The sequence below is a fragment of the Roseateles sp. GW821-FHT09G03 genome, from assembly GCF_059416045.1.
This window is the reverse complement of sequence record NZ_JBWKOK010000001.1, coordinates 1,060,945-1,172,348: the sequence shown is the minus strand read 5'-3', so window position 1 is coordinate 1,172,348 and position 111,404 is coordinate 1,060,945. Positions and strand designations below refer to the sequence as shown.

The 111,404-nt window shown below is 68.5% G+C and carries 103 protein-coding genes and 1 pseudogene (2 of these 104 only partly in view); 67 read left to right on the top strand and 37 right to left on the bottom strand.

The genetic code is table 11. The features are described from left to right. The 3 genes from AC07OZ_RS05205 to AC07OZ_RS05195 all read right to left on the bottom strand — a co-directional run. Positions 1 to 1,691 carry the 5' portion of an ATP-binding protein gene (locus tag AC07OZ_RS05205; protein WP_495466085.1) on the bottom strand. It extends 1,171 nt beyond the left edge of the window, so 1,691 of the gene's 2,862 nt are visible here — the first part of the coding sequence; the start codon lies at positions 1,689 to 1,691; its stop codon lies off the left edge, out of view. An 87-nt stretch (positions 1,692 to 1,778) separates the two neighbouring features. Continuing rightward, positions 1,779 to 2,633, bottom strand: coding sequence for a VOC family protein (locus tag AC07OZ_RS05200; protein ID WP_495466084.1), 855 nt, complete (start codon positions 2,631 to 2,633; stop codon positions 1,779 to 1,781). A 23-nt stretch (positions 2,634 to 2,656) separates the two neighbouring features. Then, complete coding sequence (locus AC07OZ_RS05195; protein WP_495466083.1) at positions 2,657 to 3,766, bottom strand: L-dopachrome tautomerase-related protein; 1,110 nt, start codon at positions 3,764 to 3,766, stop codon at positions 2,657 to 2,659. A 204-nt stretch (positions 3,767 to 3,970) separates the two neighbouring features. On the opposite strand from AC07OZ_RS05195, the gene AC07OZ_RS05190 reads away from it, so the two are divergent. The 4 genes from AC07OZ_RS05190 to AC07OZ_RS05175 all read left to right on the top strand — a co-directional run bounded on the left by AC07OZ_RS05190 (position 3,971) and on the right by AC07OZ_RS05175 (position 6,104). Next, positions 3,971 to 4,732 carry an MlaA family lipoprotein gene (locus AC07OZ_RS05190; RefSeq protein ID WP_495466082.1) on the top strand — a complete coding sequence of 254 codons (762 nt, stop codon included), beginning with the start codon at positions 3,971 to 3,973 and terminating at the stop codon, positions 4,730 to 4,732. 71 nt (positions 4,733 to 4,803) lie between these two features. Beyond that, complete coding sequence (locus AC07OZ_RS05185) at positions 4,804 to 5,037, top strand: hypothetical protein (RefSeq protein WP_495466081.1); 234 nt, start codon at positions 4,804 to 4,806, stop codon at positions 5,035 to 5,037. A gap of 107 nt (positions 5,038 to 5,144) precedes the next feature. Continuing rightward, the gene (locus AC07OZ_RS05180) at positions 5,145 to 5,540 is read left to right on the top strand and encodes a hypothetical protein (protein WP_495466080.1); all 396 of its coding nucleotides are present in this window, start codon (positions 5,145 to 5,147) and stop codon (positions 5,538 to 5,540) included. 141 nt (positions 5,541 to 5,681) lie between these two features. Further along, the gene (locus AC07OZ_RS05175) at positions 5,682 to 6,104 is read left to right on the top strand and encodes a hypothetical protein (RefSeq protein ID WP_495466079.1); all 423 of its coding nucleotides are present in this window, start codon (positions 5,682 to 5,684) and stop codon (positions 6,102 to 6,104) included. Between the two features lie 98 nt (positions 6,105 to 6,202). Here the strand turns inward: AC07OZ_RS05175 and AC07OZ_RS05170 are convergent, their stop codons facing one another. Continuing rightward, positions 6,203 to 6,805, bottom strand: coding sequence for a TetR/AcrR family transcriptional regulator (locus AC07OZ_RS05170; protein WP_495466078.1), 603 nt, complete (start codon positions 6,803 to 6,805; stop codon positions 6,203 to 6,205). A 174-nt stretch (positions 6,806 to 6,979) separates the two neighbouring features. Between AC07OZ_RS05170 and AC07OZ_RS05165 the strand changes: the two genes are divergently transcribed. Further along, positions 6,980 to 7,732: an SDR family NAD(P)-dependent oxidoreductase gene (locus AC07OZ_RS05165; RefSeq protein WP_495466077.1), complete on the top strand. Its 753-nt coding sequence runs from the start codon at positions 6,980 to 6,982 to the stop codon at positions 7,730 to 7,732. A 32-nt stretch (positions 7,733 to 7,764) separates the two neighbouring features. Here AC07OZ_RS05165 and AC07OZ_RS05160 read toward each other — a convergent pair whose 3' ends face one another. The 4 genes from AC07OZ_RS05160 to AC07OZ_RS05145 are packed head-to-tail and all read right to left on the bottom strand — an operon-like array spanning position 7,765 to position 14,595. Beyond that, entirely contained in the window at positions 7,765 to 8,739 is a 975-nt protein-coding gene (locus AC07OZ_RS05160; protein WP_495466076.1) for an aspartyl/asparaginyl beta-hydroxylase domain-containing protein, read from the bottom strand. Continuing rightward, positions 8,736 to 11,864 carry an efflux RND transporter permease subunit gene (locus tag AC07OZ_RS05155; protein ID WP_495466075.1) on the bottom strand — a complete coding sequence of 1,043 codons (3,129 nt, stop codon included), beginning with the start codon at positions 11,862 to 11,864 and terminating at the stop codon, positions 8,736 to 8,738. The genes AC07OZ_RS05160 and AC07OZ_RS05155 overlap by 4 nt, the downstream gene beginning before the upstream one ends. After that, positions 11,861 to 12,973 carry an efflux RND transporter periplasmic adaptor subunit gene (locus AC07OZ_RS05150; protein WP_495466074.1) on the bottom strand — a complete coding sequence of 371 codons (1,113 nt, stop codon included), beginning with the start codon at positions 12,971 to 12,973 and terminating at the stop codon, positions 11,861 to 11,863. The genes AC07OZ_RS05155 and AC07OZ_RS05150 overlap by 4 nt, the downstream gene beginning before the upstream one ends. Then, on the bottom strand, positions 12,970 to 14,595 hold the full coding sequence (locus AC07OZ_RS05145; RefSeq protein ID WP_495466073.1) for an efflux transporter outer membrane subunit: 1,626 nt from the start codon (positions 14,593 to 14,595) through the stop codon (positions 12,970 to 12,972). Before AC07OZ_RS05145 ends, AC07OZ_RS05150 begins: the two co-directional genes overlap by 4 nt. 119 nt (positions 14,596 to 14,714) lie before the next feature. On the opposite strand from AC07OZ_RS05145, the gene AC07OZ_RS05140 reads away from it, so the two are divergent. Both AC07OZ_RS05140 and AC07OZ_RS05135 read left to right on the top strand, forming a co-directional pair. Continuing rightward, a complete protein-coding gene (locus AC07OZ_RS05140) occupies positions 14,715 to 15,575 on the top strand; it encodes a MipA/OmpV family protein (protein ID WP_495466072.1) in 861 nt (286 codons plus the stop codon). 55 nt (positions 15,576 to 15,630) lie between these two features. Continuing rightward, the gene (locus AC07OZ_RS05135) at positions 15,631 to 16,983 is read left to right on the top strand and encodes a sensor histidine kinase (protein ID WP_495466071.1); all 1,353 of its coding nucleotides are present in this window, start codon (positions 15,631 to 15,633) and stop codon (positions 16,981 to 16,983) included. Positions 16,984 to 16,995: 12 nt separating this feature from the next. Here AC07OZ_RS05135 and AC07OZ_RS05130 read toward each other — a convergent pair whose 3' ends face one another. The 3 genes from AC07OZ_RS05130 to AC07OZ_RS05120 form a co-directional block, all read right to left on the bottom strand. Next, positions 16,996 to 17,286: a hypothetical protein gene (locus AC07OZ_RS05130; protein WP_495466070.1), complete on the bottom strand. Its 291-nt coding sequence runs from the start codon at positions 17,284 to 17,286 to the stop codon at positions 16,996 to 16,998. A 111-nt stretch (positions 17,287 to 17,397) separates the two neighbouring features. Continuing rightward, positions 17,398 to 17,802 (bottom strand): response regulator, encoded by a 405-nt coding sequence (locus AC07OZ_RS05125; RefSeq protein ID WP_495466069.1) that lies wholly within the window; start codon positions 17,800 to 17,802, stop codon positions 17,398 to 17,400. Between the two features lie 123 nt (positions 17,803 to 17,925). After that, entirely contained in the window at positions 17,926 to 18,936 is a 1,011-nt protein-coding gene (locus AC07OZ_RS05120) for a LysR family transcriptional regulator (RefSeq protein WP_495466068.1), read from the bottom strand. Between the two features lie 138 nt (positions 18,937 to 19,074). Here AC07OZ_RS05120 and AC07OZ_RS05115 point away from each other — a divergent pair. The 3 genes and pseudogenes from AC07OZ_RS05115 to AC07OZ_RS05105 form a co-directional block, all read left to right on the top strand. After that, positions 19,075 to 20,421: pseudogene (locus AC07OZ_RS05115) on the top strand (acyclic terpene utilization AtuA family protein); the annotation flags it as partial. 81 nt (positions 20,422 to 20,502) lie between these two features. After that, entirely contained in the window at positions 20,503 to 20,961 is a 459-nt protein-coding gene (locus tag AC07OZ_RS05110) for an AtuA-related protein (protein ID WP_495466488.1), read from the top strand. Continuing rightward, complete coding sequence (locus tag AC07OZ_RS05105; RefSeq protein ID WP_495466067.1) at positions 20,958 to 21,971, top strand: Bug family tripartite tricarboxylate transporter substrate binding protein; 1,014 nt, start codon at positions 20,958 to 20,960, stop codon at positions 21,969 to 21,971. Before AC07OZ_RS05110 ends, AC07OZ_RS05105 begins: the two co-directional genes overlap by 4 nt. 10 nt (positions 21,972 to 21,981) lie before the next feature. Here AC07OZ_RS05105 and AC07OZ_RS05100 read toward each other — a convergent pair whose 3' ends face one another. From AC07OZ_RS05100 to AC07OZ_RS05085, 4 genes are all read right to left on the bottom strand, one after another. Continuing rightward, on the bottom strand, positions 21,982 to 22,173 hold the full coding sequence (locus AC07OZ_RS05100; protein ID WP_495466066.1) for a 4-oxalocrotonate tautomerase: 192 nt from the start codon (positions 22,171 to 22,173) through the stop codon (positions 21,982 to 21,984). A 27-nt stretch (positions 22,174 to 22,200) separates the two neighbouring features. Then, positions 22,201 to 22,989, bottom strand: coding sequence for a class II aldolase/adducin family protein (locus AC07OZ_RS05095; protein ID WP_495466065.1), 789 nt, complete (start codon positions 22,987 to 22,989; stop codon positions 22,201 to 22,203). A 75-nt stretch (positions 22,990 to 23,064) separates the two neighbouring features. Then, positions 23,065 to 23,496, bottom strand: a complete 432-nt coding sequence (locus tag AC07OZ_RS05090) for a cupin domain-containing protein (RefSeq protein WP_495466064.1) — start codon at positions 23,494 to 23,496, stop codon at positions 23,065 to 23,067. A 106-nt stretch (positions 23,497 to 23,602) separates the two neighbouring features. Beyond that, positions 23,603 to 24,367, bottom strand: coding sequence for a hypothetical protein (locus AC07OZ_RS05085; RefSeq protein WP_495466063.1), 765 nt, complete (start codon positions 24,365 to 24,367; stop codon positions 23,603 to 23,605). A 207-nt stretch (positions 24,368 to 24,574) separates the two neighbouring features. Here AC07OZ_RS05085 and AC07OZ_RS05080 point away from each other — a divergent pair, with 207 nt between their 5' ends. Next, positions 24,575 to 24,946 carry a VOC family protein gene (locus tag AC07OZ_RS05080; protein WP_495466062.1) on the top strand — a complete coding sequence of 124 codons (372 nt, stop codon included), beginning with the start codon at positions 24,575 to 24,577 and terminating at the stop codon, positions 24,944 to 24,946. A gap of 59 nt (positions 24,947 to 25,005) precedes the next feature. On the opposite strand, the gene AC07OZ_RS05075 is transcribed toward AC07OZ_RS05080, so the two are convergent. Both AC07OZ_RS05075 and AC07OZ_RS05070 read right to left on the bottom strand, forming a co-directional pair. After that, on the bottom strand, positions 25,006 to 25,761 hold the full coding sequence (locus tag AC07OZ_RS05075) for an SDR family oxidoreductase (RefSeq protein WP_495466061.1): 756 nt from the start codon (positions 25,759 to 25,761) through the stop codon (positions 25,006 to 25,008). Between the two features lie 324 nt (positions 25,762 to 26,085). Then, positions 26,086 to 27,003, bottom strand: coding sequence for an amidohydrolase family protein (locus AC07OZ_RS05070; protein WP_495466060.1), 918 nt, complete (start codon positions 27,001 to 27,003; stop codon positions 26,086 to 26,088). A 35-nt stretch (positions 27,004 to 27,038) separates the two neighbouring features. Between AC07OZ_RS05070 and AC07OZ_RS05065 the strand changes: the two genes are divergently transcribed. Together AC07OZ_RS05065 and AC07OZ_RS05060 are read left to right on the top strand one after the other, a co-directional pair. Further along, positions 27,039 to 27,818 (top strand): GntR family transcriptional regulator, encoded by a 780-nt coding sequence (locus AC07OZ_RS05065; protein WP_495466059.1) that lies wholly within the window; start codon positions 27,039 to 27,041, stop codon positions 27,816 to 27,818. 25 nt (positions 27,819 to 27,843) lie between these two features. Beyond that, positions 27,844 to 28,821 carry a tripartite tricarboxylate transporter substrate binding protein gene (locus AC07OZ_RS05060; RefSeq protein ID WP_495466058.1) on the top strand — a complete coding sequence of 326 codons (978 nt, stop codon included), beginning with the start codon at positions 27,844 to 27,846 and terminating at the stop codon, positions 28,819 to 28,821. A 107-nt stretch (positions 28,822 to 28,928) separates the two neighbouring features. On the opposite strand, the gene AC07OZ_RS05055 is transcribed toward AC07OZ_RS05060, so the two are convergent. Beyond that, the gene (locus AC07OZ_RS05055; protein WP_495466057.1) at positions 28,929 to 30,050 is read right to left on the bottom strand and encodes an SDR family oxidoreductase; all 1,122 of its coding nucleotides are present in this window, start codon (positions 30,048 to 30,050) and stop codon (positions 28,929 to 28,931) included. Positions 30,051 to 30,202: 152 nt separating this feature from the next. Between AC07OZ_RS05055 and AC07OZ_RS05050 the strand changes: the two genes are divergently transcribed. Next, positions 30,203 to 31,141, top strand: coding sequence for an AraC family transcriptional regulator (locus tag AC07OZ_RS05050; RefSeq protein WP_495466056.1), 939 nt, complete (start codon positions 30,203 to 30,205; stop codon positions 31,139 to 31,141). Between the two features lie 24 nt (positions 31,142 to 31,165). On the opposite strand, the gene AC07OZ_RS05045 is transcribed toward AC07OZ_RS05050, so the two are convergent. Next, positions 31,166 to 31,987 carry a carbonic anhydrase gene (locus tag AC07OZ_RS05045; RefSeq protein WP_495466055.1) on the bottom strand — a complete coding sequence of 274 codons (822 nt, stop codon included), beginning with the start codon at positions 31,985 to 31,987 and terminating at the stop codon, positions 31,166 to 31,168. A gap of 187 nt (positions 31,988 to 32,174) precedes the next feature. Continuing rightward, a complete protein-coding gene (locus tag AC07OZ_RS05040; RefSeq protein ID WP_495466054.1) occupies positions 32,175 to 33,335 on the bottom strand; it encodes an FAD-dependent oxidoreductase in 1,161 nt (386 codons plus the stop codon). A gap of 134 nt (positions 33,336 to 33,469) precedes the next feature. Between AC07OZ_RS05040 and AC07OZ_RS05035 the strand changes: the two genes are divergently transcribed. From AC07OZ_RS05035 to AC07OZ_RS04995, 9 genes are all read left to right on the top strand, one after another. Continuing rightward, entirely contained in the window at positions 33,470 to 34,165 is a 696-nt protein-coding gene (locus AC07OZ_RS05035) for a TetR/AcrR family transcriptional regulator (protein WP_495466053.1), read from the top strand. 321 nt (positions 34,166 to 34,486) lie between these two features. Further along, positions 34,487 to 36,028 carry a DUF4331 domain-containing protein gene (locus tag AC07OZ_RS05030; protein ID WP_495466052.1) on the top strand — a complete coding sequence of 514 codons (1,542 nt, stop codon included), beginning with the start codon at positions 34,487 to 34,489 and terminating at the stop codon, positions 36,026 to 36,028. Positions 36,029 to 36,162: 134 nt separating this feature from the next. After that, positions 36,163 to 36,444, top strand: a complete 282-nt coding sequence (locus tag AC07OZ_RS05025; RefSeq protein WP_495466051.1) for a hypothetical protein — start codon at positions 36,163 to 36,165, stop codon at positions 36,442 to 36,444. After that, positions 36,441 to 37,616, top strand: a complete 1,176-nt coding sequence (locus AC07OZ_RS05020; RefSeq protein ID WP_495466050.1) for a tetratricopeptide repeat protein — start codon at positions 36,441 to 36,443, stop codon at positions 37,614 to 37,616. The genes AC07OZ_RS05025 and AC07OZ_RS05020 overlap by 4 nt, the downstream gene beginning before the upstream one ends. Next, positions 37,613 to 38,887 carry a HupE/UreJ family protein gene (locus AC07OZ_RS05015; protein WP_495466049.1) on the top strand — a complete coding sequence of 425 codons (1,275 nt, stop codon included), beginning with the start codon at positions 37,613 to 37,615 and terminating at the stop codon, positions 38,885 to 38,887. The genes AC07OZ_RS05020 and AC07OZ_RS05015 overlap by 4 nt, the downstream gene beginning before the upstream one ends. Beyond that, a complete protein-coding gene (locus AC07OZ_RS05010) occupies positions 38,884 to 41,016 on the top strand; it encodes a TonB-dependent receptor (RefSeq protein ID WP_495466048.1) in 2,133 nt (710 codons plus the stop codon). The genes AC07OZ_RS05015 and AC07OZ_RS05010 overlap by 4 nt, the downstream gene beginning before the upstream one ends. Before the next feature lie 42 nt (positions 41,017 to 41,058). After that, positions 41,059 to 41,760 (top strand): sigma-70 family RNA polymerase sigma factor, encoded by a 702-nt coding sequence (locus tag AC07OZ_RS05005; protein ID WP_495466047.1) that lies wholly within the window; start codon positions 41,059 to 41,061, stop codon positions 41,758 to 41,760. Continuing rightward, positions 41,760 to 42,530 carry an anti-sigma factor gene (locus AC07OZ_RS05000; protein ID WP_495466046.1) on the top strand — a complete coding sequence of 257 codons (771 nt, stop codon included), beginning with the start codon at positions 41,760 to 41,762 and terminating at the stop codon, positions 42,528 to 42,530. Before AC07OZ_RS05005 ends, AC07OZ_RS05000 begins: the two co-directional genes overlap by 1 nt. 138 nt (positions 42,531 to 42,668) lie before the next feature. Then, positions 42,669 to 43,148 carry a VOC family protein gene (locus tag AC07OZ_RS04995; protein WP_495466045.1) on the top strand — a complete coding sequence of 160 codons (480 nt, stop codon included), beginning with the start codon at positions 42,669 to 42,671 and terminating at the stop codon, positions 43,146 to 43,148. 29 nt (positions 43,149 to 43,177) lie between these two features. Here AC07OZ_RS04995 and AC07OZ_RS04990 read toward each other — a convergent pair whose 3' ends face one another. Then, entirely contained in the window at positions 43,178 to 43,624 is a 447-nt protein-coding gene (locus AC07OZ_RS04990) for a hypothetical protein (RefSeq protein ID WP_495466044.1), read from the bottom strand. Continuing rightward, positions 43,608 to 44,093: a Panacea domain-containing protein gene (locus AC07OZ_RS04985; protein WP_495466043.1), complete on the bottom strand. Its 486-nt coding sequence runs from the start codon at positions 44,091 to 44,093 to the stop codon at positions 43,608 to 43,610. Before AC07OZ_RS04985 ends, AC07OZ_RS04990 begins: the two co-directional genes overlap by 17 nt. A 107-nt stretch (positions 44,094 to 44,200) precedes the next feature. On the opposite strand from AC07OZ_RS04985, the gene AC07OZ_RS04980 reads away from it, so the two are divergent. Then, positions 44,201 to 44,995, top strand: a complete 795-nt coding sequence (locus AC07OZ_RS04980; protein ID WP_495466042.1) for an SIR2 family NAD-dependent protein deacylase — start codon at positions 44,201 to 44,203, stop codon at positions 44,993 to 44,995. On the opposite strand, the gene AC07OZ_RS04975 is transcribed toward AC07OZ_RS04980, so the two are convergent. From AC07OZ_RS04975 to AC07OZ_RS04965, 3 genes are all read right to left on the bottom strand, one after another. Beyond that, entirely contained in the window at positions 44,973 to 45,485 is a 513-nt protein-coding gene (locus AC07OZ_RS04975) for a CC0125/CC1285 family lipoprotein (protein ID WP_495466041.1), read from the bottom strand. The two genes, AC07OZ_RS04980 and AC07OZ_RS04975, sit on opposite strands and share 23 nt — an antisense overlap. 193 nt (positions 45,486 to 45,678) lie before the next feature. Beyond that, positions 45,679 to 46,449 carry a response regulator gene (locus AC07OZ_RS04970; RefSeq protein WP_495466040.1) on the bottom strand — a complete coding sequence of 257 codons (771 nt, stop codon included), beginning with the start codon at positions 46,447 to 46,449 and terminating at the stop codon, positions 45,679 to 45,681. Then, entirely contained in the window at positions 46,442 to 47,833 is a 1,392-nt protein-coding gene (locus tag AC07OZ_RS04965; protein WP_495466039.1) for an ATP-binding protein, read from the bottom strand. Before AC07OZ_RS04965 ends, AC07OZ_RS04970 begins: the two co-directional genes overlap by 8 nt. A gap of 235 nt (positions 47,834 to 48,068) precedes the next feature. Between AC07OZ_RS04965 and AC07OZ_RS04960 the strand changes: the two genes are divergently transcribed. Genes AC07OZ_RS04960 through AC07OZ_RS04950 form a run of 3 tightly spaced genes read left to right on the top strand, consistent with a single transcriptional unit; the run spans position 48,069 to position 54,053 of the window. Then, the gene (locus tag AC07OZ_RS04960; protein WP_495466038.1) at positions 48,069 to 49,406 is read left to right on the top strand and encodes an efflux RND transporter periplasmic adaptor subunit; all 1,338 of its coding nucleotides are present in this window, start codon (positions 48,069 to 48,071) and stop codon (positions 49,404 to 49,406) included. A gap of 4 nt (positions 49,407 to 49,410) precedes the next feature. Continuing rightward, on the top strand, positions 49,411 to 52,617 hold the full coding sequence (locus AC07OZ_RS04955; protein WP_495466037.1) for an efflux RND transporter permease subunit: 3,207 nt from the start codon (positions 49,411 to 49,413) through the stop codon (positions 52,615 to 52,617). Positions 52,618 to 52,637: 20 nt separating this feature from the next. After that, on the top strand, positions 52,638 to 54,053 hold the full coding sequence (locus tag AC07OZ_RS04950; RefSeq protein ID WP_495466036.1) for an efflux transporter outer membrane subunit: 1,416 nt from the start codon (positions 52,638 to 52,640) through the stop codon (positions 54,051 to 54,053). Between the two features lie 25 nt (positions 54,054 to 54,078). Here AC07OZ_RS04950 and AC07OZ_RS04945 read toward each other — a convergent pair whose 3' ends face one another. Then, positions 54,079 to 54,345, bottom strand: a complete 267-nt coding sequence (locus tag AC07OZ_RS04945; protein WP_495466035.1) for a hypothetical protein — start codon at positions 54,343 to 54,345, stop codon at positions 54,079 to 54,081. A gap of 272 nt (positions 54,346 to 54,617) precedes the next feature. On the opposite strand from AC07OZ_RS04945, the gene AC07OZ_RS04940 reads away from it, so the two are divergent. Together AC07OZ_RS04940 and AC07OZ_RS04935 are read left to right on the top strand one after the other, a co-directional pair. Beyond that, positions 54,618 to 55,553: a spherulation-specific family 4 protein gene (locus tag AC07OZ_RS04940; protein ID WP_495466034.1), complete on the top strand. Its 936-nt coding sequence runs from the start codon at positions 54,618 to 54,620 to the stop codon at positions 55,551 to 55,553. A gap of 121 nt (positions 55,554 to 55,674) precedes the next feature. After that, positions 55,675 to 57,744, top strand: coding sequence for a S9 family peptidase (locus tag AC07OZ_RS04935; protein ID WP_495466033.1), 2,070 nt, complete (start codon positions 55,675 to 55,677; stop codon positions 57,742 to 57,744). A gap of 168 nt (positions 57,745 to 57,912) precedes the next feature. Here the strand turns inward: AC07OZ_RS04935 and AC07OZ_RS04930 are convergent, their stop codons facing one another. After that, complete coding sequence (locus AC07OZ_RS04930; RefSeq protein ID WP_495466032.1) at positions 57,913 to 59,556, bottom strand: glycoside hydrolase family 64 protein; 1,644 nt, start codon at positions 59,554 to 59,556, stop codon at positions 57,913 to 57,915. 351 nt (positions 59,557 to 59,907) lie between these two features. Here AC07OZ_RS04930 and AC07OZ_RS04925 point away from each other — a divergent pair, with 351 nt between their 5' ends. Then, positions 59,908 to 61,164 carry an MFS transporter gene (locus AC07OZ_RS04925; protein WP_495466031.1) on the top strand — a complete coding sequence of 419 codons (1,257 nt, stop codon included), beginning with the start codon at positions 59,908 to 59,910 and terminating at the stop codon, positions 61,162 to 61,164. Between the two features lie 59 nt (positions 61,165 to 61,223). Next, positions 61,224 to 62,189: a GlxA family transcriptional regulator gene (locus AC07OZ_RS04920; RefSeq protein ID WP_495466030.1), complete on the top strand. Its 966-nt coding sequence runs from the start codon at positions 61,224 to 61,226 to the stop codon at positions 62,187 to 62,189. Positions 62,190 to 62,260: 71 nt separating this feature from the next. On the opposite strand, the gene AC07OZ_RS04915 is transcribed toward AC07OZ_RS04920, so the two are convergent. After that, on the bottom strand, positions 62,261 to 62,551 hold the full coding sequence (locus tag AC07OZ_RS04915; protein WP_495466029.1) for a YciI family protein: 291 nt from the start codon (positions 62,549 to 62,551) through the stop codon (positions 62,261 to 62,263). A 146-nt stretch (positions 62,552 to 62,697) separates the two neighbouring features. On the opposite strand from AC07OZ_RS04915, the gene AC07OZ_RS04910 reads away from it, so the two are divergent. The 4 genes from AC07OZ_RS04910 (at position 62,698) to AC07OZ_RS04895 (ending at position 67,409) form a co-directional block, all read left to right on the top strand. Beyond that, positions 62,698 to 63,324 carry a GNAT family N-acetyltransferase gene (locus tag AC07OZ_RS04910; protein ID WP_495466028.1) on the top strand — a complete coding sequence of 209 codons (627 nt, stop codon included), beginning with the start codon at positions 62,698 to 62,700 and terminating at the stop codon, positions 63,322 to 63,324. A 10-nt stretch (positions 63,325 to 63,334) separates the two neighbouring features. Further along, complete coding sequence (locus AC07OZ_RS04905) at positions 63,335 to 64,270, top strand: AEC family transporter (RefSeq protein ID WP_495466027.1); 936 nt, start codon at positions 63,335 to 63,337, stop codon at positions 64,268 to 64,270. A gap of 167 nt (positions 64,271 to 64,437) precedes the next feature. After that, positions 64,438 to 64,911 (top strand): DUF1828 domain-containing protein, encoded by a 474-nt coding sequence (locus tag AC07OZ_RS04900; RefSeq protein ID WP_495466026.1) that lies wholly within the window; start codon positions 64,438 to 64,440, stop codon positions 64,909 to 64,911. A gap of 86 nt (positions 64,912 to 64,997) precedes the next feature. After that, positions 64,998 to 67,409 carry a TonB-dependent receptor plug domain-containing protein gene (locus AC07OZ_RS04895; RefSeq protein ID WP_495466025.1) on the top strand — a complete coding sequence of 804 codons (2,412 nt, stop codon included), beginning with the start codon at positions 64,998 to 65,000 and terminating at the stop codon, positions 67,407 to 67,409. Positions 67,410 to 67,472: 63 nt separating this feature from the next. On the opposite strand, the gene AC07OZ_RS04890 is transcribed toward AC07OZ_RS04895, so the two are convergent. From AC07OZ_RS04890 to AC07OZ_RS04880, 3 genes are all read right to left on the bottom strand, one after another. Further along, positions 67,473 to 67,877, bottom strand: coding sequence for a hypothetical protein (locus AC07OZ_RS04890; protein ID WP_495466024.1), 405 nt, complete (start codon positions 67,875 to 67,877; stop codon positions 67,473 to 67,475). A gap of 12 nt (positions 67,878 to 67,889) precedes the next feature. Further along, positions 67,890 to 68,630 (bottom strand): LuxR C-terminal-related transcriptional regulator, encoded by a 741-nt coding sequence (locus AC07OZ_RS04885; protein WP_067272720.1) that lies wholly within the window; start codon positions 68,628 to 68,630, stop codon positions 67,890 to 67,892. A gap of 116 nt (positions 68,631 to 68,746) precedes the next feature. After that, entirely contained in the window at positions 68,747 to 69,724 is a 978-nt protein-coding gene (locus tag AC07OZ_RS04880; RefSeq protein WP_495466023.1) for an NADPH:quinone oxidoreductase family protein, read from the bottom strand. Between the two features lie 117 nt (positions 69,725 to 69,841). Between AC07OZ_RS04880 and surE the strand changes: the two genes are divergently transcribed. The 11 genes from surE (at position 69,842) to AC07OZ_RS04825 (ending at position 84,050) form a co-directional block, all read left to right on the top strand. Beyond that, positions 69,842 to 70,597: a 5'/3'-nucleotidase SurE gene (surE, locus tag AC07OZ_RS04875; protein WP_495466022.1), complete on the top strand. Its 756-nt coding sequence runs from the start codon at positions 69,842 to 69,844 to the stop codon at positions 70,595 to 70,597. Further along, the gene (locus AC07OZ_RS04870) at positions 70,594 to 71,439 is read left to right on the top strand and encodes a protein-L-isoaspartate(D-aspartate) O-methyltransferase (protein ID WP_495466021.1); all 846 of its coding nucleotides are present in this window, start codon (positions 70,594 to 70,596) and stop codon (positions 71,437 to 71,439) included. Before surE ends, AC07OZ_RS04870 begins: the two co-directional genes overlap by 4 nt. 67 nt (positions 71,440 to 71,506) lie before the next feature. Continuing rightward, entirely contained in the window at positions 71,507 to 72,385 is an 879-nt protein-coding gene (locus tag AC07OZ_RS04865) for a peptidoglycan DD-metalloendopeptidase family protein (RefSeq protein WP_495466020.1), read from the top strand. A 305-nt stretch (positions 72,386 to 72,690) separates the two neighbouring features. Continuing rightward, the gene (gene rpoS, locus AC07OZ_RS04860) at positions 72,691 to 73,647 is read left to right on the top strand and encodes an RNA polymerase sigma factor RpoS (protein WP_495466487.1); all 957 of its coding nucleotides are present in this window, start codon (positions 72,691 to 72,693) and stop codon (positions 73,645 to 73,647) included. A 97-nt stretch (positions 73,648 to 73,744) separates the two neighbouring features. Then, entirely contained in the window at positions 73,745 to 75,298 is a 1,554-nt protein-coding gene (rlmD, locus tag AC07OZ_RS04855) for a 23S rRNA (uracil(1939)-C(5))-methyltransferase RlmD (RefSeq protein WP_495466019.1), read from the top strand. Between the two features lie 102 nt (positions 75,299 to 75,400). Then, complete coding sequence (aroC, locus tag AC07OZ_RS04850; RefSeq protein WP_495466018.1) at positions 75,401 to 76,510, top strand: chorismate synthase; 1,110 nt, start codon at positions 75,401 to 75,403, stop codon at positions 76,508 to 76,510. Between the two features lie 2 nt (positions 76,511 to 76,512). Next, positions 76,513 to 77,730, top strand: a complete 1,218-nt coding sequence (locus AC07OZ_RS04845) for an MFS transporter (RefSeq protein WP_495466017.1) — start codon at positions 76,513 to 76,515, stop codon at positions 77,728 to 77,730. Between the two features lie 33 nt (positions 77,731 to 77,763). Next, a complete protein-coding gene (locus AC07OZ_RS04840) occupies positions 77,764 to 78,882 on the top strand; it encodes an AAA family ATPase (RefSeq protein WP_495466016.1) in 1,119 nt (372 codons plus the stop codon). After that, positions 78,879 to 79,361 (top strand): hypothetical protein, encoded by a 483-nt coding sequence (locus AC07OZ_RS04835; RefSeq protein WP_495466015.1) that lies wholly within the window; start codon positions 78,879 to 78,881, stop codon positions 79,359 to 79,361. The genes AC07OZ_RS04840 and AC07OZ_RS04835 overlap by 4 nt, the downstream gene beginning before the upstream one ends. A 238-nt stretch (positions 79,362 to 79,599) precedes the next feature. Continuing rightward, on the top strand, positions 79,600 to 80,754 hold the full coding sequence (locus AC07OZ_RS04830) for an efflux RND transporter periplasmic adaptor subunit (protein WP_495466014.1): 1,155 nt from the start codon (positions 79,600 to 79,602) through the stop codon (positions 80,752 to 80,754). Positions 80,755 to 80,792: 38 nt separating this feature from the next. Continuing rightward, positions 80,793 to 84,050 (top strand): efflux RND transporter permease subunit, encoded by a 3,258-nt coding sequence (locus AC07OZ_RS04825; protein WP_495466013.1) that lies wholly within the window; start codon positions 80,793 to 80,795, stop codon positions 84,048 to 84,050. Between the two features lie 99 nt (positions 84,051 to 84,149). Here the strand turns inward: AC07OZ_RS04825 and gntR are convergent, their stop codons facing one another. After that, positions 84,150 to 85,226 (bottom strand): HTH-type transcriptional regulator GntR, encoded by a 1,077-nt coding sequence (gene gntR / locus AC07OZ_RS04820; protein ID WP_495466012.1) that lies wholly within the window; start codon positions 85,224 to 85,226, stop codon positions 84,150 to 84,152. 255 nt (positions 85,227 to 85,481) lie between these two features. Between gntR and AC07OZ_RS04815 the strand changes: the two genes are divergently transcribed. From AC07OZ_RS04815 to AC07OZ_RS04720, 20 genes are all read left to right on the top strand, one after another. Then, complete coding sequence (locus AC07OZ_RS04815; protein ID WP_495466011.1) at positions 85,482 to 88,925, top strand: FG-GAP-like repeat-containing protein; 3,444 nt, start codon at positions 85,482 to 85,484, stop codon at positions 88,923 to 88,925. 87 nt (positions 88,926 to 89,012) lie between these two features. Then, positions 89,013 to 93,080, top strand: a complete 4,068-nt coding sequence (locus AC07OZ_RS04810) for an RHS repeat domain-containing protein (protein ID WP_495466010.1) — start codon at positions 89,013 to 89,015, stop codon at positions 93,078 to 93,080. Continuing rightward, positions 93,077 to 93,370: a hypothetical protein gene (locus tag AC07OZ_RS04805; RefSeq protein WP_495466009.1), complete on the top strand. Its 294-nt coding sequence runs from the start codon at positions 93,077 to 93,079 to the stop codon at positions 93,368 to 93,370. The genes AC07OZ_RS04810 and AC07OZ_RS04805 overlap by 4 nt, the downstream gene beginning before the upstream one ends. Positions 93,371 to 93,737: 367 nt before the next feature. Further along, the gene (locus AC07OZ_RS04800) at positions 93,738 to 94,232 is read left to right on the top strand and encodes a hypothetical protein (protein WP_495466008.1); all 495 of its coding nucleotides are present in this window, start codon (positions 93,738 to 93,740) and stop codon (positions 94,230 to 94,232) included. A 186-nt stretch (positions 94,233 to 94,418) separates the two neighbouring features. Further along, a complete protein-coding gene (locus tag AC07OZ_RS04795; RefSeq protein WP_495466007.1) occupies positions 94,419 to 94,805 on the top strand; it encodes a hypothetical protein in 387 nt (128 codons plus the stop codon). A 6-nt stretch (positions 94,806 to 94,811) separates the two neighbouring features. Beyond that, on the top strand, positions 94,812 to 95,213 hold the full coding sequence (locus AC07OZ_RS04790) for a hypothetical protein (RefSeq protein ID WP_495466006.1): 402 nt from the start codon (positions 94,812 to 94,814) through the stop codon (positions 95,211 to 95,213). A 64-nt stretch (positions 95,214 to 95,277) separates the two neighbouring features. Further along, positions 95,278 to 95,589, top strand: coding sequence for a hypothetical protein (locus tag AC07OZ_RS04785; RefSeq protein WP_495466005.1), 312 nt, complete (start codon positions 95,278 to 95,280; stop codon positions 95,587 to 95,589). A gap of 12 nt (positions 95,590 to 95,601) precedes the next feature. Continuing rightward, entirely contained in the window at positions 95,602 to 96,045 is a 444-nt protein-coding gene (locus AC07OZ_RS04780) for a hypothetical protein (RefSeq protein ID WP_495466004.1), read from the top strand. A 44-nt stretch (positions 96,046 to 96,089) separates the two neighbouring features. After that, entirely contained in the window at positions 96,090 to 96,530 is a 441-nt protein-coding gene (locus AC07OZ_RS04775; RefSeq protein WP_495466003.1) for a hypothetical protein, read from the top strand. Between the two features lie 95 nt (positions 96,531 to 96,625). Continuing rightward, the gene (locus tag AC07OZ_RS04770; RefSeq protein WP_495466002.1) at positions 96,626 to 97,402 is read left to right on the top strand and encodes a hypothetical protein; all 777 of its coding nucleotides are present in this window, start codon (positions 96,626 to 96,628) and stop codon (positions 97,400 to 97,402) included. Positions 97,403 to 97,454: 52 nt separating this feature from the next. Then, positions 97,455 to 97,961, top strand: a complete 507-nt coding sequence (locus AC07OZ_RS04765) for a hypothetical protein (protein WP_495466001.1) — start codon at positions 97,455 to 97,457, stop codon at positions 97,959 to 97,961. A 309-nt stretch (positions 97,962 to 98,270) separates the two neighbouring features. Beyond that, on the top strand, positions 98,271 to 98,765 hold the full coding sequence (locus tag AC07OZ_RS04760; RefSeq protein ID WP_495466486.1) for a gluconokinase: 495 nt from the start codon (positions 98,271 to 98,273) through the stop codon (positions 98,763 to 98,765). Continuing rightward, a complete protein-coding gene (locus tag AC07OZ_RS04755; protein WP_495466000.1) occupies positions 98,762 to 99,295 on the top strand; it encodes a TRAP transporter small permease in 534 nt (177 codons plus the stop codon). Before AC07OZ_RS04760 ends, AC07OZ_RS04755 begins: the two co-directional genes overlap by 4 nt. A gap of 18 nt (positions 99,296 to 99,313) precedes the next feature. Continuing rightward, entirely contained in the window at positions 99,314 to 100,606 is a 1,293-nt protein-coding gene (locus AC07OZ_RS04750; protein WP_495465999.1) for a TRAP transporter large permease, read from the top strand. Positions 100,607 to 100,652: 46 nt separating this feature from the next. Next, positions 100,653 to 101,693, top strand: coding sequence for a TRAP transporter substrate-binding protein (locus tag AC07OZ_RS04745; protein WP_495465998.1), 1,041 nt, complete (start codon positions 100,653 to 100,655; stop codon positions 101,691 to 101,693). 179 nt (positions 101,694 to 101,872) lie between these two features. Continuing rightward, complete coding sequence (locus AC07OZ_RS04740; RefSeq protein ID WP_495465997.1) at positions 101,873 to 102,748, top strand: substrate-binding periplasmic protein; 876 nt, start codon at positions 101,873 to 101,875, stop codon at positions 102,746 to 102,748. A gap of 57 nt (positions 102,749 to 102,805) precedes the next feature. After that, entirely contained in the window at positions 102,806 to 103,924 is a 1,119-nt protein-coding gene (locus tag AC07OZ_RS04735) for a patatin-like phospholipase family protein (protein ID WP_495465996.1), read from the top strand. A gap of 171 nt (positions 103,925 to 104,095) precedes the next feature. Continuing rightward, complete coding sequence (locus tag AC07OZ_RS04730) at positions 104,096 to 105,112, top strand: phospholipase (protein WP_495465995.1); 1,017 nt, start codon at positions 104,096 to 104,098, stop codon at positions 105,110 to 105,112. Further along, positions 105,109 to 106,494, top strand: a complete 1,386-nt coding sequence (locus AC07OZ_RS04725) for a hypothetical protein (RefSeq protein ID WP_495465994.1) — start codon at positions 105,109 to 105,111, stop codon at positions 106,492 to 106,494. The genes AC07OZ_RS04730 and AC07OZ_RS04725 overlap by 4 nt, the downstream gene beginning before the upstream one ends. Continuing rightward, on the top strand, positions 106,484 to 107,068 hold the full coding sequence (locus AC07OZ_RS04720; RefSeq protein WP_495465993.1) for a hypothetical protein: 585 nt from the start codon (positions 106,484 to 106,486) through the stop codon (positions 107,066 to 107,068). Before AC07OZ_RS04725 ends, AC07OZ_RS04720 begins: the two co-directional genes overlap by 11 nt. A gap of 43 nt (positions 107,069 to 107,111) precedes the next feature. On the opposite strand, the gene AC07OZ_RS04715 is transcribed toward AC07OZ_RS04720, so the two are convergent. Beyond that, complete coding sequence (locus tag AC07OZ_RS04715) at positions 107,112 to 107,321, bottom strand: hypothetical protein (RefSeq protein ID WP_495465992.1); 210 nt, start codon at positions 107,319 to 107,321, stop codon at positions 107,112 to 107,114. Between AC07OZ_RS04715 and AC07OZ_RS04710 the strand changes: the two genes are divergently transcribed. Continuing rightward, positions 107,320 to 107,466, top strand: a complete 147-nt coding sequence (locus AC07OZ_RS04710) for a hypothetical protein (protein ID WP_495465991.1) — start codon at positions 107,320 to 107,322, stop codon at positions 107,464 to 107,466. The genes AC07OZ_RS04715 and AC07OZ_RS04710 overlap by 2 nt on opposite strands. A 78-nt stretch (positions 107,467 to 107,544) precedes the next feature. Here the strand turns inward: AC07OZ_RS04710 and AC07OZ_RS04705 are convergent, their stop codons facing one another. From AC07OZ_RS04705 to AC07OZ_RS04690, 4 genes are all read right to left on the bottom strand, one after another. Next, positions 107,545 to 109,119: a methyl-accepting chemotaxis protein gene (locus AC07OZ_RS04705; RefSeq protein WP_495465990.1), complete on the bottom strand. Its 1,575-nt coding sequence runs from the start codon at positions 109,117 to 109,119 to the stop codon at positions 107,545 to 107,547. 177 nt (positions 109,120 to 109,296) lie between these two features. Then, a complete protein-coding gene (locus AC07OZ_RS04700) occupies positions 109,297 to 110,304 on the bottom strand; it encodes a hypothetical protein (protein ID WP_495465989.1) in 1,008 nt (335 codons plus the stop codon). A 65-nt stretch (positions 110,305 to 110,369) separates the two neighbouring features. Further along, positions 110,370 to 111,140, bottom strand: a complete 771-nt coding sequence (locus AC07OZ_RS04695; protein WP_495465988.1) for a DUF5672 family protein — start codon at positions 111,138 to 111,140, stop codon at positions 110,370 to 110,372. Position 111,141: 1 nt separating this feature from the next. Beyond that, positions 111,142 to 111,404, bottom strand: partial view of a glycosyltransferase gene (locus AC07OZ_RS04690; RefSeq protein ID WP_495465987.1) — the 3' end only. It continues 859 nt past the right edge of the window; the window shows 263 of its 1,122 coding nt (coding positions 860-1,122); its start codon lies off the right edge, out of view; its stop codon occupies positions 111,142 to 111,144.

Sequence of the window (111,404 nt, the reverse complement as noted above, 5' to 3'; positions counted from 1 at the left end):
TGAGGCAACAGACGATCGTCGGCGAGCAGGCGTTCGACGTTGTCGCGGCACTCCGTGAGCAGCGACTGCCGCGTCCACATCGGCAAGGCGGCGATCGCGAGCGCCACGGCCAGCTCCGGGCTGCCTGCGGGCGAGGTCGCCCAGGCGAGGGCGGCGCGCACGTCCGCGATGCATGGCGCTTCGCCGGTGCTCTCCGGTGCGTCGCAGCGCCCCAGTGTCTCGAGGACATGCCCGGCATGGCGTCGTCGCAGGTCCCCGTGTTCCCCGCTCTCCTCGAGCTTCTGCGCGGCGTAGGCCCGGGTGGCCTCCAGCAGGCGGTATCGACCGGACCGGGCGTCGATGCTGGTGGACACCAGCGACTTGGCCACGAGTCCTTCCAGCGACTCGTCGATGTCGCCGCCGTCCTCCACCACCGTCCGGGCCGCGTTCAGCGTGAAGTCGCCCGAGAACACCGACAGCTGACGCAGCACCCGGCGTTCGCCGGGCGTGAGCAGTTCGTGGCTCCAGTCCAGCGTGGCGGACAGGCTGGCATGTCGCGGCGGCCCGCTGCGCCAGCTCATCTGGATGAGCCGCCGCCGGTTCTCCAGCAACGCCGCGAGTTCGCGGAGACTGAAGGCGTCCACGCGCGATGCCGTCAGCTCGATCGCCAGCGGAAGACCCTCGAGCCTGCCGCAGATGTCGGCGACGAAGGCGACGTCCGCGTCGGCGATCTCGAAACGGTCATCGCGGATGGTGGCCCGATCGACGAACAGCCGCACGGCCGGGAACGCCAGGGCGTCGGCGAGCGTGCGCGCCTCGTGGTCCTGCGGAAACGCGAGCGGCGGCAGCCGGTACACGGTCTCGCCCGCGACGCGAAGCGCCTCGCGCGCGGTCGCGAGAAGGCGCATGCCGGGCGCGGAGCCGAGGAGCCGTGTGGCGAGCGAGGCGATCGCATCGAGCACGCCTTCGCAGTTGTCCAGCACCACCAGCAGACGCCGCTGACGCAGGGCCATGGCCAAGGCGGTCAGGGGGTCGTCGGAGCGGACGGTCACGCCCAGCGCCTCCGCCACGACGGCGGGCACGAAGCGCGCGTCGGACACCACGCCGAGGTCGACGAAACACGCGCCGCCCTCGAAGGACGCCGCCAGCGTCTGCGCGACGACGACGGCGACCGTCGTCTTGCCCATGCCGCCCGGGCCGACGATGGACACGAGGCGCCGCTCGCGCAGCGCCTCGGCGATCGATGCCACGGCCGACTCGCGGCCGATCGGCTGGAAGGGCAGGCAGGGCAGGGAGGACACGGAAAGCGGCGGCGCGACCGGCGCCATCGGCGGGGACGTCGCGACCGCGACCGCGACCGGCGGCGGTGTCGCCGTGGACGCCACGGCCGCGACGAACATGTAGCCGCGGCCCGGCACGTTGACCATGTAGCGCCGCGTCTCGGGCGAGTCGCCCAGCACCTGGCGCAACTCGGACACGGCGACCTTCAGGCTGCCTTCGCCGACGACCAGGTCGGGCCAGGCACGCGCCATCAGCTCGCGCTTCGTGACGACTTCGCCCGGACGTTCCACCAGGGCCATCAGCACGTCCAGCGCGCGGCTTCCGAGTGACACCGCCGCGTCGTCCCGCAGCAGCGTGCGCCGGCCCGGCAGCAGCCGGAAGGGTCCGAAGGCATGACTGGACTCGCCAGGGTGCTGGGAGGGAGCGGGCATGGTGCGGAGCTTCGCCCTCCCGCTCGCGCACTGTCAATCGGGCGGCGCCCCCGGGTCGATCGACCCGGGGGCGCGGAGCACGGGCCGTCAGCGCTTGCGCAGGCGTGCCGCCAGGGCGTTGTCGAAGACCGCCTTCACCGGCCCCAGCGCCTGCACGAATTCGAGCTGCTCGCCTTCCGGTCCCTTGGCATAGATGAGTCGCCAGCCGTTGGACTTGCCCTCCGTGATGCCGTTGGAGTTGGCGTCCTGCGGCGCCGCGATGCGCTGCGCCTCGGAGGCCACGGTGACCACGCGGTTCGCCTTCACCTGCGTCATGCCGCGCCGCGCGCTCTCGGCCTCCAGGTCGCGGATGAAGACGTTGAAGTCGACGTCGTCGCGGAGGTGGAAGCAGATGTGCATGGACCGCGGATAGGCGGGGCTCATCGGGTCGCGCGGCTCGGCGAAGCTGTCGCCGCCGCCCATCGGCTGCGTCGCGTCGCGGTACTGCAGCAGCTCGATGACGACGTTGTCGAACTGGATGAAGCGCACGTCCAGCCGCTGGGCGCCACTGCGCAGGTCGGGGATGCCGCGGGTGCGCGGATTGACCTTGAGCTCGCGCGCCAGGATCTCCTCATCGAGGAGCAACGTGTTCTGGATGCGCTCGCCCTGGAAGTCGCCGTCGCGCATCACCTCGGTGCCGCCCAGCACCTCCGTGTAGAAGGCGAAGGCCCGGTCCATGTTCTGGACGGTGACGCCGAAATGCTGGACGCCCTGCAGCCGGGCACCCAGCGGCGCGCGGTTGCGATCCGTCGTGATGCGGATGGGGGCCGGCGTCGCACCGGCTGCCTGTGCGGCGAACGGCGCCGCGACGACGGCCAGCGCTGCGGCGCCCGCGGCCCGCAGAGAGTCGCGACGCGACGGGTCGACGTTGTCGGAAGCGTCGGAGGTGTTTGTGTTGTTCATGGGAACTCCTTGTTGGTGGTGGATCAACGGCCGGGTTGGCCTTGCGTGCCGGTCCAGACGCGCGTGATCAGATAGGGCGGGCGGCCGGTATCGGTCTTGCCCGTGAAGATGGGATTGCGATGCAGCTGGTTGACGGCCACGTAGAGCCATGAGTCCTGGCCGAAGTGGGCGTTGTCGGGCCACAGGAAACGCGGATCGCGCACCAGCGGCTTGAGCTCGCCGGTCTTCGTGAGCACGTCGATGCCGTTCTCCGGCAGGTTGGTGATGAAGTGGTTGCCTTCGGCGTCGGTCGCCGCGCCGTCGGAGATGGGCTTGGGGCCGACGCGCCGGACGCCCGCGGACACCTGCTCGTCGGGCGCGTTGTCGCGGAACAGCCGGGTCGGCACGGAGAACCAGCTCTTCCCGTTCATGGCGCCGTAGTACAGCGTCTGGCCGTCGGCCGACAGCGTGATCGGGTTGATGCCGACGCGCGCGGGGCCGAGCTTGCCGCCTTCGCCGGGGAAGAGCAGCGACTGGCCTTCGACGACCAGTTCCACTTCCTCGCCCTGCAGCGACGCGTCGCCGGCGAAGCGGCGCGACGTGCCGCGCTGGATGTCGACGACCACGATGGCCGGGTCGAGGCCGCAGTCCGCGATGTAGACGAAGCCGCGCTCGGCGTCGACGGCCAGGTCCTGCAGGATCTGGCCTTCCGGCGCCACCCACGTGTTGAAGTCGTGGCGGAACGCGAGCTTGCCTGTCTGGATGTCGAAGGCCAGCAGCTTGGGCGGTTGCGGCTTGTCCAGCCAGTTGCCGTGGTCGATGACCCAGAGGCGGTCCTGGCTGTCGATCACCACGCCGTGCGGCGTGTTCAGCACGTCGGGGCCGGAGCCGGGCGCGGCGTTCCAGCTTGCGTCCGGGAACGGCTTCCAGGTGTTGCGTCCGGTCAGCTCGATCAGTTGCACGGGGCCGCGACGCATGCCATGAATGCTGGCGAACACGCGGCCGGTCCGCGAGGCGGTGACATTGCCAGGCGTGATGTCGAGTTCGGCGACGATCTCCACCTGGCCGACCTTGGGCGCTTGAGCGTAGGTGGGCAGGCCGACCGTGAGCGCGAAGGCGAGGGGCGCGAGGGCGAAAGTGAGTCTTGAAATCATTCGGAATCCAGTGGTGGTTGGGGGTGCCGTCACTGTAGAAACCGAAGGCCTGGAGCGGGGGTTAAGAGCGGTCAAGGCGGGTCATGAGGGGTCAGACTCACGCCACTTCGGGCCGACCTGTCGGACCCTTCAACGGGTAAGTCTCCAGAAAGACCACCGCATCGACCATGCACCCGGCTCCATTCCCGGAGCGGGAGCATTTCCATGTCGTCTTTCCCCGTCCCTGCCGGCGCTGCCCGCGTACCGGCTCTCCTCCTCGTGTCAGGCCTGCTGCTGTCGGGCTGCGCCACGCCGCAGAACCCCGATCCCATCGAGCCCGTGAACCGCGCGACCTTCGCCCTGAACGAGGGGATCGACAAGGTCGTGCTCAAGCCGGTGGCCACCGTCTACAAGACGGTCGTGCCCACGCCGGTGCGCAGCGGCGTGACCAACTTCTTCTCCAACCTGGCCGACCCCTGGTCGGGCGCCAACCTGCTGCTGCAAGGGCGTTTCAAGGACGGCATGTCCGACTTCGCCCGCTTCGGCACGAACACGACCGTCGGCCTGCTGGGCTTCATGGACGTCGCCACCGGTTGGGGCATGCCGCGCCACGGTGATGGCTTCAGCGACACGCTCGGGGTCTGGGGCGTAGGCGGTGGCGCCTACGTCGTGCTGCCGCTGTTCGGACCGTCCGACCTGCGTGGCACCGCGTCCATTCCTGTCAACAGCTTCGACAGCCTGACCGGGCAGTTGGAGGATGCCGGCGCGCGAAATGCGTTCACCATCGTCGGCATGGTCGACAAGCGCGCCAACCTGCTCGACGTGACGAAGATGGTCGATGATGTCGCGCTCGACAAGTACCTGTTCGTGCGGGATGCCTATCTGCAGCGGCGGACGCAGCGGGAGATGGATCGGTCGGGCGCACCGCGCGTCGAGAGCGATGTGCCGAAGCTCGATGTGACTGAGCGTGAGGCGTCGAAACCCTGATACCGTCGCGCGGTCGCAGTCCATGGGGAACTGCGGGAACTCATGGGGCGGCCGGCGCCGCAATCACTGCGATGAACGAAAGCCTCTGGTACGAGGTCTGGGCAGACGACGGTCTCTCTCCTCCGTATCTGCTCCTGCTTCTGTGCGCGAAAGACGGGTCCGGCTTCGAAGTCTTCGACCCGGTAGAGAAGCGCAGCCCGTTCCGGTCTGCCGACTACGAAGAGGCGCGGCTCTGGTTGCTTGAGGATGAGTTCACGCAGGTGCTGGGGCGCATGTCCATCGACATCGGGCTTCAGCGCGATTGATGCCGACCAGTCCTGGATGCGTGATCGTCGATGGGGGATGAATGACTCTGAGACCGTACCCGCAAGGGCTTGACTTCCTATGGCTGGCATCAGATCGGCATGGACACGTGGGCGCGTTCATCACTGCGGGGATGGGGCCATTGCCCGAGGCGGCGCTTGATCCCCTTCGGTCTTCCATCGAAGACGTAGAGGAGCAACTACTGCCGTTGCCCCGCATGTCTCGCGCTGAACTTCTCGTGTCCGTCAATCGGCCCGATGACTTCATCGATCTTGCCGAGCGGGGACTGTTCGTCTTCGACTGGACCGACATCCACCGGACGTCTCGCGGGGCGTCGCAGATGTACGAGCCCGTGGCCGTACCGTCCGAGCCCCTCACGGTGGGCGCGCTTCCCGGAGTTCTGGTGGACCTCGCCAACACTCTGCGACTTGCGGACGTCGCATTCTCGGAGCGTCGAGCCGTGAACGTCCGCGCTGCTTTCAGCTGCGTTGAAGCCGCGCCCTGAGCGAATGAAGGTAAGAGGTGCCAGGACTTGCATCGACGTTTGAGGTCACAGTCTGTGACTTCAAAGCGCCGGATGCTTCGACCGATTCAGCAACGCCGCGGCGGGTCAGTTCCCAGGGCCGCGCCAGTCCATCTGCAAGCCATGAAGCGAGATCGCGTCCTCACTGTCAACGACTACTACGACGGGCCCAGGCTCGGCATCGCTGAAGTAGATGGCTTGCCGCACATCTACGAATCAGAATTCGATCACAGCGCTGACGAGTATGGCGACACCTACTTCGTCTCGCCTGTCGATGCCGAGTTGATGGCGCTTGTGATCGAGGACTCGGAAATATTCTCTCGATGGGATGCCGCATACCGGCGCGGGGAGGTCACGATCGACAGTCATCCGGCCTTGCCAGACGAGCGTCTCCGCCACGAAGAATTGAAGGCCGCTGTCGGTGATCGACTTCGTACTGATCCTGAAAATCGGCGTTATTACAGAGCGATTTTCCATCGTGCCGAGCACGCTCGTGATTGGGACGACCTGATGGTTGAATGGGTGCCCGCCGTGCTCAGGCCGTGATCGGCTCGAGCACATGAAGTACCGCGAAGTTCATCGCCATCAGCCCGCTCATCAGGCTTGAGTTCAACAGCCCCGGCGACGGAGCGGCGCAGAAGCACTCACCGTCGCTTCGGGGTTGCCCTGTCCTTCGACTTCTTGGCCGACCCGCCAACCAGGCCATCCCATCCCGCCATGGCGATCTCCGCCACGGTCTGGAGTTCCGACCGTTCGGCGCCGTCGCGCGCGCGGATCGCCATCCCGCTCTGCACGGTCTGCAGGTACCTCGCGAGGTGGGTGATGTCGAGGGAAGCGGGCAGCTCGCCATCCGCCACGGCCTGCGCCAGGCGCGCCGAGAGCACCTCGAACGCGCCGCCCCGGGCGCTCTTCATCAGGTCGGCGAGTTCCGCATGGCCGTCGCTGCCCACCACGCCCAGCGTGACCAGGCAGCCGTGGGGCAGGTCGCTGTCCGATCCCGTCATCGCGGCCGCCGAGTCCCACAGATAGGCGAACGCCGCGTCGCGCGCCGTGGCCGCTTCGCGGAACCGGCCCAGCACGAGGTCCTCGAAGGTGGTGGTGTAGAGCCGGAGCGTCTCGGCATACAGGTCGTCCTTGGATCCGAAAGCGGCATAGAGGCTGGTCGTGCCGACGCCCAGCACCGCCGTCAGATCCGCGATCGACGTGGCCTCATAGCCCTTGACCCAGAAGAGCTTCATGGCCTTCATCAAGGCGTCCTCCCGATCGAAGGCACGTGGCCGCCCACGGCTGCGCGGCGGGGCGCTCACGGGCTGCGCCGGCTCCGGAATTTCTTTTTGCAGTGATCGCTTCATAAATTGCTTGACTCCTTCGTTGCCACGATCTTACTATTAATGCATCGATCACTGCATAAATTACGAATCATGAACACCTTCTCTGGAACCCTCAATGGAAAACGTGCCCTGGTCACCGGCGGCTCCCGTGGCATCGGGGCGGCCATCGCCGTCGCGCTGGCTGAGAACGGCGCGGATGTCGCGCTGACCTATCAGAGCTCGCCCGAGCGTGCCCAGGCGGTCGTGGCCTCGATCGAGCGGCTCGGCCGGCGCGCCGTGGCCATCCAGGCCGACAGCGCGGATCCCGCCGCCATCAAGCGCTCGGTCGACGAGGCCGTCGGCGCGCTGGGTGGGCTGGACATCCTCGTCAACAACGCCGGGATCGCGCGCTACAGCGCGATCGCCGACTTCAGCGTCGAAGACATCGACGCGCTGCTCGCGGTCAATGTCCGCGGCCCCGTGCTGGCGACGCAGGCGGCGATCCCGCACCTCGGCGCGGGCGGCCGCGTGATCACCATCGGCTCGGCCGGGGCGGACCGCATCGTCGGCTCGCCGGGCACGGTGTACTACATGACCAAGTCGGCGCTTCAGTCGTTCACCCGCGGGCTGGCGCAGGAGCTGGGTCCGAAGGACATCACCGCCAACCTCGTGCAGCCGGGCTCGACCGACACCGACATGAATCCCGCCAACGGCGAGAGCGCGGACTACCAGCGCGGCCTCACGCCGCTGGGCCGGTTCGCCGCGCCGGCGGACATCGCCGCGGCGGTCACCTTCCTCGCGAGCCCGGGGGCAAGACATGTCACCGGCACCATCGTCACCGTCGACGGCGGTCTGCTGACCTGAGTCCATCGCACGCGTCGGAGGCGATCACGCACTCAAGCCGTGATCACCTCCAGCACATGCAGCATCGCGAAAATCATCGCCATCAAGCCGGTCATCAGGCTTGAGTTCAAGAGGAACTTCAAGGCCTTGTAGGCGCGGCGGCGTTCGGTCTTCAAGCGCAGCGAACGCTCGCGCAGCGGTGCGAGTCGCGCGAAGAGCGCGCTGAACACGCCGCGCTCGTCCTCCGCCGTGTTGGCCACCAGGGTGCCGCGTGCGATCAAGCGATAGCCCGCGTGGATCATCCGTCCCAAGACATTCATCGGCCGGTCGACATCGCACATCAGGATCAGCCGCGACCGGTCCGTCGCGTTGTGGGCGTTGTGGGGATAGGTCTCGTCGAAGATGAAGTCCTGCCCGTCCCTCCACACGCAGTCCACGTCGTCCACCTGGATGTGGCAGGCCGGGTCGTTCGGCGTCTGCAGCCCCAGGTGGTACCGGAACGAGCAGGCCATCGGGTCCGCGTGCAGCGACAACTCCGAGCCCGGCGGCAGGATCGAGAACATCGCCCCGCGGATCTGCGGGACCTGCGCCAGCACGGCCACCGTGCGCGGGCACAGGCGCTGCGCCGAGCGGTGGGTCGTGCCGTACCACTTCAGGTAGAACTTGCTCCAGCCGCGCTTGTAGAAGGTGCGGAAACCGACGTCGTAGTACCCCGCCGAGCCTGCCGCCTTCGCGGCCTCGAACGCGCCGGCCGCCTCGAGCGCCAGCGCCTCGTCCCGGATCACGCGCCAGTTGGCGCGCAGCAGCTGGATATTGTCCAGATAGTCGGCGTCGAGCACCGGGCGGCGCGCCGCGGCCCGCGTCGTCATGTACATCAGGCAGTTGAGCGGCGCGAAGACCGGCCAGCTCTTGCGCAGGTACTGGGTGAAGCTCGCATAGCGGCGGCGGCCACGCCATCGGTAGACGTAGGCGATGCAGGCAGCGGTGTACGCCGCCACGGCCAGGAGGCCGAGGACACTGAAGCTCATGGGGCAGGAGGGACCGGTTGGATGTCTGTATCGCGCTGGATGGGCCTGGGGTGCCCGATACGCTGGGTCCGCCTGATGCGCACGATGAAGTCGTCCACCAGACTGTAGACGACCGGAATGACAAGCAGACTAAGGAAAGTCGAGGTGATCAGACCGCCAATGACGACGATGGCCATCGGGGAGCGGAAGCTCGGATCGCCGACGTAACCCAGCGCGACCGGCAGCATGCCGGCGCCCATCGCGATCGTCGTCATGACGATGGGTCGCGCGCGCTTGCGGCAGGCGTCGACGATCGCCTCCATGCGGCCGAGGCCGTGATCGCGGCGCGCGATGACGATGTAGTCGATCAGCAGGATCGAGTTCTTCGTCGCCACGCCCATCAGCATGATCAAGCCGATCATCGACGGCATCGACAAGGTCGAGCCGGCCAGGAACAGCGCCAGCATCGCCCCCGGCACCGACAGCACCAGCGCGATCAGGATGGTCAGCGGCTGCACGAAGTTGTTGAGCAGCAGCGCCAGCACCATGTAGATGCAGAGCACGCCCGTCAGCATCGCCATGCCGAAGCCGGCCGCCATCTCGTCCATGTCTTCCGCGTCGCCGAGCGCGCCCAGCGTGACGCCGCGCGGCAGCTGTTTGAGCGCCGGCAGGGCGAGCACCTCGCGCTCGATCTCGCCGAGCGGCCGTCCGTTGGCCTCCACCTCGATGGTGATGGTGCGCAGGCGGTCCTGCCGCTGGATCTCCGACGGGCCGCTGCCGAAGTCCAGCGCGGCCACGTGCTCCAGCGGGACCGGCCCGCGCGCGCCGGGCACGGGCAGGCGGCGGATCGTGTCCAGGTCCTCGCGCGCGGCCTCGCTCAGCCGCACCATCACCGGCACCTGGCGCTCGCTCAGATTCAGCTTGGCGAGCGACTGCGCGTAGTCGCCCATCGTCGCCACCCGCAGCGTTTCCGCGATGGCGGCCGAGGTCACGCCGAGATCGCCCGCGCGGGCGAAGTCGGGCCGCACGCGCAGTTCCGGCCGGGCCACGCTGGCGGTGGAGCTCACCGCGCCGAGGCCGGGCAGCGTGCGCAGTTCCTGCTCGACCTGCGCGGCGTGCCGCTCCAGCGTGTCGGCGTCGTCGCCGGCCAGCGTCAGCTCGTAGCGGGCGCCGGAGCCGCCCGTGCCGACCTTCACCCGCACGCCGGGCAGCACGGCCAGACGCTCGCGCACCTGCGCCTCGATCTGCTGCTGCTTGAGGCCGTCGCCGCGGTCCGCGCGGGGTGTCAGCTGCAAGGTCAGCACGGCGGTGCGCACGTTGGCGGCACCGCCGTCATCGTCGCCCGGTCCGCTGCCGCCGGACCCGGCGGCCCCGATCACCGTGAACACCGAGTGCACGTGACGGTGCTCGCTCAGCAGCACGCGGGCGCGTTCGGCCATCGCCACCGTCTCCTTCAGCTTGCTGCCCGGCGGCAGCGTCAGCGTGACCTGCGTCTTGGCGCCGTCGTCGGGGGGGATGAAGGTCGTCGGCAACAGGAAGGCCAGGCCGATGCCGCCGATGAAGAAGGCCGTCGCCGCGACCACGGTGAGGGCGCGATGGCGCAGGCACCAGCGCGCCCAGCCGAGGTACACCCCCACCCAGCCGGGTTCGGGTTTGTGAGTGTGCTTCGGCGCGCGCAGCAGGTAGGCCGCCATCATCGGCGTGAGCAGGCGCGCGACCACCAGCGAGAACAGCACCGCGCCCGCCGCCGTCCAGCCGAACTGGACGAAGAACTTGCCTACCGTGCCGCTCATGAAGGCGGTCGGCAGGAACACCGCGACCAGCGTGAAGGTGGTGGCGATCACCGCCAGGCCGATCTCGTCGGCCGCCTCCATCGCCGCCTCGTACGGGGTCTTGCCCATCAGCAGATGGCGCTCGATGTTCTCGATCTCGACGATCGCGTCGTCGACGAGCACGCCCACCACCAGCGAGAGCGAGAGCAGGGTGACCGTGTTCAGCGTGAAGCCCATCCAGTGCATCAGCGCGAAGGTCGGGATCACCGACAAGGGCAGCGCCACCGCCGCGACGAAGGTCGCGCGCCAGTCCCTGAGGAACAGGAAGACCACCAGCACCGCGAGGGCCGCGCCCTCGACCAGCAGCCGCATCGAGCCGTCATAGTTCTCGACGATCTCGCCGGTGAAGTCGACCGCTTCCGTGAAGCGCAGGTCGGGCCGGCGGGCTTGCAGACTGGCGACGGCACGCCGCACGCCTTCGGCCACCTCCAGTTCGCCGAAGCCGCGCGCGCGGACGATCTCGAAGCCGACGACCGGCGATCCGTCCAGCAACGCGGCGGCGCGCGCCTCCGCGGCGGTGTCGGTCACCGTGGCCACCTGGCCGATGCGGATGCGCCGGCCGTCGGTCAGCGACAGCTCGATGGCGGCGATGTCCTCGGCGGTCTGCACCGTCGCGATCGTGCGCACCGATTGCTCGATGCCGCCGAGATCGACGCGCCCACCCGAGGCTTCCTGCTGCACTTCGCGCAACTGGCGCGAGATCTCCGCCGCCGTCGTGTTCAGCGCGAGCAGGCGTCGCGGGTCGAGCTCGACCCGCACCTCGCGCTCGAGGCCGCCGACGCGGTTCACCGCGCCCACGCCCGGCACGGCGAGCAAGGTCCTGCTGACCTCGTTGTCGATGTACCAGGACACCGCCTCGAGGTCCTGCCGCGGCGCGCCCACGGTGAAGCTCAGGATCGCCGAGCCGACGATCTCGACCTTCTTGACGACCGGGTCGCGCAGGTCCGCCGGCAGGTCGGCGCGCACCCGCGCGACCGCGTCGCGGACGTCGTCGACGGCCTGGTCGGTCGGCTTCTCGAGGCGGAACTCGATCGCGATCTCGGCCGCGCCGTCGGTCAGCGTCGTCTTCATGTGCTTGACGCCCTGGACCGTCGCCAGCGAGTTCTCGATCTTGCGCGCGACCTCCGTCTCCATCTGCGACGGCGAGGCGCCGGGCAGCGAGGCGGAGACGGAGACGCGCGGCACGTCGATGTCGGGGAAGTTCTGCACCTTCAGCGCGGAGAAGGCCATCAGGCCGAGCACGGTGAGCAGGACGAACAGCAGGATCGCGGGCGAGGGCTTGCGGATCGACCAGGAGGAGACGTTGATGTTCATTTCGCCTCACCCACGACGCGGACCAGATCGCTGTCGCCGAGGAAGGCGCCGCCGGACGCGACCACGCGGTCGGTACGGGCCAGGCCTTCGAGGATCTCCATCAGGTCGCCCGACTGGCGGCCGACCCGCACGCGGGTCGACGCGACGCGATCCTTGGTGTCGATCCGCATCACCTGATGCAGGCCGTCGCGCATCTGCACGGCACTGCGCGGCAGGACCATCGCGGCGCTGCTGCCCAGGTCGAAGTCGCCGTGCGCGTAGGTGCCGGCGCGCGCCGCGTGGTGGCGCGGCAGGTCGACATACACCAGCCCGTTGCGCGTGAGCGTGTCGACCGACGGCGCGATCATGCGCACGCGGCCTTCGACCGCGTCGCTGTTGACCAGCGTGACGCGCACGCGCTGCCCCGGCTTGAGGCCGGCCAGGTCAGGCGCGGCGATCTCCGCGCGCCATTCGACGCGGCCGCCGCGGATCATGCGGAACAGCTCCTGACCCGCCGGCACCACCGACCCCACCGTCGCCGCACGGGCGGAGATGACGCCGTCGTCCGGCGCGAGCACGCGGGTGTGCTTGAGCTTCAAAGACTGGCTGTCCTCGATCGCGCGGGCCGCGTCGAGCCGCGCCTGCGCGGACCGCGCGGCGGCCTCGTACTGCTGGATCTGCTGCGTCGACAGCGCGCCGCTTTCCTGCAGCGCCTGCGCGCGCTGCGCGTTGGCGGCGGCTTCCGCGAGCGCCACCGCGGCCTGCGCCACCTCGGCGCGGCGTTGCGCGAGTTCGGCGTTGACCGTGTCGGCGGAGAAGGTCGCCAGCACCTGGCCGCGACGGACCTCGTCCCCGACGTTCACCTTCACCTCGGTGAGGCGCAGGCCGTTGGCTTCGGAGCCGATCAGCGCCTCCTGCCAGGCCGTCACGTTGCCGTTGGCGGACAGGCGGATGGGCAGCGTGGCGGGCCGCAGCCGCGTGACGGCGACCGCGAGCGCGGCCTTCTCGCTGCGCGCGGCCGCGGGCTCGCTGGCCGCGGAGGAGGTCCCGACGAACTTGACGGCGAGGGCGGCGCAGAGCAGTGCCGCGCCCGCGACGGACAGCGTGAGCTTGAGGGAAGGAGTCATCATGGGCGGAGCGCTTCAGAGGAAGAATCGGAGGGGAAGAAGGTGGCCGACGCCGACGCCGACGCCGACGACATCGCAGTTGCCGATGCCGATGCCGATGCCGATGCCGATGGCGATGGCGATGGCGATGGCGATGGCGCCGAAGCGGGCGTGATCGACACGGCGGCGGTCGCGTCCGGCGCCTGATGGCGAGGCGGCGCGGCGTCGAGCGGCGCGGGCGAGGCCCAGCCGCCGCCGACGGCGCGATACAGCGAGATCCACGCGAGCAGCCGTTCGTGGCCCAGGTCGTTCAGCGTCCGCTGCGCGGTCAGCAGCGAGCGGCGCGCGTCCTCGACCTCGAACAGGCTGGAGGCGCCGGCCTCATAGCTGGCGGCGGTCGCACGGTAGGAACGGTCGTAGCCGCGTGCGGCGGCCGCGGCGTCTTCCTGCCGCAGGGCGGTGCTCTGCAGCGTGACGAGCGCGCTCTCGACCTCCTGGACGGCGGTGCGCAGCTTCGCCGCGTAGATCCGGATGGCGGCGCCGTGGCGCTCGCGCGCAGCCTCGGCGTTGGCGCGGCGCGTGCCGCCGTCGAAGAGCGGAAAGGTCACCGCGACCGGCCCCACGGTCCACACCGAGCCGTCGGTGCTGACCCCGGCGCTGCCGGACCGAGCGGTGCCGAGGTTGCCCGCGAGCGTGATGCGCGGCCAGCGCCGCGCCGCGGCCTGCGTCGCATCGGCGCTGGCGGCGGCGACGTCGCGTTCCGCGGCCTGGATGTCGGGTCGCTGCGCAAGGACCTCGGCTGGCAGCGAGGTCACACTGAATTCACGCGGCTGCGGCAGCCGGCTGGCGCGTGTGGCGAGCTCGGCGCGCAGGGCGGTCTCTTCGCGGGCGGTCAGCGCAACCAGCGATTTCACCAGCAGGTCGCAGGTCGTCAACTGCCGCATCAGCGCGACCCGGCCTTCCGCCGCGCTGGCCTGCGCGAGCGCGGCGGCGGCCGGCGATCGTGCGCCCGCCTGGGTGGCCTGCGTGGTCAGCTGCGCGATGCGCAGTCGCGACGCGGCGTCCTGGTCGAGCTGATGGGCTTGCGCTTCGCAGACGCGCAGGTCGGCGTAGGCGCTCGCGACTTCAGCGGCGACGGAGACCCGCGCGCCGTGCCAGGCGGCCTGTGACGACGCGAATCGCGCCTGCGCCGCCTGCGCGCCGGCGCGCTGGGCGCCGAAGACGTCCAGCTCCCACTGCAGCTGCACGCTGGCGGACGCCGACTTGACGAGCGGCGCGCCGGGCTCGGGCCGCGAGCGGGAGGCGCTTGCGCCGAGGTCGACGGTGGGCAGCAGCGCCGCTACTCCGGCCTGACGCGCGGCGCGTGCGTCGGCGATGTTGGCGGCGGCGGTGGCGACGGTCGGGCTCGCGTCCTGCGCATCGGTGACCAGCGTCGCGAGCAGCGGATCGTCGAACTGCGACCACCAGCGGCGCAGGTCCGTCGTCTGGCCGTCGTGCGGCAGGGGCGCCTGCCACTGCGCGGGCACCGCCACGGTGCCCGGCGAGGGGTCAGGACTTGCCAACGACGACAGCGCGCCGCAGGCGCTCAGGAGCGGCAGACCCAGAAGGGCGACAGGAAGGGCGAAAGGAAGGGAGCGTCGGTGCATGGGGCGCGACTGTCCCGTCGGCCGTCTTTCCGTATCCTTACCGGCGTACGGTAAGTCCTCAGTAAGACACCGGCGCCGAGGATGCGGGCTCCAATCACCGCCCCTCCCGGGAACTTCTCATGGCACCGCAGACACGACTCCTTCCGCAAGCCCTCCGCGCGTTCACCGGCGCGCGCTCCCCGTTCTCCCGCGCCGTTCTCTCTTCCGCCGCCGTTCTCTGCGTGTCGGCCCCGCTGTCCGCGCTGGCGGCCGGCCCGGGCGGTCCCGGCGGTCCTGGCGGCAAGGAAGGCGAATCGTCGTGGGGCCTGGGCGTCGGCGCCGTGAGCTCCCAGAAGGCCTACACCGGCTACGACCGCGAGACCAAGGTGCTGCCGATCATCAGTTACGAGAACCGCTGGGTGAAGGTCGCCGGGCTGGGGGTCACGGCCAAGCTGCCGAGCTGGACCATCAACCCGTCGCAGCGCGTCGACTTCGGCCTGGTGGCCAAGCTGGACCTCGGCGGTTACGAGCAGGACGACGCGCCCATCCTCAACGGCATGGCCGAACGCAAGGGCGGCGTGTGGCTCGGCGCCAAGGCCGAGTGGAAGACCGATCTGTTCGACCTCGGCGGCGAATGGACGGCCGATGCCTCCGGCAACAGCAAGGGCCAGAAATTCGCGCTGACGCTGGAGAAGACCTGGCGCCTTGGGGGACAGGTGATGCTCACGCCGCGCCTGGGCGCGAACTGGGTCGACAAGAAGTACGTCGACTACTACTACGGCGTCCGCGCCGACGAGGCCCGCGCCGGCCGCGCGTTCTACCAGGGCAAGTCGACGACCAACGCCGAGGTGGGTCTGCGCACGATGTACCTGTTCAACCAGCACCACGCGATGCTGCTGGACCTGAGCGTCACGTCGCTGGGCAGCGGCATCAAGGACAGCTCGCTGGTCGACCGTTCGACGGAGAATCGCGTCTTCGTGGGCTATCAGTACCGCTTCTGATGCTTCAGGGCCGCAGCGCGCCGACCGGAGACCGTCCGACGTGAAACCCGGGTGGATGAACAGCCTCACCGCGAAGGTGCTGGTGGCCTACCTCGTCGGGGTCGTGCTGACGGTGGCGACGCTGGTGCTCGTCTTCGACGGCGTGACGCGCTGGCGCGGCACGCTGTACTTCGACGAGGACATCTCCGAATTCGCCGAGGAGCTCTCGGAGAAGCTCGTGTTCGACGCGACCGGCAGGCCGGTCGGTTTCAACGAGACCGCCCGGCAGTACGAGTGGATGTACGTCAAGCTGAAGGACGACCTGGCCTACCGGCTGCTGGACGCGTCGGGCCGGGTCGTGCTCGCGTCGCCGGACTCGGACGCCTTCTGGGCCGCGGGTGGCCCGGGCGCGCTCCGGCTGAAGCAGGGCAACTTCTCGTTCGAGTACCGCGGCCAGTCGATGCGCGGCGCCACCGAGGTGGTCCGCCACGGCGGCCGTGCCTGGTACTTCCAGCAGGCCGGCAGCGCGCGGCTCTTCGAGCTCTTCCACGTGGAGTTCGCGATGCCCTTCATGAGCAAGGGCATGGGGCTGTTCGCCACGACGCTGTTGCTGGTCTTCGGCGTCTGCGCCTACTTGACTCTAAGGCGTGTCCTCAAGCCGCTGCACGAGGTCTCGGCCTCGGCGGCGGCGATCTCGCCACGCTCGGTGCATGGGCGGCTGCAGGTCGACCGCGTGCCGACGGAGATCGTCCCGCTGGTCGAGAGCTTCAACCGCGCGCTGGACCGGCTGGAGCGCGGCTACCGCGTGCAGCAGGAGTTCCTCGGCACGGCGGCGCATGAGCTCAAGACCCCGCTGGCGCTGATCCGCGCGCAGGTGGAGCTGATGGCGGCGGGCAAGGAGCCGGAGATGCTGCTGCAGGACGTCGAGCACATGACGCGGCAGGTGCAGCAGCTGCTGTTGCTGGCCGAGGCGAGCGAGACGCAGAACTACGTCTTCGCGCCCACCGACGTGGTCGGGGCGGCGCGCGAGGCGGTCGACTACCTGACCCGGATGTCGGCGGCGCGCGGTGTGGACCTCGATGTCGTGGCCGGCCCCGCGGACGAGGCGGTGATGTGGGACGCGGACCGCGGCGCGCTGTTCACGCTGCTCAAGAACCTGTTGGAGAACGCCATCCAGCACGCGCCGGCCGGCAGCCTCGTGAGCGTGGAGATCGAGGCCGACCGGTTGTCCGTCCGCGATCGCGGGCCGGGCGTGGCGCCGCACCAGCTGTCGCGGATGTTCGCGCGCTTCTGGCGCGGCGCGCATCGCCGCGACCATGGTGCCGGCCTCGGCCTGGCGATCTGCCAGGAGATCGCCGAAGCGCATGGGTGGACGCTGTCCGCGCAGCCCGAGGACCCGGGGCTGCGGATGGTGGTGACGAAAGGCTGAAGCGCGGCCGACTCAGGCCGCCGCGACGCTGACGCTGTCCTCGTCGCGCAGTTCCCCCGCGGCCATCTCGTCGAACGACAGCCGGTACTCGGGGACAGGTCTTGCGCGGCCATCGTCGGCCTGCGAGCGAGCCAGCAGCGCGCGCCGCGCCGGGTCCGCCTTGATCAGCCGCCGGGCACGGCCGATTTCCGCCGCATGCTCGGGCCGGCGGCGTTCCCAGTCGGCCAGCAAGGGACCGTGACGCTCAGGGAAGATGCACCACCATTCCACGATCGAGGCCGCGTTGTTGAGGTCGAGCAGCATGCCGGTACTCCGGGAGTTGGATGGCTCGATGATACTGTATTTGCATACAGTAGTGACTCAAATGTGTTGGTTCACGCCCGCCGTCCCCGTTGGAAGGGCTTGCGGGGGACCTCAGACCGCGCTGGCCCGGATGCGGGACTGGCCGAACGTCACCGGCGCCTGCGCCAGCACGTTCATCGCCTGCAGCAGGCGCTCCATGTCGTAGGTCTTGTCGTAGAAGCCGGTGATGCCCGCCTCCACGCATCGGGGACCGTGTTCCGCCTCGTCCGCCGCGGTGACCATGTAGGCGATGCCTTCGTAGCCCGCGGCCCGGAGCCGCTCCATCAGCGCGAAGCCGTCGCCTCGTCCGAGGTCCAGCTCCGTCAGCACCAGGTCGGGCGCGCAGAGCGCCGCCAGCAGGACCGCCTGGTCCTCGTCGGAGGCTTGTCCCACCACGGTCGCGGTGGGCACTTCCCGCAGGCGCTCATAGAGCGTCTTGCGAAAGGTGGCGGAGGGATCGGCGAGGAGGATTTTCATGGCTGTGTCCTGGCCCGATATTGGCACCGCGCGGCCAGGCTGTCTGCGCCGTTCTTGCCACTGCGGGTGTCAGGCATTGCCCTACCCGGCGGGTCGGCGTGAAGACGTTCACGATCTTGCCCGTCAGGCCTTGATCGGCGTGCAGCGCACCGTCACCCCCGGCCGCTTCGGCCCTTCGGTGGCCCAGCGCCACAGGCATTCCGCCATCGCCTGCGCCGCGGCCGATAGCGCGCGATCGCGCCGGCAGATCAGGTAGATGTGGCGTTGCAGCCCCTCGTCGGCGATCGGGCGCGCGATCAGGTCCGGGTGGTTGAAGTGGAACAGCGTCAACGCCGGCACGAGCGTCACGCCGTGGCCCGCGACGACCATGCCCGCCACCGAGCTGAGCTGCTCGAACTCCAGCACCGGCCGCAAGGGCTGCGCGGGCAGCGCGTCGTCCAGCGCCTGCCGCACGCTGCTGGGGCGCGCGGCGTCCAGCGCCTGCCGCACGCTGCTGTGGCGCGCGAGTCCGATCAGCGCATGGTTCGCGCACTCCTCCAGCCGGGGCCGGCGGCGTCGCGCCAGCGGATGGTCCCGCCGGCAGACCAGGTAGAAGTCGTCGGACAGGAAGGGCTCGACCGACAGCTCCGGCGCGGTGGCGCGCACGGCGGCCAGCGCTAGGTCGGCACGGCCCGAACGGACGCGCTCCACGCAGCTTTCCGACAGCACGTCCGCGAGGTCGAGCTCGATGCCCGGGTACTCCTTGCGGAAGGCCGCGAGGTGCGGCGGCAGCCAACCCGCCACGAGCGCGGGCAAGGCCGCCAGCGCCACGCGGCCGCGGCGGCGCGCGACGTGGTCGCGCAGGTCGTCGGTCGCGAGCCGCATGTCCATCAGCAGCCGGCGGGCCGGATCCAGGAACAGCGCGCCTTCGACCGTGGGCTCCACCGCCCGGGTCGTCCGGTCGAAGAGGCGGGCGCCCAGGCCTTCCTCCAGCGACCGGATCAACGCGCTGAAGGCCGGCTGCGACAGGTGGCACTGCGCGGCGGCGCGCGTGAAGCTGCGCAGCTCCGACAAGGCGACGAAGGCGGCGAGCTGCCTGGCCGACAGGTTGGACAACGGCGACACGCGGGTCGAAGCCCTCGACGACTGATTCATTTGACTCACCGATCAGCTGATCCAAACAATCAAATTCTCCTATAGGCGCTGCCTCCCTACAGTCGAGGCATGGAACCCGTCTCAGCGTCTGCTACTACGTCCGCAACAAGCGCCGCATCAACGGCCGTGGCCACGTCGGTGGCCACGTCCTTGCTCGTCGGCTGCGCCGCCGGTTTCTCCGGCGATCGGACCGATGCGGCACGCCCGGTCGTCGACACCCTGATCCGCCTGGGCGGCCCGGCGGCGCTGATCTTCGAGACGCTGGCCGAGCGCACGCTCGCGCTGGCGCAACTGGCGCGGCAGCAGGACCCCGAGAGCGGCTTCGAGCCGCTGCTCGACGAGATGCTGCGGCCGGTGTTCGCGGACTGCCTCGCCCATCGCATCCCGATCGTGGGCAACTTCGGCGCGGCGAATCCGCCGGCCGCGGCGCGCCGCGTGCGGGCCCTGGCGGCCGAACTCGGCCTGCGGGTGCCGGTCGTTGCCGTCGTCGGCGGCGATGCGCTGGAATCGCCCGAGCAACGCGCGCTGCTCACACAGACGCTGGCCCGCGAGGGCCACGCGATCGCCGAGGACACCATCGCCTGCGCCAACGTCTATCTCGGCGCGGAAGGGATCGCGGAAGCCTTGCGCCTGGGCGCGGATGTCGTCGTCACCGGCCGCGTGGCGGACCCGTCCTTGACGGTCGGGCCGGCGCTCGCCCATTTCGGCTGGGCACTCTACGACTGGGATCGTCTGGCCGGCGCGACGATGGCCGGCCATCTGCTGGAATGCGGCGCCCAGGTCTGCGGCGGCTACTACGCGGACCCGGGATTCAAGGAGGTGCCGGACCTGGCGGCCGTGGGTTTCCCCATCGCCCGGATCCAGGCGGACGGCAGTTGCACGGTCTTCAAGGCCGATGGCACCGGCGGCTGCGTCGACGAACACACCGTCAAGGAGCAACTGCTGTACGAGCTGCACGACCCCGCGGCCTACCTGACGCCGGACGTCGTCGCGGACATCGGCGAGGCACAGGTCCAGCAGGTCGGCCTGGATGCGGTGCGGCTGTCCGGCGTGCGCGGGCACGCGCGGCCGGAGGCCCTGAAGGCGAACGTGTTCTTCGCCAACGGCTGGCTGGCGGAAGGCGAGATCTCCTACGCGGGCCCCGGCGCGGAAGCGCGCGCGCGGCTCGCGGCCGATGTGCTCCGCACCCGCCTGAACGGATGGGACCGGCAAGGGCCGCTGCGGGTCGACCTGATCGGCGTGACGAGCGTGCTGGGCGATGACGGCGGCGTTGCATTCGCGCGCCTGGAGACCGGCGACGCGCGCGACGTGCGGCTGCGCGTCGCGGCGAATCACGCCGGGCGTGCCGCCGCCGAGCGCCTGACGCGCGAGGTCACGGCGCTGTACACCTGCGGTCCCGCGGGCGGCGGCGGCGTGAGGACGAATCTGCGCCAGCGCCTCGGTCTGAGTTCATGCCAGTTCCCTCGACAACTGGCCGCTCCGACGATCACGCTCTCATCGGAAGGCAGCGAGGGTGGCTGGGGCCGGAATGGTGCTTGGGGGTCCAGGAGGGATCCCCCATGCACCGTGGAGAGCCCGCGCTTGGCCACGCGCACGACGGTGCCTTCCCGCGCCGCATCTGCATCCACAACCGCATCCGCCACGCGCATCGTCGAACTCCGCCTCGCCGCCCACGGCCGCACGGGCGACAAGGGCAACCGCTCCAACATCAGCGTGATCGCCTGGCACCCGGCGCTGTACCCGCTGCTGGTGGCGCAACTCACCGAGGAGGCCGTGGCCCGGGGATTCGCTTTCCGCCGCCCGAGCCGCGTGACGCGCTACCTGCTGCCGGAGCTGCATGCGATGAACTTCGTGCTGGACGACGTCCTCGACGGCGGCGTCAACGATGCGCTGAACCTCGACAGTCATGGCAAGGCGCTGTCCTTCGTCGTGCTGGCGATGCCGCTGGAGGTGCCGGAGCCTCTGCTGCCGATGCTCCGGCGACCGGTCCTGGAATACAACGACATGATGGAGATGACCCGATGACCTTCCCGAAGCCGATCAACCGCCGACGGGCCCTGCTGACTGCCGCGTGCGCCGCGGCGCTCTCCGCGGCCGCGCCGGCGCACGCCCAGACGCAGACGCAGACGCAAGGCGCGGCCGGCTATCCGAGCCGGCCGATCACCTTCCTGGTCCCGTTCGCCGCGGCGAGCGCGACGGATCAACTGGCGCGGGCGCTGGGCCAGGCGGTCACGGAGCAGACGAAGCTGGCGGTCGTCGTCGACAACAAGTCCGGTGCCAGCGGCATGCTCGCGGCACAGCAGGGCGCGCGTGCCGCGCCGGACGGCTACACGGTGCTGATCACGACCAACACGACACAGGCCGCCAATCCCCACCTGTACCGGAAGCTGCCCTACGACCCGGTGAAGGACTTCGCGCCGGTGACGGGGCTGGGCAAGGGCGGCCAGGTGATGGTGGTGAAGGCGGACGGCCCGTACAAGTCCGTGGCCGACGTGATCGCGCGCGCGAAGCGCGAGCCGGGCAAGGTGAGCTTCGGCAGCGGGAGCGCGTCGAGCCGCGTCGCGGGCGAGCAGTTCCAGCAGCTTTCGCACACGCAGCTGCTGCACGTGCCGTACAAGAGCAACCCGCCGGCCTTGACCGACCTGATCGGCGGGCAGGTCGATTTCATGATCACCGACACGGCCACGGGGCTGCCGCAGATCAAGGGCGGGAAGGTGAGGGCGCTGGGCTTCTCGATGACGAAGCGCTCGCCGCTGCTGCCGGACGTGCCGACGATCGACGAGGCCGGCGTCAAGGGCTACGACATGAGCTACTGGTTCGCGGCCTACGTGCCGGCCGCGACGCCGGCGCCGGTGGTGCAACGGTTGCGCGAGCTGCTGACCGCCGCGCTGCGCAGTCTGCCGGCCAAGACCTTCTTCGAAGCTGCCGGCGTGGACGCCTGGTCCAGCACGCCGGACGAGCTGCGCGCGTTCCAGGAGGCGGAGACGCGCAAGTGGGGAGTGATCATCAAGGCGGCGGGGATCGAGCCGGAGTGATCCTTCCGCCTTACTTCCCTTTCTCGCTCCACAACACCCCGCCGGTCGCCCAGTCCTGACGCTTCACGTCGAAGAACACGACATCGACGCCGTCGGCGCTGCCGCCGAGCACGCGGACGCAGGCCTCGGTGAGTTCCTTGGCCAGATCGGCCTTCTGCTGCGGGGTGCGGCCTTCGAAGAGTTCGACGCGGAGGGTGGGCATGGGAGTTCTCCTGGGAGTGTGGGGGATTCAGTCTCGGAAGCCGGGCGACAGCCGCTCCACGCGGCGCAGCAGCGCGGGCCATTCCGCGTCGCCGTCGCGTTCGGTGCCGTCGCCGACCCATTGGTGGTGGGTCAGGGTGGCGAGTTCGTCGCTGACCTGCAGCACGCGGCCGCCGGTCGCGGCCGTTGCGGCCATCGCGCGCAATTGCGCCTGTGCGGCGCGCTCGAGGATGTGCATCAATAGATAGGCCTCGGCCACGGAACGGCCGACGGTCAGCGTGCCGTGGTTCTCGAGGATCAGGCCGTCGAGCGCGCCGAGATTGGCGACGAGTCGCGTCTGCTCATCGGCTCCGAGCGCGAGGCCTTCGTAGGCATGCCGTCCGAGCCGCCCGTGCAGGCGCATCGCCCATTGCGAGGTCGGTTGCAGCCCGCCGGGCAGCATCGCCAGCGCGACGCCCCAGGGCGCGTGCAGGTGGATCACGCACTCGACGTCGGGGCGGGCAGCGTGCACGGCGCCGTGGATCGCGAAGCCGCTCGGATTCACGCGCCGGCCGGTGCCGTCGACGACACGGCCGCGCACGTCGACCTTCACCAGGCTGGAGGCGCAGACCTCGTCGAAGCCGAGGCCGAATTCATTCAGCAGGTAGACGCCGGGTTCGCCCGGAACGGCGGCCGACAGGTGCGTGTAGATCGTGTCATCCCAACCCGCGAGCGCGGCCAGGCGATAGGCGGCGGCGAGGTCGGTGCGCACGTCGGATTCGGTGCGCGGGTGGGCCTCTTCGTCGTCTTCAATCCAGTCTCCGTGAACCCAGGGCATTGGCGCGTGTGTCGATCGATGGCAATGCGGCGCAGTCTATTCCACGCGCAGGGGCTGGAGATCCGCAGCCGACGCCTACTTGTCGTGGACGGTGAGCGGCTGGTCGGCGCTGTCGGCGACAAAGACGGCGAGGAGCTTGGCCGGCCTCGTCTTGCTGGCATTGCCGCTGATCAGATGGTGCGCCCCGGGATCCTCGTAGAAGCTCTCCCCGGCCTTGTAGATGCGCGCGGGTTCGCCCTCGACCTGACTGCGAATGCTGCCACTGACGACGTAGCCATAGATGAAGGCGGAGGGCGCATGGCGGTGGGACGGCGACTTGGCGCCCGGGGCGTAATTCACTTCGACGGCGCGGAGGGACTTTCCGGGGATGTTGGGAATGTCGCGTGAAAAGACGGGCTTGACGATTTCGCCCGATGGTTCTTGAGTACCGGCGAGGTCGTGGGCGCGGGCCGACAGGCACGAGGCCATGCACACGGCGGTGACAAGGAAGAGACGAGCGAATTGCATTGGCGTTCCAGGTTGACGAGGGCTCAACGATGGCGCCATCCGGGATCATGGACAAGCACCAGAAACGCGCAATCGCGCTGCACCACGGGTTCTGCAATTCAGCGGCTCACACCCCCGGCACGCACACCATCGCAATGCTCGCCCACACCCCGAAGCTGAAGTACGGCGTCAGCCACAGCGCATCGGCCTTCCACGCGACCCAGCTCCCGCTGTGCACGCGGCGACTCCAGGCGTCGCGCGCGCCTTCGTCCAGGCGCATGTAGACCAGCCCGCGCGCGCGTCCTTCGCGGTAGCGGCGGCAGTACATCGGCACGTCGACGCTCAGCACATACGCGACGAAGCCCATCGCGCCCACGATCCCGAAGAGCGCCACCGCGTGGACCCAGCCCGTGCTGTTCACCGCGATGACGCCGAGCAGGATCGCCATCCAGCTGAAGCCCGCCGCCCAGAGCGAGGACTCGACGGCCTGGGTGATGTGGTTCAGCGTCAGCACGCTGTGCCAGCAGAAGCCCTGGGCGATCACCATGAACAGCGGGATCGCCCAAGCCGCCTTCTGCACAGCCGGCATGCCGGCATGCGCCGCCAGCTGATGGACCAGCAGCCCCAGCTGGAACGCGAAACAGATCTCCGCGATCGTGGCCGCCGTGCGGCCCAGGAAGATGCTGGACAGCGGGGTGTCGACCACGACCAGCCGCTCGAGGTCCACCCGAGGAAACAGCGAGCGATAGGCGCAGACCAGCACGTAGACACCGGACAGCGCCAGGTGCAGGTGAGCCTGGAAGCCGCTGATCGGCGCGAACTGCAGCACCGCCAGCCACAGGCAGACGTTGAGCACGGCGATCGCGCGAAGGGCGCGCCACCAAGACAGCACGCCCGGGTCTGCACCGACAAGCCCTACAGAAGAAATATTGCGAATTGATGACATGTCGAGCTCAGGGTAACCGCGAGTCGATTCCCAAGGGAATGGCCCGGAAGGCTCATCCCGCCTTATCGATCGCCGGCGACCAGGGCATGCGGCCTGCCTGACCGGTAGGCACGGACGGCGCGATGATGGGCCCCCCTTTTTTCAGGAGCGTTCATGTTCGACCACGTCAAATTCGGCGTCCGCGACTATGCCGCGAGCCGGACCTTCTATCTCCAGGCGCTCGAGCCGCTCGGCGTGACCATCGGCGGGGAGGGCGTCCCGAGCTACGGCATCGAGATCTGCGGCAGCAACGACGCGTCGCTGTGCCTGTTCCAGACGGAGGAGCGGACGGCGCCGCTGCACATCGCCTTCGTCGCGCAGACTCGCCAGCAGGTCGACGCCTTTCATCGCGCCGCGCTGGCGGCCGGCGGCAAGGACAACGGCCCGCCCGGACTGCGTCCGAAGTACCACGCGAACTACTACGCGGCCTTCATCATCGATCCGGACGGGCACAACATCGAAGCGGTCTGCTACGCGGCGGGCTGAGCGCCCGTCGGCGCCTCGGCGCGTCAGTGCCTCACCGCCTCGGCGCCGCAGCGCGCCGTTCAGCCCGGGTTCATCGCCGCGAAGAGCGACTCGTAGGTCCCGTCGCGCTCCGCCCAGCGGCGGGCGAGGTCGCGATCGAGCAGCACCTCGCCGCGCGGCGTCCGGCCGTCTTCCAGGAGCCGCAGCACCTCGGCGACGTAGTCCGCCAACGGCATGGCGCGGGGATCGCTCGCCTGCTGCGCGCCGGTCAGTCCGGTCTGCACATACGGCGGCGAAAGCTCCAGCACCTCGATCGGGACGCCGCGCATCTGATGCCGCAGCGACTGCAGCCACGAGTGCAGGAAGGCCTTGCTCGCGCAGTAGGTCGGGAAGTCCGCGCGGGGCACGAAGGCCAGTGCCGAGCTGGTCGCGAGGAAGGCCGCGTCCGCCTTGCCCTTGAGCAGCGGCAGCACCGCGGCCGCGACGCGCACCACGCCCAGGATGTTGGTCTGCACGATGGCCTCGGCATCGTCCGCGGTCCACCCGTCGCTGCGCATGTCCTCCGTGCGGGAGATGCCCGCGTTGGCGATGAGCACGTTGAGCTCGGGGAAGTGCGCGCGCAAGGTCGCCGTGAAGCGCGCGAACGACGCGGGGTCGTCGACGTCCAACGCGAGGCCGACGAGGCCGGGCCGCGCGAGGCTCATCTCCTCGAGCAGTGGCTGCCGCCGCCCGGTGACGATGACGCGATTGCCGCGGTCATGCAGCGCCTCGGCCAGCGCGCGGCCGATGCCGCTGGTGCCGCCCGTGACGAGGATGGTGTTGCCGGTGAGTTTCATGGGAAGTCCTTCTGGAAATCAGGTTGCGGAGACGCCGCAGACCAGACCGGCAGAAAGACGCCCGGGCCAGAGGGGGGAACGGAGCCCGGGCAGGCGATACCAGTGGTCATCGGAAACGGCGTCGTGATTCATCGAGAACTGCCCCGCTGGGCTCCTCTCGACAAAGGACGCGTTGGATGACGGTAACGCCTACGGCAGCGCGGGAAACGCACTGCGGGACGAAGTGTAGCGGGAGCCGCGCGGGTATTGCGCCGGCGGGGATCGCGCGGGTGTTGCCTGGGTACAGCGGACGCGGCGGACTCGGCGGACGCAGCGGCGCTGCGCTCAGAAGCCGTAGAGGCTCAACGCGTTGTCGGTGAGCACGACCTCGGTCATCGTGTCCGAAGCCAGCCAGTCGGCGAGCCACCGCGGCGAAGCGGACGTCGCCTGTGCGTCTTCATGAGCCGTGCACGGCCAGTCGCTGCCCCACACCAGCCGCATCGGACCCACGCGGTCCAGCCAGCGGGCCGCCAGGTCCCTGGCCTCGCAGCCGGCCGCCAGGCGGTAGGGCGCGCTCAGCTTCACGAAGAGCCGGTCGTGCTGTCCCGCGACCAGGCCGCTCACCTCGGTCGGCGCCGCCGGCTTGCCGAAGTGGTCGACGACGACCGTCAAGGACTCGGGGAGTTGCCGCAGCACGTCCGCGAGACGGCCGTGGTCCGTGTGGATCTGCAGATGCCAGGACAGTGCTTCCAATTGATCGAAGAGCGGATGCAGTGCCTCGCCGATCCGGTGATCGGTGCCGACCAGGTTGAGACGGACGCCGCAGACGCCGAGCGCGTCCATGCGACGGAGCTCATTCACCGCGAAGCCGGGGCCGACGACGGCCACGCCTCGCAAGTGCGCGGGCCGCTCCGCCAGCAAGCTCAACAGCTGGCTGTTGTCGGTGCCGAGGAAGCTCGGCTGCACGATCACGCCGTGCGAGATCCCCTGCGGCGCGACCGCCGCGTCCCAGGCCTCGATCGGTGCCGCGTAGTCCGGCACGTAGCGCGATCCCGGCACGCCCGAGGTCGTCAGCCCGAACGCATGGAAATGCGCGTCGACCACGCCCGAGAGCGGCGGGGCGGTGCCCATGCCTGGACCCGGTGTGGTCATGGCCTCGCTCAGGCCGGTGGGGCTGATGGCGGGCTTGACGGCGGGGTTGACGGCGGGGTTGACGGCGGGGTTGACGGCGGGGTTGACGGCGGAAAGAGGCGTCGGCATCATGCGTGAATTCTAGTCCTATAGAGGACTATAGGAAAATGGCTTTGCGCACATCGAGTACATCGAGCACTTCAACCCCCTCGGGAACTCCGGAAACGGGAATCGTCCCGGCCGCCGGCGTCAGCCGTTATGCGCAGCTCGCGCAGGACCTGCGCCAGCGCATCATCGGCGGCGAGTGGTCCGCCGGCGCGGCGATTCCCTCGGAGACCGACCTCGCGCAGCGCTTCGGTGTCGCGCTCGGGACGGTCCGGCAGGCCGTCGCCATGCTGGCGGCCGAGGGCATCATCCAGCGCGTGCACGGCAAGGGCACCTTCGTCACGCAGGGCTTGAACGGGCCGTCGCTGCTGCGCTTCTTCCGCTTCCGCGGTCCGGCGGGCGGGCCGCCCACCGCGCAGGTCCGGCGCTGCCAGACCGTCCGCCTGCGCGCCGCCGAGGCCCAGGCGCTCGGCCAGCAGACCGGCGACAGCGCGCTGCGCGTGAAGCGGGTGCGGCTGCTCGACGCGAAGCCGGTGCTCGCCGAAGACCTCCTGCTGCCGCTCGCCCGCTTCGCCGCGTTGCGCGAACTTCCGCTGGGCGACTGGGAGGACCTGCTCTATCCGATGCTGGCCCGCCTGTGCGGCGTCACGGTCGCGCGGGCCGCCGATGAACTGACCTTCGGGCATCTGGATGCCGCGACCGCCGCCCTGCTGGACCTGCCCGAGGGCGCCCCCGGGATCCGCGTCGACCGCAAGGCCTTCGACCTGGGCGGCCAGTGCATCGAGCTGCGCACCACCTGGGGCGACGCCACCGCTTTCCACTACAGCGCCGAGACGCGCTGATCCTCTTTTCCTCTGGAGACCCACGATGATCCAACGACGCCATGCCGTGCTGACGGCGCTGGCCCTGGCCGCCCTCGGCAGCTTCTCCGGCGGCGCCTCGGCGCAAGCCTGGCCCACCAAGCCGGTGACCTTCATGGTGAGCTACCCGCCCGGCGGCGGCGCGGACCTGATCGCGCGCCTGATCGCGCCCAAGGTGGGCGAGGTCCTCGGGCAGACCATCATCATCGAGAACCGTCCCGGCGGCAGCGGCCAGATCGCCGCCGGCGCCGTCTCGCGCGCGCCGGCCGACGGCTACACGCTGCTGTTCGATGCATCCTCGTACGCGGTCACGCCGACGCTGTTCCCCAACTCGCCGTACAAGCAGGGCAAGGCCTTCAAGACGGTCGCGGTGACGGCGCTGTTCCCCAACGTCGTGCTGGTGAACGCGCAGTTCCCCGCGAAGAACGCCGCGGAACTGGTGGCCGCGGCCAAGGTGAAGACGGATGCCGTGGCCTTCGCCTCGTCGGGCAACGGCTCGGCGCAGCACATCGCCGGCGTGCTGTTCGAGCAGGCCGCGAAGGTCGAGATGATGCACGTCCCGTACAAGGGTGGCGGCCCGGCGCTGACCGACGTCATCGGCGGCCAGGTGCCCGTGTTCTTCGGCAACGTGGCCTCGACGCTGCAGTACGTGAAGCAAGGCAAGCTGCGCCCGCTGGCGGTCAGCGGGAAGAAGCGCTCGGCGGCGCTGCCGGACGTGCCCACCGGCGCCGAGGCCGGCCTGCCGGGCTTCGAGATGTACGAATGGAACGGGCTGTTCGCCCCGGTCGGCACGCCCGCGCCGGTGATCGATCGCCTGTCCAAGGCCGTCCAGCAGGCGCTGGCCTCGCCGGAAGTGAAGGCGAAGATCGCCGAGCTCGGCGGTGACGCCTTCCACGGCGGCGTCGCCGAGTCGGAGAAGTTCGTCGACGCCGAACTCAAGCGCATGGCGACACTGATCAAGGAGCGCAGCATCACCGTGGAATGAGCGCGACTCCGCTTTGGGCGCCTCGCGTCGTTGCAAATCCTCGCCATAGCGCTGCTATGGCTCCGGTTTGCGCCTAGCGATGCATCCCAAATCGGAGCCGCGTTGCGTCAGTCGCGCAGCATGCCCAATCGGATGAGGCTCTCGGCGGTCGCGATGATCGCTTCCTCGTTCGAGCGCGGACGCCAGCCGAGCACACGCCGGGCCTTGTTGCCGGAGGCGTTCAGGTTGCGGCCGAGCAGCGAGGCGACGCTGCGTCCCGCGGGCGTGCCGCGCCCGATCAGCTTCACCAGCCAGTTCGGGAGCACCCGCGTCTTCACGCGGTGCGCGGCGGCGCCCAGCTGCCGCTTGAGTACCTTCGCGATGTCGACCATCCACAGGCTGTCGCCGGCGGTGGCGAGGAAACGCTCGCCGTTGGCGGCCGGATCCGTCATCGCGCGCAGATGCAGGTCCGCGACATCGCGGACATCGACGACGCAGGTATTGATCTTCGGACAGCCAGGCTGACCGTCCATCATCCGCTGGATGATGCCGATGGAATGGGAGGTGTCAGGCCCCAGCGCCGGGCCGAACACCGCCACCGGGTTGATCGCGGACAGCTCGAGCCCGCGACCTTCCTTCGCGATGAAATCCCACGCCGCGCGTTCGGCCAGGGTCTTGGACTTCTGATACGGCCAGACCTCGCCGGACTTGCCGGTGAGGTCGCTCCAGTCGGTCTCGTCGAACGGACGGGACATCGGCCCATGACCGGCGCTGATCGCGCCGAAGGCGGAGGTCAGCACGACCCGCTTCACGCCGGCGTCCCGCGCGGCGCGCAGCACGCGCAGGTTGCCGTCCACCGCGGGACGGACCCAGTCATCCTCGGTCGTCTGCGCGCCGGAGGGCGTGGGCGATGCGCCGTGCAACACATAGCGGCATCCCGCCACAGCGTCCGACCACCCTGCATCCGCCGACAGATCGGCGACGACGAAGGACAGGCGATCGCCGGGTTCGGCGCCGCCGACGCGCAGGTGCGTGAGGACCTCGGCCTCGCGCTTCGCGGAGCGGAGCGTGGTCCGCACGCGGTAGCCGCTCGCGAGCAGCGCGAGGATGCAATGCTGGGCGATGAAGCCGGTGCCGCCGGTCACGAGCACGAGGTCGCCGTGCCGGTCGTTGCGGGGGGCGCCGTTCGTGGCCGGGTTCGTGGTCTGGTGCGTGGCGCGGGGGTCTTCGCGTTCGTTCGAGGGACTCATGTCGTGGATGCTCTTCCTGTCGTTCACGGTGGGCGCGGCGCGGCGAGCGGGGAGGAGTCCGCTGCCACCGAGCCGCATGACCGGGACGATACGAAGCTCGATCCGAACTGTGAATGCTTGAGCGTACGCATCACTTGCGTGATAGTTCGGACATGCAGGCCGATCCGTTTTCCGACATCCTCAAGTTCACGCGCGCCGAGTCCCTGGTGACCGGCGGCTTCCAGGCCGGCGGCGCGTGGGCGATCCGTTTCCCCGCACCCGACAAGATCAAGTTCTTCGCTGTCGTGAAGGGCCAGTGCTGGGTGCGCATCGAAGGCGAGCCCGAGGCGGTCCTCTTCGAGACCGGCGACGTGGGGCTGCTGGCGGCGAAGCGCGCGTCGGTGCTGGCCAGCGCCCTGGACATCGAGCCGGTGGACGCGATGGGACTGTTCTCCGGCGCGGGCCGATCGACGGCCACCCTGGGCGACGGCGAGGACTTCGCGCACCTCGGGGGTCACGTCTTGCTCGACCCGGCGAGCGGGAAGTTGCTGGAGGGCGTCCTGCCGCCGTGGATCCACATCCGGGCGGCCTCGCCGCGGGCGACGGTGTTCCGCTGGGTGCTGAACCAGCTGGTCGAGGAGCGCGCGCACCCGCTGCCCGGCACGCCCCTGGTGACGGAGCAGCTGTCGCAACTGCTGTTCATCCAGATCCTGCGCGCGCATCTGGAATCGTCCGGCCCGACGCCGGCGGGTTGGCTGCGCGCGATGGCGGACCCGCGCATCGCGCCGGCGCTGCGCCTGATGCACGGCGACCCGGCCCGGGCCTGGCATCTGGAGGAACTGGCGAGCGCCTGCGCGATGTCGCGGACGACCTTCGCCGTGCGTTTCAAGGAGGTCGCGGGCGTCGCGCCGCTGACCTACCTCGCGGACTGGCGCATGCGGCTGGCGGAGCGCGCGCTGCGCGAAGAGGACACGCCGGTGGCGGTCCTCGCGCAGACGCTGGGTTATGCGTCGGAGAGCGCCTTCAGCAACGCGTTCAAGCGCGTCATGGGGCGGTCGCCGACGGCGTGGCGCCGGGCAGCGGCGGCCGACGCCGGGCCCCAGTCCCGATGAACAGGGCCTTGCCGCCGCTGCGTTTCAGTGATGCCCGGCCTGGTCGCGATAAACCGTGCGGCCATTCAAGGGCTGGACCGCGCGCGAATTGCCCGCCGCTTCATACAGCGCCCGGAAGTGACGGATCTGCGACCTCGACATGATGACGGGCTCTTCCAGCAGCACCCAGGAGACGTTCTCCGGGAAGACATCGGTGCGGAGCTGATCCGCGACCGAGCCCGCCGGGTTGTTGCACCCCACGGCGGACGGTGCCGTCAACGAGCCGTCGTAACGCCACGAATGCGTGCCGTGCGGGAGCACGCGGTCCAGATGGAAAGCGGGGATGGTCAGCGGCGCCGCATTCGAATCCTCCGGCAGCGCGTGCCTGAAGATCTTCTGCAGCTCATGGTGCTCGCCGCCGGCCTTGACCAGCGCGCCGATCACCAGCAGGGCGTCGCTGTCGCCCAGGCAGGCGCCGCGCTTGACGTGGACGAAGTGCACCTCCATCGGCGCCGCCTTGCCATTCACCCGGTGTTCCGACGGCGTGTGGAAGTGGAACTGCGCCAGGTCGTAGGTCGTGCCGTTGACGGTGATCGACGAGCCTGCCGGCACGTTGACGCGCAAGGTGGCGAACTCCTCAGGCACGAAGGGATCCGCGTTGGGATTGAAGGTGTTGACCACCGACACCTCGGCGGTCTGGTAGGCGCGGGTGATTGTCGGAAGGGGCGCGCCGACGGTCGTTGCCGTGTGGATGTCGATCGGGCTTTGCCGGCCCTCAGCGTGGGCGAGGGGCAGGGCGGTCGACAGCGCCAGGACCAGCGACGTGGCGGCGAAGATCGATGGGCGGAAGGGGCGAAGGTAGGACAAGGCAGGCTCCGGTCAGAGGGTGTGAAGACGCGGCGGAGTTATGGCCGAGAACGCCCGAAGCGATGTGGCACGACCCGCAAACTGATGCCGGCATGCGAACTCCGTGGCCAGCCCGGACGGCTGCCTCGACCCATGCCTCGACCCATGCCTCGACCGGTGCCTCGACCGATGCCTCTGGCGATGCCTACTACGACGCCTGGGCGTCACCCCGTGCCTGATCGAGGAATCGCACGAGGCTGTGCGGCGCTTCCTCGCCGAGGCACGCGTCGAGCACCTCGATCGACCCTGCCGCCGCCTCGGCGCTGCGGGGGAAGAGCTTCTCTTCGTAGGCCGCGAGTGCGGTTTCCAGATCGTGCGGGTTCGCGGCGATGGCTTCGCCGAGTTCGGCGCCATCGACCATCGCGAGATTCGCGCCATCGCCCGCCGGGGCCATCAGATGCGCCGCATCGCCGATCAGCGTCACGCCGGGCACGCGCGCCCATCGATGGTCCGCAGGCAGAGCGTGCAGCGAGCGCAGCACCGGATCCGTCTCGCCGTCGGTGATGAGCGCGGTGAGCGCCGGGGCCCAGCCCTCGAACTCTGAAGCTACTCGGCGCAGAGCCTCGGCAGTCTCCTCAGCCTCGATCTCCGACACCCACGCCATCGGCTTGCGGACCGCGACGTAGGTGTGCAGCACGCCGTCCGGCTCGCGGTGCGCAAAGATGCCCTTGCCCGGCGCCATTGCGAAAAAGGCGCCGCCGCCGACTGCGTCCGCGCTCGCGGGATGGCGGACATCGGCATCGGACAGGTAGGTCTCAATGAAGGTCGTGCCGATGTAGGCGGGCTTCGCATCGGAGAGCAGGGGGCGGACTTTCGACCAGGCGCCGTCGGCGCCGACGAGCAGATCCGCCGTCACCGTTGAGCCGTCCACGAAGGACAAGGCGTGCTGCCCACCCTGTCCGTTCTGCCCGTTCCCCAGCGCGGCGACCGACGCCAGCTTTCGTCCCCATTGCACAGTGCCCGCGGGCAGCGAGTCCAGCAGCAGACGGCGGAGTTCGCCGCGACGCACCTCGGGCCGCCCGCCGTGGCCGTCATCGGGTTGATCGAGCAGCACCGTCCCTGTCGGGTCGAGCACCCGCGACGACTGGCCGCCGGGATGGATGAGCCGGACGAAGGCGTCATGCAGCCGCGCGGCCTTCAGCGCGATCTGGCCGCTGTCGTCGTGGATGTCGAGCATGCCGCCCTGCGTGCGCGCGGTGGGCGAGGCCTCGGCCTCGTAGACGGTCGAGGCGATGCCATGGACATGGAGTACCCGGGCGAGCATCAGTCCGCCGAGGCCGGCGCCAATGATCGCGATCGTGCGTGTCATCTTGAATCCTTCAGGGTGGAGTGACATCGCCCGGGGGAAAGGGGGAAAGGGGGGAAGGGGGGAAGGATCGGAACGATGTGTGGAATGTCGTTCCATGATGATGGAGCGGCGTTCCAGTTGTGTCAAGATGCGGCATGGTCAAGAAAGCACGCTCGCCTCAACGGCGCGAGGACGCCCTCTCGCGGGATCGCATCATCGAGACCGCCATCGAGCTGCTCGACAGCGAGGGCGAGGGCGGGCTGACGTTCCGGGCGCTGTCGGAACGGCTCGCGACCGGACCCGGGGCGATCTACTGGCACATCGCGAACAAGGGTGATCTGCTGGTCGCCGCCAGCGACGCGGTGATCGCCGGCGTGATGGCCGCCCATGCGGAGGCGGCGACGCCCGAGGACACGATGCGCGCGCTCGCGCTCGGCATGTTCGATGCGATGGACGATCACCCGTGGATCGGCTCCGCGCTGTTCCACTCGGCCGGCGCGCTGCCGACGGTGCGCCTGCTCGAATGCATCGGGCAGCAGGTGCGGGCGCTCGGCGCGCCGGCGGCGGCGCAATGGTCGGCGACCTCGGCGCTGCTGCACTACATCCTCGGCGTCGGTGGACAGAACGCGGCGAACCGGCTCTCGGCGCAGACACGCGCGCTCGACCGGGAGGACTTCCTCGGCGAAGTGGCGGATGCCTGGTCGGCGCTCGATGAGCGGGACTACCCGTTCACGCGATCGGTGGCGGCGCAGCTCCGCGATCACGACGATCGCGGCGACTTCCTGGCGGGGGTCGATCTGATCCTGGCCGGGATCAAGGCAGCGGCGAAGGCGACGGGTCGGAAGCGGTAACTCGCGCCGAAGCAGCCGATGCCCTTGAGGGGCCGTCGATGCAGGCCCAGGCAAGGACCGGGCAGGCCTTGCGCGCGACGCGTACGCAGCGATGCGGCATTCGGATTCATCGGAAACGCGCAGCGCGTGTCCCGTCCAACGCTGACGCGTCGGCAGGCCCACGGGGCGCGCCCTTGCCCTCCGGGAGGAGCGGTGGACATCAAACCCGCGACACGGCGGAAACCGACGCATCCAACGCGTCCCTCGCCGCGTAAAGGGACTCGGGCGGCACCCTCCGCGCCTGCCTCCACCCCATCGTTCCCTCCAGACGAGGAGCACTTCATGACCCCATTCCCGTTGACCCCCGTGGCGACATCCCTGCGCGTCGGCCTGTTCGCCGCGAGCGCGCTGTGCGCCGGTCTGGCCTTCGCGTCCAGCCACCGCGAGGCGCCGTTCATCACCACCGTCCCCAAGGCGGATGCGACCGACTTCTACATGTTCATGAGCTACGAGGCCGGCCGCACCGACTACGTCACCCTCATCGCCAACTACCTGCCGCTGCAGGATCCGTACGGCGGTCCCAACTACTTCTCGCTGGACCCGAACGCGCTCTACGAGATCCACGTCGACAACAACGGCGACGCCAAGGAGGACATCACCTTCCAGTTCCGCTTCAAGAACTCGCTGAAGGCCACCGCGCTGACCATCGGCGACAAGACCGTGCCGATCCCGCTGATCCAGTCGGGTCCCGTGTCCGACGTGAAGGCCGCATCGCTCAACCTCAACGAGAGCTACACCGTGGACATCGTGCGCGGCGACCGCCGCTCCGGCTCGCGCGCGGCTATCACCAACGCCAGCGGCGGCGGGACGTCCTTCGACAAGCCCGTCGACAACATCGGCAAGAAGACGATCGCCGACTACCCGGCCTACGCGGCCAAGCACATCTACTCGGTCACCATTCCCGGCTGCGCCCAGCCGGCCAAGGTCTTCGTGGGCCAGCGCAAGGACCCGTTCGCGGTCAACCTGGGCACGATCTTCGACCTCGTGAACGCGCCGGTCGGCGTCATCACCGATCCGGCCCAGATCAACGCGGCGCCCAACACGCTGGAGGGGAAGAACGTCACCACGCTCGCGCTCGAGGTGCACAAGAGCTGCCTCGTCGCCGGCACCGAACCGGTGATCGGCGGCTGGACCTCGGCCAGCATGCGCCAGGCCCGCATCCTCGATCCCGCGCCCAAGGCCGGACACCAGAACAGCGACAAGGCCGGCGGCGCCTGGGTCCAGGTCTCCCGCCTGGGCATGCCGCTGGTCAACGAGGTCGTCATCGGCCTGCCCGACAAGGACCGCTTCAACGCGTCCAAGCCCAAGGACGACGCGCAGTTCGCCAACTACGTGACCAACCCGACCCTGCCGGCGCTGCTGTCCACCGTGCTCAACCTGCCGGGGACCGCGCCGACCAACCTGCCGCGCAACGACCTGGTCACGACCTTCCTCACCGGCATCAAGGGGGTGAACCAGCCGGCCAACGTGGTGGCGTCGGAAGAGCTCCGCCTGAACACGTCCATCGCGGCCGTGCCCTTCGCGCAGCAGAACCGGCTGGGCATCGTCGGCAACCTGCTCGCGCACGGCAGCGACAACGCGGGGTATCCGAACGGCCGCCGGCCGAAGGACGATGTCGTGGACATCTCGCTCGTCGCGGTGATGGGCGGCCTGTGCGTGGCCAACGGCGATACCGACGCGCTGGCGCTCGGCGCGGCCTGCAAGCCGTCCGCGGTCCCGCTGGGCGCCACGGCGTTCAAGCTGCATGACGCGGTCGACCAGGCCGTCGTGCCGCTGCTGCCCGGCTTCCCCTACCTGTACACGCCCATGGGCGGTACGCAGTGATTGAGGAGCCCATCATGAGCGAATCCTCTTCGAGCGTTTCGGGCGTTTCGATCGCTTCAAGGTCCTCCGGGCCTCTTGAGCCTTCCGCCTCTTCCGGGCCTGCCGATCGCGACCGTCTCGACGATCGGACCCGCGTGGCGCCGCTTCGCCGTCCGGCGCTCGCGCTGACGGCGATCGCCGCCGCCGCGATGGTGGCCGGCTGCTTCGGCGGAGGCGGTGACGATGACGGCGGGGGCGGACCTGTCGACACGACACCTGCCTCGGTGCCGGACAGCGCGCTCGGGTCGTCCACGGCCTACACGCAGTTCACGCTGACGACGTCGCAGTCGAGCAGCGAGACCGCGGAGCCGCTGACGGCCGACAACGTGGCGACGCCGCCCGCCAGCGAGACCGACGAACCGGCGTCCGTCACTTGAAGGCCGCGCGAGCCCTGGCGCTCGCGTGCCTCGCCACCATCGTCGCCGGGGCGTCGGCGGAGCCCTTCACCCCTCGTCAGGACGACGAGGTCGTGGAGCGGCTGCCGCTGCGCGCGGGATCGGCGGGCGAGCGGGCGCGCCAGCGCGCCGAGCAGCGCGTGCTGGCGCAGCAGCCGCGCGATCTCGGACTGGCGCTGCGCGCCGCGCGCGAGGCCATCGAGCGCAGCCGGCGCTACGGCGATCCGCGCGACCTCGGTACCGCGCAGGCGTGGCTGCAGCCGTGGTGGAACGATCGTGCCGCGCCGCCCGCGGCGCGCCTGCTCAAGGCGACGGTGCTGCAGGCGCGGCATGACTTCGATGCGGCGCTGGCGGAACTCGATCGCCTGCTCGGCGAGCGCGGCCTGCCGGCCCCGCTCCAGGCCCAGGCGGAGCTCACGCGCGCCGGCATCCTGCAGGTGCGCGGCCGATGGGATGAGGCGCGCGCCGGCTGCGAACGACTGGCGGCACCGCCGCTGTCGCTGTCGCATGGGCACGCCTGTCTGGCCGAACTCGACAGCCTGCAAGGCAGGGACGCGGCCGCGACGCAACGGCTGGCGGCACTCGATCGCGCGCCTGGCGCGCCGCATGCTTGGATCGCGCTCCTGCGGGCCGAGCTTGCGGAGCGCCAAGGCCTCGCGACCGCGGGACCGCTGTACGCGCAAGCGCTGAAATTGGGCGACGACCTCTACGTCCGCGCGGCGTATGCCGACTGGCTGCTCGATGCGGATCGCCCGAAGGATGCGGCGGCCATCGTGCGCGCCGGACAACCGGAGGGATTGGACCAGCTCCCCGATGCGCTGCTGTTGCGCCTGGCCATCGCCTGGAAGCGATCGGGTGATCCCGGCGCCGCGCGCGTGGCGGCAGAAATGCGACAGCGCTTCGATGCGGCGGCGCTGCGCGGCGACACGAGTCATGCGCGGGAACGCGCGCGCTTCGCGCTCGATGTGCAGGGCGATACCGCGCTCGCCTTGAAGGAGGCGACGACGAACTGGACTCAGCAGCGCGAACCGGCGGACGCGGTGCTCCTGCTGCGCGCCGCGCGAGCCGCGAATCGATCGGACGCCGCCGACCCGGTACGGACCTTCGTCCGCGAGCGATCGATGCAGGACCAACGTCTGAAGGAGCTCGGATGAACGCGGCCCTGACCCTGGGCGCCTGCATGAATGCGTGGCTCCGACGCGTCCTCGCCGGATCCGTCGTCCTCGCCGGCCTCATGGGGGCCACGGTCGCGGAGGCCCACAAGGCCAGCGATGCCTACCTGCAGCTGCGCGCCGAAGGCACCGCCGTGACCCTGCGCACCGACATCGCCTTGCGCGACCTGGACCGCGATCTGGTCCTCGACGCGGATGACGACGGCCTGCTGCGCTGGGGCGAGGTTCGATCGCGTGCATCGGACATCGAGGCGCTGCTCGATCGCAGCGTGCGCGTGGAGATCCATGACAGCCAAGGCTTCGCCTGCCGACCTGGGCCGCATCCGCCGCTGCAACTGGAGCAGCACAGCGACGGCCGCTATGCCGTGCTGGCGCGGACGTGGAACTGCGGTCAGGCGCCGGCCACCGGCACGCTGTCGTACGGCCTGTTCGCGGCGACCGATCCGACGCATCGCGGCGTGCTGGTGTGGCGCCAGGGTGGGGCGGCGAAGACCGCGGTGATCGCGCCAGGGACGGTGGGCATGACGGTGGCGTTCGGAGTGGACGCTGCGGCGGCCTCCGGGCCGGCCGGCAATGCGGGCGACGCAGGCCATGCCGACGGTGCCGGCAAGGGCCGCGCGGACGGCGTCCAGGCGCACGGCCTGACAAGCATCTTCCGCGACGGCGTGCATCACATCTGGATCGGCATCGACCATGTGCTGTTCCTCGTCGTGCTGCTGCTGCCGGCGGTGCTGCGACGCGAAGCCGGTCAGTGGCGTGCCGCAGTTGATTGGCGATCGTCGCTGTGGAGCGTGCTCGGCGTCGTCACCGCCTTCACGGTGGCGCACTCGATAACCCTGGCGCTGGCCGTCTTCGACGTGGTCAATCCGCCGTCCCGATGGGTCGAAAGCCTGATCGCGCTGAGCGTGCTCCTCGCGGCGCTGAACAACCTGCGCCCGGTGCTGGTGGAGACGCGATGGCGGCTCACCTTCGCTTTCGGACTGGTGCACGGCTTCGGTTTCGCAAGCGCGTTGAAAGACCTCGGACTGGCGAGGTCCGAGCTGGCCGCGCCGCTGGTCCTTTTCAACCTGGGTGTAGAAGCGGGGCAGCTCGCGATCGTCGCCGTGCTGGTGCCGCTGGCCTGGGCCGCGCGGCGCTGGCGCGGTTATCCACGATGGGTGCTGGGCGTGGGTTCCGTGCTCGTGGCGCTGATCGCGATCGTCTGGCTTGTCGAACGTCTCTTCGATGTCCAGATCCTGGGAGTGGGCGGATGAAAACCCATCGTGTCACGGCCGTCGCGGTGACGCTGGCGACGATGGGTCTGCTCGGCGCGGCACGCGCCGCGGAGCCGGCGACGGACGCCGCCGCGGTCCTGGCACCAGCGACCGCAACTGCGACCACGCAGACCTTCGCGCTGCAGCGCGTGGAGGTGGAAGGACGCCACTACGACAACGGCGTGGGCAGCAGCGATGCGGCCTCGCAGGGGACCGTCCGTGCGGCGCTCCTCAAGAGTCGCCCGGTGCTGCGTCCCGGCGAGGTGCTGGAATTCGTCCCCGGCCTGATCGTCACGCAGCACAGCGGCGACGGGAAGGCGAACCAGTATTTCCTGCGCGGCTTCAACCTCGACCACGGCACCGATTTCGCGACGACGGTGATGGGGCTCCCGGTCAACATGCCGAGCCACGCGCACGGGCAGGGTTACGCCGACCTTAACTTCCTGATCCCGGAACTGGTCGATCGCATCGACTACCGCAAGGGCCCGTACTTCGCGCGCAACGGCGACTTCTCCGCGGCCGGATCGGCGGACATCGACTACCTGCGCGAACTCGACGCGCCCTTCGTCAGCCTGACGCTGGGCGAGGGCCGCTACCGGCGCGCGCTGGCCGCCGGATCGGCGCGTGTCGCCGAGGGCGTGCAACTGCTCGGTGCCGTGGAGGCGATGGGCAACGACGGCCCGTGGCGGCTGCCGGAAGACCTGAGCCGGCGCAACCTCGTGCTGAGCCTGTCGGGCAGGTCCGGCATCGATCGCTGGCGCGTCGGCCTGATGGACTACCGCGCCGACTGGACGTCGACCGACCAGGTGCCGCAACGCCTCATCGATGCGGGCACCTTCGACGGCCGGCCGTTCGGCCGCTTCGACGCGATCGACCCGAGCGACGGCGGCCGCACGCGCCGCAGCAGCCTGTTGGGCGAGTGGTCCCGTGACGAGGGCGGCCGCAGCACCCGCGTGGCGGCGTATGCGATGTCGTACCAGCTGTCGCTCTACTCGAACTTCACCTACGCGATGGAGCGCCCCGAGACGGGCGACCAGTTCGCGCAGAAGGACGACCGCAAGATCTACGGCTTCAGCGCCAGCCACGCGATGGAGACGACGTTGGGCGGGCTGCCCGCGCGTGGCGAGGTCGGCTTCCAACTGCGTCAGGACCGCGCGCGGGTGGGACTCTTCGACACGCAGGCACGCGCGACGGTCGGCACGACACGCGACGACCGGGTGCGGGAGACGCTCGCGAGCCTCTACGGCGACCTGGGCGTCGAGCTCACACCCTGGGCACGCACCGTCGTCGGCGTGCGCGCGGACCAGGCCCGCTTCCGCGTGGAAAGCCTCAGCAACGCGATGAACTCCGGTGCCGCGCGACAGACCCTGGCGTCGCCGAAGGTGTCGCTGGTCCTGGGGCCGTGGTCGCGCACGGAGTTCTTTCTCAACGCCGGCCGCGGTTTCCACAGCAACGACGCGCGCGGCGTGACCGCCCGCGTCGATCCGCGCAGCGGCGATCCCGTGGACGCGGTGCCCGGGCTGGTCAAGGCGAAGGGTTACGAGCTCGGCGTGCGCAGCGAGATCGTGCCGGGGTTGCAGAGCTCGCTGGCCTTGTGGAAGCTCGACTTCGATTCGGAGCTCGTCTACGTCGGCGATGCGGGCGCCACCGAGGCCAACCGCCCCAGCAAGCGGCACGGCATCGAATGGAACAACCGCTACGTGCCGGTGCCGTGGCTGCTGATCGACGCCGACCTGGCCTGGACCCGTGCCCGTTTCTCCGATGCCGATCCAGCCGGCGCGCGCATCCCCAACGCCGTCGACAAGGTCGCCTCCTTCGGCGTGACCGTGCGCGAGCTGGGCCCCTGGTCGGCGAGCCTGCAATGGCGCTATCTCGGCAGCGCGCCGCTGATCGAGGACGACAGCGTGCGGTCGAGGTCCTCGCTGACGACCAACCTGCGCGTCAGCCGGCGTTTCGGAACGAAGACGGAAGTGACCCTGGACGTCTTCAACCTGATGGATCGCCGGGTCAACGACATCGAATACTTCTACGAGTCCCGGCTGCCCGGCGAACTGGCCGCCGTGGCCGACCGCCACGTGCACCCGGCGGAGCCGCGCACGCTGCGCGTCACGCTGCGGCGCAGTTTCTGATCCTTGCTGATCCAGATGCACATCGCCTGCGTACAAGGGTTCATGACGACCCCCTCCGACGAATCCGGCTCCGATCCGCGGGCCGATGCGGCGCCGTCCGCCCATGCCGAGCGCGATGCCCGCCTCGCGGCGCTGATGGCGCGCGTCGCGTCGTCCGACCGCGGCGCCTTCGACGAGCTCTACCGGGCCACCAGCGCGACGCTGTTCGGCATGGTGCTGCGCATCAACCGCGACCGTGGCCACGCGGAGGAGGTGCTGCAGGAGATCTACATCACCGTCTGGCGGCAGGCGCCGAGCTTCGACGCCGCGCACGGCAAGGCGCTGACCTGGCTCACGACGATCGCGCGGCACCGGGCGATCGACAGTTTGCGGCGCCGTGCCGCGCAGCCGGCGACCATCAGCCATTTCGGTGCCCTCGGCGGGCACGATGGCGGCGGGGGAGGCGGCGACGGCGAACGCGACCTGCTGGACCACCTGCCCAGCGAGCAGCCCAGCCCGCTGGACCTGCTGGCCGACGCGAACCGGGCGCATGCGCTGGAGCGCTGCATGTCGCAGCTCAGCGGCGAGCAGCGCAGCAGCCTGGCGCTGGCGTACTACCAGGGACTCTCACACGCCGAGGTGGCCGAGCACATCGGCCAGCCGCTGGGCACGGTGAAGAGCTGGGTGCGGCGCGGGCTGCTGACGCTGCGCGGCTGTCTGGACCGGGCCGCCGAACGCCTGGGTGCGATGGGCAGGGTGGCCTGATGGACTACGGACATCCCGAACGCGCCGAGCGCCTGGCGGCGGACTATGCCGTGGGCACGCTGCGAGGCGGCGCGCGGCGTCGCTTCGAGCGCCTGCTGCCCGCGCATCCCGCGCTGGCGGCGGCCACCGCGGCGTGGTCGGCGCGGCTCCAGTTGCTGGCAGGGCAGGTGGCGCCGGTCGAGCCGCCGCGCAGCGTATGGACGACGATCCAGACGCGCCTCTTCGGGCAGCCGGCGGGCGAGTCGGTGTCCGCCTCTGGATCTACATCGACCTCATCGCAGACGTCGCAGTCTTCGCACGTGTCGACATCCGAGGCACGCGCGACGGCACAGGATCGCCCGGGCCAACTGCGCTTCTGGCGCGGCCTCAGCGCCATGGCACTCGCGGCATCGGTCGCACTGACGGTGCTCGTCGCCCGTCCCGTGCCCGAAGCCGCGCCGGTCGTCGTGGTGCTACGCAGCACGCCGGAAGGCGTCGAGCTCGTCAAGACGGGCTTCGTCGCCAGCGTGTCCGCGGACGGACGGGCGCTGGTGCTGAAACCCCTGGCGCCGGTGGTCATCGATGCGGCTCATGCGCTCGAACTCTGGGCGGTTCCGAAGGCGGGTGCGCCGCGCTCGCTGGGCCTGATCGCCTCGGGCGACGTGCCCACCACCGTCACCAGAGCGAACCTGCTCGACGACACCCAGGCCTTCGCCGTCAGCCTGGAACCCAGCGGCGGCTCGCGCACGGGCAAGCCGACCGGGCCGATCGTGTCGGCGGGCGGGATCTGAGGACGCGAAGAATCGTCGACCTGACGCGTTCTGATCTCGGACAGTAGATCTGTCCCCGAATGCTGCGGACCGTGTCGAAAATGGGGAGGGCTGCTCGTCGTGCATACGATGACACCCGCAACCCCAAGGAGACTTCACATGCAAGCGAAGAACACGATCTGCGTCTGGTACGACCGCGATGCCGAAGCGGCTGCGCGCTTCTACGAGAAGACTTTCCCGGACAGCACCGTGGGCCGTATCGCTCGGGCGCCGGGCGACTATCCCTCCGGCGTGGAGGGCGACGTGCTGGTCGTCGAGTTCACGGTGATGGGCATCCCCTGCATCGGTCTGAACGGCGGCCCGGGCATCAAGCACAGCGAGGCCTTCTCGTTCCAGGTTGCGACTGACGACCAAGCCGAGACGGACCGGCTGTGGAACGCGATCGTCGGCAACGGCGGCCAGGAGAGCGAATGCGGCTGGTGCAAGGACAAGTGGGGCGTCTCGTGGCAGATCACGCCGCGCGTGCTGTCCGAGGCGCTGAACAACCCCGACCGCGCGGCCGCCAAGCGCGCCTTCAGCGCGATGATGGAGATGAAGAAGATCGACGTCGCGAAGATCGAGGCAGCGCTGAAGGGTTGAAGCGCCAAAGGCCGAGGCGGCCGCCGCCCTCAGTTCTTGGCGATCACCTTGTCGGCGAGCTTCTCGAGAAGATTGAGGAGCTTCTCGCCGATCAAGGTGTGAAGATTCTTGGTTCCGGCATCCGGTTCGGCCTTGACCGTCGCAGAGCTCCTGATGATCGTCAGCAGGATCATCGTGGGCACCGAGAAGAGCGCGACGACGGTGGTCACGACGATGTGCCACTTGTCAGCCGAGACGGCGGGCCAGTGCTCAAAGACGCCGACGAAGACGCTGAGGGAGAACAGCCCCGCTGCGTAGAGCAACGCTGCGGTGGCCAATCCACCCCGTGCGGCCCAGGCGCGCAGGCTGAGATCCAGTTCTTCTGGCCTGCTGAGGAAGCGACGCTCGGTGTTGTTGTGGAGAGCGGCCGCCTCCAGGGAGGAGACATCGGGAAGCTCCTGTCGGTCGAGCAGCGGCAGTTCAATCGTTGGCAGCATTGGCGGCATTCCTGGCGAAGTGCTTTCGGATCACCTCGTCGCTCATCACGGTGCGCTTCGCTTTCCTTGTTTCTTCCCAAGCGCCGCCGGGATGACGCGCGATCGAAGACAGATGATCCGGCTCAAACCTTCCGTATCGGTCCAGGACCTGATCGACATAGAACCAGAAGCGCGTGTCGGCCTGGCTCGGTACGAGGGGAACAAACTGGCAAGTCTCAGGCTGGAATTCCGGCAGCATCTCGATCGCCTTGGCCTCGAATTTCCTGAGGCGGTAATAGAGCGAAGAGAACAGCGGTCCGTGCTCCCAGGCTTCGGGGCGCTCGGAAACGACCGATTGACCGAAGAACGTCAGAGTCCAGCCGTGAATGAAGAACACGAACTTCTGGATCTCCAGATGCCCGAACTTGCGTCCCGCCTGTTGTCCGCGATAGACGAATGCATTGGCGACGAGAGAGGGCGAGTAACTCATGGCATGCGATTATCCGAGCGCATCACTGAGGCCGATTCGAATCGTGGGGGGAGACGGACTCCCTCTCGCGGGGGAATCACGTCCTGCAAATCGACGGATTTCTGAACATGAATGACAAGAACGAGTGGGGCGACCTACCCACAGCATTGGGTCAATTGCTGAATCGCCGTTTCGAGCACATCGTCGTGTTCAGCGGCGCCGGCATGTCGGCCGACAGCGGCATTCCGACCTTCCGTTCGGGCAGCAACGGACTGTGGGGCGAGTTCGATCCCGAGCAACTGGCAACACCTGGCGCCTGGCAGCGCGACAAGGAGACCGTCTGGGGCTGGTACGAGTGGCGCCGCGGCCAGGTGATGGCCGCGACGCCGAACCCGGGCCATGTCGCGGTGGCGCGACTGCAGCGCGAATTCGGCGCGCGGGTGGTGACGCAGAACGTCGACGATCTGCACGAGCGCGCGGGCGTCGAGGGCGCCTTGCATCTGCACGGCAGCTTCTTCACGCCGCGATGCGACCGGTGCGGCGCGCCGGCCGTGCTGGCCGAACCGCCGCCCGAGGCGCAGCGGCGCCTGACGCCGCCGTCCTGCGGGCGATGCGGGGCGGGCTCGATCCGGCCCGGCGTCGTGTGGTTCGGAGAGAACCTCGACGAAACGGTCGTGAACGCCGCCGCGGCGCTGATCGCCGAGTGCGACCTGCTGCTGATCGTCGGCACGTCGGGCGTCGTCTATCCGGCGGCGGGCATGGTGCGGCTGGCGCCGAAGGGCGCCGTGATCGTCGAGATCAATCCGCAGCCGGGCGACGTGGCAGCGAAGGTGAGCCACCGGTGGCAGACGACCGCGGCGGCCGGCCTGCCGGCCGTGGCGGCGCGGCTGTCGGCGGCCGTCAGGCCTTCGGCGGACGCTTGACGCCGTAACGCGGGCCGAGCTCGGCCCACAGGAACTGCGCGTCGTAGACCTTGCCCGATGCGGCCTCGGCCGGCTTGTCGTGGAAGCACTGGATCGTCAGCGTCGTCGCCGGCTGCTTCTGCGTGACCGTCCTGGCCTCGCTGTAGGTCGTCGTCGAGGTCGACCGGGTCTCGTTGCCTTCGGTCTTGCTCGTGGTCTCGGTCGTCTGCGTCGCCGGCACGCTGTAGCTGCTGGTCAGCACGTCGTTGCGCTCCTCGACGACGACGAAGTAGCGGTAGCCCTGGGTCAGCGTCACCTCGGCGCTGCGCAGCAGGGCCTGGTCCGCCGCCTTGGACGGCACGTCGTCCTGGTAGCCGGCGAAGGTCACGCGGTACCGGTCCTGCGCGAGCGGCGCGTCGCTGTAGCCGTAGCCGCCGAACATGCGCGTGTACGACGTGAAGGCGCAGGCGTTGAGCAGCGCCAGCGCGCCGATGGCGATCCATTTCTTCATTCAGGGTTCCTCCTCGGGGACGACTGTCCGAAAGCGTCGTGACCGTCTCATTGCGGTCATGTTGCGGAATGCTTCAGAGTCGTCAGCAATTGCTCGATCGAATAACGCGGCGGTTCGTCGCTGGTTGACTGCAGGGCCAGCGGCGCCCCGAACCGCGCAGTGCGGATTGGACCATCGATCCAGGCAAGACCTGTCACCGCTCGAAGCGGTAACCCACGCCGTAGATCGACCGGATCCGGTCCGTACCGGCGCCCGCGCGCTCCAGCTTGCGGCGCAGGTTCTTGATGTGGCTGTCCACCGCGCGCTCGGTGACCTCGCGGCCGTCCACGTGCAGCAGGTCCAGCAGCTGCGTGCGCGCGTAGACGCGCCCCGGCTGCGCGGCCAGGATGTGGAGCAGGCGGAACTCGATCGGCGTCAGGTCCAGCGGCTCGCCGCGCCAGCTGGCGGTCCAGCCGGCCTCGTCGATGAACAGCGCCTCGCTGCCCGCCGCGAAGGCCGCCACCGCGGCGGCCGTCGCCATCTCGTGGGCGCGGCCGCGGCGCAGCGCCGCCTTCACCCGCGCCATCACCTCGCGCGGGCTGAAGGGGTTCTTCGCGATGTAGTCGTCCGCGCCGGTCTCCAGGCCGGCCAGGCGGTCCGACTCGTCCGCCCGCGCCGTCAGCATCAGGATCGGCACGCTGCTCATCGCGCGCAATGTGCGGCACAGCGTCAGGCCGTCGATGCCGGGCAGCATCAGGTCGAGCAGGATCAGGTCGTGCCGCCGCGCCGTCCACGCCGGGATCACCTCGCGGCCGTCGGCCACGCATTCGGGCTCGTGACCGGCCGCGCGCAGATAGTCCGCCAGCAGCGCCGCGAGCTTGGGTTCGTCCTCGACGACCAGCACCCGCGAGGGGCCTGGCTCCATCGGCATCGGCGCCAGGCCGGCGCCCGACCCCGGGGGCGATCCTGGGCCGTTCTCAGACATGGACCGGCAGCTCCACGCGCATCCACAGGCCGCCCAGCGGCGAGGGACGCGCCTCGATGCGGCCCTCGTGCGCTTCGGCGATGCGCTGGCAGATCGACAGCCCCAGCCCTGATCCGCCGCCGCGGCGGCTGCGCGAGGCATCGACGCGGAAGAAGCGCTCGAACAGCCGCGGCAGGTGCTCGGGTCCGACGCCCGGCGAAGTGTCTTGCACGTCGATCACCGCGTGCTCCCCGCTGCGCCGTGCGCTGATGCTCAGCGCGCCGCCGGCGTCGGTGTAGCGGCAGCTGTTCTCGACGAGGTTGCCCAGCAGCTGCCGCAGCCGGCGCTCGTCGCCGAAGACGCGCAGCGGTTGGTCCGGCAGGTCCAGCTGCAGCCTCAGCCCGCTGCCGTGCAGCCGCTCGCCGAAGGCGCCGGCCGTCACGTCGATCAGCTCGCGCAGGTCGACCTCCGACTTGCGGTAGGCGAGGGCGCCGACGTCCGCCATCGACAGCTCGTGCAGGTCGTCGACCAGCTTGTGCAGGATGCCGACCTCGCCTTGCAGGGAGCGCAGCGCCTGCGCATCGAGCTTGCGCACGCCGTCCTCCAGCGCTTCCAGTTCGCCGTGCAGCACGCCCAGCGGCGTGCGCAGCTCGTGCGAGACGTCGGCGAGGAACTCGCGCCGCATCGCCTCGTTGCGCTGCAAGGTCAGCGCGAGCTGGTTGAAGTCGCGGCCCAGGCCGGCGATGTCGTCGTTGCCGCGCGTCTCGGGCACACGGATCTCGAAGTCGCCCGCCGCCAGGCGGTGCGTCGCATCGGCGACGCGCCGCACCGGGCTCAGCAGCCGGTGCGAGATCCAGAACGCGACCGCGCCCGCGAGCAGCACCGCCGCGCCGCCGACCACCCAGGCCGAGCGCAGCTGCGCGTCGTAGAAATGCTTCTCCGCGCCCGGGCTCACCGATTCGATCGGGGTCAGCGTCAGCCAGCCGACGGTCAGACCGTCCACGATGATCGGCCGCTCCACCGTGGGCTCGACCGGGCCCGCATAACCGGCCACGCGCTCGCGGTTCTCGTCGAACAGCGTGAAGCGCCGCGTCGCGCCCGTCAGCTCGGCGGGACCGTGCTTGACCGCGGGCATGTCGGCTTCCGGCACCAGCGGGCGCAGCAGTCGGCCCCAGAGCTCCGGCTTCTCGCGCAGGAAATCCCAGCTCTTCCCGTGCTCCCGGTAGCCGGCGGTGACGCTGGTCCGGGCCAGTTCGAGCCGGTTCACGCCCTGCTCGTTGAGGTAGCCGATGAAGTCCCGGTTCAGGTTGATGTGCGAGAACACGCCCATCGCCAGCGCCACCGCCATGGCGGTGCTGAAGACGGCGGCGAAGAGCCGGGCGGTGAGGGTGAACGAGAGCTTCATCCGAAGAAGGGAAAAGACGCGGTACGGACCTGACACGGACCTCGATACGAGTGGCGCAAACCGGGTGGAGTGACAGCTCGGACCGAGACGCAGTGTGCCGAAAGTGATGGCAGAACCATCGACCGACGGGATGATGAGGGCCTCGGCGTGCGACCGGCAAGCCATCCGGGCGGAGGCCGCGCGCCCGACGCGATCTTCAAGGTCTCTCCACATTCATGGCCGAGCATCCGCCGCCATGCCGAAGAAGATTCTGACATCCACGTCGTTGAAGTCCCTGATCCCGTCGCGCACCCCGCGCGCGCCGTCCTTGGGGCCGATCGCAGCGGCGCTGGCCGCCCTGGCCGTGCTGGCGCTCGCCGGCTGCGGCGAGAAGAAGGACGACACCGCCAAGCGCGCCCCGCCCGAAGTCGGCGTGGTCGTCGTCACGACGCAGGACGCGCCGCTGGCGCTGGAGCTGCCGGGCCGGCTGTCCGCCAGCCAGGTCGCCGAGATCCGCCCGCAGGTGACCGGCATCGTGCAGAAGCGGCTCTTCGAGGAAGGCAAGCTGGTCCGTGCCGGACAGCCGCTGTACCAGCTCGACGCCGCCACCTACGAAGCCGAGCGCGCTCGCACCGCCGCCGCGCTGCAGAAGGCCGAGGCCCAGGTGGCCGTCGCCCGCAGCCGCGCCGAGCGCGACGCCGAACTGCTCAAGGCCGACGCCCTCAGCCGCCAGAGCGCCGACGACAGCGCCAGCGCGCTGCGCCAGGCGCAGGCCGACGTGGCCGTGGCCCGCGCCGCGCTCGACGCCGCGCGTGTGCAACTGGACCGGACCCGCATCACCGCGCCGATCGCCGGCCGCATCGAGGTGTCGACGGTGACCGCCGGCGCGCTGGTCACCGCCGCGCAGACGCAGGTGCTGACGACGGTGCAGCAACTCGATCCGATGCACGTCGACATCGTGCAGAGCAGCGCCGAGATCCTGCAGCTGCGCCGCCAGCTCGACGCCCGCAGCGGCAGCAGCAAGATCAGGCTGGTGCTCGAGGACGGCACCGAATACGCCCGCCCCGGCACGTTGCAGTTCAGCGGCGTGACGGTGGACCGCGGCACCGGCGCGGTCACGCTGCGCGCGATCGTGCCCAACCCGGACGGCGCGCTGCTGCCCGGCATGGTGGTCCGGGCCAGGCTGCTGGCCGGCATCGACAGCGGGGTGATCCTGGTCCCGCAGCAGGGCGTGACGCGCTCGCCCACGGGCGAGGCGACCGCGCTGGTCGTCGGACCGGAGAACAAGCTGCAACTGCGCCAACTGGTGCTGACCCGCGCGGTCGGCAACCAGTGGCTGGTCGCCAGCGGCCTGAAGGCCGGCGACAAGCTCGCCATCGAAGGCCTGCAGCGCGTGCGCGCCGGCCAGCCGGTGACGCCGGTGCCGGCGGGGATGAAGAAGGGCGGCTCGGCGGGCTCAGGCGGCAAGCCGGCCGCAGCCTCCGCGGCGGCGGCCGTCGCGGCGGAGACCGGCGGTCCTGCGGCATCGGCGGCGACCTTGCCCGGCTCGCCTGGGGACTCGGCGTCGGGCTCGGCTTCGGGCGCGGGACGCTGACACCATGGCCTCGTTCTTCATCGACCGGCCCATCTTCGCGTGGGTCATCGCGATCGTGATCATGCTGGCGGGCGCCGCCGCGGTGCGCATCCTGCCGCTGGAGCGCTACCCGGACATCGCGCCCACGCGCATCTCCATCAACACCAGCTACCCGGGCGCGGCCGCCAAGGCGATCGAGGACTCGGTGACGCAGGTCATCGAGCAGAACCTCAAGGGCATCGACGGCCTGTTCTCGATCGAGTCCAACAGCAACGCCTCCGGCGGCGCCAGCACCGTGCTGAGCTTCGTCGCCGGCACGGACCCGGACCTGGCGCAGATGCAGGTCCAGAACAAGGTTTCGCAGTCGCTCTCGCGGCTGCCGCAGGCGGTGCAGGCGCAGGGCGTGCGCGTGACCAAGGCGGGCACCGAGAACCTGATGGTCATCATGCTGACCAGCGACAACCCGGCCGTGACCTCGGCCGACCTGGGCGACTACCTGTCCAGCACGCTGCTCGACATCGTCAGCCGCATCGAGGGCGTGGGCGACATCAACGTCTTCGGCTCCGGCTACGCGATGCGCATCTGGCTGGATCCCGCGCAGCTGCAGCGCTACGCGCTGGTGCCGGGCGACATCCGCAACGCGCTGCTGGCGCAGAACACCGAGGTCTCGGCCGGCCAGCTCGGCGCCCAGCCGGCGCCGGAAGGCCAGCGCCTGACGGCGATCATCACCGCGCGCGCCAAGCTGACCACGGCCGAGCAGTTCCGCAACATCGTGCTGCGCGTGCAGCCGGACGGCTCCGCGCTGAAGCTGGGCGACGTCGCCCGCGTCGAGCTGGGCCGCGACAGCTACACCACCAACGTCAAGAGCACCGGCCAGACCGCGGCGGGCATGGCCATCCTGCCGGCCAGCGGTGCCAACGCGCTCAAGACCGCCGAGCTGGTGAAGGCCAAGCTCGCGGAGCTCGAGCCCTTCTTCCCGCACGGGATGAAGTCGACCATCACCTACGACACGACGCCCTTCATCAGCGTGTCCATCGAGAGCGTGGTGCACACGCTGATCGAGGCGATGGTGCTGGTCGTGGCGATCATGTACCTGTTCATGCAGAACCTGCGCGCGACGCTGATCCCGGCGATCGCCGTGCCGGTGGTGCTGCTGGGGACCTTCGGGGTGTTGGCGGCGGCGGGGTACTCGATCAACTCGCTGACGATGTTCGGGCTGGTGCTGGCCATCGGCCTGCTGGTGGACGACGCGATCGTCGTCGTCGAGAACGTCGAGCGCCTGATGCGCGAGGAGGGTCTGAGCCCGCGCGACGCGACCCGCGAGAGCATGAAGGAGATCAGCGGCGCGCTGGTCGGCATCGCGGTCGTGCTGTCGGCGGTGTTCATCCCGATGGCCTTCTTCGGCGGCTCGACCGGCATCATCTACCGCCAGTTCTCGATCACGGTCGTGAGCGCGATGATCCTGTCGGTGCTGGTGGCGATGAGCCTGTCGCCGGCGCTGTGCGCGACGCTGCTCAAGCCCGTGCACAAGGGCGAGCACGCGGCCCACGGCGGCCCGTTCGGCAAGCAGCTGGACTGGTTCTTCGGCGGCTTCAACCGCCAGTTCGACAAGTTCAGCGATCGCTACGTGGTGCGCGTGCGCTGGCTGACAGTGCGCGGCGTGCGCAGCTTCCTCGTCTACCTGCTGCTGATCGGCGGCATGGCGCTGCTCTACAAGTCGCTGCCGACCTCGTTCCTGCCGGACGAGGACCAGGGCAGCCTGCAGATCCAGGTCCGGATGGCGCCGGGCGCCACGGCCGAGCGCATGGAAGCGGTCGCGCAGGCGATGGAGGCTTACCTGGCCGAGCAGAAGGAAGTGCAGTTCTACAACCTCGTGCGCGGCGCCAACGGCGACCAGGGCTCGGGGCAGGGCTTCATCCGGCTGACCGACTGGAAGGACCGGCCCGAGAAGCAGCAGGGCGCCGCGGCGCTGGCCGAGCGCTTCAGCCGCGAGCTCGGCAAGAAGGTGCGCGACGCCAACATCTTCATCGTGCAGCCGCCGACGGTGCGCGGCCTGGGCGGCAGCGCCGGCATCCAGCTGTTCCTGCAGGACCTGGGCGGCGTCGGCAACGAGGCGCTGGCCGAGGCGCGCGAGCGCCTGATCGACGAGGCCAACAAGCATCCCGAGCTGGCGCGAGCCCGCATCAACAGCCTGACCGAAACGCCGCAGCTGCAGATCAACATCGACGACCAGAAGGCCGGCACGCTGGGCGTGGCGACGACGACGATCAACGACACCTTGTCGATCGCGCTGGGCAGCAGCTACGTCAACGACTTCATCGACCGCGGCCGCGTCAAGCGCGTGCTGGTGCAGGGCGAGGGCGCCTACCGTGCCGATCCCGACGCGCTGCGCCACTGGTACGTGCGCAACGCCGCCGGCACGATGGTCTCGTTCAACGCCTTCGCCACGGCGACCTGGCAGAACGGTCCGCGCCAGCTGGTCCGCTACAACGGCAGCGCGGCCTATGAAATCCAGGCCGACGTGCCGCCGGGCGTGAGCTCCGGCGCGGCGATGAAGGCGATGGAATCCATCCTGCGCGAGATGCCGCCCGGCATCGGCTTCGAGTGGTCCGGCCGCAGCTACCAGGAGCGGCTCTCGGGCGACCAGGCGCCGATGCTCTATGCGGTGTCGGTGCTGTTCATCTTCCTGTGCCTGGCGGCGCTGTACGAGAGCTGGTCCGTGCCGTTCAGCGTGATGCTGGTCGTGCCGCTGGGCATCATCGGCGCGCTGGCGGCCAGCCACCTCGGCGGGCAGCAGAACGACGTGTTCTTCCAGGTCGGCTTGTTGACCACGGTGGGCTTGTCGGCGAAGAACGCGATCCTGATCGTGGAGTTCGCCGAGACCTTGCGAGGGCAGGGGATGAGCGTGCTCGAGGCGACATTGAAGGCGTGCCGGCAGCGGCTGCGACCGATCCTGATGACCTCGCTGGCCTTCATGATGGGCGTGCTGCCGCTGGCCTTCGCGAGCGGCGCGGGCTCGGGCTCGCAGCGCGCCATCGGCGTCGGCGTGCTGGGTGGCATGGGCAGCGCGACGCTGCTGGGCATCTTCTTCGTGCCCTTGTTCTATCTGTGGGTGAAGCAGCGCTTCAGCCGCGCCAAGCCCGCGCACGCGGAGGCGACCGGTCACGGCGCGCAGGGCGACGACGGCGCTCATGACGCCGGAGAAGCGGCCAAGCCGGAGGTGCGGACATGAAGCGCACCAGGACTCTGACGATGCGACTCTCCGCGATTCCGCTGCTGCTCGCCCTGAGTGCCTGCGGCAGCCTGGTGCCGAGCACCGACACGCCACGTCCGCCGATGCGGGACGATTTCCGTCCGAACGCAGCCGCCTCGTCGGCCGCCGCGGCTTCGTCCGCATCGACATCGACGGCGCCAGCGGCCTCGCACGAATGGCGCGGCTTCTTCGCCGACGCGCGCCTGGACGAGGTCGTCGCGACAGCGCTCGACCAGAACCGCAGCCTGCGCGCGAGCGCGGCCGCCGTCGAGCGCGTGCGGGCGCAGTACCGCGTGACCGCGGCGGACCGGTTGCCCGAGATCGGCGTCGGCGCGTCTGCCACTCGCCAGCGCACGATCAACGGCGAAGGCGCGACGACGACCTACGGTGTCAACCTCGGGCTGGCGAGCTACGAGATCGATCTGTTCAACCGCCTGGGCAGCCTGGAAGGCGCGGCGCTGTCGCGCTTCCTCGCGGAGCAGGAGACGCAGCGCAGCGCGCGGCTGAGTCTGGCGGCCGAAGTCGCGACCGCTTGGCTGTCGCTCGCGGCGGCGCAGCAACGCCTGACCCTCAATCAGGAACTGCGCGACAGCCAGCAGCGCTCGCTGGATCTGGCGGAGCGGCAGTACGCGCTCGGCGCGGCGTCTGGGCTGGATCGGGCGCGGGCGCGCACGGCCTTCGAATCCGCGCGCGGCGACGCCGCGGAGAGCGTGAGCGCGGTGACGCAGGCGCGATTGCAACTGGAACTGCTCGTCGGCCAGCCGCTGCCGGATCGGCTGCTGCCGATCTCGCAGGAAACGCAAGGCGCGCCAGGAGCGATGGCATTGCCGGCGATCCCAGGCGGCTTGCCTGCCGAGGTGCTGCTGCAGCGGCCCGATCTGCGCGCGGCCGAGCAGCGCTTGCGCGCGGCGGCCTTCGACGCCGGCGCGGCGCGCGCGGCGCGTTTCCCGCGCTTGACGCTGACCGCCAGCGCCGGCACGCGCAGTCCCGATCTGGACGGCCTCTTCAAGAGCGGCAGCGGCGTGTGGAGCATCGTGCCGCAGATCGATCTGCCGATCTTCGACGGCGGACAACGTCGCGCGCAGGTCGAGGTCAGCGAGGCCAGCCGGCAGGAAGCGCTGGCGGGCTACGAGTCCGCGCTGCAGTCGGCGTTCCGCGAGGTCGCGGATGCGCTCGCGGTGCGCGATCAACTCGCGGAGCGGCTCGATGCGCAGCAGGCGCAGGTAGATGCGGCGGAGCAGTCGCAACGCCTGGCCGAGCGCAGCTACCGCCTTGGCGGCAGCAGCCAGCTGGAGCTGCTCGATGCGCAGCGCCAACTGACGACGGCCAAGCGTGCGCTCGTGACGCTTCGTCAGACGGAGCAGAGCAACCGCGTGGCGCTGCTGAGGGCCCTCGGCGGTCGCTGGACGCAGTGAGGGGACGGTGCGCCGAGGCGCGGGTTCAGCGCCCCGACTTCGGCGACGCCTCGCCCTGGAGCAATGCGGTGAGCACGCATTCAAGGAAGCCGTCGCAGTTGCTGCTGGCGCGGGCGCGGTCGCTGCGGTCCTGCGCGGCGCCGCTCGCCTGACGCGCGCCGGCGCGTTGCAGGTCGATCGAGGCCTGCTGCTCCCTGGCCGCGGTTTCTCCGGAGTGCGTGGCGCAGCCTGTGCTCAGCGCGGCGACGATGGCCAGCGCGACGGGCAGGCCGATCCAGCGGGTGATGGTCATCTGAGGCTCCCTGAAATCGTGTGGATGCGCGCCCGTTCTTGTGGGTGTCGAGACGGTCGGGAGACCGTGTCGAGCGCGACAGCGGCGAAGTATTCCTCAAGCGCCCGGAGGCTGCAGGAGCTCTGGGTCAGTGTTTTCGCTTTCGCATAAATCGAAAATAAAACTTTCGATTTATGTTGTAAGGAAAGAAAAAAACGTGGCGTAAACCATATTCGAAAGAATTCGATGGCTTTCTAGACTGACCCGGTCATTCACCACGACCAGGGGACCTCATGAAGCAAGCCACACGGCCGACCGCGCGTCTGAACACGGCTCTCAAGACGTTTTCCAGCACCTTCTCCCGTCTCTCCGCCGTCGTCGCGCTCGCCGGCGCGGCGGCAGGTTTCGCGACCACCGCCACGGCCGCGCCGGCCGGTTTCGGCCTGATCGCGTACTGGGGCGAGACCGCCAGCACCTACGGCGGCCAGGTGCCGACCGGCAGCTACGTCGTCATCAATCCCAACAGCGGCGCGCAGGGCCTGAGCGCGAGCCAGATCACCAACTGGAAGGCGGTCATCGCCAACATCCGCGCGCAGGGCGGCAAGGTGCTGGGTTACGTGCCGACCGGCTACGACCGCAACACCGCCGACGAGCTGACCCGCTACAACGCAATCCCGGCGGAGCTCTCGGCCTACAAGAACACGCTGGGCGGCGTCGACGGTTTCTTCTTCGACGAGGCCGCGCACGACGACGTGTCGCTGACCGACGCGCAGAAGTGCAGCGGCACGCCGACGAAGTGGGCCAACGTGCGCTCGATGGTGTCGGGCTCCGGCGCGGGCGGCATCAAGGTCTGGAACGCGGGCTGGCCGGGCGCGAGCGGCTGCTTCGTCAGCGCGGCGCAGTCCGGCGAGCACATCGTGATGTACGAGGCCGCGTATGCGGACTACCTCAACGGCGCGAGCTGGCTCAACGGCGACGTGCAGAACCTGGCCACGTCGCTCAACGTCAAGACCTGGCTCCTGATCCACTCCGCGACGCAGGCGCAGATGCAGGCGACGCTGCGCGGCACGACGGCCAATTACGTCTACGTGACCAGCATGACCTACAACCCCAGCCTGCCGTGGGGCGGGCCGATCTGGAACTACACGCCCACCTATTGGGGCAATGACACGGCCAGTGGGACGGAGCGGTGGTGCCTGAAGAGCTTGAAGAGCGGCGGGAACTGCTGACCTCGTCCTAGCACGCGCGCGAGCGGCTCTCTCTCATGGATCGACCCGGTGCCGGCACGGGTCGACCTCACGAAGAATGCGCCTATTCAAAAAAGCGCTTCTTCGCTTCAGGGAGAGAGGGATGAGTCAATCTCGTGGGTGGCGCCGTGCCGCCTGGGCGAGCCTGTGCGTGCTGGTCGCGCTCGGCTCGCTGCCGACCGGTCTCCGCGCGGAGAGCGCAACGGCGCCTGCGGCCGAGGCGACACCGAAGGGCAAGCCGCCCGCCGTCGCCGACTTCTTCCGCGACCCGCTGATCCGTCGACCGAAGATCTCGCCCGACGGCCGCGCGATCGCCATGGTGGTGAGCAGCGAAAAGCAGGGCCGAAGCGCCTTGGCCGTCCTCGAGCTGGACCAGGGCAATCGCATCACGGTGGTCGCCGGCTTCGTCGACTCCGACATCGCCTACTTCAACTGGGTGGGCAGCGACCGGCTGGTCTACACCTCCGGCAAGGACCAGGCCGGCAACCGCAGCAGTGAGAACCGGGCGGGACTGTGGACGGTGAAGCGCGACGGCAGTGCCAACCGGCAGTTGATCTTGACGCGCTACGCGCAGGAGAGCCGGATCGAGTCCCGCATCGCCACGCGGGCCTTGCCGTACGAATGGATCCTCTACGGCGTGCCGGACGACGACAGCGGCGAGGTGATCGTCGGTTATGGCCGCTACGACGCGCGCGGGGACCTGAAGTCCGCCCAGCTGGCCAGGCTGAATGTCGAGACCCAACTGCGCCGCACGCTGGAGCCCGGCGCGCCCGACAACGCCACCGGTTGGGCAATGACCCCGACCGGCGAGCCGTGGGCGCTGCAGACGATCGAGGAAAACCGCCAGGCGCTGTACCTCAAGAACGCCGACGGCGGCTGGACGCTGGCCCAGGAAGGCGACTGGGTGAACTCGCCCACCGTCACGCCGCTGGCGTCCGACGGCGGCGACCTGCGGCTGGTGGTCAGCCGATCTCCCGAGGGGACGCAGGCGCTGTACCGCCTCGATCCCAAGACCTTGAAGCGGGAAGACCAGCCGCTGCTGTCCTTGAAGGGCTACGACTTCAACGGCGTGGCCATCTTCGATGCGGAGAGCCGCCGCCTCCTCGGCCTCTATTACGAGAGCGACGCCTGGGCCACGCATTGGTTCGATCCGACGCTCAAGGCCATGCAGGCCGCCGTCGACCAGGCACTGCCCGGCCGCGTCAACATGCTGGAATGCCGACGCTGTCTGAAGACGGGGCGGGTGCTGGTCACTTCGCTCTCGGATACGCAGCCGGCCGAGTACTTCATCTATGACCACGGCGCGAAGCAACTCACAGAATTCGGTGCCTCGCGGCCATGGATCCGTGCCGCGGACATGGCGCAGGTCGAGCTCAGCCGCATCCGCGCCCGCGACGGGCTGGAGTTCCCGGTCAAGGTCACGATCCCGCGCGGCAAGTCCGCCGGACCACGCCCGGCGGTGATGCTGGTGCACGGCGGTCCCTTCGTGCGCGGAACGGCCTGGGATTGGTCGGATATCCCGCAGTTCCTCGCCTCGCGCGGCTACGTCGTGATCGAGCCCGAGTTCCGCGGCAGCCTCGGCTATGGCGACACGCTGTTCCGCGCCGGCTGGCGGCAGTGGGGCGAGGGGATGCTGGACGACGTCGCCGATTCGCTCGCCTGGGCGGTCAAGCAGGGCTGGGTGGATCCGCGTCGGGTGTGTATCGCGGGCGGCAGCTATGGCGGTTATGCGTCCATGATGGCGCTGATCAAGGATCCCGGCTTGTACCGCTGCGGCGTGAGCTGGGCCGGTGTGACCGACCTCGAGTACATGTTCAGCCTGAACTGGAGCGACGGCACCCAGAACATGAAGCGCTACGGTTTGACGGCGATGCTCGGCGACCGCGTGAAGGACGCCGAACGCCTGCGCCGCACCTCGCCGTTGCAACGCGCCGCGGATCTGAAGGCGCCGGTGCTCATCGGTCACGGCGTCGATGATTTCCGCGTCCCCATCGACCACGCGACCGACTTCCGCCGCGCGCTGGAAAAGGCCGGCCACAAGGACGTCGAGTACGTCACCTACGACGGCGAGGGCCACGGCTGGCGCAAGCTGTCCACGGACGTCGACTTCTTCGGACGGATGGAGCGCTTCCTGGCGAAGCACCTCGCGGCGGGGACGACCGGCGCGCAGTAACGAAGAAGGCCCCGCCGGGAGGCGAGGCCTTCTACTCCGGGAGGCCAAGCGCGGGCACTCCACGGTGCAGGGGGCGTCCCTCCGGGAACCCCCAGCACCATTCCGGCCCCACACACAGCCGCAGACTGCGGACCGAGCGGTGGGGTCAGGTCTTGCGCTCCAGTTGGCTCACCAACCGATCGTGTACGTCACCGTCGTCGGCGCGTTCGTATGCAGCGACGGGCTGAAGCCGCCGACGTCGTCGTACGCGAAGCCGTAGGCCAGGCCGTAGCCGTTGGCGGCGCCTTCCGTGCCCTTGATCGAGTGGTCATGCCAGAACTTGGCGAACCAGTTGCCGCGCGTGCCGGCCGGGTAGAAGGCCGCCGGGCGGTACCAGTCGGCCGGCGTGGCCAGCACGTGGCGGTTCAGCGCCGCGCACACCTGCGCCTGGATCTGCAGCTGGATCGACTTGGCCGCGTCGGCCGGCGTGTCGACCTGGAAGCTGCCGTCGGGCTTGCGCGGATCGTCCAGCTTGCCCGCGCCGAGGAAGACCTCGGCCGTGTTGGGCTTGCCGTTGATGTAGTACGTGCCGTTGGAACGCCCGCCGGTGAAGACGAAGCGGTTGGTGCTGCCGTCGACGCGTCCCCGGAAGGTGCCCAGGTTGTCCAGCGTGAAGACCAGGTCCTGCGTCTTGAACCGGTTCCACATGTCGCCGATGTAGCCGTCCAGGTAGGCGCCGTTCACGTCGCCCGGGCGGAAGGTGAAATGCGCCGGCGCCAGGATGCGGGTGCGGTACGGCACGTTGGCGAAGTTGGGGTCTGCCAGGCTGCGGAACTCGACCGGAACTTCCTGCTGGAACTTGGTGAACAGCGTGTCGCGCGATTCCGTCAGCGGCTCGCCGACCGTCTTGTCATAGCCGCCCAGGCCCTGCACGCGCAGCTTCAGCGGGAAGCCGAAGTGATCCACGCGGGTCGTGTTGATGAAGATGCCCTGGTCCGGCTGGCCCTTGGGGATCAGCGCGAATTCACCGAAGTCGAAGATGACGTCGAGGTTGGGATCGCTCGAGTTCTCGATGTTGGCGCCGGCGTAGGCGATGTTGCCCGCGCCGTCGGTGTTCACCTCGATGAACATCGGGCTGCCGACCGACATCAGCACACGCGCCGAGTTGACCGGCGGGATGGTGATCTGCTTGGTCTGCGACAGCGGGAAGAAGTAGTTGGCGTACTTGCGGCCGTTCTTCGTCACGGTGTTGTCGGACAGGCGCATCGGGACGATGTTGCCGCCGGCATCGACGTGCACGAACTCGCCCGTCTGCCAGCTCTTGCCGATGATGGCCCAGTAGACCTGCGAATCGGGCCAGCGGCCGTTGGTCGCGTTCTCGATCTTGAAGGTGGTCTTCGCGTTCCAGTCGGCCGGATTGCCGGGGTTGCCCGGGTTGCCGGGATTCGTCGGCGTGCCCGGATCGGTCGTGCCGCCGCCGGCCGTGACGGTCGCGGTGAAGCGCGCGCTGTCATAGGCCGGATTGCCGTTGTTGTACGTGAACCAGTAGTCCACGCGCGTGCCGGCCGCGGCGCCAGGCAGCGCCAGCTCGTAGCGCGCCGCGCCGCCGTTGAAGGGCATGCGCAGGTTCTGCTGCGCGCCGCCGTTCAACTGGTAGTGGGCATCGACCCAGGTCGTGGCGACGTTGGACTTGAACCAGAGCGTGGCCTGGCTGCCGTTGAACGCGACGCCGTGCGAGAAGCTCGCATTGGACTGCGCCTGCGTCGTCGGCACGCTGAAGCTCAGCACGAGGAAGGCCAGGCACGCGCCAAGCCAGGAGAGGAGGCGATTCATGAAGTCTCCAAGAGGTTTCGATGGTGTGCTGGAGGCACCGATCGACGCAGTCCGGGAGGCGCTCTGCGACGCTCATCCGGGTCCCGCGACTTCTCTCCTGCGCCAACCATCCTAGGCAAAAGCCGTGGATTCTGAAAGCGCTTTCACAATTTCGAGGTATTGGATTGCAACGGCTTGAAAGCGGCGGGGCGGCGGGTGTCGTGCAGTCGTGGCGTGAGGGCCGGTGCGATGTCCGGGCGAGCCGCGGGGGCCGAAGAGGCTTGAAATGGGGGCTGCGGGCGAGGAGCGCCGTCCGCTGGCATGGACCTCGCTTATCGTCATGGCCGCCTTTGCCAGTTGCCGCTACCGCCGATGTCGACACCTTCCGCAACGTCTGATGCCGAGTTCTCGTTCCGCAGGATCGCGGTGCCCGCATTCGGGCCGTCGATGCTGTTCGGTTTGGGCGAGGGCGCGATCCTGCCGATCGTTCCGCTGATGGCTCGGGAGTTGGGCGCGTCGGTGTCGATGGCGGCCTTCGTGGTGACGCTGATCGGGCTGGGATCGTTGCTGAACAATATCCCGGCGTCGGTGATCACGATCCGCTGGGGCGAGCGCTGGGCCATCGTGGCGGCGGGCGTCTGGAGCGCGCTGGGCATGGCGCTGGCCGTGCTGCTGCCCGGCGTGCTGGCGCTGGGCATCGGCTGCTTCATGGTGGGCATGTCCCAGGCCGTCTACAACCTGGCCCGGCAGAGCTACCTGACCGAGGCCGTGCCCGCCGCCTACCGCGCGCGGGCGCTGTCGACGCTGGGCGGCGTGATGCGGATCGGCATGTTCATCGGGCCGTTCTTCTCGGCGGCGGCGGTGCATGCGTTCGGGCTGCAGGCGGCGTTCGGCGTCGGCATCGCGGGCGTGCTGGCCGCAGCGGCGATCGGCGCGCGGCTGCCGGACCTGGAAGTGCCGCCGCATCCCGCGGGCGCGGCCGCGCCGGCGCCGGTCTCGCTGAAGACCATCGTGGCCGACCATCGCAGGGTCTTCCTGACGCTGGGCCTGGGCGTGATGCTGGTCAGCGCGGTGCGGGCGTCGCGGCAGGCGGTCATCCCGCTGTGGGCGGACCACCTGCTGCTGGCGCCGGCGGTGACCTCGCTGATCTACGGCATCTCCGGCGGCATCGAGATGCTGCTGTTCTATCCGGCCGGCCGCGTGATGGACCTGAAGGGCCGCCGCTGGGTGGCCGTGCCGTCGATGGCGATCATCGGGCTGGCGCTGCTGGCGATGCCGTTCACCGTCGGCTTCACGACCTTGCTGATCGCCGCGACGGCGATCGGCTTCGGCAACGGCATCGGCTCGGGCCTGATCATGACGCTGGGCGCCGACCACGCGCCGCGCCACGGCCGCGCCTACTTCCTCGCCGTGTGGCGCTTCCTGTCCGACGTGGGCGGGTCCTGCGGACCCGCGCTGCTGTCGGCGCTGGTGGCGACGGCGTCGCTGGCCGGGGGCATCGCGGTCACCGGGCTGCTGGCAATGCTGGCGGCGACCTTGCTGGGCATGTGGATCCCGGCGCGGAATGCGGGTGCAGCGGCCGCGGCATCGTCGGCAGCGGCGAAGGTGCCGCCAGCGCCTCCGCGCTGATCTTCCGGAAGTCGTCGGCTGGTAGAGTCGCAATCCATGATCAACAGGTGGATTGCGACATGAAGGTTTCGGTGCTCGCACTGGAGGGCCACTTCGACACCGGCCTGGCGGTGACGCTGGACGCGCTGCGCGCCGCCAACAATCTGTCGGCGCTGCTGCCGGGCCTGGCCCCGCCCTTCGAGGTGACGGTGGTCGGCGTGCGCAAGCGGGTGCGATCGGGCCAGGGGCTGACTGTGCCGGTGCAGGAGATCTCGTCGAGGTCGCGGCCGGATTGGGTCGTGCTTCCTGCGCTGGCCGCGACGACGCCCGACCGGCTGCTGCCCGCACTCGAACGGCGCGACGTGGCCGATGCGATGGATCAGTTGCGGACCTGGCACGCCAAGGGCGTGCCGATCGGCGCGTCCTGCATCGGGACCTTCGTGGTCGCGGAAGCGGGGCTGCTCGACGGCCGCGAGGCCACGACGACCTGGTCGCTCTCACCGCTGTTCCGTCAGCGTTACCCGAACGTGGCGCTCGACGAGTCCCGGATGCTGGTGCCGACCGATGTCGGCGTGACGGCCGGTGCGGCGATGGGTCACCTCGACCTCGCGCTGTGGCTGATCCGCAAGGCGAGTCCGGAACTGGCGGCCTTGGTGTCGCGCTACCTGCTCGCGGATATCCGCAGCCTGCAGGCGCCGTACATCATTCCCAATCACCTGGCGCAGTCGGATCCGCTGATCCTGAGCTTCGAGCGGTGGGCGCGCGGGCGGCTGAAGGACGGGTTCTCGCTGCAGGATGCCGCCGGCGCGCTGGCGACGACGGCGCGCACCTTGCAGCGGCGCTGCCAGGCGGTGCTGGGGAAGTCGCCGCTGGACTACTTCCAGGACCTGCGCGTCGAGCGCGCCCAGTCGCTGCTGCACGGCAGCGGGCTGGACCTCGAAGCCATCGCGGCGGAGGTGGGTTACGCCGACGGCGCGACGCTGGGGACCTTGCTGCGCCAGCGATTGGGACGCGGCGTCCGCGAGCTGCGCAACGATCTGCGCTGAGCATCGCGGGGCCGCGTCCGCCGGGTCGAGTCCGACGTTGGGACTACTTCGTCGTGATCACTTCGCGGGGATCACTTCGAGGGGATCAGTCGCGCGAGCGGCATCAGCGGCACGACCGGCCGCAGTTCATAGCTCATGAGCCCGTCGGCCACCAGGGGCAGCGCGTCCAGCGTGGCCTTGGCCTCTTCGAGCGAGGCGACGTCCATCAGGAAGATCGGTCCGGCCTTTTCCTGGAACCAGAACTGCTCGACCTTGCCGCCGAGGTAGAGGCGGACGGTGTCGTGGACTTCGGCGGGCATGTGCGACTCGATCGCCTGGGGCGTCAGCGACGCAGTGGGGGAAGCGATGGCGAGAACCTTCATGGTGAGCTCCTTGTCAGATCGAAGGGTTGGAAAGCGAAGTGAACTCTATCGACGGCGCTCAGAGGTATGAACGGTCACAAACGACATCTTTGACGTGGATTGCGACATCGGGTTTCGCGAACGGACCGGGCGACTACAGTTGCGCCATGCCTGTTCCTCCTGCCGATACCCCGGTCGACTACCGCCCTGGATTGCCGCTCAAGCTGCTGCGGACCGAGCGCCTGCTGATGCGGGCCTCCGCTCCCGCGCTGGCCGAGGCCACGATCGACTACCAGTCACGCAACCTCGCGCATTTCGCCCGTTGGGATCCGACGCGTCCGGCCAATCACTGGGAGCTGGAGACGACTCGCACCCGCCTCGCCCGCGAGGAGGCCGCCTTCGACGCGGGCACGATCTGGCGCTATTGGCTCTCGCAGGTCGAGGAGCCCGAGCGCGTGATCGGCGTGTGCGCCTTGTCGGACGTCGTGCGCGGCGTGTTCCAGAGCGCGATGCTGGGCTACAGCCTGGATGAGAACTGCGTCGGCGGCGGACTGATGCAGGAGGCGCTGACGCATCTGCTCGACGAAGCCTTCGGTCCGGCGGTGTCGCTGCATCGCGTGCAGGCGTCGGTCCGGCCGGAAAACGCGCGCAGCCGTCGCGTGCTGGAGCGCCTCGGTTTCCGGCGCGAGGGCTTCAGCCCGCGCTACCTGTTCATCGACGGCGCTTGGCGCGATCACGAGACCTTCGCGCTGATCAATCCGCAATGGGGGGAGACCCAGCGGCCGGCGACGTGACGCGCCACCCATGCTCGCGACGCTCACCATCCTCCTTCCGCTCTTCGGCCTGATTGCGACGGGATACGGCGCGAGGCGGCTGTCGCTGCTCGACGGCAACGCCGCGAGCGTGCTCAACGCCTTCGTCGTGTGGCTGGCATTGCCGGCCCTGCTTTTCGACATCACCGCGCACAGCAACTGGACAGCGTTGTGGCAGCCGGGCTTCGTCGGCGCCTTCGGGTTGGCCACGGCGTTGATCTTCGCGGCGGTCTTCCTGGTGCGACTGCGCGCCGGACGACCGATGGCGGATGCCTCGGTCGAGGCCGTGGCGGCGTCGTACTCGAACACGGGCTACGTCGGGCTGCCGCTGTGTCTGCTGGTCTTCGGCCGCGGCAGCCAGGTGGAAGCGACGATCGCCACGCTGATCGTCGTGTGCGTGCTGTTCTCGGTGGCGATCGTGCTGATCGAGCTCGGCCTGCAGGGCGGCGAGCGCAGCCGGGCCAGCCGGGTAGGCGCGGCGTTGTGGCGCTCTTTCAAGCATCCCTTGGTGCTGTCGCCGCTGCTCGGTGCGGCGTGGTCGGGGACAGGTGTTGCGTTGCCCGCCGTGGCGCACACCTTCCTGCAACTGCTCGGCCAGGCGGCGACGCCATGCGCACTGGTGGCGCTGGGGGTGTTCCTCGCCGATTGCCCGGTGCGTCGCGCTGATCGCAGCACCGCCTGGGCGCTCGTGGCGGTGAAGCTGCTCGCGCTGCCGGGCCTCACGTGGTGGCTGGCGAACCACGTCTTCATGCTGCCGCCGCACAGCGCGGACGCGGCCGTGCTGCTCGCCGCGCTGCCGACCGGCACCGGGCCGTTCATGCTGGCGGAGTTCTACCGACGGGACGTCGGGGTCTCGTCGACTACCACGCTGGTGTCGACGGTGCTGTCGCTGGGGACGCTGGCGGTGGTGCTGACGCAGCTGCGATAACACGAGTCCAAGCCACTCCAGATCAGCCGGCAAGCGTTGTTGCGTTCTTGCCGAGTCGTTGGAATGGAGCTCTCCGGACCCTGCCTAGACTGGCAGTGGGTTCTGCGAGCAACGCCGCATTGGCAACCGATTCGCGGACCTTGTATCGCACTTGATTTGGAGCGCCGATGTCCACCGTTGCCGATCTTCAGAAGCAGTTGAACCAGTCGCTGTGTCGTATCGTCCAAGGCCATGAACGTGAGGGCGCAATGACTGTGGCCTTGCCGTGGAACTGGCGCGACGGAGATGGACTCGTGGCCCAACTCAAGCCGCAGGGGGCAGCTTGGCGCATCAGCGACAAAGCGACCACCCTGATGCGCCTGAGCTTCGAGAACGACCTGCAGGTCATGTTGGGCGGCGCTCGCGGGCAATTGTTCGATCAAGTGTTGCGTGAGTCTGGGGTGTTTGAGGATGACGGCGAACTCTTCGTGCTCTCCGATGGGGAAGGCGTGATCAGTTCGCTCTTTCAGTTGGCCCTTGCGATGACTCGGATTGAGTCCTTGGGCTTGTGGACACCTTGCCGTGTTGCTTCGGCCTTTGATGACGACCAGAACGATCGCGCCGATGTCGACCGGACCTTGTCGACATCGACCTTCGCATGAGCATGTGCGCGGACCTTCGTTGGCCGGGCACGCCAACGCCCGCAGGCTATGGGGTTGTCGTGACTGATGAATCGCCGAAAGTCCCCATGTCCCTTCGTTCGTCCTTCCGCCCGCTGATCGCCGGAATTCCGCTGAGCGCCGTTGCGCTCGCCGCCATCGCCAGCCTCGCGCCCGCTGCGCGGGCCCAGTCCCAGACTCAAGGCCAGACAGCGTCGCCGTCGATCGCCGCAGCCTCCGGCGATCAGCTCCAGCAGGTCGTCGTCACCGGCACGCGTCGCGTGAACCGGACGGTCGCGGAATCCGAATCGCCCGTCGACGTCCTCAGCGTCGCCGACCTGCAACGCACCGGGACCTCCGAGCTCGCGACCGCGCTGGGCCAGTTGCTGCCCTCGCTCAACTTCCCGCGTCCGTCGCTGACCGACGCCTCCGATGCCGTGCGGCCCGCCCAGTTGCGCGGGCTCTCGCCCGATCAGACCCTCGTGCTGATCGACGGCAAGCGCCGCCACACGACGGCCGTCGTCAACATCAACGGCACGCAGGGCCGCGGCTCCGCGCCGGCGGATCTGAACACCATCCCGTTCGCGGCCATCGAGCGCGTGGAGGTCCTGCGCGACGGCGCCGCCGCGCAGTACGGCTCCGATGCGATCGCCGGCGTGATCAACATCGTGCTGAAGAAGGGCGCCAAGGGCGGCAGCGTCAACGCGGAGGTCGGCCAGACCGACTCGGGCGACGGCTTCCGCCACACCGAGGCGGCCAGCGCCGGCTTCGCGCTCGGGCAGGACGGATGGGTCCGCTTCGCGCTCGAGAACCGGCATCAGCAGCGCACCAACCGCGCCGGCGTCGACACGCGCGAAGCGGCGACCGAGCCGCGCTTCGGTCAGGTCAACAACCGCCTCGGCGATCCGGACAGCCATCAGCAGTCCGCCGTGATCAACGCGGAGATCGCGCTCACCGGCAGCCTGCAGGCCTATGCCGTCGCCACGCTCAGCCATCGCGACACGGTCTCCGCCGCGTTCTGGCGCACCCGCGCGACCGCCGTCGCCAACAACGTGGCCGGGCTGTACCCCGAGGGCTTCCTGCCGCTGCAGGACAGCTCCACCGTCGACACCGGCATCGTCGCCGGCGTGCGCGGCGACCTCGCGGGCTGGTCCTGGGACGCGAGCATCAACCATGGCCGCAACCGGTTCGACATCGACGTGGCCAACACGGCCAACTACTCGCTCGGCAACGCGAGCCCGACGCGTTTCGACGCCGGCCGGCTCAGCAACCAGCAGACGGTGCTGAACCTGGATCTGTCGCGTGAGGTCGATATCGGACTCGCCGCACCGTGGACCTTGGCGCTCGGCGCCGAGGCCCGTCGCGAGCGCTACGAGATCGACGCCGGCGAACCCGCGTCGTACCAGAGCGGCGGCGCCTCCGGCTTCCCCGGCTTCCAGCCGAGCAACGCCGGCGCGCATTCGCGCCACGACATCGCCGCCTATGCCAGCCTCGAGGGTCAGGTGACGAAGGCCTTCAGCGCCTCTGCCGCGCTGCGCGCCGAGCACTACAACGACTTCGGAAACGCGACCTCGGCGAAGCTGTCGGGACGCTACGTCTGGTCGCCGGCTGTGGCGTTGCGCGGCACAGTTTCCACCGGCTTCCGCGCGCCGTCGCTGGCGCAGCAGTACTTCGCCACCACGTCGACGAACCTGATCAACGGCGCGCTGGTCGATGCCGGCACCTTCCCGGTTGAATCGGCTCCCGCGGCGGCGCTCGGTGCCAGGCCGCTGAAGGCGGAGAAGTCGCGCAACGTGAGCCTGGGCCTGCTGCTGCTGCCGCTGGCGCAATGGCAGACGACGGTCGACGTCTACCAGATCGACATCGACGACCGCATCCTGCTGTCGGCCAACCTGACGCTGCCCGCCGCGCTGCGCAACCAGCTGGCGGCGCAGGGCGTGCTGGTCAGCGCGGGACGTTACTTCACCAACGCGCTGGACACGCGCACGCGTGGCGTGGACATCGTGAGCACCTGGCAGCAGGAGTGGGGCAGCGCGGGCCGAGGCCAGTACACGGTGGCGTACAACCACAACAAGAACTCGATCCGGCACGTCGACGACAACCCGGCCATCCTGACCGCCAACAACCTGGAGCTGATCGACCGCGTCTCGCTGGCGCGCGCCACGATCGGGTCGCCGAAGGACAAGCTCGTGCTCGGCGCCGAGCATCGCTGGGGGCCGTGGATCGGTCGCGCGGCGGCGAGCCGTTATGGCAGCTTCGTGATCCGCCAGTCCAATGCGGCCAACGACCAGACCTTCGGGCCGGCGTGGCTGCTCGATCTGTCGGCGGGATGGGAGCAGGGCGCCTGGTCGCTCAGCGCCGGGGTCGACAACGTCACCAACCGCTACCCCGATCGAGTGATCACGCCGAACGCCGTCGGCGGCATCCTGGCCTACAACCAGTTCTCGCCGTTCGGGGCGAATGGTCGCCAGTACTACGCGAAAGCCGGTTATCGCTGGTGAGCGTGAGCTGCGATCAACTCATCCGCGCTGACGCCAGACCGGCGCAGCGGGACAGGCATCCATTCATTCGGACAGGTCGACAGGGGTTGTGACGGCGAGCGCACGGAAGTCGAGGCCGGCAATGATCTCTTGAAGTCGCGCCATGGGGTCGCCGCCTTCTTGATACCAGCGCAACGACAACATGCGCTGCGTCGATGCTCCGAAATCGATCTGATCGGCAACGACAGCCTCCCAGCGCTCGATCGGGCCCCACACCTCGTGACGACTGTCCATCGCCGCAAGCTCGCGTTCCATGTCGTCGATCGCGTGAACCAGATGACCCGGCTGTTCCATCCATTTCCTGCCCATCACGACACGCCACTTCCGTTGGAGGTAGGGGTTGCCCTCGATGACGCCGTTGAAGGAGTTCTCGCCCGTGACGGAGAGCAGGTGAACGGCATGGCCGTTGAGGTCCAGCGTGCTGCGCATGCGTCGAGCAACTCAGACCAGGCCTTGCTTGGACGCGAGCACCGCCGCTTCCGCGCGGCTCGACACGTTGAGCTTCTTGTAGATGCTCTTGATGTGGTCGTTCACGGTGAACCACTTGATGCCCATCAGGTTCGCGATCTCCTTGATCGTGAACCCCTTGCTGAGGTAGGTCAGCACCTCGTTCTCGCGCGGGGTCAGGCGTTCCCATTCGGGCACCGGATCCAGCGTGACGCCGCGCGTGCTGGGCGTGGCCGACGAGGTCAGGCTGCCGAAGCCGGAGTTCAGCCCCATCGGGCCCGAATCGCCGGTCGAGCCCGGCCGGAAGTGCGACAGCAGCCGGCGCGCGATCGCCGGCGACAGCGGCGGCTGGCCGCGCACGATGCGCTGCAGCTCTTCCACCAGCACCTCGAAGCGGTCTTCCTTCAGCAGGTAACCGTCGGCACCGCGCTGCAGGGCGGGGAAGAGGTGGTCGTCGTCCGAATAGAGCGTGGTGACGATCTTCACCGCCGGCTTGCCGGCGAGCTCGCCCAGGAACTCCATGCCGTTGCCGTCCGGCAGCTCCAGGTCGATCATGATCAGCTTGTAGCCGGTCGCGGGCGACTCGGCTTCCACCTTCGCCAGATTCCGGCGGGCGCCCTCCAGGTCACCGGCCTCGGTGATCTCCATGCCGTCGCTGAAGCTTTCACGCACCACGCGGCACAGGAAGCTGCGGGCGACGGGGTTGTCTTCGACGATGAGAACTTTGACGGCCATGGTGTGGGGAGCGATAGCTGGCCGCATCCTAGCAGCGCCCCCCGGGCTTGCATGCCCCGTGAAACAGGGTGTCGGCGGGAGGCGACCGGCGGTCGGCAACCGGCCGCGGCGGACCGTCAGGCGTTGACGACGACCAGCTTGCCCACCACCTGCCGCGAGGCCATCCGCGCGAAGGCCCGCGGCAGTTCCTCCATCGGCAGCACCTGGTCGATCACCGGACGGATCTTGCCCGCCGCGTACCACTGGGCCAGTGCCATCATCATCGCCGCGTTGCGCTTGGGTTCGCGCTTCGCGAACTCTCCCCAGAAGACGCCGACCAGCGAGGCCCCCTTCAGCAGCGCCAGGTTCAGCGGCAGCGCCGGGATGCTGCCCTGGGCAAACCCGACCACCAGGTAACGCCCGCGCCAGGCGATCGAGCGGAAGGCCGCCTCCGCCAGGTCGCCGCCGACCGGGTCGTAGATGACGTCCGGACCCTTGCCTTCGGTCAGGGCCTTGATCTCGTCGCGCAGCGAGCCGCTCGCGTAGTTGATCGTGGCATCGGCGCCGATCTCGCGACAACGCGCGCATTTCTCGTCCGACGAGGCCGCCGCGATCACCCGCGCGCCGGCCGCCTTCGCGATCTGGATCGCCGCCGTGCCGACGCCGCCCGCCGCGCCCAGGATCAGCACCGTCTCGCCGGGCTGGAGCGCGGCGCGATCGATCAGCGCATGGTGGCTGGTCGCGTAGGTGCAGATGAAGGCCGCGGCGTCCTCGAACGGGAAGCCCGGGGGCAGCGGCAGCGCGAGCGCCGCGGGCACCAGCGCCTCGGTGCCGAAACCGCCCGTCCCGGTGAACGCGGCCACCGCGTCGCCGGGCTTGAAGCCGGTCACGCCGTCGCCGACGGCCTCGACGATGCCCGCGAATTCGGTGCCCGGCACGAAGGGCAGCGGCGGCTTCATCTGGTACTTGTTCTGGACGATCAGCAGGTCGGGGAAGTTCAGGCTCGCGGCCTTGATCGCCACCTTCAGCTGGCCCGGGCCGGGCTGCGGGGAGGGCAGTTCCTTCCACTGCAGCGCCTCGACGCCGACCGGGTTCTCGCACAGCCATGCCTTCATGTCTCGTCTCCTCATTCCATTGGGTCCGCGCCCCGTGCCGGGGTCGTCGGGCGCATGATAGGCAGCGCGGGTGGACCCTCGCGTCGCCGGGGTGACGGGCTGCCTACAATGCCGCCCATGCGCATCCTCATCGCCAACGACGACGGCTACCTGGCCCCCGGACTCGCCGCCCTGGTCCGTGCCTGCGAAGGGCTCGGCACGGTCGAAGTCATCGCCCCCGAGCAGAACGCCAGCGGCACGTCCAACTCGCTCACGCTGCACCGGCCGCTGTCGGTGTACACGGCCTCCAACGGCTACCGCTACGTCAACGGCACGCCGTCCGATTGCGTCCATCTGGCCCTGACCGGACTGCTGGACTACAAACCCGACCTGGTGCTCTCCGGCATCAACAACGGCGCCAACATGGGCGACGACACGCTCTATTCGGGCACCGTCGCCGCCGCGACCGAGGGCTACCTCTTCGGGGTGCCGTCGATCGCGTTCTCGCAGGTCGAGAAGGGCTGGGGCCACCTGGACGCCGCCACGGCCGTGATGCGGACGCTGATCCAGGACGTCATCGCCGGCGGGCTCGACACGGCCTTCCTGCTGAGCGTCAACATTCCGAACCGCGCGGACGCCACGTCCTTGCCGCGTCGCATCACCCGCCTGGGCCGCCGGCATGCCAGCGAAGCCACGATCCAGCAGCGCAGCCCGCGCGGCGACATGATCTACTGGATCGGCCCCGCCGGCGCCGAGCGCGAAGCGGGCGAGGGCACCGACTTCCATGCGACCGCCAACGGCGCCGTGTCCGTCACGCCGCTGCAGGTCGACCTCACCGAGCATGCGACGCTCGGCCACTGGCGCCAGCAACTGCAGACCGACGGCCGTCCATGACCTCGTTGCCGCCCCGGCCCAAGCGATTCCCGCTGTCGCTGGACAAGCTCGGGTCGACGCGACCCGGCGCGCCGAGCGCGGCCGCGGCCGCCGAGGCGCGCGAGCCCCTCAAGCCGCAAGGCCACTGGCAGCAGGCCGCCGCGATCAAGGCGCGTCAGACGACGCCGATCGGGCTGGGCCTCGATTCGGCCGGCGTGCGTCAACGCATGGTGGAGCGGCTGCGTCGCGAAGGGCTGTCCGACGAGCGCGTGCTGCAGGCGCTGGCCACCGTGCATCGCCATCACTTCGTCGACTCCGCGCTCGCCACGCAGGCATACGAGGACACCAGCCTGCCGATCGGCCATGGGCAGACGATCTCCAAGCCGTCCGTCGTCGGCCGGATGATGGCGCTGATGCTCGACGCGCCCGGCGCGCGGCAACGCGGCCATCTGGGCAAGGTGCTCGAGATCGGCACCGGCTGCGGCTACCAGGCGGCGCTGCTGATGCAGCTGTCGAAGCAGGTCGTGTCGGTCGAGCGGCTCAAGCCGTTGCACGACAAGGCGCGCGCGAACCTCGTGGGGCATCACCAGATCCGGCTCGTCTACGGCGACGGCATGCTCGGCCACCGGCCGTCCGCGCCCTACGACAGCATCATCTCCGCCGCCGGCGGCGACGACATCCCGCAAGCCTGGCTGGACCAGCTCGCGCCCGGCGGCCGTCTGGTGGCGCCCATGACCGCGCCGAGCGGCCGGGGGCAAGTCCTGGTCCTGATCGATCATGTCCGCGACGCCGCGGGCTCGCGTTTCCTGCGCAGCCTGCATGAGGCCGTCCTGTTCGTGCCCCTAAAATCAGGGGTCCTGTAGCGCGCCGGCCACCATCCGGTCTGGATGCGGCTCCCGCGCTTCGGCTTTCCAAATGACAACTTCGCGCATGCAACAACTCTTCCGTTCCCCGCTGCTCTGGGTCTCCGTGGCGGTGCTCGCGCTCACGGGCTGCCAGAACACCCCGCACCGCGCGCCGGTGGAAGACCGTCCCGTCGGCAAGGCGAGCGCGCCCGCCATTCCCGGCACGGCGGTGACGCCGGCCCCGGAATCGAAACCGCTGCCCGGTGCCGAGAACGCCGGCAAGCCCGGCTACTACACCGTCAAGCCCGGCGACACGCTGATCCGCATCGCGATGGACAACGGCCAGGGCTGGCGCGACGTGGCGAGATGGAACGGCATGGACAACCCCAACCTCGTCGAGGTGGGTCAGGTCTTGCGCGTGATTCCGCCGGGCCTCGATCCGAACGCCGCGACGACCCGTCCGCTGACCACCTCCAAGGTGGAGACGCGTCCGCTGGATGGCAAGTCCCCGGCTCCGGCGACGACGACCACGGCCGCCTCGGCGCCCGCGAGCGGCGCCGCGACGCCGCCCGCACCCGCCGTCACCAAGGACGACGACGACATCAGCTGGGGCTGGCCCGCGTCCGGCGCGGTGGCCGCCGGCTTCGACGAGGTCCGCAACAAGGGCATGGCCTTCTCCGGCAAGGCCGGCGATCCGGTCTTCGCCGCCGCCGATGGCCGCGTGATGTATGCGGGCGCGGGGTTGCGCGGATACGGCAACATGATCATCATCAAGCACAGCACGAACTATCTGACGGCTTACGCGCATAACCAGACCCTGCTGGTGAAGGAGGACCAGGTGGTGCGCAAGGGCCAGAAGATCGCCGAGATGGGTTCCAGCGACGCGGATTCGGTAAAGCTGCACTTCGAAGTGCGCAAGCAAGGCAAGCCGATCGATCCGTCCAAGTTGTTGCCCGCGCGCTGAGGCGCTCAAGGAGGCGCCGCAACATGACCTTGCATCGCGCCTCTTCGACTGACGGACTTCTGCCCGACGGCCTGGACCGACCCGTTCATCCGGGCCGCTTCAAGCTGCCGCCCGAGCTGGCGGCGGCGGACGGTCACGATGCCGGCCACGATGGCACGCATGAGGCGGGTCATGAAGCAGGACATGACGCGGGACATGACGCCGCGCATGACGACGGCCACGATCACCATGATCATCACGACGGCGGCGACGAGCGCGAACATGCCTCGCGCGACGACGCCGACGCGCCCGGCGCGGCCGAGGCCATCCCCGACGATGACGACGAGGTGCGTGTCCTGCGCAGCGTCGAGTCGGAGGACGGCAAGGGCAAGGCCAAGTCCGGCAAGGGCGATCTCGGCCCCGCCGACGGCGACGCTACCAACGCCCTGCAGGCCTACCTGCGCGACATCCGGCGCACGCCGCTGCTGACGCCTCAGGAGGAGTACGACACCGCCGTGAAGGCGCGCGCCGGCGACTTCGAGGCGCGGCAGGCGATGATCGAGCACAACCTGCGGCTCGTCGTCAGCATCGCCAAGAACTACCTGGGCCGCGGCCTGCCGATGAGCGATCTCATCGAGGAAGGCAACCTCGGCCTGATGCACGCGATCGGCAAGTTCGAGCCCGAACGCGGCTTCCGTTTCTCGACGTACGCCAGCTGGTGGATCCGCCAGGCGGTGGAGCGCGCGTTGATGCATCAGGCGCGGCTGGTGCGGCTGCCGGTGCACATCGTGCGCGAACTCAATCAGGTGCTGAAGGCACGCCGTGCGCTGGAGGCGGTCGCGGCGCAGCACGGCGGCGAAGGCGGCGTGCGCGCGGAGGACGTCGCGCAGGCGCTCGGCCGGCCGGTCCACGAGATCGCCGAACTGCTGGCCTATGCGGAGCTGCCGAGCTCGCTGGATTCTCCGGTCGACCGCAACGGCGAAGGCGGCGAGTCGATGCTGGACCTGGTGGCCGACGAACAGGCCGTCGATCCGGCGGGACATCGCCTGACCCATGAACTCGAGGACCTGCTCAAGGGCGGGCTGGCCTCGCTCAGCGATCGCGAGCGCGAAGTGCTCGCCGGCCGTTACGGACTCGCGGACCGCGAGCCCGAGACGCTGGACATCCTCGCCGTGCGGCTCAGCCTGACGCGCGAGCGCATCCGCCAGATCCAGATCGAGGCGCTGGCCAAGCTCAAGCGCAACATGATGCGGCAGGGCATCAGCCGCGATTCGATCTTCTGACGCTTCGGGTGCTGGCGGGACGCGGTCGCGTTCCGCCCTGTCGTCGTCGCGGGAGCGGCGGCGGCCGGACCGCGCGGCGCTGGGATAATGCGCCCCCATGACTGATGTATCGGAATGGCTGAAGGTCGACTCGCTGGACCTCGAAGCGCAGGGCGTCGCCCACAACAGCGAAGGCAAGGTGGTGTTCATCGAGGGCGCCTTGCCCGGCGAGGAAGTCCAGGTCGCCGTCGGCCGCAAGAAGAACAAGTGGGAACAGGCCGCGATGGTCGCGATGCGCCGCGAGAGTTCGCAGCGCGTGCGCCCCGTCTGCCCGCATTTCGGCCTGCATCCGGGCGCCTGTGGCGGCTGCAAGATGCAGCATCTGCATCCGGGCGCGCAGGTCGCGGTGAAGCAGCGCGTCCTCGAGGACAACCTCTGGCACCTCGGCAAGGTCAGGGCCGAAGCGCTGCTGCGTCCGATCGAGGGGCCGGCCACCGGTTACCGCTATCGCGCGCGCCTGTCGGTGCGCTACGTGCCGAAGAAGGGCCACGTGCTGGTCGGCTTCCATGAGCGCAAGAGCCGCTACATCGCCGACATGCAGGTCTGCAAGGTGCTGCCGGAGAAGGTCAGCGCGATGCTGATGCCGCTGCGCGAGCTGGTCGGCGCGATGGACGCGCGCGACCGCCTGCCGCAGATCGAGCTCGCCATCGGCGACACCGACGGCACGCAGGTCATCGCGCTGGTGCTGCGCCACCTGGAGCCGCTGAGCCCCGGCGACGTCGCGAGGCTGCGCGCCTTCGCGGCCGAGCACGGCGTGCAATGGTGGCTGCAGCCCAAGGGGCCAGACACGGTGCACCTGCTCGACGCGGGCGGTCCCGAGCTGGCCTACACGCTGCCCGAATTCGGCGTGCTGATGCCGTTCAAGCCGACCGACTTCACGCAGGTCAACCACCACATCAACACGGTGCTGGTGGGGCGAGCGCTGCGCCTGCTGGGCGTGCAGTCGGGCGAGCGCGTCATCGACTGGTTCTGCGGCCTCGGCAACTTCACCTTGCCGCTGGCCACGCAGGCGCGCGAGGTGCTGGGCATCGAAGGCAGCGAGGCGCTGGTGCAGCGCTCGCGCGAGAACGCGGTGCGCAACGGGCTCGATCACAAGGCGAGCTTCGTCGCCCGCAACCTGTTCGAGATGACGCCGCAGCAACTGGCCGCCGACGGCGTGGCCGACCGCTGGCTGATCGATCCGCCGCGCGAGGGCGCGTTCGCGCTGGTGAAGGCGCTGGCGGACCTGATCAAGGATCCGTCGCTGGCGCCGGGCTGGACGCCGCCCGAGCGCATCGTCTACGTGTCGTGCGCGCCGTCGACGCTGGCGCGCGACGCGGGACTGTTGGTCCATGTGGCCGGCTACCGCTGCGTCAAGGCGGGTGCGGTGAACATGTTCCCGCACACGGCGCACGTGGAGTCGATCGCGGTCTTCGAGCGCGATCCCGAAGCGCAGGCGCGCATCGCGCGAGGCGAAACGGCGACCGAGGCGGGCACGGGCGCCGGCCCGGATGACACCCTGCGTATCGGCACGGAAGTCGGCACCGAAGTCGGCACCGAACTTGGCGCCGACGTCGACACCGAAGCCGGGACCGACGCATCGTCATCGTCGAGCGCTGAGTTGACCGCTTAATGAGGTCGCCAGGTCGGAGACGGGGCGCATGACGAGTCGCGAGGGCAGGGGCCGCTCGTAGAATCGACGGCTTCGGTTTCTCCCGCCTCGGCAGGTTCCCAGATGTCCGGCAGCACTTTCGGCAGCTTGTTTCGCGTTACCAACTTCGGCGAGAGCCATGGTCCGGCCATCGGCTGCGTGATCGACGGCTGCCCGCCGGGGCTGGCGCTGTCGGCGGCGGACATCCAGCCCGAGCTGGACCGCCGCCGCCCCGGCACCTCGCGCCATGTCACGCAGCGCCAGGAACCCGACCAGGTCGAGATCCTGTCCGGCGTCTACGAGGGCCTGACCACCGGCACGCCGATCTGCCTGCTGATCCGCAACGTGGACCAGCGCAGCAAGGACTACGGGAACATCCTCGACACCTTCCGCCCGGGCCACGCCGACTACACCTACTGGCGCAAGTACGGCCTGCGCGACCCGCGCGGCGGCGGGCGCTCGTCGGCACGTCTGACGGCGCCCATGGTGGCGGCCGGCGCGGTCGCCCGCAAATGGCTGCAGCAGGAGCTCGGCATCGGCTTCCGCGGCTGCATGACGGCGCTCGGCGAGATCGACCTGGCCTTCGAGGGCTGGGAGCATGTCGGCCAGAACCCGTTCTTCGCCGCGAACGTCTCGCAGATCCAGGCGCTCGAGGACTACATGGACGCGCTGCGCAAGGACGGGGACTCCGTCGGCGCGCGGCTGATGGTCGAGGCCACCGGCATGCCGGCCGGGCTGGGCCAACCGCTGTTCGACAAGCTCGACGCCGACATCGCCTACGCGATGATGGGCATCAATGCGGTCAAGGGCGTCGAGATCGGCGCCGGTTTCGAGAGCGTGCGCCAGCGCGGCAGCCAGCATGGCGACGAGCTGACGCCGCAGGGCTTCGCCAGCAACAACGCCGGCGGCGTGCTGGGCGGCATTTCCAGCGGGCAGGATCTGCGCGTGTCGATCGCGATCAAGCCGACCAGCTCGATCAGAACGCCGAAGGCGTCGATCAACCGCGCCGGTGAACCGACGACGGTCGAGACCTTCGGCCGCCACGATCCCTGCGTCGGCATCCGCGCGACGCCGATCGCGGAGGCGATGCTGGCGCTGGTCGTCATCGACCACGTGCTGATGGACCGCGCGCAATGCGCGGACGTCGAGTTGCCTATCCCTGCCATCGCGGGCCAGCGTCCGAACGGAGCCTGAGGGTGGCTGACAGCCGCCGCGTGCTGCGCGCCAGCGCGCTGCTCGGCTGCGCCTATTACGGCAGCATCGGGCTGTTCAACCCGTTCGCGCCGCTCTGGTACAAGTCCCTCGGCCTGCCCGTCGTGGCGATCGGACTGCTGGTGTCCATGCAGAGCTGGACCCGGCTGTTCGCGCCGTACCTCTGGGGACTGGTGGCCGACCGCAGCGGGCGGCGCGTCGAACTGATCCGCGCCGCGTCGCTGGCCTGCTGGATCAGCGCGCTCGGGCTGCTGCTGGTGCCTTCCGCCCCGGCGACGTCGACCACCTTGGCGACGAGCGCGGCGTCGGTGATCGGACTGACGGCGGTCGTCTTCCTGATGTACTTCTTCAACGCCTGCGTGACACCGCTCAACGAGGCGTTGATCGCGCATGAGCTCACCGCCAGCGGCGGCATGGACCCGAAGCGTTACGGACGCGTGCGGCTGTGGGGCTCGGTGGGCTTCCTGGCGACCGTCGTCGGTGGCGGCTGGTGGTTCGACTGCGCGGGGATGTCGGTGTTCCCCTGGACCATCGTCGCCGGGCTGACGACGCTGGTCATCGCCGCGTGGCGGCTGCCGAAACGCGCCGCCGTCCAGCACGACGCCGCGGAGCCGGTCTCCATCGCCGACACGCTGCGACGGCCCGAGGTCGGCTGGTTCTTCCTGGGCATGTTCTTCACGGTGCTCGCGCACACGGCGATCTACGCGTTCTACAGCCTCTACCTGGACCGGCTCGGTTACGGCAAGGGGCAGGTGGGGGCGTTGTGGGCCGTGTCGGTGGCGGCGGAGATCTGCTGGTTCGCCTTCCAAGGCCGCTGGGTGCGGCAGCACCACCTGCACCATTGGCTGGTCGCCGCCGCGCTGCTGGCGGCGCTGCGCCTGGCCGGCACGGCGTGGCTGGGCGCGAGCCTGGCCGCGATGGTGCTGCTGCAGTGCTGTCACGCCGTCACCTTCGCGGCGCAACACACTGCCTGCATCGGGCTGATCGGGCGCTACTTCCCCGGTCGACTGCAGGGGCGGGGACAAGCGCTCTACGCGGTGCTGGGCTACGGCGTCTCTGGCGTGCTCGGCAGTCTGGGCGGGGCGTGGCTGGCCGAAAGTCATGGGTATGCCGCCTGCTTCTGGGCCGCTTCGGTCTTCGCGCTCGTGGGCGCGTGGAGCCATTGGCGCTGCGCGAAGCGGGATCCGCTGAGTGCGATATGAACTTTTCCGGCGATCGAGGGCGACTCACTCGCCATGCTGCAACGAATCTACGCCCACAACTTCCGTTGTCTCGAGAACTTCGAATTCAAGATCGGAGGACAGTCGTCCGCGCTCTTGATTGGAAAGAACGGCACAGGCAAGTCGACCATCCTCGCGATCCTGTCCATCCTGCAGTCCATCGGGCGGGGGGTGAATCGCGTCGGCAAGCTGGTCGATGCCACCGATTTCTCTTGTGGGCGGGTGAATGTCCCGATCCGCCTCGAGATCGAGGCCGAACTCGACGGATGTTGCTACGGCTACTCGCTCGCCCTGGAGTTGCCGGATCGACTCCGTGAGCTGCGCGTGCTGGAGGAGCGATTGGTCGTGGACGGCTCGGTCCTCTTTTCGCGAGAACAGGCGTTGGTCACGTTGCGACGCAGTGCCGCGGACCGCGGCGAGGCTCGGTTCAACATCGATTGGCATCTGGTGGCGCTGCCGGTCATCCAGGATTCCGCCGCCGCGGATGCGCTCGGCAGGTTTCGCGACTGGCTGGGCGGCATGGTGCTGCTGGCGCCGATTCCCAAGCTGATGTCCGGAGACGCCTCGGGTGGCACTGATCAGCCGGCTACCGACGGCGCCAACTGGGCGGACTGGCTGTCGGGTTTGCTCGACAGCCATCCATCGGCCTATTCCTCGCTGATCCGGCAGTTGCAGCATGTGATGCCGGACCTCGGGGACTTCCGGTTCGAGCGGACCGGGAAAGAGGCGAAGACACTCTGGGTGCGTTTCCGACGCGACGGCGACGAATTCGAGCTTCCGGCCGACGCCTTGTCCGACGGCGAGAAGTGCTTCTTCCTGTGCGCCGTGGTACTGGCCGCGAATCAGCACGGCAGGGCGCTCTTCACCTTCTGGGATGAGCCCGACAACCACCTGTCCATCGGCGAGGTCAGCCAGTTCATCACTGCATTGCGACGAGGATTCCATCAAGGCGGTCAGATCCTCATGTCTTCGCACAACGCCGAGGCCATCAGACGCTTCTCCGACGACAGCACGTGGGTGCTGGGTCGGCGCAGCCACTTGGAACCGACGGTCGTGCGACCGCTTCAAGATCTTGCGCCGACGCCAGACCTGATCCAGAGGTTGATCGACGGAGATCTGAATCCTTGGCAGTGAACAAGTACAAGCAGCATGTGATCGTCGTTCCGGAGGATGACGCCAACCGCCAGTTGGCGAACGGGTTCATCCTGGATCCGGGTCTGGATGCGACCTGCATCGACATCCGACCGCCCGCAGGGGGATGGGTGAAGGTCAAGGATGAGTTTCTCAACCATCACGTTCCCGAACTGAGGAAGTTCCAGGAGCGACATCTCGTGCTGTTGATCGACTTTGACGATCAGGTCGTCGACCGGACCGATACCTTCAGGAGTTGCATTCCAGAAGACGTGGAGGCGAGGGTCTACGTGCTGGGCACCCGGGGTGAGCCCGAGCCGCTTCGCAGGGCCTTCGGCAAGTCGCTGGAGAAGATCGGTGCGGCACTGGCCCGGGACTGCGCCGAGTCCACGACCCATGTCTGGAGTCATGCCATGCTGCGCCATAACGTGCCGGAACGCGGGCGTCTCCTCGCGGACGTCAGGCCCTTCCTGTTCAGTTGAAGCTATCGCCTGGAGCCACGGGCACTGCAAAGTGCAATAACCGCTGCTCACCGTCAGGCCTGTCAGATCGGCAGTTCGTCCTCTGTCGCGGCAATTTCAGTCCCGGAGAAAAGCAGGCCATGACGCGCAATCTGCAATTCGTCGCGTACGGCCTTCGCATCAATTTGGGGATTCCTACACTCCGCCGCATTCAAGGATCATCAACTGGGTGATCCCGTGTCGACGGATGGGGGAGATCATGCGCAAGCAATGGTGGTTGGGTGGTGTGGCGGTGGCGGTCCTTGCGGGCGGCGCCGGCGTGTATGCCACGAGCGGGGGCAGTGCGCCCGCGGCGAAGAAGGACGAAGCCAAACCCGCGCTGGAGTTCCAGGCCGGCGAGATCGTCAAGCCAGTCATGGCGCCGATGCCCGGCGTCATCGAGTTTTCCGGCCCGCTGGTTGCGCCCAACACGGTGATCGTCCGTGCGAAGGCCTCGGGCAGCCTGGATCGCCTCGCCGTCGCCGAAGGCAGCCGTGTGAACGCCGGCCAGTCGCTCGGTCAACTGGACCTGGAGGAACTGCGCCACAAGGTCGCCGAGCGCAATGCCAGCGTCGAGGCCATGCAGGCCATGTACGAGCAGTCGGAGCGCCAGTACAAGGCCAACCAGGGCCTGGCGGCGCAGAACTTCATCGCGCCGACGGCGCTGGACAACTCCCGCGCCCAGCTCGAATCGGCCAAGGGCCAGATGCTGTCGGCCAAGGCGCAGCTCGGCACCAGCGAAGTGCTGCTGCGCCAGGCCGCGCTGGTCTCGCCGATCAATGGCATCGTCTCCAAGCGGCACACGCTGCCCGGCGAGAAGGTGGCCGCCGAACAGCCGGTGCTGACCATCGTCGACCTCTCCAAGCTGGAACTCGCCGGCCTGGTCGGCATGCACGAGGTCAGCAAGCTGTCGCCCGGCATGACGGTGCAGCTGCGGATCGAAGGCTTCGACGATCCGGTGACGGCCCGCATCGCGCGCATCTCGCCGGCCGCCGAGCCGGGCACGCGCTCGATCGGCGTGACACTGTCGCTGGACAACCCCGGCGAGCGCTTCCGCGCCGGCCAGTACGCGGTGGCCCGCGTCGAGCTGGCCGACGACAAGCCGCGGCTGACGGTCCCGGCGACCGCGATCGGCGCGGTCTCTGGCCAGGAGCATGTCTGGCTGATCGAGAAGGGCACGCTGGTGCGCCGTATCGTGACCACCGGCCGCCGCGATCCGCGTGAAGGACGTGTCGAGATCCTCGCCGGTGTGACGCCGCAGTCGCAGGTGCTCGGGGCGCGCTTCGACAACCTCAAGGAAGGGGAGCGCGCCGAGATCCGCGTTCCCAAGGCCAGCGTGGCCAGCGCCGCCGCGAGCGGCAGCGCCGCCCAGTAAGCACAACAACAAGAACAACTTCTGCCGAGGAGCTTCCCATGTGGATGACCCGCGTCTCGATCCGCAACCCCGTCTTCGCCACCATGGTCATGGTCGCGCTGTGCGTGCTGGGGCTGGTCGCCTATTCCAAGCTTGGCGTCGAGCAGTCGCCCGACATCACCTTCCCCGGCGCGCAGATCGACATCCAGTACCCGGGCGCCTCGCCCGAGGCCGTCGAGCGCGAGGTGGCCAAGCCGCTGGAAGAGGCGCTCAACACCATCGCCGGCGTGGAGCGCGTGCAGTCGCGCAGCTTCGAAGGCCGCGTGCAGACTTCGGTCGAGTTCTCGCTGAGCGCCGACATGAACCGCGGCATGCAGGAGATCCGCGACCGCGTCGCGATCGCGCAGGCGCAGTTCCCGCGTGAGGTGAAGCCGCCGATGGTGCAGCGCTTCCAGGGCGAGAACGCGCAGCCCATCATCGTGGCCGCGCTGATGAGCTCCAACCGCACGCTGCGCGAGCTGTCGATGCTGGCCGACCTGAACGTCTCCAAGCGCCTGGGCCGCGTCGAGGGCGTGGCCAAGGTGGACGTCGGCGGCATGGCTGTGCGCGAGGTGCGCATCGACCTCGATCCCACGCGCCTGCGCGCCTACAACATCACCCCGGCGGAGATCTCCACCGCGCTGAATGCCGCCAACACCGACGCGCCGGTGGGCCTGATCTCCAACCGCTACGACGACGCGATGCTGCGCGTCGAGGGCAAGGTCAAGGATCCGAAGCAGTTCGTGAACGTCGTCGTCGCGCGCCGCGGCGACCTGGCGCTGACGCTCGGCGACCTGGGCACCTTGAGCGAGCGCGAGCGCGAGCTCGATTCCATCGCCCGCATCAACGGCCAGCCGGCCGTGACCTTCAACATCTTCAAGCAGCAGGACGCCAACATCGTCCAGACCGGCGAGGCGGTGAAGGTCGCCGTCGAGGAGCTGCGCAAGACGCTGCCCAAGGACATGGAGCTGCGCCTGGTCTACGTCAACAGCGACTTCGTGAAGCACTCGCTCGACGGCCTGCGTCACACGCTGATCGAAGGCGCGCTGCTGACGATCGCCATCGTGTTCCTGTTCCTGCACAGCTGGCGCTCGACCATCATCACCGGGCTGACGCTGCCGATCTCGGTGATCTCCAGTTTCATCGCGATCTATGCCTTCGGCTTCACGCTGAACTTCATGACGATGATGGCCCTGAGCCTGTGCATCGGGCTGCTGATCGACGATGCGATCGTCGTGCGCGAGAACATCGTGCGTCACGTGGGCATGGGCAAGGACCACCACAGCGCGGCCGAGGACGGCACCAACGAGATCGGCCTGGCCGTCATGGCCACGACCTTCGCGATTTGCGCGGTGTTCGTGCCGGTCGCCTTCATGGGCGGCATCGTCGGCAAGTTCTTTTATCCCTTCGGCATCACCGTCGCCGTCGCGGTGCTGGTGTCGCTGTTCGTGAGCTTCACCCTCGACCCGATGCTGTCGTCCGTGTGGCCCGATCCGCCGAGCACCTACGTCAAGAAGGTGCCGGTCATCGGCCATCTGATCCGCGCGACCGACGCCGGCATGGACGTGCTGCACACGGTCTACGAGAAGACGCTGCGCTGGGTGTTTTCCGCCCGCCGCTACCGGATGCTCGTGGTGCCGGTGCCGGCCTTCGGACGGCCCTTCGGCCCCGACGGTGTCCGCCTGAAGTCGGCGCCGCGCCGGCTGCGCATGGCGACGATCACGCCGCGCGGCATCGTCGCCTGGTCCGGCGTCGGCAGCTTCGTGCTGGCGATCCTGCTGGTGCCGGCGGTGGGCAGCGAATTCCAACCCCAGATCGACCAGGGCTTCACCCACCTGACGCTGCGCATGCCGGTGGCCACCAGCCTGGAGCGCGGCGAGGCCAAGGTGCGGCAGGTCGAGGAGATCCTCGCGACTTTCCCGGAGATCAAGACCGTCGCGACCGTCGTCGGCAGCAGCGGCGAAGGTCTGGCGACCGGCCGCAACCAGGCCAACCTGGACATCGCGCTGGTCGACCGCAAGCTCCGCAAGCGCTCGCAGACGCAGGTCGAGGATGCGATCCGCGCCGAGATCGCGCGCATCCCCGGCGTCGAGGTCAGCGTGGGCTTCAACCGGCCGGTGTGGGTGACGATCCTCGGATCGGATCCGGAGGTGCTGACGCAGGTGGCCAAGGACTTCGCCGAGAAGGTCAAGAAGATCAAGGGCGCCGTCGACGTCGACACCACCGTCAAGCCCGGCCTGCCGGCCTTCGCGGTCAAGCTGCGCGACAACGCGGTGCGCGAGCTGGGGCTGAACGCGGTGCAGGTGGCCTCATCGCTGCGCGCCTATGTCAACGGCGACATCGCCACCTACTGGACCACGCCCGACGGCAACCAGGTCGAGGTGCTGCTGCGCCTGCCCAAGGCGCAGCGCCAGAGCATCGAGCAGATGCGCAACCTGCCGGTGGCCTTCGCGAAGGACGGCTCGCCGATCTCGCTGGAACAGGTCGCGACCATCGAGCCCGTGTTCAACCCCGAGGTCATCCGCCGCCAGAACCTGCAGCGCCGCGAGGCGGTCTACGCCGGCGTGCAGGGGCGCCCGGGCGGCGACGTGAACGCCGACGTGCAGAAGCTGATCAAGGAGACGCAACTGCCCCCGGGCATCAGCTTCATGGTCGACGGCGACGGCAAGCAGCAGGCGGAGGCCTTCAACGGCCTGATGATCGCGATGGGCCTGGCGCTGATCTTCATCTACATCGTGCTGGCCAGCCAGTTCGGCAGCTTCGTGCAGCCGATCGCCATCATGGCCTCGCTGCCGCTGGCCTTGATCGGCGTCATGGTCGCGCTGCTGCTGTGGAAGACGACGCTGAACATCTTCTCGATGATCGGGCTGGTGATGCTGATGGGCCTGGTGACGAAGAACGCCATCCTGCTGGTCGACTTCACCAACCACCTGCGCAAGGACCAGAGCCTGTCGGTGCCCGAGGCGTTGCTGCAGGCCGGCCTGATCCGGATGCGGCCCATCATCATGACGACGGCGGCGATGATCTTCGGCATGCTGCCGATGGCGATCGCGCTCAACGAGGGCGGTGAGATCCAGGCGCCGATGGGCCGCGCGATCATCGGCGGCGTGATCACGTCGACCCTCCTGACGCTGGTGGTGGTGCCGGTGATCTATTCGTACCTCGTGCGGGGTCGCAAGGTGTTCGCGGCGTCGGATGCCGATGCGGCGGCCGACGCGAGCGGCACGGATCATCCGGCCGTGCTGCCGGTCACGCCGACACCTGGAATCGCGGATTGAGGCGGATCGAGCGCGCATGATCAGCCCGAGACCCGGCATCCCTTGGGCCTCGTGCGCGTCAGCGCGTTCCGGCCGGCCGGTGTCGGCGCGCCTCTGCGTCTAGCAGCTCTCCCGCAGGACCAGCTGGAAGCCGAGATCGATGCAGGACTCCGGGACGGCCTCGTTGCGCATCAGCGCGATGAGCATCCGCGCCGCTTCCAGGCCGATCTCCCGTCTGGGCGTCCGCACGGTGCTCAGCGGCGGCAGCATCTGGTCGCCGCCGGTCAGGTCGTTGAATCCGACGACGGCCACGCGCTGCGGCACCTGGATGCCCTGCCGCAGCGCCTCCAGCAGCGCGCCTTGAGCCAGGTCATCGTTGTTGAAGAAGATCGCATCGACGTCGGGCGCCTCGCGCAGCACGCGTTCGAAGAGCACCGCGCCCAGCGCCAGTGATGACGGCGCGGCGTCCATGAATTCCAGCGCCGGATCGTGCGCTGCACCCAGCGCCGCGCGATAGCCCTCGGCACGCTGCAGGGTGCGTGGATCCAGCTGTGCGGCGGCGAAGGCGATCCGCCGGTATCCGCGCCGGACCAGTTCGGCGGTCATCGCATGGCCGGCCGCCTGCTGCGAGAAACCGACCGAATGCAAGCCGCTGCTGCCGCTGCTGGTGTCGCTCCCGCTGCCGCTGCTGGTGTCGCTCCCGCTGCCGCTGCGGTTCTCCATCACATGCACGCAGGGCACGCCGCTGCCCTGGAGCAGGGCGCGGGAGGCGTCCGTGCGGTCGAAGCCGGTGACGAGCAGGCCGGCGGGCCGGTTCATGAGGTAGGTGCGCAGCAGCGCTTCCTCTTCCTCCGGGTGGTAATGCGTGACGCCGATCAGGCTCTGGTAGCCGGCGGCGAGCAGCGTGCGCTGGGCCGCGTCGAGCAGGTCCACGAACAGCGCGTTCGACAGCAGCGGGATCAGCACCACGACCTGGTTGCTGCGCGAGGAGGCGAGGGCGCGCGCGGCCGGATCCGGCACGTAGCCGAGCTGCGCGACGGCGGCGGTGACGCGCTCGACCAGCTCCGCGGCGACGCTGCGCTCGCCGCGCAGTGCGCGCGAGGCGGTGATCGGGCTGACGCCGGCCGCGGCGGCCACGTCCTGCAGCGTGGCCCGGCCGGTGGCGCGGCGACGTTTGTTGGCGGGTGGGGAACTCATTGGTCGGGAGGATAGCGCTGTCCTCCAGCGGCGGATGCCGGGGCAGACCCCGACGATCGAGCGGTCGGGGCAGGGCTGCGCAAGTGACACGTCGATGAAGGCCGGATTGGGGTAAGACCTGACCCCGCCGCCGAGACATGACGGAAAAACCGAAGCGATACTTCGGCAACAAAAGCAAACATTGCTTCGCGAACCGGGACACGCCGTGGGCCTTGCGGGCCGCGACGCGCACCCGCTGCGATCCAGGGAGGATCCATGAATCGATGGACTGACGCGCCGTGGCGCGCAGCGTGGGCGTTCGCATGCGCCGTCGTCGGCACGGTCGCCACGAGCGGTGCCTCGGCGCAGATCAGCGTGTCCAGTTCCGGCAGCCCGGCCTACAGCCAGGCGATCACGGTGCCTCCCGGCATCGCCGGCATGCAGCCCAACCTGAGCCTGATGTACGCCGGCGGCGGCGTGAACGGTCCCGTGGGACACGGCTGGTCGCTGCAGGGCATCTCGATGATCACGCGCTGTCCGGCCACGCGCTACACCGACGGGCAGCCGCAGGGCGTCGTCTTCGGCTCGGCGGACAAGCTCTGCCTGGATGGGCAGCGGCTGATCCAGACCGACGCGTCGGGCAACGTCGCGGCCTTCCCGCAGACCGCCGATGCCCAGGGCCTGTCCAGCGGCTGGCGCGAGTACCGGACGGAGAAGGACAGCTACGCGCGCGTCCGCGCCTACGGCATCGCCGGCGGCGACGCGGCCAACGGACCGCAGTACTTCAAGGTCTGGACCAAGGCCGGGCAGATCTACGAATACGGCACGCCGCCCTCGGCCGATGCCAACACGCAGGCCTCGATCCTGGCGCAGGGCAAGAACGTCGTGATGGTGTGGGCCGTGGCGCGCATCGGCGACGTCGTGGGCAACTACATCGACTTCAAGTACGAGAACCGTCTGAAGGACTGGGGCAGCCAGGCCTACGCGCAGACCGGCACCGGACGCGAGTGGAACATCCGCGAGATCCAGTACACCGGCAACGGCAGCCAGTTGCCGGCCAACAAGGTCGTCTTCCGCTATTCGGACCGGACCAGCGATGCGGCCGAGTCCTACCAGCAGGGCTCGAAGAACGTGAGCGTGCGTCGCCTCGATGCGATCGACACCTACATCAACTCGCCGACCGCGACGCCGGCCGAACCGGGCGCCGCGCCCGCGGGGGGCGTCTTCGTCAAGCGGGTGCGCATCGACTACGCGCAGGGCGGGCTGACCGGCCGGTCGCGCGTCGCGACGATCTCGGAATGCGTCGGCCCGAACGCGACCCAGTGCTTGCCGCCGGCGCGCTTCAACTATGCCACCGGCGCGGCGTCGCGCGTGGCGTCGACCAGCTTCAACCTCGCCTCCGACAAGCTGTCGTCGATGGACGGGAAGTACGGCGTGATGGCGGGGGACTTCAACGGCGACGGCCGGACCGACCTGATCCGCTGGGCCGAGACCGCGTCCGAGACGCAGCTGCTGCAGAGCAACGGCGACGGCGCGTTCACGTCGGTGGCGACCTCGCTGAGCTTGGCCGGTCCGCTGAACAAGGCCGACGGCTGCGTCTCGTCGACGGTGGCCGACGTCAACGGCGACGGGCTGCCCGACGTGATCCGCGTGTTCAACGACCTGAACTCCGGGGGCGGCTCCTGCGGCCAGACGGCGCGCGCGGAGTTCCTCGTCAACCAGGGCGGCGGCAGCTTCCAGACGCGGCAGCTGCTGGACACGGGCAACGCGCAGATCGCGTTCAAGCGGCAGGTCTCCAACCCGCTGTCGCGCCAGTTCTGCGGCCAGGTGGCCGCGGCCAACATCGACGGGCGATCCAACGACCTGATCATGGCCGTCATCAACGACTGCATGAACGGCAACTTCGAGATCTGGGTGGGCTACGGCTGGAGCTCGGGCGCGACCTACTACTTCATGGACGTCAACGGCGACGGGCGGATGGACATCATCACGACCACGCTCGCCGCGCGTCAGCCCGCGGACCCGCGCGACGACCCGTATGCCGGCGAGGACTATCCCGGCTGCACGGGCTGCACCAAGGTCTATCTGGCACAGGCCGACGGCCGCTTCGCGCTGACGCCGAGCAACCTCGACAACATCCCGGTGTACTCGGACCCGGGGCGCTTCGGCGCGTTGAACTCCTGGACCTTCGTGCGCGACACCAACGGCGACGGCCTGGCCGACCTGCTGGCCGCCGGCGCGCCGCGCAAGTACCGCAACTGGACCTCCGACGGGCGCGGCAACTTCGCGCCGCAGGCCAACACGGGCGAGGCCTCGTGCAAGGTCTCCCTGGACTTCAACGGCGACGGCCGCGGCGATTGCCTGATGCCGGGCACGGCGGCCACCAACCTGCTGTACGCGGGGTACGCCAGCACCGGCACGCTGTTCGTCAACAACTTCAACCTGAAGAACGCGGGCCAGGACCTGAGCAGCAACGGCGGCAACACGATCGGGCAGAACTACGGCGTCTACGCGATCGACGTCAACGGCGACGGCCGCGACGACCTGATCCGCTGGCACGACAACCCGTCGCTCAACAAGCTCTACCTGTCCAACGGCGACGGCACTTTCGGCGAGGCGCCGATGAGCGCGCTGGGCGAGATGTCGCCGATGATCCTCGGCCAGAGCGACGGCACCTACGACCTGCTGATGGGCGACTTCCGCGGCCTGGGATCGGTGGAGTTCCTGCGCCTCTCGCGCAACGCGCCGGACCTGAGCGACCTGAGCAAGAAGAACAAGCTCTTCGTGGCGTCGGATGCCGCCGCCGCTGACCGGCTGGTGAGCTATGTCTCGCCGACCGGACTCAAGACCACGGTGAACTACGAGACGATGGCCGCTGGCCGCGTGGTCAACGATGCGGGCACCGCCTTCAAGGCCCAGTACCCGCTCACCGACGTGATGATGCCGGGGCAGATCGTGGGCTCGCTGGACCAGGAGTCGGGCGTCGGCGCCGAGACGGTGAGGACCGAGTACGGCTACATCGGCATGAAGGCGGCGGTGGACGGACGCGGGTTGCTGGGCTTCCGCCGCACGGTGCAGCAGAACCCCGCGCCCAACGGCGAGCCGCTGAGCGTGTGGACCGATTTCCTGCTCGAGGAGCCCTATGCCGGCGTGGCACGTCGCACGCAGACGCGCCGCGGGCCGTGGACCGACTCGGGAGCGCCGCTGCTGAGCCAGACGGACAACATCTACTGCGACCGCACGTCGGGCACGAGTCCCGAGTTGGCCGACGTCGACGCGCCGTGCGCGACCACGGCCAAGGTCACGCGGCCCTACCTGCGCCAGAGCGTGGAATCGGGCTGGGACCTGGGCGGCACGGCGCTGCCGGTGGTGACGACGGTCAACGCCTACAACGACTACGGGGATCCGACGCAGATCGTGGTGACGACGACCGGCACGGTGGCGGGGATCCCGAACCAGGTGTCGACGAAGACCACGACCAACACGTATTGCGCGCCGGACAGCGCCAACTGCGCCAACAGGATCGCGGGCGACAGCTGGATCCTCGGGCGGCTGAGCCGGGCGACGGTGAGCAACGCCGTGCCGAAGCTGATCGACACGCTGAGCGCGAGCGCGGGTTCGTCGCCGACGGCGACGGCCACCGCCGGCAACCAGACGGTCAACCCGCCGATGAATCCAGCGGTGCTGTCGGCCATCCTGCAGATCCTGCTGGACGACTGAGCGCGCGACGCGCCCGCCGACACGGCACCGAACGAGAACCACGACAAGAACCGCAAGTCCGAGCTGATCGGACCAGGGAGAGAGAGCATGCGCGCAATCCGGCTCGCGATGTCCGAATGGTCCCGCCGCCGCGCCTGGCGCGCCGCGGGCATGGGGCTGCTGGCGTTGACGGGGGTCACGGGGGGCGTGGGCGCCGCCCACGCGGATCCGTCCTACAGCTACAGCCGCACGAGTTCGTTCACGTACAAGGCCAACGGCCTGCTCGAGAGCGAGACGGTCGAGCCCGACCAGCCCAACCTGTGCGTCACGACGAGCTACACCTACGGCGACGCCTACGGGAACAAGACCGCGACGACGACGGCCAACTGCGCGGGCGCGTCGACGACGGCGCAGTTCGTCTCGCGTGGCGCTTCGGCGGGATATGCGACGCAGACGGTGACGATCGGCGGGGTGAGCGTCACCGTGCCCGCGGGCACCTTCGCCACGGATGCAGCCAACGCGCTGAGCCAGACGGAGACGCGCACCTACGACCCGCGCTTCGGCGCGGTCACGCGGCTGGTCGGCCCCAACGGCGAGGCGGTGGCGACGAACTGGACGCTCGACGACTTCGGCCGCAAGGTGCTGGAGACGCGCGCCGACGGCACCAGCACGGCGGTCTACTACTGCTGGCTCAAGGTCTACAACCCGGCCACGGGGGCGATGGACGCGGCCACCAGCGCGAACGCGCCGTCGAGCAGCGCCGGCTGCTCCAACGGGACGATAGTCGCGCCCATCGAAGGCGAGGCGCCTGTTGACGCGGTGCGGTATGAACACACCGTCGCCATGAAGGGCGGCGTGGCCATCTCGGGCTTTGCCCGCGTGTACTACGACCGCGCGGGGCGCAAGATCCGCAGCGTCGCGCAAGGCTTCGACGGTGCCGCGCAACCCGGCGGCGCGCGGCTGATCGCGCAGGACGTGGACTACAACAAGTACGGCGTGGCGGTCATCTCGACGCAGCCGTACTTCCTCAACCTGGCGTCATCGACGACGTCGGGCAGCATCGCCTACGGCATGACGAAGACCGAGTACGACGCGCTCGGTCGCGCCACGACGGTCTACAGCGTCGACACCACGGTGGCGGATCAGCAGGCCGGCGGCAGCCTGGGCTCGGTGGTGCTGCCCGCCAATCGCGGCGGCTCGCGGCAGATGGCCCGCTCGAGCGTGAGCTACGACGGGCTGAAGACCTTGTCCACGGACGACCAGGGGCACACCCGGATCGAGGAGAAGAACCTCGACGGCCAGGTCGTCCGGACCCGGGACGCGACCGGCGCGGAGGTCGTGCATCAGTACGACGCCTTCGGCAATCTGGTGATCACCAAGGATCCGCTGGGCAACCGGATCAACGTCGACTACGACACGCGCGGCCGCAAGGTCGCGATGAACGATCCGGATGCGGGCGTCGTCGTGTACTGCTACGACGCGCTGGGGCAGCTCAAGGCGCAGCAGACCTCGGCGATGCGGGGCGGGCACGCGCCGGGCGGCTGCCCGGGCGTGGACGCGTCGACCACGGCCACGGCGGTGGCGGGCTGGACGACGATGGCCTACGACGTGCTGGGGCGCATGACCAGCCGCGCGGAGCCGGAGTACACCTCCTCATGGACCTACGACAGCTGCGCGATGGGCAAGGGCAAGCTGTGCCAGAGCAGCACCAGCCACGGCGTGACGCGCAAGATCGCGTACGACGCGCTGGGCCGCGTCGAGAAGCAGCGCACCGACATCGCCGGCGACCTCAGCGCCGCGACGGCGGTGAGCTACGACGCCAACGGCCGGCTGCTCACGCAGATCTATCCGACGGGTGTGAAGCTGCAGTACAGCTACACGGCCAAAGGCTTCCTGAACGCGGTGTCGCTGCTCACGCCGGTCAGCGTCGGCGGGGTGTCTGTCAGTGCCGTGCCGCTATGGAGCGCGGGCACCTTCAACGCCTGGGGCAAGGCCGAGCAGTCGAGCTACGGCAACGGCATCAACAACCGGGCGAACTTCCTGCAGGACACGGGTCGCCTGGCCGGCCTGACGGCGGGTGCGGGCACCAGCAACGCGGTGGTGAACCAGGGCTACAAGTGGGACAGCCTCGGGCTGCTGACGCGGCGCGTCGATGCGCTGGGCGACGGCAGCGGCGTCACGGCGCTCGACACGTTCACGTATGACGCGCTGGGTCGCCTGACGCAATACGACGTCTCCGGCGGCGGCGCGGCGGGCGCGAGCATCCGCTCGGTCACGCTGCAGTACAACGCGCTGGGGATGCTGCTGTCCAAGAGCGACGTCGGCAACTACGTCTATCCGACGCAGGGCGTAGCCAACGGCAGGCCGCATGCGGTGCTGGGCATCCAGAACCAGGGCCAGACCTTCGGCTACGACCTGAACGGCAATGCGACGTCGGCGACGGCGGGCAAGTGGCGCTCGGTGGCGTACACCAGCTTCAACATGGCCGACGTCATCACCGGCGCCGGACCGCAGAGCAGCTGGAAGTACGACGAGAACCACCAGCGGATCAAGGAGACGAAGTCCAACCGGATCACCTGGTACCTGCATCCGGACAACGCGGGCGGCCTCGGCTTCGAGCGCGAGGTGGCGAGCAACGGCACGCAGAGCAACCGGCACTACATCAGCGCGGGCGGGCAGGCGATCGCGGTGCTGGTGACCAACGGCGCGCTGCCGACGCTGGACGCCGCGGCAATGACGCCGCCAGACCCTGGGACCGTCGCGGCGCTGAAGCTCGAGTACTGGCACAAGGACCAGCTTGGCAGCCTGATCGCGACGACGGACCACGCCGGCAACGTCACGGCGCGCTACGCCTACGACCCGTTCGGCAAGCGCCGGTACACCAACACCGCCTACGACCCGTACGGCAACCTGGTGGTGGACTGGACGACCGACGGCAGCGCGGGCACCGACCGCGGCTTCACCGGCCACGAGCACCTGGACGACATGGGCATCGTCCACATGAATGGCCGGCTGTACGACCCGACGCTCGGGCGCATGATGCAGCCCGATCCGTTCGTGCAGGAGATGCTCAATCTGCAGAACTACGACCGATACGGGTACTGCTACAACAGCCCGATGATCTGCACGGATCCGACGGGGTATTCGTTCCTGTCGAAGCTGTGGAAGAAGATCCGGCCGTTCGTTGCGATCATCGCGGCCGTCTATTTCGGGCCGGCGATGATCGCGGGCAACAGCTTCGTAGGCGCAGGCGCTCTGGTCGCGGGGACAGGAACAACCGCGACTCTTGCCAACGCGGCGATCGCTGGATTCATCTCTGGCGCGATCTCGTCGGGTAGCTTGAAGGGGGCCATCCAGGGGGCCTTCGCGGGCGCGCTGTTCGCGGGTGTCGGAGAGATCGTCGGCACCGCGGGAATGGTGGGCGGGAAGGTTGTGAACTACGAAGCCTTTGCCGGGGCGGTCGCCTTGCACGGTGTCGCGGGCTGCATCTCTAGCGTCGCGGCGGGAGGGAAATGCGGGTCGGGCGCGTTGAGTGCTGCCTTCTCGAAAGCCGCACTGCCATTCACAGCAGGATTCAAGGACGGCGTCGAGCGCGCCTTCGTGCACGCGGTGATCGGTGGAACCGCATCGGTGCTCGGTGGCGGGAAGTTTGCCAACGGTGCGCAGACGGCGGCGTTCTCCTATCTCCTGAACTACTTACCCCACGTTCATCGTCACATTTCAATGCAGGGTGCGGCAAGAGCGAGCTTAGGCCTGACTTACGACGAAGTTGAGCGATTTGGGAAAATGGTAGTGGATGTTGATTTGCTGCCTGGGTCGCAGTCGCCGGAAATGTCCCATATGCATGGGATGTGTGAGGCCGGCACGTCTGTCGCAGCTTGCGGCCGAGTGACGGCGCGCTACATAGACAGTCTCTGGGAAGAGAAGTCGATCGGCGCACTCGCCAAGCTCGTGCATCTGGAGCAAGACTCTTATGCTCCGAAGCATGCGGGAGGGCAACCGTATGCAGGCTTTGGGTTGTCGAATGCTGGGGAAGCGCTGTCGCATGGGTGGAGTGACCAGATGCCACCTACAGATGTGCGCATGAATCTAATTGGCAGAACGCAGGCGCTTATTCGGAACTACAACGAGTACTGCGGCGGGTGCGTGAAAAGCGGATTAAAAACAGGGCCATGAACAGTGCATCGGTCGTTGCTTGGTTTTGGACTGCGCTGCCCGGGGTAATCATGGTGGCCGTCCTCGCATTTCCTGTGCTCTTCTTCCCATCGGGGCGATTCCTGTTTCGCCTGATTGGTTCGTTTTTTATAGTGATGATTGGCCTGAGTCTCTTCGGCATGTTCATCGGTCATCAGTTCGAGTTCTTGCGCTGGCAAGATATGCCGGTTTTAGGAATGGGGATGGCGTTAGCCATCGCGTTGTCAGCGGGTGGGCGGGCGTTGCGGCGCAAGCCGAGGTCAGCCAAGTAGTAGCTCTGCAAGTTTGGGTGCGGTCACTACACGGGGCAACAACTAACCCCGCTATGCATCTCCATCCCCCAGCCTTGCCCCTTCTGGTACGTCCTCGGTGCTGCTTACGCTGCAACCAGCGAGGGCCTGAAGGTGGGCTATCTGATGGCTGGGGCCCAGGTGCTTGCAGTCGTGAACGTATACGCTGTTTTGCTAAGCGATCCTTACAGAGATATGGATCTTCAGGACTCTGGGGTCAGGTCTTGACGGAGGGGCTTGAACGGGCCCACCTTCGCCGCCGTCAATCCCGGGCTATTCAGGCCTTCGATCGCCATTGAGGGAGGTCCATCCTCCGGACGGACAACGTTGAAGGTCTATGGGTTGATCAATGTCTTTGGAGAAGACCTCAACTGAGGCGCAGCCGTGGCGGCTTGCTATAAGTCTTATGGCCAGCGTGATCCTGGCGTTGGCGGCTTTGCCGCCGATCATCAATGGCGCCATCACCTCCATCAAGTCGGCGGGACACGGCGGGAACGATGTCTCGGCGCTCGCCACTGCGATTGCCGCGTGTTTTTGCATCGTGTCAGTCGCCGCGGTGGGGGCCGATGTGCTCCGACTTCGCTCGCTATGGCTCCGCGCTGCTGCGGTCGTTGCACTGTTCTTGATGGTGACTCTGACGATCTGGCGTCAAGTGGTCCTCGACGATCCGGCTGATCTCCGACTATCAGCCCCTTATCTCTTTCTATTCCTAGGGCTCATTGCCGGGGGCGGGTCAGGTCCTGGTCTACGCGTTGCTCATCGACGTGCGACCGTTCTGGCCCTCGGTACAACGCTTTTGATCGTCCTCGCCTATTGCGCGGGATGGCTTCGTCTGAAGTTTTAATGGTTGCCGGAAGGATGGCGTCATTTCTGCCAAAGGGGGCAGGTCATGTCAGTCATGCGCCATAGCCGTGTGCTTCTACTGGTCTTCTCGTTCTGCGCCGCGATTGCTGCTCCACCGGTCGCGTTGCCAGACAGCCCATGCGGGATTCGTCTTGGACAGAGGCATGTCGACATTCCAAGAGTGCTGATGCAGGAAGACGTCGGACCTCTGACCTTTCGGAATACAGCCAGGAGCGAAACGATCGAAGGACGCAGGGTGGAGATCACGAGCAGTGCATCGTGCGAGGGCGTGATGTCCGACCGTGACGTGGATCCCGACAACGCCGCGCCGGATGTAATTGCGGCCGTGGTCAAGGGCAGAGTCGTGTCGATTTCCTTCCGACCGATCGAGCAGAACCGCGCTGCCATCGAACGCGCCATCTCGAGTCGATTTGGCCCGCCCGGAAGCGCCCACAGTGAACTCTCCGAATGGACGGACAAGCGATCCAACACGAGGATCCTCTTGACCTGTTATTCAGATGACTTCTGCTGGTTCACGCAGCAGCGGTTTGGTGTCGAGCAAGAAGCAAGATGAGGCACGATGATCGATCGCAAATGGATTGGAAAGGCGACGGGAACATGTCTGTTTCTGGCCTGCGTGGGCGCGGCGGCATTTCAATCTCTCCAGGGGCCAGTGCTTGCCAATTCAGGGACTGCGACGGCCGAGTTCGAGGTCGTCCAACAAAATGGGGCCGTGAAATCTCTGGGCGAGGTGCGATCGGGCATGCTGCTCGGCCTGCGCGATGCAGTGGCGGCGGGCGCGATCCGCGTGAGGTCGAACGGGCATGAGTTCGAACTTGACGAGGCTGGGCGTTTGCGCCAGGCCAGGGATCTGAAATCGTGGCATCAAACCTGGGTTTTCGACGGAGCGCGGATATGCGTGCTAGAAAGTCGTGTTGTCAAGGATGCCGCGGCGGCGAGTTGTTCAAAGGTTTCTCGCTAGTCTTGGACTGCGGCAAGGCCCTTTTCGCCGACGAGGCGCAAAACCTCATATTGATGCCGAAGTGATGATCAAGAAATTGTTCATTGGTGCGACACTTTTAGCAGGTGCGTTCGCCTTCCACGCGCTACTGTTGATGGGGATCCTGTCAATTTATTCGGGATTGTCCGCTTCCCCGTCACCTGCGGCTGCACTCGCATTAATGTTTGGCCTGCCCCTGGCCATCTTGTTCTCTGGGTTCTTGATATTTGAAAAATTGGTGGTGGCTGGAATGGTGTCGAAAGCCGCGTTTATCGCTCTGCTGATATTGTGTGGTGCGGTGCAAATTGCTTTGATTCCCTTCTGGTCCTGTCTGGCATCACGCAGTTTCTGTTTGTAGGTATATTCAATCGTGTTTCGCGTGATGACAAGGCTCAACAAGCTGATCGCAGTCTGCGCGCTGGCCGTCGCCAGCACGCTGGCTGGATGCTCGAAGACATTGCAGATCGATCTGTTCAATCACAGCGGTTCGGCGGTGACATTGACCTTGGAAGAAGGAAGGGGCCAAATGCCGCTGCCTTCGGAAGGCAGGGCGAAATTCGCTTATCCAAGCGATACTCAGGGACGGCATGCCAGATTGACATTGGGGGGCTGCACCTACGTCTATGTCTTGCCGGACGTACCTCCCTTCCGCCCGGTCAAGTTGCCTCCTGAGGAATCATTGCCGATGCAATTGGAATCCGACATGTCGATCCACCTTATGCCCGACGGCAGCCAAGCGATCGGCAATGTCTCGCATTGGACTTCGCTCCAGCGCGGCGGATTTCCTCTACGTCCGGTGTCCAAGGAGTGCTGAGAGAAGGCCGCGGCCTTGATCAATGTTGCTCAGGCCTCGTGTCGATGCCAGGGCTTGAAGAAAAGCTGCTGAACATGTCGTCAAGTAGAGATTTTGCTCGAGCGGTCGTCGCGATATCGCTCGCCGGCCTGGAATTGACCAATGGGTTCGCTGTGCCGGCAGATGCTGCGGGGACAGCTGTCTACTCGGACCTGATCGTCAATCGAGCAGAAGGCGAGGCGGTTGGTTGGATATTTCAAGTGATGCATGCCGATAATGGTATTTATGTTTTGGTTCGAGAATTTGAGGGTGTTTCAATTGCTGCACCTTGCCTGAGTAAGGCGGTTCAAAGAGGTTCAGAGATTCAAATTCCCTTCTTGGAGAATTGCTGGATTCAAGGGCGCTTTCGTGGAGTCATGTCAAAAGATTCAATTATTGGCTCTTTTGACAATGGGATTGCCGGATCGAATGGCAAGCCTGAGATGAGGCTGAAGCGCTTGAAGTGAACAACCCGCCATGCGCCTTCTTTGGAAACCGCCTGCGCACATGATTCACCCGGCCTTCGTTGCCGGCGCCTGGTCCGATCTCATGGTCAATAACGATGACCTACGCGCGCACGACATTTGAAGCTCTGGAGGGGGTCGCCACGAGAGCGGCTCGCCGGTATGACTTGAGCGCTTTCGGTGACATTGAGCTTGTGGCGTTCGGACCGGATCAGCGTGAGATCTTGCGCGCTACTCAGCGTGAATGGCGGGCAAATCGATACGCGGAACTGCAGGCAAGCTGCCAGTTTGAATCGACGACTTCAAGGGAGTTGCTCTTTGACGCGGCAAGGCGCAGCTTGAAGCGCCTGCCGAGGCGGCGCAAGGATCCCGTTTCAACCGCATGGGAAGAGCTGGATGAACTGACGCGTAAGCGCCTCATCCCCATCCGATCTCAGGCGCTGGCAGCGGCACGAAGCCGATTCCACACATCGGCTCTTTCTTATTGCGGGAATCTCGAAGAAGGAAGCATGGAAGCTTTTCGGGCCGCGGGCCGCAAGTGCCTCGATGACATCGCGATTCGGCATGAACTCGCATTTGAGTTTGTTGCCGAAGACTTCTTGATTCGCTTGTCGTCACGCCGAGGAGACGGCGATTTGATCGCGTTCCCGATGGCGGAAGAATCCTTCCTGCAAAGCATTCCTTTTGACGCTCGATTGGCAGTTTTTTTCCGTGCCGACCAGCAAGTGAAATCACCGTGGCGATTCTTGGATCTCGGCCTGCTGGCCCCCGAGCTCGACTTCGCCTCGATGGTCAATAGCCTGTCAACCTTTTATGCCGTGGTCGGCTTCTACGCTGAGGTACTCGGGATCCTTCTCTCTTCGTCCGAAAACTGAAACTGCTTCGGCATCCGACCAACTACTCCGTGAATTTCGTTGTCATGACGCCATGAGAATCCTCTTCTATTCGATCGTCATTGGCGTGACCCTCATTGTGGGAGCGGTCTGTGTTATTTGGTTATCGACGAGTGTTGAGAGATTTCCTTCTTGTTTGACGTTTCACTCGGGTACGGCGAATTCTGTCGATGAGAAATTTGAGGTGTCGCTTTCTGAATACTTTGGAAAGCGTAATTTCAGAACGGATTTCTATGAGAAAGGACATGTCAAATGGGAATCGGCCGAGACCCGCGTGCAATGGCGTGCAGGGGCAAAGAATTGGTTGAACATCTGCACAAGAGATGAAGAAGCAGAGGAGTGGTTGTCCATTGCCAAGGATGTGCAAGATATTTCTTTGCGTAATCGCTGGGGAGCACAAGCACATCTTTCGCTGAACCCTGAGTTGACGTCTTGTGCTGTAGGTAAGGACGTGCCACTATCGTATCCAGTCAAATTCGAGGATTTGCAGGGCACCATTAATTCAGTAAAGACTTCTTGTTCGGGGCGGAGGCGAAAATAGTAGCAAGCAGAGAGGTTGAATGCTGTCAATTGAAATCGCAATCACTCTCGAAGCGAGCTGCTGGGATGGAAACTAAGAGGAGTACGAGGAGGGGGTTCCAAGCTCCCGTAACCCCGCGTAATCCCTGATTTGGTGCCCCGATGCACCATCTAAGATAGCGCTATCCCGTCTGCTTCCCTGTGCGACGAGGACTCGACGGCGACCCCGGATCCTCCGATCGCCGTCTCTTTTCAGACTTCGGGATAGCGCTATCCAATGACCTCGCCGACCGTCACCGCCGCCTCGATCTCCGCCCGCGCCATCGTCGTGATGGGCGTTGCCGGCTGCGGCAAGACCAGCGTCGGACAGGCGCTCGCTCAATCACTCGACTGGCCCTTCATCGAGGGCGACGCGCACCACGCGCCTGCGTCCATTGCCAAGATGCAAGCCGGTCAGCCGCTCACCGATGAGGACCGCTGGGGCTGGCTCGAACGGCTCGGGCAGATGCTCACCGAGCAGTCGCCGGTCGTCCTCAGCTGCTCCGCGCTCAAGCGCACGTATCGCGACCGTCTGCGTCGCGCATGCCCCGCGTTGCGCTTCGTGTTCATCGACATCGATCGGGCGCTCGCGCTTCAGCGCGTCGCCGACCGCGCCGACCGACACTTCTTCTCGACCACGCTGGTCGACAGCCAGTTCGCCACCCTGGAATCGCCCATCGGCGAGCCCGGTGTCATCACCGTCCCCGCGACGCTGACACTGTCGGAACAGGTCGATCAGGCGCTCGCACTGCTGACCCCGAAAAACAATCAGGAGACCGGACCATGACGCCCCCCGCATCGGACGCTCCCGCCGCCTCGGCGGCCCCCGCGCGCCGCTCCCGCCTGCAGACCCTCAGCGAGGCCGCGATGGCGCTGTGCCTCGGCGTGATGGCGCTCGCCGTGTTCGTCAACGTCGTGCTGCGCTACGGCTTCGGCAGCGGCATCAACGCGAGCGAGGAACTCTCGCGCCTGCTCTTCGTCTGGATGGTGTTCATCGGCGCGACGGCCGCGTATCCGCTTGGCGAGCACATGGCCTTCACCAGCCTGCTGCTGCCGCTGCGCAAGAAACCCGCCGTGCTGCGCGTCATCACCGCGGTGATCCGCATCTCCGTCATCGTCGCGGCGGGACTGGTGGGGTGGGGCGCCTGGCAGCAGGTCGTCGTCGGCATGGACAGCCAGTCGGTCGTGCTGGGCTACTCCAACGCATTGCTGCCGCTGCCGGCGTTGTTGTCGTGTACCGCCATCGCCGTCATGGCGCTGTGGGAACTGATCCGCAACCGGCCGCTCGACCTCGAGCACGAGTCGGACATCGAATAAGGGCAGGGCGCACCGATCATGAGCAACGAAGCACTCGCCTTCATCGTCTTCTCGGCCGGCATGCTGCTGCTGATGGGCCTCGGCATCCCGATGGCCTTCGCCCTGGTGCTGACCGGCGCCGGCATGGCCTGGGCGCTCGACTTCTGGGACACCCAGCTGCTCGCGCAGAACCTGGTCGCCGGCATCGACAGCTTCCCGCTGCTGGCCGTCCCGTTCTTCATCCTCGCCGGCGAGTTGATGAACGCCGGCGGCATCAGCCGGCGCATCATCCAGATGGCGCAGGCCTGGGTCGGTCACATCCGCGGCGGACTGGGCTTCGTCGCCATCGGCGCCGCCGTGCTGATGGCCAGCATGAGCGGCTCCGCGCTGGCCGACACCGCCGCGCTCGCCACCATCCTGCTGCCGATGATGCAGCGCCACGGCTATCCGATGGCGACCTCGGCCGGCCTGATCGCGTCGGGCGGCATCATCGCGCCCATCATCCCGCCGTCGATGCCCTTCGTGATCTATGGCGTCACGACCAACACCTCGATCTCGGCGCTCTTCATCTCCGGCATCGTGCCGGGCCTGGTGATGGGCCTGGGCCTGCTGATCGCGTGGAAGCTGCAGCTGCGCAAGATCGACCTGCCGCCCGGGACCGCGCTGCCGATGGTCGAGCGGCTGAAGGCGACCGCGAAAGCGTTCTGGGCGTTGCTGATGCCGCTGATCATCATCGGCGGCATGAAGACCGGCATCTTCACGCCGACCGAGGCCGCGGTCGTCGCCGCCTTCTACGCGCTGGTGATCAGCTTCGCCGTGCACCGCGAGATGAGCCTGCGCGACCTGCACGGCGTGCTGGTCCGCGCGGCCAAGACGACGGCCATCGTGATGTTCCTGTGCGCCGGCGCGCAGGTCGCGAGCTACATGATCACGCTGGCCGACCTGCCGGGCGTGCTGACGGGCTGGCTCGGCGGGCTGATCGACTCGCCACGGCTGCTGATGGCGCTGATGATGCTGATCCTCGTCGTCATCGGCACCGCGCTGGACCTGACGCCGACGATCCTGATCTTCGCTCCCGTGATGCTGCCGATCGCCGTCAAGGCCGGCATCGATCCGGTGTACTTCGGCCTGATGTTCGTGCTCAACGGCGCCATCGGGCTGATCACGCCGCCGGTGGGCACGGTGCTGAACGTCGTGGCCGGCGTGGGCCGGCTGTCGATGCACCAGGTCATCAAGGGCGTGAACCCGTTCCTGATCACCTATACGCTGATCCTCGTGATGTTCACCGCGTTCCCCGAACTGGTCACCGCGCCCGTCAAGTGGATGCGCTGATCCTGCCGAGATGTCCGTCGAGTCCTGTTCCCCCAAGGAGACAAGCATGAGCCTGAAGAGCCTGAACACCCGCCGAAAGATCCTGGCCGCCGCGACGGCGGTGAGCGCCGCGATGCTGGCTGCCGCGCTGCCCGCGCAGGCCGCCGACATCAAGCCACGCCTGATCCGCTTCGGTTACGGCCTGGCCGAGAACAGCAACCAGGGCCGCGCGGTCAAGGTCTTCGCCGACGAGGTGAACCGGCTGTCGGGCGGCAAGATGAAGGTGCGCGCGATCGGCGGCGCCGCGCTGGGACCGGACACGCAGATGCAGCAGGCGCTGATCGGCGGCGCCCAGGAAATGATGGTGGGCTCGACCGCGACGCTGGTCGGCATCGCCAAGGAGATGGCGCTGTGGGACACGCCCTTCCTGGTCAACAACGTCCGCGAGGCCGACGCGCTGCTGGACGGCCCGGTCGGCGACAAGGTCCGCGGCAAGCTGACCGACAAGGGCATGGTCGGCCTCGTCTACTGGGAGAACGGCTTCCGCAACCTGACCAACAGCAAGCACGCGGTCAACAAGCTGGAGGACCTGAACGGCATCAAGCTGCGCGTGATGCAGAACAGCGTGTTCCTGGACAGCTTCAAGCAGCTGGGCGCCAACGCCGTCCCGCTGCCGTATTCGGAGCTGTTCACGGCGCTGGAGACCAACGCGGTCGACGGCCAGGAGAACCCGTACAACACCATCCTGTCGGCGAAGTTCTACGAGGTGCAGAAGTACCTCACCGTGACGAACCACGTGTACAGCCCGTGGATCGTGACGGTGTCGAAGAAGTTCTGGGACGGCCTGTCCAAGGATGAGCAGGCGGTGCTGCAGCAGGCCGCCGTGAAGAGCCGCGACTTCGAGCGCAAGGACACGCGCGACGAGGCCGCCAAGGCGCTCGCCGAGCTCAAGACCAAGGGCATGGCCGTCAACGAGCTGAGCCCCGCCGAGACCGCGCGCATGCGCGACAAGCTGACCCGCGTGAACGCGGGCGTCGCCACGCAGGTGGGCATGGATCTGTGGAACGACACGCAGGCTCAACTGGCCAAGCTCCGCGGCGGCAAGTGAGCGCAGGACCTCGGCGCAAGACGTGAGCGCATGACGCTTGTGCGACAGCGCGGATCGGTGTTTTCCCCGTCCGCGTCTGCGCACGAATGCGCACCGGCGGTGTCGCTTTCATCCCGCTGCGAAGGAGACGTTTCGTTACCGCCGCCTATCATGGTTCGAACGTCTCACCTGATACGCGGATGCATCGACGACAACTGACCCTGGCGGGTCTGGCCTGGTTGAGTGGCGTGGGCGGCGCTCAAGCCGCCGGCCGCGCCACCTTGCCGCCTCCGGCCCTCGGGCCGGGGCCGGCGTCGACACCGCCCACGCCTTCGCCCGCTTCGGCGTTCCCGGCGTCCCCGACGACCGCCTCCTCCGGCGGCGTGCCGCCTGCTTCGCTGCGCCTGCTGAGCGAGGAATTCCCGCCGATCAACTTTACCGAGGCCGGCCAGCCCCGCGGACTTTCGGTCGACCTCGTGCAGACGATCCAGAAGCGGCTCGGCCAGTCGCTGCCGATCGAGTTCATGCCCTGGGCCCGCGCGTTCCGCGAAGCCCAGGACGGGCCGCCGGCGGCGCTGTTCTCGATGGCCCGTATCCCCGAGCGCGAGAAGCTCTTCCAATGGGTCGGCCCGATCGTCACCTTCCAGAGCACCTTCTACGCCAAGGCCGGCAGCGGCATCCGGCTGCGCTCGCTGGCCGAGGCCAAGCGCGCGGCCAAGGTGTTGGTCGTGCGGGATTGGTACACGCTGACGCAGCTGCAGTCGGCAGGCTTCCACAACCTGCAGCAGATCAGCGATCCGATCCAGGGCGTGCGCATGCTGGCCGCCGGCCGGGCGCCGCTGTTCGCGGCGGAGAAGCTGTCGATGCCGCAGACGCTGGTGCAGGCCGGCGTGGCCAAGGGGGCGCTGGAAGAGGTCTTCAGCTTCGCCGCGAGCGAGGGCTACATCGCGTTCTCGCGCAGCACGCCGATGGGGACGATCCACGCCTGGCAGTCGCAACTCAACGAGATGAAGCGCGACGGCACGTTCCAGGCGATCTACAAGCGCTGGCTGCCGAACGACGCGCCGCCAAGGTAGGCTAGGCTGCGGATTCCACCGCAGTCTCGCGAGCTTCGCCGCTCGTGCTTTCACGCCATGCCGACATCGCCCCGATCGATCGACCTTGCCCTGCAGGGCGGCGGCTCCCACGGCGCCTTCACCTGGGGCGTGCTGGACCGGCTGCTCGAGGACGGCTCGCTGCGCATCGACGGCGTCTCCGGCACCAGCGCCGGTGCGATGAACGCGGCGGTCATGGCGACCGGCTTCGCCCAGGGCGGCGCGTTGGGCGCGCGGCAGGCGCTGTCGCGGTTCTGGCAGGACGTCTCGGGCGTGCCCGCGTGTTTCGGCATCGTGGGCGAGGCGAAGGGTCCGGCCGACGCCGCGCGGCTCGAGACGCCGGCCTGGGTCTTCAACCGCAGCGCGTGGCCGGGGATCGCCGCCTGGGACGCGTGGTTGCGGTTGTGGAGTCCGTATCAACTCAACCCCTTCAACCTCGATCCGCTGCGGGACATCGTGCGTCGTCACGTCGACATCGACGCCGTGCACGCCGGACCGGTCAGGGTCTTCGTCACCGCGACCTCGGTGCGCACCGGCCAGCCGCGCGTGTTCAGCGGCGATGACCTGAGCATCGAGGCGCTGATGGCGTCGGCCTGCCTGCCGCACAGCGCGCAGACGGTCGTCATCGACGGCGAGCCGTTCTGGGACGGCGGCTTCTCGGGCAACCCGGCGCTGTGGCCGCTGGTCTACGGCACCGAGTCGGACGACGTCCTGCTGGTCCAGATCAATCCGCGCCAGCACGACGGCATCCCGCGCACCTCCACCGAGATCGACGATCGCATCAACGAGATCACCTTCAACGCGAGCCTGGTGGCCGAGTTGCGGGCGATCCACTTCGTGCAGCGGCTGCTGCGCGACCAGCGCGTCGATCCCACGCGCTACAAGCAGATGCGATTGCACCGCGTGGCCGACGAGGGCGGGTTGGCGCAGTTCGGAGCGTCCAGCAAGCTCAATACCGATCCGCGGCTGTTGACGACGCTGTTCAGCCTCGGCCGCACCGCCGCGGACAACTGGCTGACCACATGCGCCAAGCATGTCGGTCATGAGAGTACGCTGGACATCGGGGAGGTGTTCCTGGCCAACCGCGTCCGCAATGCGCGGCCGGCGATCAAGACGATCCGCAAGGCGCCGAAGGCTGAGGGGCCTGGCAAGTCCTGACCCCGTGACCGCCGACCGCGACCCGGTCGGCGTCCCGGCGCCGAGGGACAGGGAGAACCCCGGCGTCGCACGATTTCTTCACCGGATCGTCACGCGTTTGCTCGAACATCGGTCCCCATATTTCGACGTGCGGAAAGCACGCGGCACTTCGGGACCATCAGAGAGACTTCGATGCGATCCATCCTGCTTCTGACCGCCGTGGCGGCGGGCCTCGTCCATCAGACCGACGCCAACGCCTTCGCCCAGGAAACCCACAAGCGCATCGCCATCGATGCGGTCCGCTACATGCAGCGGCATGCGGACACCACCAACTACGCGAAGCTGCTGGCCGGCGTGACACGCGCCGGCTACACGATCGACCAGTTCGCCGAGCAGCTGGGCCAGGGCGCGTATGACGTCGACGATTTCGCCGACACCTACCTCTGCGGCGCCGTGACCGGCGACTGCGTGCTGGCGCCGGTCTGGGGACTGGGCTCGGGCATCGTCAATTACACGTCGTACTGGCACTTCCAGAACCGTACGCAGGGCCCCGATGTCCACGGCAATCCGTTCGGCGGCTACAACTACGCCAAGCTCACGGTGAAAGGCGACATCGACGACCTCGCCGCCGCGTGGCTGGTCGGCGATCACCTGGACGACGGCAAGGGCGGCATGAAGGGCTGGTTCAGCGATGGCAGCAAGTACAACTCGTATGGCCTGACCGAAGCCAACTACCGCCAGGGCGGTTCGTCGAGCGCGTCGATGTATGCGGACTTCGAGAAGGCGCCTTTCCAGCCGATCGACAACCTCGGGCAGTACTGGTGGTCGCAGTTCCTGGCGCGGCCCACGGTGCAGAGCCTGGGCTTCGTGATGCACACGACGGATCTGCTGCAGCCGCATCACACGTGGACGACGTCCGCGCTGAACCACTCCGGCTGGGAGACCTGGGTCAAGGACTACTACGACAGCGAGACGCTGAACGCCGACGCGCTCGTCACCACGGCGCTGGGCAGCTACACGCCGCTGGCCGCGACGGCCGGCGACATCCGTCCGCTGCTGCGCCAGGGCGGCCAGATCTCGTACAGCCGCGGCGGGCAGGTGCTGTCGACGACCGATCACGCGGTCCGCCGCGACGTGGGACGCGTCGTCGTGCCGCATGCGATCGCCATGGTGGTCCATCTGCTGAATCGCGCGGCCGAGCGGCTGTGAGGGCGCGAGGCTCGCGCGCCACGGCGGCGACCGTGGCGGCGCTGGTGCTCGTCTGCGGCGCGACGCTGCTGCCGACGAGCCGCGGAGTCGCGGCGACGTCGGTGGTTGATGCGCGCGCCGCATCGGCCTGGATCGCCCGCGTCGGCAATGACACGATCCCGCGTCGTCCGGCCGAAGCGCTGCTCGTGCTCGCCCGCCGCGAGCAGCCGGACCTGACCCTGCAGGAACTGGCGCGTCGCCTGGCGATCGATCTGTTGATGGGAGACGCCGCGGCGCGCGAAGTCGGCGACGCGGCGTTGTTCGCGAGCCAGCGGGTGGCCTTCGCCCCGGAGGTCGATGTGCGACGCCAGTGGCTGGTCACCTTGCAGCAGGTCTGGCCTGAGCGGATCGAGCGCGACTGGCAGGCGGCCGCCCCTGAGTTGCCGTCGGCGGTCGATGCGCGCGCCTGGGAGTCGCTGTGGGCGAGCGGGCAGGGCGAGCGTCTGCGGATGAGCGAAGACCTCGACGATGCCCAGCGCGCCGCTTCGGCGCGCCTCGTCCTGCTGCGGCATCGCGGTTTCGGAGGCGGTGCGGCGGGTGCGATCACGCTGGCCGATATCTGGCCGTCGCAGAACGTCCAGGGCCGTCGGCTCCTGCGCGCCGGCGATCTCGGCTTCGCGCGCGCCCAGGCGCGGCAACTGCTCCGGGAACGCTTCGTCGAGCAGTGGCTGCGTCGCAGCAGCGGCTGGAGCGAGGCCGAGCTCGACTTCGTCCGCCGGGTCATCGAGGCCCGGCAACGCAAGCTCGCCTGGCAGCGCTGGCAGGGCCTGACGGGGGATCCGCATGGGGACGCGCCGCTCCGGGACGAACTGGCGGCAGCGGTGACCTCGGAGGAGATCGCCGCCTACTATCGCGCGCATCTGGACCGCTTCGAGCGCCTGGAGTCCGTCGACGGCCTGCGCCTGCGCTGCGATCGCGCCGGCTGCGCGGACGAGGCGCAAGGCACGGATCTTCGGGGGCGGCGCGGTGTGACGCCGGTCGCCTGGCGCCTCGGCGACGCCAAGCCGGTTGCGGAAGTCGACGCGTGGGTGCTGGACCTGCTGCAGGCCTGGCCCGCGGGGCAGGCCTCGCCGCCGATCCGGCATCCGGATGGGAATGGCTGGGAGCGCGTGCAGGCCCTCTCGGTGAAGCGCAGCCATCATCCGGTCGACAGCGAGACGGTCCGGCACGAGGCCCGCCAGGCTGTGGCCCTGGAAAAGCTCGAAGCGCGCTGGCGGCAGCGCCAGGTCGAACTGCTGGGGTCCGCGGGCTTGCGCTGGGCGCCGGGCATCGCGCCGCCCGAAGCGCCATTCGAGCCGCAACGGCCGATGACCGCAGCCGGGGAGCATGGGCATGCGCATTGAAGTCGGGGCGGCGGTCTTGCTGGCGGGCGCCGTGATCGCCTGGATCGTCATCGACGGTCGCTTCGGTGTCGACGACAACCAGCCCGCGACGTTGGTCGTGCCGCATGCGGCCAACGCCATGGCCTCGGCGGCGAGTCGGACGGTCGATGGCGAGGCTCGTCATGCGGAGGTCTCGCCGTCGAACGACGCGATGGCCGCTCCGGCCTCGGCGCCGGCGTCCTCACCTGGCGTCGAGGTTCCAGCGGCCTGGAGCCTCGCCGACGCGCGCGTCGCCGGGGACGATCGCGCACCGCCGATCGAGCGGTCGACGCCGGAGGCAACAACGCCGGCCTGGCAGCTCGACGACCATCAGGGGTATGCGCGGCGCGAGCAGGATCGGCATCAATCAGTGCGGCGGGCGTTCGTCGACGCCGCCGATCGCGAGCTCCCGCGGCTCGATCAGCAGATCGAGCAGGGCCGCGCGATGGGCGTGTCGCCGGAGCAGCTTGCGAAAGGCGAGGAAAAACGTCGCCGCATCGCGGAGATGCGCGCACGGATGCAGGCGGAGCTGGCCGCGAGCGCGACGGCGCCTTGAAGCCTCGGAGGCATCGACGGCCGCCGAGGCCGCGACACCGGGGTCAGGTGATGCGCCGGAAGCGCAGCTCCTCGATGAGCGCGTCGTCGCCGACGGTGCTCACGCGTTGCGCGACGACCTCGGCCCGGCCGTCGGCGGCGAGCCGATGGATCTCCCGCGCGGCGCTGTCGAAGACGAGGGGATGCTCCAGGGCGGAGCCGGCGTGCGGCAGATCGACGAGCTCCCCGGGCGAGGAGTCGAGGAACATCGTCATGGCGATCGAACTCATGCTGGGCCTCACGAGTTGGCTGAACACCGGCAGACTCTATGCTGCATCGCAGCAGGTTCAAAGCCGGTTGCAACAAGTTTCGAAGCTCTCGTCCGGCGATCGCACGAACCCCGGATCTGCACCAGAGTGAACCGGGTGCCGGAACGAAAAACGGGAGCCCGTCAGGCTCCCGCTTCGGCTTTCCAGCGCCCCGAGGGTCGGGGCCGCGTCAGGCGACCGCCATCCCGCGCACCTTGAACCGCGAGATCGCTTCCGTCAGCGCCATCGCCTGCTGGCGCAGGCTCTCGGCCGCGGCGGCGCTTTCCTCGACCAGCGCCGCGTTCTGCTGCGTGCCGCGGTCGATCGCCGCCACCGCCTCGTTGACCTGCACGATGCCGTGCGTCTGCTGGTCCGTGGAGGCGCTGATCTCGCCCATCAGGTCGGTGACCTTGCGGACCTGCGTCAGCACCTCGTCCATCGTGCGGCCCGCCTCCTGCACCTGCACGGCGCCGGCATCGACCTTCTCGACCGAGTCCGAGATCAGCGTCTTGATCTCCTTGGCCGCCTGCGCGCTGCGCTGCGCGAGGGCCCGCACCTCGCTGGCCACGACCGCGAAGCCGCGGCCCTGCTCGCCGGCCCGCGCGGCCTCGACGGCCGCGTTCAACGCGAGGATGTTGGTCTGGAACGCGATGCCGTCGATCACGCTGGTGATGTCGCCGATCCGCTTGCTGGAGCCGGTGATGGCCTCCATCGTCGTCATGACGCGGTGCACGACCTCGCCGCCCTGGCCGGCCACTTGCGCGGCGGCATCGGCCAGGCCGGTCGCCTTGCGCGAGGACTCGGCGTTGACCTGCACCGTCTCGGTCATCTGCGCCATCGACGACGCGGTTTCCTGCAGCGCGCTGGCCTGGGTCTCCGTACGGCTGGACAGGTCCTGGTTGCCGCTGGCGATCTGCGTCGACGCCGTGGCGATGCCGTCGGCGGCCTGGCGCACGTTGGTGACCATCGTCGAGAGATTGCCGCTCATGGCCTTCAGCGCCGTCAGCAGCTGGCTCAACTCGTCGCGGCCGTCGACGTGGATCTCGTCGCGCAGGTCGCCGTCAGCCACCGATTGCGCAACCTTGATCGCGCGATTCAGCGGCGCCGTCACCGCGCGGCTGATCAGCCAACCCAACAGGCAGGCCACCGCGGCCGACAGCGCCGCCGTCGTGATCAGCAGTATCCGGTCGGTGGCGAACAGCTCGGTCGCTTCCTTGGTCTCGGCGGCGGAGCGCTCATCCTCATAGCGGATGAAATCGCCGGTGGCCGTCAGCAGCGCGGTCAGCAACGGACGGCATTCCGCGTTCATCTTGGCGACGGCGTCGTCGCGCTTGCCGTCGTTGGCCAGCCCGACGATGGCCAGTGCCACCTTGCCGTACTGTTCCTCGACGCTGGCCACCTTGTCGAAGAGGGCGCGATCCTGGGGAGTCGCGTCCTTGGCGCCCGCCAGGTGCGACTTCAGCTTGGCCAGCGACTGCTGCACGGCCTCATGGGACTTGGTGACGGCCTCGAGTTCAGTGGCGCGGTCCTGCGGCGTGGTCACGAGGACCAGGTTGCGTGCCGCGATGGCGCGGGACTTCGCGGCCGACTGGACAGCGATCACCAATCGTTCGCGGGTGGCGACGCCCTGGAGATAGTTGTCGACGCGCGAGCTCGACTGGTTCAGCCAGTGCAGCGCCGCGCCGGAGACGGCGGCGACGATCACCGCCATCACGCCGAAACCCGCCCACAGCTTGGTCTTGACCTTGAGGCCTGAGAAGTTCATTTGTTATCCCCCTGATGGATGCGGGACCGTGGTTCCGGTCCCAATGTGATCTTCGGCGCTGGACGGGCGTTTCTCAATTGGAATGCCGCCGAAACGCGTGTGCGGGGATCACCTACATCAGGGGACGGAGGCAGGCGGGGATCGGTGGAAACCCCGATCCCGCCGGCTCCGGCGGGCTCAGGCGCCGAAGGCGTGCGCCAGGCCGGCGACTTCGCGCTCGAAGATCATGCGCTCGCGCTGGACCGCCTGCTGGGCGGGGCGGGAGAGCTCCAGGTAGAGCGGGAAGTTGCGCATCAGCTCGTGCGCGCCGGCGAAGACCTGGTCGACCTGGTCCGGCTTGAAGTAGCACTCGTCGGGCAGCGCGTAGTCGCGGGCAGCCCCGACATCCAGGGCGAAGACGCAGCAGTCGCGCATCAGCGCCTCGCGCGCCAGGCGGTCCTTGCCGGGGAAGGTGCCCAGGTCGATGAAGAGCTTGCTGCGCCCCAGCGCCTCGTAGACCTGCGCCCGCGTCAGGCCGCGGATCAGGTGGACCTTGCAGCCGTTCTCCGCCTCCAGCCGCGCCGCGATCGCGCCGACGTCGTAGACGACCTTGTGGTTGGCGTTCAGCGCGATGTCGGTCTTGGCGGCGGTCTCGAAGACCGGCTCGCCGTCGGCGGGCGCCGGCTTGGCCGGCGTGTAGTCCGACAGCGGCTGCGTGCGCAGGCAGCCCAGCGCGCGGATCACGTCGTGAGCGTACCCGGACTGGTAGGTGTGCAGCACCCGCTCGCTGCGCAGCAGGTTCATGTTGATCTTGTTGACCGACAGGTACTCGAAGGCGTTGTCGATGCTCAGCCACCAGACCATCGGCGTGCAGGGCTGGAAATAGCGCAGCCAGTGCACGTAGGTCTCGGCCAGGACGACGCAGGTGTCCGGCGTCATCGCGATCTCCTCGGCCAGCCGCACCTGGTACTTCTGGTAGTCGGCGACGGTGTTGGGCCGCGGCTGCAGCTTCAGCGCCGTGCCGGCCGTCAGGCCGTTGCGGCGGAAGAGGTCGTCGATGGCCGGCAGGTCGGTCGGCAGCACGTACCAGACCCGCGCGTCGTGCCCCTGGCGGAGCAGCGAGTCCGACAACTGGTGCAGCGCTTCCGGGCCGCCGGTCTGCACGCCGTGGGGGATCAGGATGACGATCTGCTTCTTCGCGTTCATGGGGAGCTTTCTGGGTGTCTCGGATCGTTGTCGTTGTCGTTGCCGCGGGCTGCGGGCCGCGGCGATCAGCCCAGCGCCGCCAGCCGCGCCTGCAGCTTCTGCGCCGCGGCCGGCGAGACCGCCTGCAGCCCGGGCAGGAGGAAACCGCTGCGGGTCCTGACGATGCGGTCGGAGAGGTGATCCAGCAGGAAGTCGGGCATCTCGCGGTAGACGCCGGGCAGGTGGAAGATGCCGTGGAAGCCGAAGGTCGGGTAGGGCACCGCCGGGAACTCGACCGAGAAATGCGAGGCGATCGCCTTCGGCGCGAAGCGGCAGCCGGCGCGCTCGAGCGTCTCGCGCATCATGCGGCAGATGTAGAGGTCTTCGGCCTCGGTCGGATCGGGGTAGTCGAGCTGCGCGACCGCGTGGACCAGCCGCTTGGAACGCCACGAGAAGCCGCCGTTGCCGACCTCGTTGACCTCGTAGTTGGGCCAGGGCGCGCCGATGTAGTCGTAGTGCAGGAAGTGCGGCGAGAACTGGTCGGCGTTGAGCACGAAACCGTCGTACTGGATCACCAGCACGTGGTCCGCGCTCAGGTGCTTCGCGAGCTCACGGGTGATCAGCAGGTTGTACTCGGCGATCGAGCGCAGCGTCGGCACGGGGATCACCGGCAGGCCGGGCCAGAGCTCGGGCTTGTCGGAGTAGATCAGCACCTGGCTGAAGGGCAGTCCCTGCTGCTCCATCGCCCGCATGCTGTGCAGCAGCGCCTGCCGCGCGAGCACGTGCAGGTCGGTGTCGACGATGGCGACGGCGATGCTCGGCTTCGCGGCGCCGAGGGAGGCGGAGGGCGCGCTCATGTCACATCAGGTCCAGCAGCTGCTTCGTGACCGTGGCCCAGGAGAAGCGCTTCTCCAGCCGCTGGCGGGCCGCCTCCCGGCGCGGGGCCGGGGTCAGGCGTTGCTCGACGACCTGCAGCATCGCTTCGCGCAGGTCCTCCAGGTCGGGGACCACGAAGGCGCCGACCGGCTGCGGCGCATCCGCGTCGGTGCCCGGGCGGCTGTGCAGGCGATGACAGAGCTCGGGCGGGGTGAAGTCGTCGGTGGCGCCGCCGCCGCTGACGA

What these genes read in the sequence shown, in the direction of transcription:
- AC07OZ_RS04735 (WP_495465996.1), top strand. Translation starts at nt 102,806, where the DNA reads ATGCCGACATCGCCCCGATCGATCGACCTTGCCCTGCAGGGCGGCGGC.
- AC07OZ_RS04895 (WP_495466025.1), top strand. Translation starts at nt 64,998, where the DNA reads ATGTCCCTTCGTTCGTCCTTCCGCCCGCTGATCGCCGGAATTCCGCTG.
- AC07OZ_RS04885 (WP_067272720.1), bottom strand. Translation starts at nt 68,630, where the DNA reads ATGGCCGTCAAAGTTCTCATCGTCGAAGACAACCCCGTCGCCCGCAGC.
- AC07OZ_RS04900 (WP_495466026.1), top strand. Translation starts at nt 64,438, where the DNA reads ATGTCCACCGTTGCCGATCTTCAGAAGCAGTTGAACCAGTCGCTGTGT.
- AC07OZ_RS05035 (WP_495466053.1), top strand. Translation starts at nt 33,470, where the DNA reads ATGGTCAAGAAAGCACGCTCGCCTCAACGGCGCGAGGACGCCCTCTCG.
- rlmD (WP_495466019.1), top strand. Translation starts at nt 73,745, where the DNA reads ATGACTGATGTATCGGAATGGCTGAAGGTCGACTCGCTGGACCTCGAA.
- AC07OZ_RS05160 (WP_495466076.1), bottom strand. Translation starts at nt 8,739, where the DNA reads ATGAGCTTCAGTGTCCTCGGCCTCCTGGCCGTGGCGGCGTACACCGCT.
- AC07OZ_RS05040 (WP_495466054.1), bottom strand. Translation starts at nt 33,335, where the DNA reads ATGACACGCACGATCGCGATCATTGGCGCCGGCCTCGGCGGACTGATG.
- aroC (WP_495466018.1), top strand. Translation starts at nt 75,401, where the DNA reads ATGTCCGGCAGCACTTTCGGCAGCTTGTTTCGCGTTACCAACTTCGGC.
- AC07OZ_RS04730 (WP_495465995.1), top strand. Translation starts at nt 104,096, where the DNA reads ATGCGATCCATCCTGCTTCTGACCGCCGTGGCGGCGGGCCTCGTCCAT.
- AC07OZ_RS04715 (WP_495465992.1), bottom strand. Translation starts at nt 107,321, where the DNA reads ATGACGATGTTCCTCGACTCCTCGCCCGGGGAGCTCGTCGATCTGCCG.
- AC07OZ_RS04775 (WP_495466003.1), top strand. Translation starts at nt 96,090, where the DNA reads ATGCCAGGGCTTGAAGAAAAGCTGCTGAACATGTCGTCAAGTAGAGAT.
- AC07OZ_RS04750 (WP_495465999.1), top strand. Translation starts at nt 99,314, where the DNA reads ATGAGCAACGAAGCACTCGCCTTCATCGTCTTCTCGGCCGGCATGCTG.
- AC07OZ_RS04790 (WP_495466006.1), top strand. Translation starts at nt 94,812, where the DNA reads ATGATCGATCGCAAATGGATTGGAAAGGCGACGGGAACATGTCTGTTT.
- AC07OZ_RS05050 (WP_495466056.1), top strand. Translation starts at nt 30,203, where the DNA reads ATGCAGGCCGATCCGTTTTCCGACATCCTCAAGTTCACGCGCGCCGAG.
- AC07OZ_RS04840 (WP_495466016.1), top strand. Translation starts at nt 77,764, where the DNA reads ATGCTGCAACGAATCTACGCCCACAACTTCCGTTGTCTCGAGAACTTC.
- AC07OZ_RS05000 (WP_495466046.1), top strand. Translation starts at nt 41,760, where the DNA reads ATGGACTACGGACATCCCGAACGCGCCGAGCGCCTGGCGGCGGACTAT.
- AC07OZ_RS04810 (WP_495466010.1), top strand. Translation starts at nt 89,013, where the DNA reads ATGCGCGCAATCCGGCTCGCGATGTCCGAATGGTCCCGCCGCCGCGCC.
- AC07OZ_RS05120 (WP_495466068.1), bottom strand. Translation starts at nt 18,936, where the DNA reads ATGAATCAGTCGTCGAGGGCTTCGACCCGCGTGTCGCCGTTGTCCAAC.
- AC07OZ_RS04975 (WP_495466041.1), bottom strand. Translation starts at nt 45,485, where the DNA reads ATGAAGAAATGGATCGCCATCGGCGCGCTGGCGCTGCTCAACGCCTGC.
- AC07OZ_RS05095 (WP_495466065.1), bottom strand. Translation starts at nt 22,989, where the DNA reads ATGCCCTGGGTTCACGGAGACTGGATTGAAGACGACGAAGAGGCCCAC.
- AC07OZ_RS04785 (WP_495466005.1), top strand. Translation starts at nt 95,278, where the DNA reads ATGATCAAGAAATTGTTCATTGGTGCGACACTTTTAGCAGGTGCGTTC.
- AC07OZ_RS05090 (WP_495466064.1), bottom strand. Translation starts at nt 23,496, where the DNA reads ATGCAATTCGCTCGTCTCTTCCTTGTCACCGCCGTGTGCATGGCCTCG.
- AC07OZ_RS04870 (WP_495466021.1), top strand. Translation starts at nt 70,594, where the DNA reads ATGACCTCGTTGCCGCCCCGGCCCAAGCGATTCCCGCTGTCGCTGGAC.
- AC07OZ_RS05155 (WP_495466075.1), bottom strand. Translation starts at nt 11,864, where the DNA reads ATGAACATCAACGTCTCCTCCTGGTCGATCCGCAAGCCCTCGCCCGCG.
- AC07OZ_RS05140 (WP_495466072.1), top strand. Translation starts at nt 14,715, where the DNA reads ATGGCACCGCAGACACGACTCCTTCCGCAAGCCCTCCGCGCGTTCACC.
- AC07OZ_RS04925 (WP_495466031.1), top strand. Translation starts at nt 59,908, where the DNA reads ATGTCGACACCTTCCGCAACGTCTGATGCCGAGTTCTCGTTCCGCAGG.
- AC07OZ_RS05170 (WP_495466078.1), bottom strand. Translation starts at nt 6,805, where the DNA reads ATGAAGGCCATGAAGCTCTTCTGGGTCAAGGGCTATGAGGCCACGTCG.
- AC07OZ_RS04955 (WP_495466037.1), top strand. Translation starts at nt 49,411, where the DNA reads ATGGCCTCGTTCTTCATCGACCGGCCCATCTTCGCGTGGGTCATCGCG.
- AC07OZ_RS05185 (WP_495466081.1), top strand. Translation starts at nt 4,804, where the DNA reads ATGAACGAAAGCCTCTGGTACGAGGTCTGGGCAGACGACGGTCTCTCT.
- AC07OZ_RS04935 (WP_495466033.1), top strand. Translation starts at nt 55,675, where the DNA reads ATGAGTCAATCTCGTGGGTGGCGCCGTGCCGCCTGGGCGAGCCTGTGC.
- AC07OZ_RS04710 (WP_495465991.1), top strand. Translation starts at nt 107,320, where the DNA reads ATGGCGATCGAACTCATGCTGGGCCTCACGAGTTGGCTGAACACCGGC.
- AC07OZ_RS04755 (WP_495466000.1), top strand. Translation starts at nt 98,762, where the DNA reads ATGACGCCCCCCGCATCGGACGCTCCCGCCGCCTCGGCGGCCCCCGCG.
- AC07OZ_RS05145 (WP_495466073.1), bottom strand. Translation starts at nt 14,595, where the DNA reads ATGCACCGACGCTCCCTTCCTTTCGCCCTTCCTGTCGCCCTTCTGGGT.
- AC07OZ_RS04815 (WP_495466011.1), top strand. Translation starts at nt 85,482, where the DNA reads ATGAATCGATGGACTGACGCGCCGTGGCGCGCAGCGTGGGCGTTCGCA.
- AC07OZ_RS04800 (WP_495466008.1), top strand. Translation starts at nt 93,738, where the DNA reads ATGTCTTTGGAGAAGACCTCAACTGAGGCGCAGCCGTGGCGGCTTGCT.
- AC07OZ_RS04765 (WP_495466001.1), top strand. Translation starts at nt 97,455, where the DNA reads ATGAGAATCCTCTTCTATTCGATCGTCATTGGCGTGACCCTCATTGTG.
- AC07OZ_RS04920 (WP_495466030.1), top strand. Translation starts at nt 61,224, where the DNA reads ATGAAGGTTTCGGTGCTCGCACTGGAGGGCCACTTCGACACCGGCCTG.
- AC07OZ_RS04705 (WP_495465990.1), bottom strand. Translation starts at nt 109,119, where the DNA reads ATGAACTTCTCAGGCCTCAAGGTCAAGACCAAGCTGTGGGCGGGTTTC.
- AC07OZ_RS04830 (WP_495466014.1), top strand. Translation starts at nt 79,600, where the DNA reads ATGCGCAAGCAATGGTGGTTGGGTGGTGTGGCGGTGGCGGTCCTTGCG.
- AC07OZ_RS04760 (WP_495466486.1), top strand. Translation starts at nt 98,271, where the DNA reads ATGGGCGTTGCCGGCTGCGGCAAGACCAGCGTCGGACAGGCGCTCGCT.
- AC07OZ_RS05135 (WP_495466071.1), top strand. Translation starts at nt 15,631, where the DNA reads ATGAACAGCCTCACCGCGAAGGTGCTGGTGGCCTACCTCGTCGGGGTC.
- AC07OZ_RS04880 (WP_495466023.1), bottom strand. Translation starts at nt 69,724, where the DNA reads ATGAAGGCATGGCTGTGCGAGAACCCGGTCGGCGTCGAGGCGCTGCAG.
- AC07OZ_RS04970 (WP_495466040.1), bottom strand. Translation starts at nt 46,449, where the DNA reads ATGTCTGAGAACGGCCCAGGATCGCCCCCGGGGTCGGGCGCCGGCCTG.
- AC07OZ_RS04905 (WP_495466027.1), top strand. Translation starts at nt 63,335, where the DNA reads ATGCTCGCGACGCTCACCATCCTCCTTCCGCTCTTCGGCCTGATTGCG.
- AC07OZ_RS05105 (WP_495466067.1), top strand. Translation starts at nt 20,958, where the DNA reads ATGACCTTCCCGAAGCCGATCAACCGCCGACGGGCCCTGCTGACTGCC.
- AC07OZ_RS05005 (WP_495466047.1), top strand. Translation starts at nt 41,059, where the DNA reads ATGACGACCCCCTCCGACGAATCCGGCTCCGATCCGCGGGCCGATGCG.
- AC07OZ_RS05100 (WP_495466066.1), bottom strand. Translation starts at nt 22,173, where the DNA reads ATGCCCACCCTCCGCGTCGAACTCTTCGAAGGCCGCACCCCGCAGCAG.
- AC07OZ_RS04740 (WP_495465997.1), top strand. Translation starts at nt 101,873, where the DNA reads ATGCATCGACGACAACTGACCCTGGCGGGTCTGGCCTGGTTGAGTGGC.
- AC07OZ_RS05195 (WP_495466083.1), bottom strand. Translation starts at nt 3,766, where the DNA reads ATGATTTCAAGACTCACTTTCGCCCTCGCGCCCCTCGCCTTCGCGCTC.
- AC07OZ_RS05055 (WP_495466057.1), bottom strand. Translation starts at nt 30,050, where the DNA reads ATGAGTCCCTCGAACGAACGCGAAGACCCCCGCGCCACGCACCAGACC.
- AC07OZ_RS04770 (WP_495466002.1), top strand. Translation starts at nt 96,626, where the DNA reads ATGACCTACGCGCGCACGACATTTGAAGCTCTGGAGGGGGTCGCCACG.
- AC07OZ_RS04695 (WP_495465988.1), bottom strand. Translation starts at nt 111,140, where the DNA reads ATGAGCGCGCCCTCCGCCTCCCTCGGCGCCGCGAAGCCGAGCATCGCC.
- AC07OZ_RS04745 (WP_495465998.1), top strand. Translation starts at nt 100,653, where the DNA reads ATGAGCCTGAAGAGCCTGAACACCCGCCGAAAGATCCTGGCCGCCGCG.
- AC07OZ_RS04965 (WP_495466039.1), bottom strand. Translation starts at nt 47,833, where the DNA reads ATGAAGCTCTCGTTCACCCTCACCGCCCGGCTCTTCGCCGCCGTCTTC.
- AC07OZ_RS04825 (WP_495466013.1), top strand. Translation starts at nt 80,793, where the DNA reads ATGTGGATGACCCGCGTCTCGATCCGCAACCCCGTCTTCGCCACCATG.
- AC07OZ_RS04990 (WP_495466044.1), bottom strand. Translation starts at nt 43,624, where the DNA reads ATGCTGCCAACGATTGAACTGCCGCTGCTCGACCGACAGGAGCTTCCC.
- AC07OZ_RS05130 (WP_495466070.1), bottom strand. Translation starts at nt 17,286, where the DNA reads ATGCTGCTCGACCTCAACAACGCGGCCTCGATCGTGGAATGGTGGTGC.
- AC07OZ_RS04890 (WP_495466024.1), bottom strand. Translation starts at nt 67,877, where the DNA reads ATGCGCAGCACGCTGGACCTCAACGGCCATGCCGTTCACCTGCTCTCC.
- AC07OZ_RS04700 (WP_495465989.1), bottom strand. Translation starts at nt 110,304, where the DNA reads ATGAACGCGAAGAAGCAGATCGTCATCCTGATCCCCCACGGCGTGCAG.
- AC07OZ_RS04960 (WP_495466038.1), top strand. Translation starts at nt 48,069, where the DNA reads ATGCCGAAGAAGATTCTGACATCCACGTCGTTGAAGTCCCTGATCCCG.
- AC07OZ_RS05165 (WP_495466077.1), top strand. Translation starts at nt 6,980, where the DNA reads ATGAACACCTTCTCTGGAACCCTCAATGGAAAACGTGCCCTGGTCACC.
- AC07OZ_RS04995 (WP_495466045.1), top strand. Translation starts at nt 42,669, where the DNA reads ATGCAAGCGAAGAACACGATCTGCGTCTGGTACGACCGCGATGCCGAA.
- AC07OZ_RS05010 (WP_495466048.1), top strand. Translation starts at nt 38,884, where the DNA reads ATGAAAACCCATCGTGTCACGGCCGTCGCGGTGACGCTGGCGACGATG.
- AC07OZ_RS04720 (WP_495465993.1), top strand. Translation starts at nt 106,484, where the DNA reads ATGCGCATTGAAGTCGGGGCGGCGGTCTTGCTGGCGGGCGCCGTGATC.
- AC07OZ_RS05175 (WP_495466079.1), top strand. Translation starts at nt 5,682, where the DNA reads ATGAAGCGAGATCGCGTCCTCACTGTCAACGACTACTACGACGGGCCC.
- AC07OZ_RS05200 (WP_495466084.1), bottom strand. Translation starts at nt 2,633, where the DNA reads ATGAACAACACAAACACCTCCGACGCTTCCGACAACGTCGACCCGTCG.
- AC07OZ_RS05150 (WP_495466074.1), bottom strand. Translation starts at nt 12,973, where the DNA reads ATGATGACTCCTTCCCTCAAGCTCACGCTGTCCGTCGCGGGCGCGGCA.
- AC07OZ_RS05065 (WP_495466059.1), top strand. Translation starts at nt 27,039, where the DNA reads ATGGCTTTGCGCACATCGAGTACATCGAGCACTTCAACCCCCTCGGGA.
- AC07OZ_RS05070 (WP_495466060.1), bottom strand. Translation starts at nt 27,003, where the DNA reads ATGATGCCGACGCCTCTTTCCGCCGTCAACCCCGCCGTCAACCCCGCC.
- AC07OZ_RS05125 (WP_495466069.1), bottom strand. Translation starts at nt 17,802, where the DNA reads ATGAAAATCCTCCTCGCCGATCCCTCCGCCACCTTTCGCAAGACGCTC.
- AC07OZ_RS04980 (WP_495466042.1), top strand. Translation starts at nt 44,201, where the DNA reads ATGAATGACAAGAACGAGTGGGGCGACCTACCCACAGCATTGGGTCAA.
- gntR (WP_495466012.1), bottom strand. Translation starts at nt 85,226, where the DNA reads ATGAGTTCCCCACCCGCCAACAAACGTCGCCGCGCCACCGGCCGGGCC.
- AC07OZ_RS04940 (WP_495466034.1), top strand. Translation starts at nt 54,618, where the DNA reads ATGAAGCAAGCCACACGGCCGACCGCGCGTCTGAACACGGCTCTCAAG.
- AC07OZ_RS04950 (WP_495466036.1), top strand. Translation starts at nt 52,638, where the DNA reads ATGCGACTCTCCGCGATTCCGCTGCTGCTCGCCCTGAGTGCCTGCGGC.
- AC07OZ_RS04805 (WP_495466009.1), top strand. Translation starts at nt 93,077, where the DNA reads ATGAACAGTGCATCGGTCGTTGCTTGGTTTTGGACTGCGCTGCCCGGG.
- AC07OZ_RS05190 (WP_495466082.1), top strand. Translation starts at nt 3,971, where the DNA reads ATGTCGTCTTTCCCCGTCCCTGCCGGCGCTGCCCGCGTACCGGCTCTC.
- AC07OZ_RS04915 (WP_495466029.1), bottom strand. Translation starts at nt 62,551, where the DNA reads ATGAAGGTTCTCGCCATCGCTTCCCCCACTGCGTCGCTGACGCCCCAG.
- AC07OZ_RS04985 (WP_495466043.1), bottom strand. Translation starts at nt 44,093, where the DNA reads ATGAGTTACTCGCCCTCTCTCGTCGCCAATGCATTCGTCTATCGCGGA.
- AC07OZ_RS05015 (WP_495466049.1), top strand. Translation starts at nt 37,613, where the DNA reads ATGAACGCGGCCCTGACCCTGGGCGCCTGCATGAATGCGTGGCTCCGA.
- AC07OZ_RS05060 (WP_495466058.1), top strand. Translation starts at nt 27,844, where the DNA reads ATGATCCAACGACGCCATGCCGTGCTGACGGCGCTGGCCCTGGCCGCC.
- AC07OZ_RS05075 (WP_495466061.1), bottom strand. Translation starts at nt 25,761, where the DNA reads ATGAAACTCACCGGCAACACCATCCTCGTCACGGGCGGCACCAGCGGC.
- AC07OZ_RS05030 (WP_495466052.1), top strand. Translation starts at nt 34,487, where the DNA reads ATGACCCCATTCCCGTTGACCCCCGTGGCGACATCCCTGCGCGTCGGC.
- AC07OZ_RS04795 (WP_495466007.1), top strand. Translation starts at nt 94,419, where the DNA reads ATGCAGGAAGACGTCGGACCTCTGACCTTTCGGAATACAGCCAGGAGC.
- AC07OZ_RS04945 (WP_495466035.1), bottom strand. Translation starts at nt 54,345, where the DNA reads ATGACCATCACCCGCTGGATCGGCCTGCCCGTCGCGCTGGCCATCGTC.
- AC07OZ_RS04930 (WP_495466032.1), bottom strand. Translation starts at nt 59,556, where the DNA reads ATGAATCGCCTCCTCTCCTGGCTTGGCGCGTGCCTGGCCTTCCTCGTG.
- surE (WP_495466022.1), top strand. Translation starts at nt 69,842, where the DNA reads ATGCGCATCCTCATCGCCAACGACGACGGCTACCTGGCCCCCGGACTC.
- AC07OZ_RS05080 (WP_495466062.1), top strand. Translation starts at nt 24,575, where the DNA reads ATGTTCGACCACGTCAAATTCGGCGTCCGCGACTATGCCGCGAGCCGG.
- AC07OZ_RS04910 (WP_495466028.1), top strand. Translation starts at nt 62,698, where the DNA reads ATGCCTGTTCCTCCTGCCGATACCCCGGTCGACTACCGCCCTGGATTG.
- AC07OZ_RS04865 (WP_495466020.1), top strand. Translation starts at nt 71,507, where the DNA reads ATGCAACAACTCTTCCGTTCCCCGCTGCTCTGGGTCTCCGTGGCGGTG.